98 protein-coding genes, 3 tRNA genes and 2 riboswitches (1 of these 103 running past the window's edge) are annotated in these 115343 nt (G+C 46.5%); of the genes, 78 read left to right on the top strand and 23 right to left on the bottom strand.

Going from position 1 to position 115343, the window contains the following annotated elements; translation table 11 throughout:
• The 5 genes from thiE to C7R92_RS03415 all read left to right on the top strand — a co-directional run.
• A protein-coding gene (thiE, locus tag C7R92_RS03435; RefSeq protein ID WP_106833254.1) for a thiamine phosphate synthase crosses the window boundary here: on the top strand, positions 1–183 show its end. 480 nt of this gene lie to the left of the window's left edge; only the last 183 of its 663 coding nucleotides appear in the window; the start codon falls outside the window, past its left edge; its stop codon occupies positions 181–183.
• An 87-nt stretch (positions 184–270) separates the two neighbouring features.
• Positions 271–1179, top strand: coding sequence for a hypothetical protein (locus C7R92_RS03430; protein ID WP_106833253.1), 909 nt, complete (start codon positions 271–273; stop codon positions 1177–1179).
• An 86-nt stretch (positions 1180–1265) separates the two neighbouring features.
• Positions 1266–1556 carry an antibiotic biosynthesis monooxygenase family protein gene (locus C7R92_RS03425; RefSeq protein WP_106833252.1) on the top strand — a complete coding sequence of 97 codons (291 nt, stop codon included), beginning with the start codon at positions 1266–1268 and terminating at the stop codon, positions 1554–1556.
• A gap of 359 nt (positions 1557–1915) precedes the next feature.
• Positions 1916–3442 (top strand): two-component system sensor histidine kinase NtrB, encoded by a 1527-nt coding sequence (locus C7R92_RS03420; protein WP_069844786.1) that lies wholly within the window; start codon positions 1916–1918, stop codon positions 3440–3442.
• Between the two features lie 192 nt (positions 3443–3634).
• Entirely contained in the window at positions 3635–4144 is a 510-nt protein-coding gene (locus C7R92_RS03415; RefSeq protein WP_106833251.1) for a hypothetical protein, read from the top strand.
• Positions 4145–4155: 11 nt separating this feature from the next.
• On the opposite strand, the gene C7R92_RS03410 is transcribed toward C7R92_RS03415, so the two are convergent.
• On the bottom strand, positions 4156–4842 hold the full coding sequence (locus tag C7R92_RS03410; protein ID WP_106833250.1) for a response regulator: 687 nt from the start codon (positions 4840–4842) through the stop codon (positions 4156–4158).
• Positions 4839–6074, bottom strand: a complete 1236-nt coding sequence (locus C7R92_RS03405) for a sensor histidine kinase (protein WP_069844787.1) — start codon at positions 6072–6074, stop codon at positions 4839–4841. The genes C7R92_RS03410 and C7R92_RS03405 overlap by 4 nt, the downstream gene beginning before the upstream one ends.
• 173 nt (positions 6075–6247) lie before the next feature.
• On the opposite strand from C7R92_RS03405, the gene C7R92_RS03400 reads away from it, so the two are divergent.
• The 12 genes from C7R92_RS03400 to C7R92_RS03340 all read left to right on the top strand — a co-directional run bounded on the left by C7R92_RS03400 (position 6248) and on the right by C7R92_RS03340 (position 15516).
• Positions 6248–6580, top strand: coding sequence for a MarR family winged helix-turn-helix transcriptional regulator (locus C7R92_RS03400; protein WP_007727206.1), 333 nt, complete (start codon positions 6248–6250; stop codon positions 6578–6580).
• A 128-nt stretch (positions 6581–6708) separates the two neighbouring features.
• Positions 6709–9846: an efflux RND transporter permease subunit gene (locus tag C7R92_RS03395; RefSeq protein WP_106833249.1), complete on the top strand. Its 3138-nt coding sequence runs from the start codon at positions 6709–6711 to the stop codon at positions 9844–9846.
• A 28-nt stretch (positions 9847–9874) separates the two neighbouring features.
• Positions 9875–11101, top strand: coding sequence for an efflux RND transporter periplasmic adaptor subunit (locus C7R92_RS03390; protein WP_069844789.1), 1227 nt, complete (start codon positions 9875–9877; stop codon positions 11099–11101).
• Positions 11102–11196: 95 nt separating this feature from the next.
• Positions 11197–11727, top strand: a complete 531-nt coding sequence (locus C7R92_RS03385) for a DinB family protein (protein WP_106833248.1) — start codon at positions 11197–11199, stop codon at positions 11725–11727.
• Positions 11728–11916: 189 nt separating this feature from the next.
• Positions 11917–12627, top strand: a complete 711-nt coding sequence (locus C7R92_RS03380; protein WP_106833247.1) for a cytochrome c biogenesis CcdA family protein — start codon at positions 11917–11919, stop codon at positions 12625–12627.
• Between the two features lie 23 nt (positions 12628–12650).
• Positions 12651–13184, top strand: a complete 534-nt coding sequence (locus C7R92_RS03375) for a TlpA family protein disulfide reductase (protein WP_069844791.1) — start codon at positions 12651–12653, stop codon at positions 13182–13184.
• Between the two features lie 172 nt (positions 13185–13356).
• Positions 13357–13554, top strand: coding sequence for a hypothetical protein (locus C7R92_RS03370; protein WP_069844792.1), 198 nt, complete (start codon positions 13357–13359; stop codon positions 13552–13554).
• A 510-nt stretch (positions 13555–14064) separates the two neighbouring features.
• Positions 14065–14235, top strand: a complete 171-nt coding sequence (locus tag C7R92_RS03360; protein WP_015891498.1) for a YycC family protein — start codon at positions 14065–14067, stop codon at positions 14233–14235.
• A 27-nt stretch (positions 14236–14262) separates the two neighbouring features.
• Positions 14263–14829, top strand: coding sequence for a thioredoxin family protein (locus C7R92_RS03355; RefSeq protein WP_069844793.1), 567 nt, complete (start codon positions 14263–14265; stop codon positions 14827–14829).
• A gap of 66 nt (positions 14830–14895) precedes the next feature.
• Positions 14896–15213: a hypothetical protein gene (locus tag C7R92_RS03350; RefSeq protein ID WP_106833246.1), complete on the top strand. Its 318-nt coding sequence runs from the start codon at positions 14896–14898 to the stop codon at positions 15211–15213.
• A gap of 92 nt (positions 15214–15305) precedes the next feature.
• Positions 15306–15390, top strand: a tRNA-Tyr gene (locus tag C7R92_RS03345).
• Between the two features lie 44 nt (positions 15391–15434).
• Positions 15435–15516, top strand: a tRNA-Leu gene (locus C7R92_RS03340).
• A 159-nt stretch (positions 15517–15675) separates the two neighbouring features.
• Here C7R92_RS03340 and edeQ read toward each other — a convergent pair.
• Positions 15676–16113 (bottom strand): edeine self-resistance N-acetyltransferase EdeQ, encoded by a 438-nt coding sequence (gene edeQ / locus C7R92_RS03335; protein WP_069844795.1) that lies wholly within the window; start codon positions 16111–16113, stop codon positions 15676–15678.
• 300 nt (positions 16114–16413) lie between these two features.
• Here edeQ and edeP point away from each other — a divergent pair, with 300 nt between their 5' ends.
• From edeP to C7R92_RS03250, 17 genes are all read left to right on the top strand, one after another.
• Positions 16414–20919: an edeine non-ribosomal peptide synthetase EdeP gene (gene edeP, locus C7R92_RS03330; protein ID WP_106833245.1), complete on the top strand. Its 4506-nt coding sequence runs from the start codon at positions 16414–16416 to the stop codon at positions 20917–20919.
• 78 nt (positions 20920–20997) lie between these two features.
• Positions 20998–22245, top strand: a complete 1248-nt coding sequence (locus C7R92_RS03325; protein ID WP_017249074.1) for a lysine 2,3-aminomutase — start codon at positions 20998–21000, stop codon at positions 22243–22245.
• 24 nt (positions 22246–22269) lie between these two features.
• Positions 22270–28785 carry an edeine non-ribosomal peptide synthetase EdeN gene (gene edeN, locus C7R92_RS03320; RefSeq protein WP_106833244.1) on the top strand — a complete coding sequence of 2172 codons (6516 nt, stop codon included), beginning with the start codon at positions 22270–22272 and terminating at the stop codon, positions 28783–28785.
• Between the two features lie 15 nt (positions 28786–28800).
• Entirely contained in the window at positions 28801–29964 is a 1164-nt protein-coding gene (locus C7R92_RS03315) for a pyridoxal phosphate-dependent aminotransferase (RefSeq protein WP_017249072.1), read from the top strand.
• A 17-nt stretch (positions 29965–29981) separates the two neighbouring features.
• The gene (edeL, locus tag C7R92_RS03310) at positions 29982–33272 is read left to right on the top strand and encodes an edeine non-ribosomal peptide synthetase EdeL (protein WP_106833243.1); all 3291 of its coding nucleotides are present in this window, start codon (positions 29982–29984) and stop codon (positions 33270–33272) included.
• Positions 33273–33305: 33 nt separating this feature from the next.
• A complete protein-coding gene (gene edeK, locus C7R92_RS03305; protein ID WP_106833242.1) occupies positions 33306–37289 on the top strand; it encodes an edeine non-ribosomal peptide synthetase EdeK in 3984 nt (1327 codons plus the stop codon).
• A gap of 30 nt (positions 37290–37319) precedes the next feature.
• The gene (edeJ, locus tag C7R92_RS03300) at positions 37320–40007 is read left to right on the top strand and encodes an edeine non-ribosomal peptide synthetase EdeJ (RefSeq protein ID WP_106833241.1); all 2688 of its coding nucleotides are present in this window, start codon (positions 37320–37322) and stop codon (positions 40005–40007) included.
• 1 nt (position 40008) lies between these two features.
• Positions 40009–48663: an edeine biosynthesis hybrid PKS-NRPS EdeI gene (gene edeI / locus C7R92_RS03295; protein ID WP_106833240.1), complete on the top strand. Its 8655-nt coding sequence runs from the start codon at positions 40009–40011 to the stop codon at positions 48661–48663.
• Positions 48664–48679: 16 nt separating this feature from the next.
• Positions 48680–49948: an ACP S-malonyltransferase gene (gene fabD, locus C7R92_RS03290; RefSeq protein ID WP_106833239.1), complete on the top strand. Its 1269-nt coding sequence runs from the start codon at positions 48680–48682 to the stop codon at positions 49946–49948.
• Between the two features lie 41 nt (positions 49949–49989).
• Positions 49990–53355: an edeine polyketide synthase EdeG gene (edeG, locus tag C7R92_RS03285; RefSeq protein ID WP_106833238.1), complete on the top strand. Its 3366-nt coding sequence runs from the start codon at positions 49990–49992 to the stop codon at positions 53353–53355.
• A 43-nt stretch (positions 53356–53398) separates the two neighbouring features.
• A complete protein-coding gene (locus tag C7R92_RS03280; protein WP_106833237.1) occupies positions 53399–54442 on the top strand; it encodes a BtrH N-terminal domain-containing protein in 1044 nt (347 codons plus the stop codon).
• 25 nt (positions 54443–54467) lie between these two features.
• Positions 54468–54704 carry a phosphopantetheine-binding protein gene (locus C7R92_RS03275; RefSeq protein ID WP_017249063.1) on the top strand — a complete coding sequence of 79 codons (237 nt, stop codon included), beginning with the start codon at positions 54468–54470 and terminating at the stop codon, positions 54702–54704.
• A 66-nt stretch (positions 54705–54770) separates the two neighbouring features.
• A complete protein-coding gene (gene sbnA / locus C7R92_RS03270) occupies positions 54771–55739 on the top strand; it encodes a 2,3-diaminopropionate biosynthesis protein SbnA (RefSeq protein ID WP_106833236.1) in 969 nt (322 codons plus the stop codon).
• A 46-nt stretch (positions 55740–55785) separates the two neighbouring features.
• Entirely contained in the window at positions 55786–56754 is a 969-nt protein-coding gene (sbnB, locus tag C7R92_RS03265) for a 2,3-diaminopropionate biosynthesis protein SbnB (protein WP_069844806.1), read from the top strand.
• 24 nt (positions 56755–56778) lie between these two features.
• Positions 56779–57540 carry a ParB N-terminal domain-containing protein gene (locus C7R92_RS03260; RefSeq protein WP_244195638.1) on the top strand — a complete coding sequence of 254 codons (762 nt, stop codon included), beginning with the start codon at positions 56779–56781 and terminating at the stop codon, positions 57538–57540.
• 154 nt (positions 57541–57694) lie between these two features.
• Positions 57695–60754 carry a cyclic peptide edeine export ABC transporter EdeA gene (gene edeA / locus C7R92_RS03255; protein WP_208636179.1) on the top strand — a complete coding sequence of 1020 codons (3060 nt, stop codon included), beginning with the start codon at positions 57695–57697 and terminating at the stop codon, positions 60752–60754.
• A 151-nt stretch (positions 60755–60905) separates the two neighbouring features.
• Positions 60906–60979: transfer RNA gene (locus tag C7R92_RS03250), tRNA-Gly, on the top strand.
• Positions 60980–61086: 107 nt separating this feature from the next.
• On the opposite strand, the gene C7R92_RS03245 is transcribed toward C7R92_RS03250, so the two are convergent.
• Positions 61087–61845 (bottom strand): alpha/beta fold hydrolase, encoded by a 759-nt coding sequence (locus C7R92_RS03245; RefSeq protein WP_106833233.1) that lies wholly within the window; start codon positions 61843–61845, stop codon positions 61087–61089.
• 282 nt (positions 61846–62127) lie between these two features.
• On the opposite strand from C7R92_RS03245, the gene C7R92_RS03240 reads away from it, so the two are divergent.
• Both C7R92_RS03240 and C7R92_RS03235 read left to right on the top strand, forming a co-directional pair.
• Positions 62128–62427, top strand: a complete 300-nt coding sequence (locus C7R92_RS03240) for a hypothetical protein (protein ID WP_208636178.1) — start codon at positions 62128–62130, stop codon at positions 62425–62427.
• A gap of 111 nt (positions 62428–62538) precedes the next feature.
• Positions 62539–63456 (top strand): aldo/keto reductase, encoded by a 918-nt coding sequence (locus C7R92_RS03235; protein ID WP_106833232.1) that lies wholly within the window; start codon positions 62539–62541, stop codon positions 63454–63456.
• A gap of 10 nt (positions 63457–63466) precedes the next feature.
• On the opposite strand, the gene C7R92_RS03230 is transcribed toward C7R92_RS03235, so the two are convergent.
• From C7R92_RS03230 to C7R92_RS03215, 4 genes are all read right to left on the bottom strand, one after another.
• Positions 63467–64108 (bottom strand): DUF3885 domain-containing protein, encoded by a 642-nt coding sequence (locus C7R92_RS03230; protein ID WP_106833315.1) that lies wholly within the window; start codon positions 64106–64108, stop codon positions 63467–63469.
• A gap of 88 nt (positions 64109–64196) precedes the next feature.
• Positions 64197–64589: a YkvA family protein gene (locus tag C7R92_RS03225; protein ID WP_106833231.1), complete on the bottom strand. Its 393-nt coding sequence runs from the start codon at positions 64587–64589 to the stop codon at positions 64197–64199.
• A 113-nt stretch (positions 64590–64702) separates the two neighbouring features.
• Complete coding sequence (locus C7R92_RS03220; RefSeq protein WP_106833230.1) at positions 64703–65686, bottom strand: zinc-dependent alcohol dehydrogenase family protein; 984 nt, start codon at positions 65684–65686, stop codon at positions 64703–64705.
• A gap of 278 nt (positions 65687–65964) precedes the next feature.
• A complete protein-coding gene (locus C7R92_RS03215) occupies positions 65965–66174 on the bottom strand; it encodes a CDGSH iron-sulfur domain-containing protein (protein WP_069844813.1) in 210 nt (69 codons plus the stop codon).
• Between the two features lie 190 nt (positions 66175–66364).
• Between C7R92_RS03215 and C7R92_RS03210 the strand changes: the two genes are divergently transcribed.
• The gene (locus C7R92_RS03210) at positions 66365–66535 is read left to right on the top strand and encodes a tryptophan RNA-binding attenuation protein (protein ID WP_106833229.1); all 171 of its coding nucleotides are present in this window, start codon (positions 66365–66367) and stop codon (positions 66533–66535) included.
• Positions 66536–66624: 89 nt separating this feature from the next.
• Here the strand turns inward: C7R92_RS03210 and C7R92_RS03205 are convergent, their stop codons facing one another.
• Both C7R92_RS03205 and C7R92_RS03200 read right to left on the bottom strand, forming a co-directional pair.
• A complete protein-coding gene (locus tag C7R92_RS03205) occupies positions 66625–66999 on the bottom strand; it encodes a DoxX family protein (protein ID WP_106833228.1) in 375 nt (124 codons plus the stop codon).
• A 142-nt stretch (positions 67000–67141) separates the two neighbouring features.
• A complete protein-coding gene (locus C7R92_RS03200) occupies positions 67142–67669 on the bottom strand; it encodes an isochorismatase family protein (RefSeq protein WP_106833227.1) in 528 nt (175 codons plus the stop codon).
• Positions 67670–67786: 117 nt separating this feature from the next.
• Here C7R92_RS03200 and C7R92_RS03195 point away from each other — a divergent pair, with 117 nt between their 5' ends.
• From C7R92_RS03195 to C7R92_RS03130, 14 genes are all read left to right on the top strand, one after another.
• Positions 67787–68431: a hypothetical protein gene (locus C7R92_RS03195; RefSeq protein ID WP_106833226.1), complete on the top strand. Its 645-nt coding sequence runs from the start codon at positions 67787–67789 to the stop codon at positions 68429–68431.
• Positions 68432–68535: 104 nt separating this feature from the next.
• Positions 68536–68895: a YmaF family protein gene (locus tag C7R92_RS03190; RefSeq protein WP_106833225.1), complete on the top strand. Its 360-nt coding sequence runs from the start codon at positions 68536–68538 to the stop codon at positions 68893–68895.
• Between the two features lie 130 nt (positions 68896–69025).
• Entirely contained in the window at positions 69026–69727 is a 702-nt protein-coding gene (locus C7R92_RS03185) for a YjjG family noncanonical pyrimidine nucleotidase (protein WP_106833224.1), read from the top strand.
• Positions 69728–69800: 73 nt separating this feature from the next.
• Positions 69801–71630 carry a UbiD family decarboxylase gene (locus C7R92_RS03180; RefSeq protein WP_106833223.1) on the top strand — a complete coding sequence of 610 codons (1830 nt, stop codon included), beginning with the start codon at positions 69801–69803 and terminating at the stop codon, positions 71628–71630.
• A 190-nt stretch (positions 71631–71820) separates the two neighbouring features.
• A complete protein-coding gene (locus tag C7R92_RS03175; protein ID WP_106833222.1) occupies positions 71821–73791 on the top strand; it encodes a BglG family transcription antiterminator in 1971 nt (656 codons plus the stop codon).
• Positions 73751–74896 carry an amidohydrolase/deacetylase family metallohydrolase gene (locus tag C7R92_RS03170; RefSeq protein WP_106833221.1) on the top strand — a complete coding sequence of 382 codons (1146 nt, stop codon included), beginning with the start codon at positions 73751–73753 and terminating at the stop codon, positions 74894–74896. The genes C7R92_RS03175 and C7R92_RS03170 overlap by 41 nt, the downstream gene beginning before the upstream one ends.
• On the top strand, positions 74887–75258 hold the full coding sequence (locus C7R92_RS03165) for a hypothetical protein (protein WP_106833220.1): 372 nt from the start codon (positions 74887–74889) through the stop codon (positions 75256–75258). Before C7R92_RS03170 ends, C7R92_RS03165 begins: the two co-directional genes overlap by 10 nt.
• A 32-nt stretch (positions 75259–75290) precedes the next feature.
• Positions 75291–75653, top strand: a complete 363-nt coding sequence (locus tag C7R92_RS03160; protein ID WP_069844824.1) for an SFCGS family glycine-rich protein — start codon at positions 75291–75293, stop codon at positions 75651–75653.
• 3 nt (positions 75654–75656) lie between these two features.
• A complete protein-coding gene (locus C7R92_RS03155) occupies positions 75657–75995 on the top strand; it encodes a DUF4312 family protein (protein ID WP_007727313.1) in 339 nt (112 codons plus the stop codon).
• A gap of 21 nt (positions 75996–76016) precedes the next feature.
• Complete coding sequence (locus tag C7R92_RS03150; protein WP_106833219.1) at positions 76017–76805, top strand: DUF4311 domain-containing protein; 789 nt, start codon at positions 76017–76019, stop codon at positions 76803–76805.
• Positions 76805–77455, top strand: a complete 651-nt coding sequence (locus C7R92_RS03145; RefSeq protein ID WP_017249034.1) for a DUF4310 family protein — start codon at positions 76805–76807, stop codon at positions 77453–77455. Before C7R92_RS03150 ends, C7R92_RS03145 begins: the two co-directional genes overlap by 1 nt.
• A 40-nt stretch (positions 77456–77495) precedes the next feature.
• A complete protein-coding gene (locus C7R92_RS03140; RefSeq protein ID WP_106833218.1) occupies positions 77496–78611 on the top strand; it encodes a DgaE family pyridoxal phosphate-dependent ammonia lyase in 1116 nt (371 codons plus the stop codon).
• A gap of 5 nt (positions 78612–78616) precedes the next feature.
• Positions 78617–79339, top strand: coding sequence for a KDGP aldolase (locus C7R92_RS03135; protein ID WP_106833217.1), 723 nt, complete (start codon positions 78617–78619; stop codon positions 79337–79339).
• Between the two features lie 33 nt (positions 79340–79372).
• Positions 79373–79630: an HPr family phosphocarrier protein gene (locus tag C7R92_RS03130; protein WP_017249031.1), complete on the top strand. Its 258-nt coding sequence runs from the start codon at positions 79373–79375 to the stop codon at positions 79628–79630.
• A 67-nt stretch (positions 79631–79697) separates the two neighbouring features.
• On the opposite strand, the gene C7R92_RS03125 is transcribed toward C7R92_RS03130, so the two are convergent.
• The 5 genes from C7R92_RS03125 to C7R92_RS03105 all read right to left on the bottom strand — a co-directional run bounded on the left by C7R92_RS03125 (position 79698) and on the right by C7R92_RS03105 (position 83101).
• Entirely contained in the window at positions 79698–80384 is a 687-nt protein-coding gene (locus tag C7R92_RS03125) for a DUF4386 domain-containing protein (RefSeq protein ID WP_106833216.1), read from the bottom strand.
• A 146-nt stretch (positions 80385–80530) separates the two neighbouring features.
• Positions 80531–80875, bottom strand: a complete 345-nt coding sequence (locus tag C7R92_RS03120; protein WP_106833215.1) for a YkgJ family cysteine cluster protein — start codon at positions 80873–80875, stop codon at positions 80531–80533.
• 261 nt (positions 80876–81136) lie between these two features.
• A complete protein-coding gene (locus tag C7R92_RS03115; RefSeq protein WP_106833214.1) occupies positions 81137–81685 on the bottom strand; it encodes a GNAT family N-acetyltransferase in 549 nt (182 codons plus the stop codon).
• 76 nt (positions 81686–81761) lie between these two features.
• Positions 81762–82253 carry a GNAT family N-acetyltransferase gene (locus C7R92_RS03110; protein WP_106833213.1) on the bottom strand — a complete coding sequence of 164 codons (492 nt, stop codon included), beginning with the start codon at positions 82251–82253 and terminating at the stop codon, positions 81762–81764.
• Between the two features lie 173 nt (positions 82254–82426).
• Positions 82427–83101: an O-methyltransferase gene (locus C7R92_RS03105; RefSeq protein WP_106833212.1), complete on the bottom strand. Its 675-nt coding sequence runs from the start codon at positions 83099–83101 to the stop codon at positions 82427–82429.
• A 610-nt stretch (positions 83102–83711) separates the two neighbouring features.
• Between C7R92_RS03105 and C7R92_RS03100 the strand changes: the two genes are divergently transcribed.
• Positions 83712–84158, top strand: a complete 447-nt coding sequence (locus C7R92_RS03100) for a YhcN/YlaJ family sporulation lipoprotein (protein ID WP_106833211.1) — start codon at positions 83712–83714, stop codon at positions 84156–84158.
• Positions 84159–84294: 136 nt separating this feature from the next.
• Here C7R92_RS03100 and C7R92_RS03095 read toward each other — a convergent pair whose 3' ends face one another.
• Complete coding sequence (locus C7R92_RS03095; protein WP_069844835.1) at positions 84295–84531, bottom strand: hypothetical protein; 237 nt, start codon at positions 84529–84531, stop codon at positions 84295–84297.
• Between the two features lie 178 nt (positions 84532–84709).
• On the opposite strand from C7R92_RS03095, the gene C7R92_RS03090 reads away from it, so the two are divergent.
• Together C7R92_RS03090 and C7R92_RS03085 are read left to right on the top strand one after the other, a co-directional pair.
• Positions 84710–85684, top strand: coding sequence for a bile acid:sodium symporter family protein (locus C7R92_RS03090; protein WP_017249021.1), 975 nt, complete (start codon positions 84710–84712; stop codon positions 85682–85684).
• Positions 85685–85914: 230 nt separating this feature from the next.
• Complete coding sequence (locus tag C7R92_RS03085; protein ID WP_106833210.1) at positions 85915–86166, top strand: YolD-like family protein; 252 nt, start codon at positions 85915–85917, stop codon at positions 86164–86166.
• A gap of 214 nt (positions 86167–86380) precedes the next feature.
• Here C7R92_RS03085 and C7R92_RS03080 read toward each other — a convergent pair whose 3' ends face one another.
• Positions 86381–86614 carry a hypothetical protein gene (locus tag C7R92_RS03080; RefSeq protein ID WP_106833209.1) on the bottom strand — a complete coding sequence of 78 codons (234 nt, stop codon included), beginning with the start codon at positions 86612–86614 and terminating at the stop codon, positions 86381–86383.
• A gap of 175 nt (positions 86615–86789) precedes the next feature.
• Between C7R92_RS03080 and C7R92_RS03075 the strand changes: the two genes are divergently transcribed.
• The gene (locus C7R92_RS03075; protein ID WP_106833208.1) at positions 86790–87350 is read left to right on the top strand and encodes a GNAT family N-acetyltransferase; all 561 of its coding nucleotides are present in this window, start codon (positions 86790–86792) and stop codon (positions 87348–87350) included.
• On the top strand, positions 87347–88399 hold the full coding sequence (locus C7R92_RS03070; protein WP_106833207.1) for a P1 family peptidase: 1053 nt from the start codon (positions 87347–87349) through the stop codon (positions 88397–88399). Before C7R92_RS03075 ends, C7R92_RS03070 begins: the two co-directional genes overlap by 4 nt.
• Before the next feature lie 62 nt (positions 88400–88461).
• Here the strand turns inward: C7R92_RS03070 and C7R92_RS03065 are convergent, their stop codons facing one another.
• A complete protein-coding gene (locus C7R92_RS03065) occupies positions 88462–88650 on the bottom strand; it encodes a hypothetical protein (protein ID WP_017249016.1) in 189 nt (62 codons plus the stop codon).
• A 72-nt stretch (positions 88651–88722) separates the two neighbouring features.
• Positions 88723–89730 (bottom strand): glycerophosphodiester phosphodiesterase family protein, encoded by a 1008-nt coding sequence (locus C7R92_RS03060; protein ID WP_106833206.1) that lies wholly within the window; start codon positions 89728–89730, stop codon positions 88723–88725.
• 165 nt (positions 89731–89895) lie between these two features.
• Between C7R92_RS03060 and C7R92_RS03055 the strand changes: the two genes are divergently transcribed.
• Positions 89896–90141 carry a hypothetical protein gene (locus tag C7R92_RS03055; RefSeq protein ID WP_017249014.1) on the top strand — a complete coding sequence of 82 codons (246 nt, stop codon included), beginning with the start codon at positions 89896–89898 and terminating at the stop codon, positions 90139–90141.
• A gap of 19 nt (positions 90142–90160) precedes the next feature.
• A complete protein-coding gene (locus C7R92_RS03050) occupies positions 90161–90511 on the top strand; it encodes a DUF952 domain-containing protein (protein WP_017249013.1) in 351 nt (116 codons plus the stop codon).
• A 3-nt stretch (positions 90512–90514) separates the two neighbouring features.
• On the opposite strand, the gene C7R92_RS03045 is transcribed toward C7R92_RS03050, so the two are convergent.
• The gene (locus tag C7R92_RS03045; RefSeq protein ID WP_069844841.1) at positions 90515–90730 is read right to left on the bottom strand and encodes a hypothetical protein; all 216 of its coding nucleotides are present in this window, start codon (positions 90728–90730) and stop codon (positions 90515–90517) included.
• 124 nt (positions 90731–90854) lie between these two features.
• Here C7R92_RS03045 and tlp point away from each other — a divergent pair, with 124 nt between their 5' ends.
• The 4 genes from tlp (at position 90855) to C7R92_RS03025 (ending at position 93228) form a co-directional block, all read left to right on the top strand.
• Entirely contained in the window at positions 90855–91073 is a 219-nt protein-coding gene (tlp, locus tag C7R92_RS03040) for a small acid-soluble spore protein Tlp (protein WP_017249011.1), read from the top strand.
• Between the two features lie 139 nt (positions 91074–91212).
• On the top strand, positions 91213–92325 hold the full coding sequence (gene mnmA / locus C7R92_RS03035; protein ID WP_106833205.1) for a tRNA 2-thiouridine(34) synthase MnmA: 1113 nt from the start codon (positions 91213–91215) through the stop codon (positions 92323–92325).
• Between the two features lie 21 nt (positions 92326–92346).
• The gene (locus C7R92_RS03030) at positions 92347–92676 is read left to right on the top strand and encodes a hypothetical protein (protein ID WP_106833204.1); all 330 of its coding nucleotides are present in this window, start codon (positions 92347–92349) and stop codon (positions 92674–92676) included.
• Between the two features lie 39 nt (positions 92677–92715).
• Positions 92716–93228, top strand: coding sequence for an ACT domain-containing protein (locus C7R92_RS03025; protein ID WP_017249008.1), 513 nt, complete (start codon positions 92716–92718; stop codon positions 93226–93228).
• Positions 93229–93259: 31 nt separating this feature from the next.
• On the opposite strand, the gene C7R92_RS03020 is transcribed toward C7R92_RS03025, so the two are convergent.
• Entirely contained in the window at positions 93260–94081 is an 822-nt protein-coding gene (locus tag C7R92_RS03020; protein ID WP_069844845.1) for an alpha/beta hydrolase, read from the bottom strand.
• Between the two features lie 170 nt (positions 94082–94251).
• Positions 94252–94452, top strand: a riboswitch (cobalamin riboswitch).
• 163 nt (positions 94453–94615) lie between these two features.
• Between C7R92_RS03020 and nrdI the strand changes: the two genes are divergently transcribed.
• From nrdI to C7R92_RS02995, 5 genes are all read left to right on the top strand, one after another.
• Positions 94616–94975 (top strand): class Ib ribonucleoside-diphosphate reductase assembly flavoprotein NrdI, encoded by a 360-nt coding sequence (gene nrdI / locus C7R92_RS03015; protein WP_015891428.1) that lies wholly within the window; start codon positions 94616–94618, stop codon positions 94973–94975.
• Positions 94962–97046 (top strand): class 1b ribonucleoside-diphosphate reductase subunit alpha, encoded by a 2085-nt coding sequence (gene nrdE, locus C7R92_RS03010; protein WP_106833203.1) that lies wholly within the window; start codon positions 94962–94964, stop codon positions 97044–97046. The genes nrdI and nrdE overlap by 14 nt, the downstream gene beginning before the upstream one ends.
• A 55-nt stretch (positions 97047–97101) precedes the next feature.
• Positions 97102–98052 carry a class 1b ribonucleoside-diphosphate reductase subunit beta gene (gene nrdF / locus C7R92_RS03005; RefSeq protein WP_069844847.1) on the top strand — a complete coding sequence of 317 codons (951 nt, stop codon included), beginning with the start codon at positions 97102–97104 and terminating at the stop codon, positions 98050–98052.
• An 87-nt stretch (positions 98053–98139) separates the two neighbouring features.
• Positions 98140–98338, top strand: a riboswitch (cobalamin riboswitch).
• Positions 98339–98483: 145 nt separating this feature from the next.
• Positions 98484–100766 (top strand): 5-methyltetrahydropteroyltriglutamate--homocysteine S-methyltransferase, encoded by a 2283-nt coding sequence (gene metE / locus C7R92_RS03000; RefSeq protein WP_106833202.1) that lies wholly within the window; start codon positions 98484–98486, stop codon positions 100764–100766.
• Between the two features lie 32 nt (positions 100767–100798).
• Positions 100799–101275, top strand: a complete 477-nt coding sequence (locus C7R92_RS02995) for an acyl-CoA thioesterase (protein WP_244195632.1) — start codon at positions 100799–100801, stop codon at positions 101273–101275.
• Between the two features lie 144 nt (positions 101276–101419).
• Here C7R92_RS02995 and C7R92_RS02990 read toward each other — a convergent pair whose 3' ends face one another.
• Positions 101420–101872 (bottom strand): SgcJ/EcaC family oxidoreductase, encoded by a 453-nt coding sequence (locus C7R92_RS02990; protein ID WP_106833201.1) that lies wholly within the window; start codon positions 101870–101872, stop codon positions 101420–101422.
• A gap of 316 nt (positions 101873–102188) precedes the next feature.
• On the opposite strand from C7R92_RS02990, the gene C7R92_RS02985 reads away from it, so the two are divergent.
• The 11 genes from C7R92_RS02985 to C7R92_RS02930 all read left to right on the top strand — a co-directional run bounded on the left by C7R92_RS02985 (position 102189) and on the right by C7R92_RS02930 (position 114849).
• Positions 102189–102563, top strand: a complete 375-nt coding sequence (locus C7R92_RS02985) for a hypothetical protein (protein ID WP_069844851.1) — start codon at positions 102189–102191, stop codon at positions 102561–102563.
• Positions 102564–103120: 557 nt separating this feature from the next.
• The gene (locus C7R92_RS02975; RefSeq protein WP_106833200.1) at positions 103121–103348 is read left to right on the top strand and encodes a hypothetical protein; all 228 of its coding nucleotides are present in this window, start codon (positions 103121–103123) and stop codon (positions 103346–103348) included.
• Entirely contained in the window at positions 103348–105204 is a 1857-nt protein-coding gene (locus C7R92_RS02970) for a J domain-containing protein (protein WP_106833199.1), read from the top strand. Before C7R92_RS02975 ends, C7R92_RS02970 begins: the two co-directional genes overlap by 1 nt.
• A gap of 13 nt (positions 105205–105217) precedes the next feature.
• Positions 105218–105883 (top strand): DUF1266 domain-containing protein, encoded by a 666-nt coding sequence (locus C7R92_RS02965; RefSeq protein ID WP_158265724.1) that lies wholly within the window; start codon positions 105218–105220, stop codon positions 105881–105883.
• A gap of 269 nt (positions 105884–106152) precedes the next feature.
• The gene (locus tag C7R92_RS02960) at positions 106153–107847 is read left to right on the top strand and encodes a YcdB/YcdC domain-containing protein (protein WP_106833197.1); all 1695 of its coding nucleotides are present in this window, start codon (positions 106153–106155) and stop codon (positions 107845–107847) included.
• Positions 107848–108399: 552 nt separating this feature from the next.
• Positions 108400–109287: a MurR/RpiR family transcriptional regulator gene (locus C7R92_RS02955; RefSeq protein ID WP_106833196.1), complete on the top strand. Its 888-nt coding sequence runs from the start codon at positions 108400–108402 to the stop codon at positions 109285–109287.
• Positions 109288–109327: 40 nt separating this feature from the next.
• Positions 109328–110629: a CapA family protein gene (locus C7R92_RS02950; protein WP_106833195.1), complete on the top strand. Its 1302-nt coding sequence runs from the start codon at positions 109328–109330 to the stop codon at positions 110627–110629.
• A gap of 46 nt (positions 110630–110675) precedes the next feature.
• On the top strand, positions 110676–111935 hold the full coding sequence (locus tag C7R92_RS02945) for an MFS transporter (RefSeq protein WP_106833194.1): 1260 nt from the start codon (positions 110676–110678) through the stop codon (positions 111933–111935).
• Between the two features lie 63 nt (positions 111936–111998).
• On the top strand, positions 111999–113507 hold the full coding sequence (locus tag C7R92_RS02940) for a fatty acid--CoA ligase family protein (protein ID WP_106833314.1): 1509 nt from the start codon (positions 111999–112001) through the stop codon (positions 113505–113507).
• A 122-nt stretch (positions 113508–113629) separates the two neighbouring features.
• On the top strand, positions 113630–114106 hold the full coding sequence (locus C7R92_RS02935) for a GNAT family N-acetyltransferase (RefSeq protein ID WP_244195631.1): 477 nt from the start codon (positions 113630–113632) through the stop codon (positions 114104–114106).
• A 179-nt stretch (positions 114107–114285) separates the two neighbouring features.
• Positions 114286–114849, top strand: coding sequence for an NAD(P)H-dependent oxidoreductase (locus C7R92_RS02930; protein WP_106833192.1), 564 nt, complete (start codon positions 114286–114288; stop codon positions 114847–114849).
• 67 nt (positions 114850–114916) lie between these two features.
• Here the strand turns inward: C7R92_RS02930 and C7R92_RS02925 are convergent, their stop codons facing one another.
• Positions 114917–115282, bottom strand: coding sequence for a winged helix-turn-helix transcriptional regulator (locus C7R92_RS02925; protein ID WP_069844864.1), 366 nt, complete (start codon positions 115280–115282; stop codon positions 114917–114919).
• Between the last annotated feature and the right edge of the window lie 61 nt (positions 115283–115343).

Below are 115343 nucleotides of genomic sequence, written 5' to 3'. Positions count from 1 at the left end.
GAGATCCGTAAGGCAGTCGGTCATGACTTGCCTATCGTCGGGATTGGTGGCATTACTCTGGAAAATGCTGCTGAAGTGCTTGCTGCCGGGGCTGATGGAGTTGCGATTATCAGTGCGATCAGCCAGGCCGATTCACCTGAAGAAGCAGCGCAAGCACTACAGCGAATTGTACGATCTCGTTAGCACGGACAAAGCGACGATTACATATGGTAGGGTAATAGAAACAAACCAGGATGATGCAATATTGGCGATCAAAAGGAGGTGAAGCCGATGAAAAATCGGATTTACCGTATCGGATATGAATGGGTGAGCAAACGGGAATTGCTCGAGCGATTGTTCATGACCGATTGCATTCTTATCGAACACAAGCGAATGCATCCCCCACCGGAGGATCAAGATACGGAATTGCCACCAGAAAAGGAAGTTCATGCTGTTTTGGTTCGCAGCCAGCGCCGCCCGGGTGAATGGGTGACGTTTAACGGGCTATACGAAATACAATCGAGAGAGCCCATCCCCTGGATAGATTCACCGCTGGAGTACCATCAATTCGGAGTAGAGTTGATTCCTGGCAATATTCGCAGGGAAAAGGCACCTCAAGGCAGGATACCCGCAAGAACCAAGCTGCAGATCGCAGCAGTGCGACAAGATACGGTATTTGTCACTGTTCCTGGACATCCATCTCGGCGCTACGAAATGTCAATGGCTCACGCGCGTTTTGCCAAGGATATCCCGACAGAAATGGAAATGAAGCTGCAAGTATACGCTTTTCCTCCACGCAATGATATTTTTGTGGATTGGTTATTGAAAGAAGGGCGTAAAACAGGAATCATTACGCGCCCCAATCAGGAAAGGGTAGAGAAATCAGCTTTTCAGGTGTGGGAGGATCTACGCCAAGAATACGGGATTAGTGTCAGTGCGGCATTGATTGCGATTAAACAGGCACTCATTGTTCTGGATCGTGCTGGTGTCGAGACTGACTTCCCATACCCGGCCCAAGAACGATCGGATTTATCTTTGTTCAGCGAATCGGAGCGAGATGCCTTTTATTCCTACCAATCCGTTCGATGCGCGATGGCCGCTGTCGCTGCGCTTCTGACGCTAGACCCCAAAGATCCATTGCAAGATACACTCTTGATGGATATCATGCTCGAGCAACAAATCAACCGCAGGCGCGAATAGCGTTTGCGGTTATTAGGTTTTTCACCAAAAGTAGTAGTATAATGGTAGTTGGTAGATGAACCCAATGAAAAGGATGTGTGACCATCATGTATGTATCCATGAACAGACTGACTGTACCAGCAGACTACCAATCCCATTTGGAACGCGCATTTGGTAATGGGGGAGAACGGATGAAGGAGGTTCCGGGTTTTTTGGAGTTCCTTTTCCTGGCACCAACGGAAGGTGACGAATACATCGTTTTTACGAAATGGACAGATGAGGGATCGTTTAAAAATTGGACAGAAAGCGAAGCTTTCAAGCGCGCGCATACAGGAACCAACCCAAATAGCCCGGTAAAATCGGATTTGCGCAATTACGCTGTCAAATCCCATTCATAAAGCGAAAGCATTTGTCTCTGCGGGGGCAAATGCTTTTTGGATAATTGAATAATAAACATCCTTTACCTTTTTATGCTCGATCGTGATATGATAGAAAATGTTGGGAAAGCGTTTTCAGTCAAACATGATCAGGAGGTGAAGGGTCCGAAAAAGGCAATAGATAAAGCGCGATATTAGGATGCTAGCCGAGATTGTTTGTCTGTAAGGATAAGAAGAGAACCTGATTGGATGGTGTCATTCTCTGCACCAGGATATCATCAAGCCGCTTTACATCTTGTCTCATTTACGTCCATAATAGAGCCTATACATACTTGGAAAAATAGCCTCAATGAAGCACGGAGAAAAGGAGCCAGAGTGTTTTGAAAAATCGAATAAGTAAGTATCTTACTCATTTGGTCCCTGCGGCGGTGGCCAAGACGTTTTCCTTTCTTTCAGATCATCATTACTCTGCTTTGCTTCTAGAAGACCGCGAAAATACAGAGGCTTTGTTTGTTCAGCAAATCACGAAATGGATTGAAGTAGTAAAAGTAATCGACACGTATGCATTCGAACGAGAATTGAGCGAAATTGCGTATAAATTTTCGTTACTCGGAATGAATCTTACGTATTTACAGCAATTTTTGCGCAAGTGTCGAGACGTTATTATGGAAGAAATGAATATCAACTCATTTTCTCTTGCCACGACGGAAATGGAGCGAGTAGAGCTTTTGCAAGGACAGATTCGTCTCTATCAATCGATGGACTACATTTTGCATCAAATGGACGATGTCTTCAACAAAAATTCGCATCAATTTCCAGTTGAAAAAACACAAACTTCTCCTGCAACTTCGGCCAAAGGAGAAGATGTTACCATGCTCGCTGAACAGGAGCTTGTTCAATTGGTTCTGCAATCCAGCGATATTGCCGTCTTGATGATCGATCGCCAGTTAAGAGTCATTGAAGCGAATTACGCTGTCTGTCATTTATTTGGCGTAGATCGGAATCAACTTATAGGTCAAAACATTGATCATGCCCTTCGCCCGCATATAAGCGAGCGTTTTGTTCAGTGGGTAATTGAACGCGCGCAGTCCGGCCATTATGTTGCGGAATACAGAGGCAAATGGACGACAGTGAGTACGAGCCCCATTTATTACGGTGGAGAGATGTGGGGAGCGATCGCCGTTCTTCGGAATGTTACGGAAAGCAAAAAGTACGAAGAAGAATTGAGCAAGCGAGAAGCGCTGGCAGCCGTTGGGCAGCTGGCTGCTGGGATGGCGCATGAGATTCGGAATCCACTGACAGCCATCAAGGGCTTCATTCAGTTGTTGCGGGAGCAAGGGGAAGCAAATCGTAGTGAATCTTATTTTTCAGTCATCTTAACGGAAATTGAACGCATTGATGGGCTATTGAACGATGTCCTGGTTTTGGCCCGGTACAGGGATGATAAAATCGTATCGGAACGTTTCTTAGTGATGGATGAGTTACATGGAGTCATTCGTTTACTGGAGCCAGAAGCGAATCGAAGAGGAATCAAGCTAGAGCTGGACATTGCACAAGGCGAGTGGCATGTGTTTGGTCATCGTTCGCGAATCAAGCAAGCCATCTTGAACATCTTGAAAAATGCCCTTGAAGCTTTGATGACCCAAGGCAACCTCGTTCAAGTGAAAGTGTACTCATCTCTTAATCAAGTCATCATTGTTGTGGAAGACAACGGACCCGGTCTATCAGATTCTTGCCTCCAAAATTTATTCGTTCCTTTTTATACGACCAAACAAGAGGGAACGGGGTTAGGATTGTCTACGACACAACGAATCATCGCGGATCACGGTGGCGAACTCTATGCGGAAAACTCTCCGAAACTAAAAGGAGCTCGTTTTGAGATTCGTTTACCTCTTTCCATTTCTTAAAAAAACAAAAAAGGATTGTGACTGTAGACGGATCGGATATCCGTCTTTTTTTATGTTCGATTGAGTAGATGGTCCTATTCGCGAAAAAGTTGCAAGTCTTTCGAATCAATCTTTTTGTAAGTTGTTGTCAAGGTGTGTCGATCAGTGGAATAATTTACAAAACGGTTACAATTTGAACGGAGTTGAACAACGGTGATTCGGATGCTGAAAAGAAACGAAACGAGGTGGAGCTACTGGGAAGTTTGGTATGAGGAAACGGAACATCTTTACACCGTTCATTACGGAAATGTAGGGGAAATTGGCGACTATTTTGCTGTAGTAGCGGAGCAGATTGAGGGAAGGCCTGACGAAGTTTTGCAGAGCTGGGCAGAAGAGATGAAAGAACAAGGATATCAGGTCATGAAAGAGAACGATTTCCATCCGATGATCATTCGCTTTCCCCATTTGTGTGAGTCAGAGATTGAGATGCGCTATTTGATCGAACAGCTGTTGGACGAATGCTTGGGAAAGACTGGGAATGGCCACAGCGACGGTGGGGAAGACAGCGAGAGGACGTTGGCAGTCATTTGCCGGGTGATCGATACGAAGAAAGCGGCTGCTGCTGTATTTGAAGCGATGTCCAGCGCACAGCTGGTCCGAGGGTTTTCCATCAGCATAAAGCAGGAGGATGGAAACTTGATTCCACTTAGTCCTCCTGCCTAAAATTGTCTGATTTATTTCACGATTTTGTGCCGTAGAGCTTTGGCCACTGCCTGGGTACGATCCTCGACACCCATTTTTTGCAAAATCCGATGCACGTGTGTTTTTACAGTGCCTTCTGATATAAACAAGTTTTGCGCAATCTGATCATTTCGATAGCCATCTGCGATCTGTTGAAGTACATCTAACTCTCGATCCGTCAATTCATCTAGCAAGACTGATTGGGAAGAGGTAGTCGAATCAGGTGTCTCACGTTGACCTAGCAGAGCTTCGGCAAGGGCTTTTGCAGCTGTCACTGTGTGGAAGAGGGCTTCTCCCTGGTGGGCTCTGCGAATGAGGTCAAGCATTTCCTGAGAGTCGGCATCCTTTAGCATATAACCGACGGCTCCAGCACGAATTCCTTCCACCACATAATTGTGATTGTCAAAGGTGGTAAGAATCAATACCTTTGTGCGAGGATGCTGCTGCATGATTTCTCTAGTGGCCTCAATGCCAGATTTGTTAGGCATCTGAACATCCATCAAAACGACATCAGGTGCGAGGGCGCCAATCAGTTCAACAGCTTCCACGCCATCGGAAGCTTCCCCAATTACTTCCATATCGGATTGCATTTGAATGACATAACCCAACCCTTGGCGAATCATGGTTTGGTCATCTACTAGGACCACGCGAATGGCTCCTTCTTTTTGTTTACCGGTCATGTTCGCATGCTCCTTTCAGGTTCAGTCTGGCGAATCGGAAAGCTGAAATCGAGTTGGAATCCGTGAGGCTCTCGAATGCGATACGCGAGAGTTCCGTTCAATAACTGAATTCGTTCAGATATGCCAGTTAGGCCAAAACCAGGTTTAATTTTTTGGTCGCTCGTGATGCTTCCATCGTCTCGAATGGACAACAAAAGGATGTCCTTCTTTTGTTCAATGATGACGAGAATTTCTTTTGCGTCAGAATGACGTAGTGAATTGGTGATCGCTTCTTGCAAAATTCGATAAAACGTTATCGTCATTTCTTGAGAGAGCGGAATGTCCAGATCGGAGCATATCAACTCCATTTTTATTCCTGTATGCTTTTGAGCCTGCGATAAGAGAGCTCGTAGAGGCGTAAGCCCCAAGGAGGTTTTATCCAGGGCCAATGTATGGACAGACGTGCGAATATCCTCCAGACTTTGCTTGGCAACACCGAGCATGTTGCGAACGGCTTCTTGTGCGTTGTCAGGTCCATCTTGCAACATATACTTCAAGGCATGTAGCTGGACAATGAGTGAAGTCAAACTATGGCCCAATGCATCGTGAATATCACGGGCAATTCTCGTTCGTTCCTCCAGAACCGCTACTTGAAGGGAATGAAGTGCTGCTTCTTGAAGTTGTAAGTGCGCCTCTTGCAACTCTGTATGTGCTTTTTGCAACTGCTCCAGGTGCTGTTGGTTGGTTTCGTACGCTTCAGTTTGAATCCGATAGCCACGTGCGCCGATATAGCAACCCACATACGTAAGGATATAAGAGATGATGTGCGTGAATTTCAGGCTTTCTTCAAAATATAAAAAAAGCGTACTGCACGTACCAAAAAAAGTAGCATAAGCCAATGCACGGCGTCCATGAATGTGAAAACCGATAAAAACAGCGAGTGGGAGCATCAAGCCGAAGCCCTCTCCACCCAAGATGAGGGATTTTAGTAACGAGACAATTCCAAGCACGACTGTCACTAATTCGAATTGGAAAGGCTTCCATTTTTTCTTGGAAGTCCAAAATACCACAAGGTAACAAATAAATAGTACAATGGTAAGAGAAAATTGCAACGGAGTTTCCCGTTTAAATGAATCAGGAAGCAAAGCTAATACAATTAAGATGGAAAACCACATGATTAGTAAACGTTTTTGTATGGCTTTCATCATTATCTTCAACAATGAGAAGTCCTTCTTTCTCTGCCGAATAATCACTTAACTTCATTCTAGCATGCGTTGTCGTCTATCTCCAGATAGATAAATCCCTGTCAGAAATCTACCCCTGGGTAGACTTCACTACATATACATTTCAGTAGAATTATTTTTGGGAAATAAACGATTAGTTATGGGTGTGAAGTGGTTAAGTAAGGATGGCAAGGGAGGTTCTCATGAAAGAACTGATTCAGTTGGCAAAACTCCTGCAAGAAGCCAGTGTTTTGTTTACCACGATTTCTGAGCAAGAGCTGGATACAAGCGATGTAACTTGGCAACAGGTCTTGATTCTGGAGCAGCTTGGAAATGGGCCAAAAACGATGGGGGACATAAGTAAGACTGTCGGTCTTTCATACAGCACAACTTCCGGTCTCATTAACCGGTTGGAGCAGGAAAACCTGGTACGCAGGTTCCGAGACCAATCAGATCGACGAGTTGTGTGGGTGTCACTGACAGAGCGTGTATACCAACAGCGAGATGTGAAATGGGGAAATTCACAAACCGTTTAAAAATGGTTTGTTTCATCCCTTGATATTTCGTTAAACGAAATGCTACTACGAGGTTCACCTTATTCATTTCGTCATGCGAACTATTACTCACAAAGAATTAGCAGATATATAAAGAAGAGGTGAGTGGATTGAATCTTTCTGAACTATCGATTAAACGCCCGGTCACCATGATTATGTTGACTCTGGCCATGATGATTTTTGGTTTCGTTTCACTGCCTCGCTTGTCGATTGATCTCATGCCGGATCTTAACTTCCCGGTTGCTGTCGTGGTTACATCCGTTGACGGCGGATCTCCGAGTGAGGTAGAAAAACTGGTAACGAAACCGATCGAAGACGCACTTGCAACGGTATCCGATTTAGATAGTATACAATCGGTATCGATGGAAGGCGCTTCGCAGGTTATCCTCATGTTTAACTGGGGGACAGACCTTGATCAGGCGACTCTCGACATGCGGGAGAAGGTAGATCAGGTTCGTGGCTCTTTGCCTGACTCAGCCAGAGCGCCACGCGTACTGCGCATTGACCCGAACAGTACACCGATCATTGAGTTTGCGGTGACGGGTGAGCAAGATATCAACAAATTGAAAAAGATGGCAGAGGATATGATCCAATCACGCCTGGAGCGTATTGATGGGGTCGCATCTGCTTCCATCAGCGGCGGACAAAGCCGGATCATCGATGTTACAGTCGACCCAGCCAAACTAGCGGCGTACGGACTGTCACTTGACCAAGTTCAGCAAGCCCTCCAGACCAGCAACATGTCAGGTTCCGGTGGAGCGGTACGCGAGGGTGACGCCAAGCTCAACATCCGTGTACAAGGTGAGTTTGCTGATATCGAACAAATCGCGCTGACACCAATCTCTGTGGGAGGAAACTCCATCAGGCTCAGCGATATTGCCGAAGTAAAAGACACGCATCAAGATGTAACGCAAATGAGTTACGTAAATGGAACACCTAGCTTGGGTATTAAAGTGACAAAAGCTTCTGGCGGAAATACCATTGAGGTAGCAGATGATGTAAAAGCTGAGCTGGAGAAAATCAAAAGCGAGCTGCCAGAAGGCGTAAAAATCATTACGACTCTGGATACATCCATCTACATTAAGGATTCCGTTTACACCACCGCTGAACATGCCTTGTTGGGTGGCGGTATCGGTATGATCTTGCTGTTCTTCTTCTTGGGCAGCTTGCGATCCATGGTCATTGCGGTCATCGTTCTTCCAGTATCGATCGTTGCTACGTTCTTGCTGATGTACATGACTGGACAGACGATCAACCTGATTTCCCTCTCCGGTTTGACATTGGGATTGGGATCATTGATTGACTTTGCAGTTGTTATGCTCGAGAATGTTTTCCGCCATCGAGAACAGGGAAAAGGCATGATGGAAGCCGCCTTGGATGGTTCCAAAGAAGTAGGTACGGCAGTTATGGCTTCTGCTTTGGCGCAAATTTGCGTATTCTTGCCGATTGCCCTCACAGAAGGTATTGCCTCTGAGTTGTTTGGACCACTTGCATTGACGGTTGTTTACTCACATATTGCGGCGCTTGTATTCTCTATTTTGCTCGTGCCGATGCTGAGTTCGAGAATTTTGAACAAAATTCCGTCGCATACACATCATGAGAACTATCGTGGAATCAATCCTGTTACGTGGTTTAACATTGGATTTAGCAAAGTAGAAAAAGGCTACCAAAGATTGTTAAAATGGTCATTGGGCCATCGTAAAACGGTCATGATTTCTTCGGTCGTCATGATGGTGGGCTCTCTCGCATTGACCCCATTGATCGGGGCAGAGTTTATCCCGGCCATGGACCAAGGTCAAGTAAATGTCTCCATCAAAATGCCAAATGGTACCGTTCTGGCTGAAACAGAAAAAGTTACCCGACAAGTAGAAGAAATTGTCAACACGGTTCCGGAGAAGAAAATTGTAGCGACTTCGGTTGGTAGCAATGCATCACCGATAGCGAGCACCTTGTCATCCAATCAGGGAACGATCAGTCTGATGCTGGTAGACCTCGACCAGCGCACACGTTCCTCCAATGAAGTTGTGATGGATCTCCAGGAAAAGCTGAAAGATATTGCTGGACCTGAAATCAAGGTAAGCGCACCATCTGGTATGACTACGGGTTCCCCAATCCAACTGAAGGTTAGCGGGGATGATCTGGACGTATTGAAAGACATTAGTGGTATCATTAAAGGTGAAATTGAGAAGGTACCTGGTACGAGTAACGTAACAACCAGCTTGGAAGAATCAAGACAAGAGCTGGAAGTGAAGATCGATGCTGGGAAAGCGAGCTTGTACGGCTTGACGACCGGACAAATTCTCTCCAGTGTTCGCACTTCCTTCCAAGGTCAAACGGTAACGTATTATCGTACAGGTGATGACGAGATTGACGTCAACCTCAAGCTGCCGAAAGAGTTTCAGGAAGATATAAACTTCTTGAACAATATGCGTATTTCCGCTCCAGGTGGAGCACAGATCGCGCTGACCTCAGTTGCGACTATCAGTAAGGTAGATGTGCCGGTTTCGATTAACCGTGCCAACTCCAGCCGTGAAGTTCAAGTAACGAGCGATTTGGCAGGGCGCGACCTGAGCTCTGTCACACGGGAAGTGCAAGAGAAAATCTCGAAACTGAATCTCCCGGACGGCTACACAGTCGATTTTGGCGGGCAAAGTGAAGAAATGATGGAATCATTCACTAGCCTTGCTCTCGCGATTGTACTGTCAGTTGTGCTTCTCTATATGGTAATGGCAGCGCAGTTTGAATCGCTCTACACCCCATTTATCATCATGTTCTCCGTGCCACCGACCGTTACAGGCGTTCTGCTTGGACTATTGGCGACAGGCACAACGATCAGCGTTGGGGTTTTGATCGGGTACATTTTGTTGATCGGTCTGGTCGTGAACAACGCGATTGTATTGATCGACTACGTGAACCAACTGCGCGCAAAAGGTATGGAGCTGTATGATGCGATCCTGCATGCTGGACCGATTCGTCTTCGTCCGATTTTGATGACGACACTCACCACCATTCTGGCGATTGGACCGCTCGCATTCTCTGGCGGTGCCGGATCTGAGACGAATGCACCAATGGCCGTGACGGTTATTTTCGGTCTCGGATTCTCTACACTGATTACACTGGTTCTGGTTCCTGTCGTTGCTTCCTGGTTTGATGATTTAGGGAAAAAGAGACGCTTGAAGAAAAAGTTGAAACTCGAAAAGAAACTTGCTAAGAAACAAAAGACAATCAATCCCGCTTTGGAATCGTAAGACGTTTGTGGGAAGAGGAGGGACATACATGAAACTAAATAAAAAACCCGTCATTTTGGCACTGCTGGCCATCTCGCTAGTGGCAGGGTGCTCCAGCCCGCAAGCGGAAACGCCGCCTACGGAAACAGTGGAAGCGTCAACCCCTGTACAGATTGAAACTGTTGCAACGGGCACAGTGGTATCCGATTCTGGTCTCACAGCAAAGCTGGCACCGAGTGAGGAAGTGCAAGTCTCCCCGAAAATGGGTGGGAAAATTTCTTCTTTGCCAGTGAAACTGGGCCAATACGTGACAAAAGGTCAAGTATTGTTCAAGCTCGATGAAAAAGATCTGGTGAACAGTGTCAAACAAGCAGAAGCAGCCTACAACGTATCAAAAGCGAGCTTAAACCAAGCAGGCAGCAGCTCTGATCAAGGCTTGGTTCAAGCGAAAAATAGCCTGAAGCAGGCAGAAACCGCACTTCAGGATGCAAAAGTAAACCAGCAGCGGATGCAACAGCTCTTTTCACAAGGAGCGATTTCCGCTCAGCAAATGGAACAGGCAAATTCTCAACTGACAACGGCACAGACCTCTTATGATAACGCGCAGCAGGGAGTGCAATCTGCGGGGCAAAAAACAAGTGTGCAAGTTTCCGAAGCCTCTGTACAACAAGCGCAAGTAAGTCTGCAAAATGCTCGTGAGCAATTAGCGAATGCGACTGTGACGTCTCCGATCAATGGATATATTTCCAGCGTAAGCGGCGCAGTTGGTCAAATGGCAGGTCAGCAGCCGGTTGTAGTTGTCGTTAACACGAACCCACTTCTGGTAAAAGCGAATCTGTCAGAAGCAGACATCACAAAAATAAAAGTAGGAACTACCGTAAAAGTAAACGTACAATCGACAGGAAAAACGATTGATGCCAAAGTAACGGCGATGAGTCCAGTAATGGATACGCAGCTCAAGGCATATCCAGTGGAGATTACGATTCCAAACCCATCCAATGAGCTGAAGTCCGATATGGTAGTGAATGTAACCTTCCCAACGGTTGGGGAAAGTGGAGCAAAATCGATCGTTGTAACACGCGGTGCGGTCTTTGATCGCGATGGTAAACAGTATGTATTCAAGCTGGAAGGTGACATTGCAAAACAAGTCGAGGTCACTACAGGGAAATCCTCTAGTGATACGATCGAAATTTTGACAGGCTTGTCTGCCGGCGATAAGATCGTGGTAAAAGGGCAAACACTGCTTCAAGATGGCGGCAAAGTCACGATTCAGTAAAAAAAGAATAGCAGAGAAGGGGCGGAGTACATCCGCCTCTTTTTTGTGTACAATGGAAGTATTCGTCTCACTATTCCAAAAGGGGGGGTATTCCTTTGTATTTCCGCAAACCACAGTCTGGTGATTATCCTGCGCAGTTTGAAACCTATATCAAAATCGCACCTGAAGGGAATCTGAATGAGTTGCTGTGCGCTCAGGAGGAAGAAATACTTGCATGCTTTCGATCATGCGGGGAGGAACAGAGCATGTTCCGTTATCAGGAAGATAAATGGAGTGGAAAGGAAGTTCTCGGCCATATTATGGATACAGAGCGAATCATGTGCTATCGCTTGCTGTGTGCTTCCCGCGGAGATAAGACCCCCTTGCCTAGGCATCAGGACATGTATGTCAGTCTTACGAATTTTGACCGTCGACCGCTTGTCGATCTACTCGAGGAGTATCGGACTGTGCGCTCTTCTACTCGAGCACTGGTAAAAGGGCTTACAGAAGAAGAGTTGAGTCGTTCGGGCGTGATTATTCAGGACAAGACAACTGCAACTGCACTCGTCTATTTTATCCTTGGGCATGCTGCTCATCATTTACATGTCTTCCGAGAAAGATACATGTCACATTTGTCACAAATCTGATCTATTTTCTAAAGTGGACCAGATATATCCATCCAATTGTTACGGTTTGTGCTGAGTTTTAAGACATAATGAATATTATGTAAAGTAAAATGTCACGGATTTAAGACAAAGTGTCATTGCTACTTTTGAAGGGGGAAAAGATTCGATACAATGAGAAGATAGTGGATAAAATACCCACCGGAGGTACATATGACTGGCGATATTACTGTGTTTTTGGCTTTTGCAGCAGGTTTTCTCTCTTTTATTTCCCCTTGCTGCCTGCCGCTTTATCCGTCCTTTTTGTCTTACATAACTGGGGTTACGGTTGATGAAGTGAAGAAAGGGAGAGCTGTTTTTCGCAAGCAAGCCTTCTTGCATACCTTTTTCTTCATAGTCGGGTTTTCGATCATTTTCGTTGCGCTCGGGCTGTCTACATCTTGGATCGGAAGCTTGTTCACTGACCAACAGGACTTGATTCGTCAACTGGGCGGTATTTTGCTTGCTGTCATTGGTTTGGTTATGCTTGGCGTGTTTAAAATGGATTGGATGATGCGTTCTTTTAAAATCGATTTAAAATCGAGGCCATTGGGGTATACTGGGTCCATACTGGTGGGAATGACGTATGCAGCTGGATGGACACCTTGTGTGGGACCTATTCTTTCTGGCATTATCGTCATGGGTGTTTCCAATCCTGCAAGCGCCTTGGCCTACACATTGGCGTATACGCTCGGATTCGCCATTCCATTTTTTGTCATGACGTTCTTCATCAGTAAGGTGAACGCGATTGTGAAGTATTCCGACCTGTTTATGAAAATCGGAGGAGCCATTATGATTTTGTTTGGTATTCTTCTGTATACAGATAAACTGACGGATATTACACGCGTTCTTATTCAAATGTACGGAGGCTTTACGGGATTCTAACTCAGTAGGGCAGAGGTGACAAAATGAAAAAGCTGTTGCTCGCGGTGCTCGTATTATTGGGGGTCGGACTTGCTGTTTGGGAAAAGCCTCAAGAAACGGCCGCAATCGTAGCAGAGGTTCAAAAACCGGAAGTTGGCTTTGCGGCTCCTCATTTTACACTGACAGGATTAGACCAGCAGACGTACAAGGTAGAAGGAAAAAGGGCAAAACCATTAGTCTTGAACTTTTGGGCTTCCTGGTGTGGACCATGCAAGCTGGAGGCGCCGGATTTACAAAAAGTCTACGAAAAATATGGTGGACAGGTTGATCTCTATGGCGTGAACGTCACGAGCAATGACAGCCCGGAAACAGCTATGGCCTTTGTCACTAACTACAAGCTGACATTTCCGATACCAATGGACGTAGCTGGTACTGTGTCGAACCGTTACAAGGTGATGGCATTTCCAACTACTTACTTGATTGACACAGATGGAATCGTACGAAAGAAGATAATCGGAATGGTTGATGCTCCTACACTGGAGCTAGAACTGCGCCAGTTGCTAAGTCCAAAGCCATAGGGAAGGCTCATAAGTCGCTTGGAGAGAATTCTCCGGCGGCTTTTTCTATTTGTAGACACGTATGACAAGGCCCATTTTGCAAGTGAATATCTTGATTTTGTATGTTTGCCTAAAGAGCGGGGTTGTTCTCCTTCATAGACTGGAGTGATCTAGGGCAAAGGGAGGAAAACGGATGGCCAAGGGCAAAAAGATCAAAAAGAAGAATTCGCGACAGCACCCCAATCAAGTACAGCTGAAAATCGTAACGTCCCATACATGTCAAGTATGCAAGCAGCAATGTGCACGAGGGTTGGCATATCTGGAACAGATGTCCCAGCCCGGCGCGATCGGCTTAGGTGTACCATGCATCCTCACTAAGCAAAAGCCATAGCTCGTCCTTTTCCATGTGCGGAATATTGGGTTTATGAGAGAGAGCCCCTTCGTGTGGCTCTTTTTTCATTTTTTATGAGGAGTTGAGAGGTGAGTAAATGTGACAAAAGTGGTTCAGTAGAGCCAACATGTCACAAAGTACTTGATGACGATGTGTAACTGGTGGGGATGACAGCCATGTGGCTGATAAGGTAACCAAGAAAAGATTGGGCTTCCTCTGCCCCCAGAATTCGAGCCAGGAAAAGGCTGGTCTTATTCAAATACGTGATACTGGGGATGCTTTTTTGGTAAATATGAAAGAATGCAGACCCAATAAACGACTTTTTCATCTATGTGGATTCGTAATCTCCCTAAATTCATCTGCTGCCTAGCAAGCTAATGTCATTTTAATCCATGATGTTAGCTTGTTTTTTAAAGGCTCCCCAATACCAGGCTTGTATGCTGGCAGGTTTAACGGCTGTGTATTATACTGAAGGGACTGATAAAAGCAAGGGAAAGGGGCAAAAATGACATGCGTCCATTACAAATATCACCAGAGACGGCTGTCAAGCTGGCAGAAGCGCTTCAGGTACCTTTGGAGCGTCTCATGCACATGCCACAGCATATCTTGTTGCAAAAAATGATGGAGCTGGCTAATCAAGAAAAGGAAGCAAACGAAGCAGCAAATAAAAACCAAGAATAGGCGAGCGATACAAAAGGAGGAGAAAAGATGGGGGCAAACGTAGCACATAAATTACGTACGGGGCTCAAGCCACAGGCGTTTGTGGAAAGCATGACAAAAAATCAGGATACATACCAAAATTGGTCGGATGCATTTTCATGGGAGGATGAACAAGACCGTGCATTTTTTGCTTCGCTCCAGCATCGTGATGACCTCAGATGCTTGATTTTGGCTGCGGACTGGTGTGGCGACGTCGTTCGCAACTTGCCAGTCGTCTTGCATGCTTTGAAAGAAACAGACATGCCCGTGGAAATTATGGTGATGGAAGAACACCTCGATCTCATGGATGAGTTTCTCACGATGGGTGGTCGGGCGATTCCTGTTGTTATTTTCGCGGACACAGGCGGACATGTTCTGGCAAAATGGGGACCGAGACCGAAGCATGTCCAAGCTGTCATGACGGCGTTTAAACAGCAAAACCCGGATCGAAACGCCTCAGATTATGAAGACAAGATCAAAGTGGCACGTGCCGAAATGCTCGAGCAATATGGAGAAGGTACTGGCTACCAGCAAGTGATTGTCAAAGAACTGAGAGAGCTGCTTTCCTCGATCTAATCTATCACATCAATAACAGGGCGGAGTCACGGCTCCGTCCATTTTCATGCAGAAGGGCTGAATAACATGCATTACTACGGGAATGAAACCATTATGTCCTTGGAACAGGTGCTTCGTTTAAAGGCATCGGAAGTTCGAATTCTGGAGTGGGTACGTACCTACGAGTTTTTAGAAAACAGCTATGGGATAGATGAAGCCGTTCCCTACTTCTTGGAGATAAAATGCGAAGAAGAGCAAGTGAAGATTCGTAAAAACCGCATACTTGACTTCCCGGAATACTCCTGTGAGGAAGAAGCAATATTTCAAGAAGTAGACGAGGCACTGCGCGTCTTCCACGAGTGGGCACAGGAGATTTTGGCGAAAAAAGAGAGTCAATCCAAATAAATATATTGACGTCAAACAAAGTTCATGGTAAATTAATAAATGTCGCTTCTGGTTGAAGAAAGTAGACGCAGAAGAAAGACAGCACATATTGTGGGGAGATAGTGAAGTGGCTAAACACGGCAGACTGTAAATCTGCTCCCTCCGGGTTCGGCGGTTCGAATCCGTCTCTCCCCACCATTGATTTTCTATTGATGATGTGCTATTTTTTCATAGTTTCACATGCCGGTGTGGCGGAATGGCAGACGCGCGCGACTCAAAATCGTGAGGGAAACCGTGGGGGTTCAAGTCCCTTCACCGGCACCATATTAAAAACGAATGCACACTAACCATGATGTTTACAGACACATGGAAGGTGTGCTTTTTTCATATACGGAAAACACTTCAAACAGCGGCGAGTCTAAGACTTGATTTTTAGGTCTTAGGTCGCCGCTGTTTCATTTTCGGGGAACGAAAATAGCTGGCTTAAAAGTTCAATTCTGCAATCGTCTCGCCAAACAGAACCATGCCATTTTTTTGAAATCCGAGTGAAGCGTAAAGGTTTTCGGCTGCGACATTGGCTGGAGCATAACCAATGACAATTTTTTGGCAATCATCTTTTGCTTTCAGTATATCAATGACTTGCGAAATCGCAGCACGTCCGTAGCCTTGGCGTTGATAGTTGGCATCAACTAAGAGTCTGTAAATCCAGTAGTTTCCATCGTCGGGGTCAAGCCCATACATGACAAAGCCAACCATCGTGTCCTCATGGTATATGGCCAAAGGGACAAATGTAGTTTGAAACTTTGCTTCGGCTATGGAGTAGAGGTTCGGGGCAACAAACTCACTCTGTTCAGGAGTAGGTTCCAGTTCAATACACTCTTCCCAGTTTTCCAGGGTTACTTCACGAAGTGTCACAGACATCTAATCACATTCATCCTTCCAGGGGGTGTTTTTGCCAATATATTACATTTTATCCTACGTGAAAAGACAGCCAAAATCAATAGCGTGCACAAAATTTTTTCCATTCTATGCAGCGCTAGAAAAAGGAAAAAAGAGATGGAATTCATCTAATTTTCAGAAATAACATTTAATGGAAAATTCATTTGACACTATAGAAGAGTCATCGATATAGTTGGGATGGAAGTATTTGTAATCAATTAGATTTTTTGCCATATTCGAATTGTGATTACATCTGCACAATTCCGAAAGGGGGGAAATGCATTGCATCAGGATAAGAAGCAATGGAATGGCGGATATCCTTTAAGTCATCCACAAAAGCGTATCTGGTATACGGAAAAATTACATCCACAGCTTCCTGTTCATACGTTAGGGGGGATGGTGCGGGTTCAAGGAAAAGTGAAACTGGATGTACTTGAAGCGGCCATTCACCTGTTCATTCAAAAGAACGATGCTTTGCGACTCAACTATCAGGAAGAAGAGACAGTCCTTCAGTTTGTTGGAGAGTACGAACCGCAGCCATTGCAGGTATTTGATTTCAGACAAGAACCGAATGCCCCTGATCGGTGCAGACAATTCCTGCAAGCTTTGTTTGCAAAACCATTTTCGATCGGACAGGAGCCTCTATTCTACTTTTGTCTGATTCAACTGAGTGACGAAGAAGCGGGATATTTTGTAAAGTTTCACCATTTGATTGCTGATGGTTGGTCCATCTCCATTATGACAGAACAAATTGCTCACTATTATGACACGTTGTTAGCAGGCGGTACCGTTCATGTAGGAGATGAACACGCTTATCAAGCTTTTGTCGACAGGGAGCATGCCTATTCTCAGTCTGAGAGATTTGAAAAGGACAAGCGATATTGGCGGGACAAGTTTCAGAGCTTGCCTGTGATCACGACATTAGCAAAGGCAACAGATACGACCGAGGGCAAGCGCAAAGTCTATGCATTCAACCGTGAAGATTCGACAAGAATACGCCAATTTGCAGACCAGATGAAATGCTCGCTAAATTCCTTGTTTGTGGCTCTCGTCAGTCTTTACCTTCAGCGTTGTACGAGGCAAGAAGAGATCGTGATTGGTACGCCGCTGTTAAATCGCTCAAGCAAAGTGGAGCGCAAAATATTCGGGATGTTTACCAGCACTATGCCATTTCGTCTGGCAGTTCCGATGGAAATGGATGCCTTCGATTATGTTAAACATGTCAACAGGGAATTGACTTCCTGTTTTTTTCATCAGAAATATCCGTACGATTTGCTGGCTCAAGAATTGGAATTGAAGAAACATGGCTATGACAGCCTGTTTCAGATTTGTGTAAATTATTACAGCACGCAGCTGCCCTTCACCATTGGTGGGTATTCCGTGACGAATGAGGAGTTTTACAACGGTCACCAGTTGTATTCGCTCCAAGTAATTATCAGGGAATGGGCTACAGATGAACGATTGACGCTGGAAATGGATTATAAGATCGCCGAGTACACGGAAAATGATGTTGATCGAATAGCGGATCATCTCGTAAGGCTGCTCAATCAAATGATCGCGAATCCAGAAGTACCACTGTCCAATCTGAACTTCCTTGCTGACGAAGAGTTGGCACTACAGCTCAAAACGTGGAACGATACAGCTGCTTCCTATTCCAGCGAGAAGACGGTTGTCCAGTTGTTTGAAGAGCAAGTTAAACGCTCGCCACAGGGAGTTGCATTGGAGTCAGAGGGGCGCATGCTGACATTCCAGGAACTGCATGATCAAGTAAATCGACTCGCTCAGTCGTTGCGTAACCGAGGAGTTGGCCCTGGCGTTATTGTTGCGCTTCTAGCAGATCATTCGCCAGAGATGATCATCGGGCTGTTGGCCGTGCTAAAAGCAGGCGGGGCTTACCTTCCGATTGACCCTCAACTCCCTTCTCAGCGAATCGAATATCTGCTGTCTGATTCTGGAGCGGACCTGTTGCTTCGCCACACCTCGCGAACAGAGGTTATTTCGTGGTCCAAAGTAATCCTGGAGCTCGGTGATCCGTCCCTGTATCTAAATGATGGGGCAATCCTGGAATCGGTTAATCAGCCAGAGGATTTGGCCTATGTTATTTATACCTCAGGCTCTACCGGAAATCCGAAGGGGGTCATGGTTTCTCATCGAGGGTTAGTCAACTATATTTCGTGGGCAAAAGACCGTTATCTCTCCTGTCCTGAAGAAGCGTTTGCTTTTTATTCCTCACTGGCATTTGATTTGACGGTTACGTCCATTTTTTGCCCGTTGGTAAAGGGAAATCGGATGGTTATCTATCCGAACTCTGATTCAGAGTTTGTGTTATCGCGCATCTTTAGCGATGGACGCTCCCATGTCGTAAAGCTGACACCTGCCCATCTGTTTTTGCTACAAGAAATCGCTTTGCCTTCTACTACAGTAAAGAGAGTGATTGTGGGCGGAGAGGACTTGAAGGTGAGTTTGGCTGAGGCGATTCATGCGAAATGGAACGGACAAATCGAAATTCTCAATGAGTATGGCCCTACCGAGACAGTAGTCGGGTGCATGATCTATCAATACGATCCAGAGATCGATGTCGAGGGATCTGTACCGATTGGACATCCGATCAGTAACGTGCAGCTCTACATTTTGGATTCATATGGGAAGCCAATTCCGATCGGATCGACAGGAGAGCTTTTCATCTCGGGAGATAGTGTGGCACGGGGGTATCTTAACCGCGAGGAATTGACGCAAGAGCGTTTCCTACCCGATCCGTTTTCGCCAGGAAAAGTGATGTACAAGACGGGCGATCTGGTCCGCTATCGGCCAAATGGAGTCATGGAGTATCTGGGACGGGCTGACTATCAGGTGAAGATTCATGGTTACCGCATTGAATTGGGTGAAATTGAACAGCAGCTACTTGGTCATTCTTCTGTGCGTGAGGCAGTGGTGATCGATCGCATGGATACGTGGGGGCGTAAGTACCTTTGTGCTTATTTGATCACGGAAGCATCTTTCCGGGAAAAAGAGCTCCGCGAAGAACTGGCAAGTCGATTGCCCGCCTACATGATCCCGTCGCAAATCGTGCAGCTTGAACAGTTTCCGCTGACCTCAAATGGCAAGGTAGATCGGAAACAGCTTCCCGAACCTGTCATGGAGCGAAAAGGTGCGGAGGATGAAACCAGTCCTCGTGACGAGTTTGACAAGCTATTGGTAGAAGTGTACGAGGACGTGCTTGGTCGTTCACCATTTGGTCTACATGACCCGTTTTCCCAACTAGGGGGGGATTCGATCAAGGCGATTCAGGTTTCCTATCGATTGCATCAGCGAGGAATCAAGATTCCGGTGAGAGACATCTTGATTTATGACACGATTACAGAACTAAAAGCGAGAAGTGACTGGAGCTGGGGAGTGGAACAGATATCACAAGAGCCGTGTACTGGCGAGTTGCCGTCATCTCCCATCGTTTCTTGGTTTCTGTCACAACAGTTCCGCAATGCTGATCATTGGAACCAGTCGTTGCTCCTTGAAAGCAAAGAAAAAGTAACGCTGGAGGAGTTTGAAGCGAGTCTATCTGCACTGGTTAACCATCACGATTGTTTGCGACTCAATTACTCTGCAAAAGAGGGGAAGCTCTTTTACAATGAGAGCCACCTTACCAGCCGAGTGTCAGTGTCTTGCGTCGACCTTGCTTCCTTACCGCAGGAAGAACAGGAGAGTAAAATGCTTGAGGCGATGGGAGCTTGCGCTGTGAGCTTCAAGCTGGAAGAATCTTTGCTGTTTACCGGTTGTCTCTTTGAATTAGGTCCCGATCGACCTCAGCGATTGTTTCTGACGGCCCATCATCTTGTTGTGGACGGTGTCTCCTGGAGGATTCTCCTGGAAGATTTGATGAGTGCCTTGTCCAGTCTTAAACGGAATGAGCCGATCGTCTTGCCGGATAAAACACATTCGATGCAAGCTTGGATAAAGGAAGTCGCCGCCTTTTACCAGTCGGATCAGGCAATCAAAGAAAAAGCATATTGGGACATGTTTTCCATCCCGGAAGACAAAGTTCCTACGGATTTCGATTTTGGCGAAGACTTGGTAGAATACAGCGCTACATCTACACGCACACTTTCAGCCGAGATAACGTCGCGACTGTTGACAACGGCCAACCGAATGTTCAACACAGGTCCCCAAGACCTATTGGTTGCAGCACTTACCCGGACATTGTGTGACGTGTTTGAAAGGGAGCATCTCTTGCTGGTAATGGAGTCGCATGGGCGTGAGTCTGCTATTCATACGATGAACGTAACCAGAACAGTAGGATGGTTTACCAGCATGTATCCTGTTCTTTTCGAAACGAATCCATCCAATCGGACTGATCACCTAAAAGCAGTTAAGGAGAAATTGCGTCAGATTCCGATGGGGGGGCTTGGGTTTGGTTGGCTAAAGCCTCATCTGCTTAGGGCAGAGGAAAAGTCCCATGTTCGATTCAATTATCTGGGAACCGTTGATAATCAACTGAGTGATGATCTGGTTCTCATGGGAGGAAACTTGGCTGTTGATGCCGGAGTGGGTAATCATTTGACAGCACTGCTTGACGTGGCTGCTCTCATTCGTCAAGGAGAACTCCAGGTTTCTGTTACGTACAGCTTGCGAAAGTATCGCGAGGAGACCATGGAGAAGTTACTCGAGTTGTTTTTCCATGAATTAGAGCAGCTCATAGATCATTGTTGCCGTCAGGACGTCCCAGAATTTACTCCATCGGATTTCGAAGATGTGGAATTGACACAAAAAGAACTGGATTTGCTGTTTGGTTAACAAGCGAATCACATGGTTGACCGAGTGTTCGAGAAAGCAAAGATGACGAGTGTTTATGAATGAACAGGAGGGATTACATTGAGTGTTAAGGTATTAATGGGGAAAAAAGGATTTGAGGAGTTCGCAACAATTGTCGGCTTTACAGAAGCAGAGAAGGAAGAACGCGGTGCATTACTGGAGCAGTCTTATATGCCATTTAAGGTGACTCGCTATTATGCCGAGTTGATTGCGAGTCAATCAGAGCCTTATCGTACCCAGATGATCAATATCGTGCTTCCGCCACCGGGAGAGAAACCCTATAAAGGGCGCTTTGATCCGTATGGCAACAAGTCGTACCGTCAGGATGAAACAGCTTTCCTGCAGCACAAGTACAAAAAGACATTGTTGCTTCACATCGACGACTTTTGTATTGCCAACTGCCAGTTCTGCTATAAAGTGAACGAAATCCGCCATGAGGATATTGGATATACCAATATTATGGAAAAAGCAGAAAGGGCAGTGCAGTATTTGGAAGCTCATCCGTACATCGATAATGTCCTCTTTACTGGCGGAGATCCAGCTTCCTTCCGTAAAAGCTCTGACTTAATCAAGCTGATTAGCACTCTTTTAAGTGTGAAGAGTATTCGACTCGTTCGTTTTGCAACCAAGGCTTTGGCCTATGATCCGGCTCGTTTTCTTGATGGAGAGCTGCTTGCGTTTTTTGACCAAGTTAGACAGACACCCGGCAAGCAGGTAAGTGTGATTTCCCAGTTCAACCATCCCGGGGAAATTAGCGACGTTTCGATCCAAGCAACACAAGCGCTGCTATCTGTCGGTGTACAGATTCGCGGACAGCCTGCCATTATTCGCGGAGTAAACGATTCTGTCGAAACCTTGATCGACTTGCAACGGAAGTTTCTCGATAATCGAATCATTTCGTATTATTTGACAGTGTTTATGCCAGTCAGGGGAGTCGAGCAGTATGCCATTCCACTGGACGAGGCGTTCCGGAATGTGGCCGAGTCCAAACGCAATCTGGGTGGCTTGGAGAAAAAAGGGGTACTCCTTACTTCACACGACTTTGGAAAATTAGAGATTTGTGGTTTTTATCCGACAGCTGAGCGCCCTGAAAAAATTGTTTTGAAATGGCATCAAGCGGTCGGACCAGACTATCTTCCAGAGCGGTTGAAGGAATTAATCCCAACCCGTTCAGAAGACCTGATGATTTTGGACTACAAGCAGGGAGAGATGTATTGTCTCGACCATGTGTTCAAACACAATGGTTTGCCGTACGTGGATGCAGATGGGGAGATCGTGGAAAACCTGCCGAGTGAAGCTGTTCGGTAAGGGAGTCAGGAGAGAAAAATTGTGATGAACAAGATCGACAAAAACAATATAGCTGACATTTTGCCGTTAAGTCCAACGCAGGAGGGCATGCTGTTTTACTACCGACTCCAAAAGGATTCCAATTTGTATTTCGAACAGCATCGGCTAACCCTTCGTGGCAAGTTTCAGCTGGAGTTGTTTACGCAGGCTGTTACGATGGCGTTTGAGGCCAATGAAATGCTTCGTACGGTTTTTCGCTGGGAGGGGCTTCAAGCCCCTGTCCAGCTGATTCTCAAGCAAAAGACATTGGAGATTCCTTATTTCGATTGGTGCGAGTTACCATCTGGAGCGCGGGAAAGAAAACTGTCTGTCTTGTTGTCACAGGACAAGCAAACACCCTTCACGCTTGAGTTGGGCAATACCATTCGCATTCAAGTAGTAAGGATGGAGTTGTATCGTTATGAAGTCATATGGTCATTTCATCACATACTCATGGACGGATGGAGTTCCGGGATTCTCCTAAGAGAGATATTTACAGCATATGGACAATTGTGCTCCGGGCTGTCCCCTGCGATCAAACAGAAAGCGAAATACAAGGAGTATCTGCGTTTTCTAAAAGAAGCATCGAAAGAACAATCGTTATCGTATTGGAAAGATTCCTTACAAGGAATTAGCTCTCCTACACCGCTTCCCTATATGCGGGATCGTAACGAAGAGCCGCGGTATTCTTCTTATCATCTTCGGCTCAGTCAAACGCTTACGGAGACATTGGAGGAAACATCCAAGCGTTACCGTGTGACAATCAGCACACTGTTGCAAGCCGCATGGGGTATTTTGCTGCAAAAATACAGCGATACGCGGGATGCCCTTTTTGAAGTGGCGTACGCCGGACGTCCTGCCCATCTCACCGGAGTAGAGGAAATCGTCGGCCTCTTCATCAAGACGTATCCGCTCCGGGTCAAACGGACAGAAACGACAACAGTCAAAGATCTACTGGGTGTCATGATGGAAGAACAGCACCAGATGGCCCCGCATTTGTACGTGCCAGCAGTTGAGTTGAAAAACTGTTCAGAGATGGACGCACAAACCCCTTTGGCGCACAGTTTGTTCGTTTTCCAAAACTATCCGATCGACAAGACGCTGGCCGGATTGGAACTTGACTTCGAGCTGGAGAATATCACTTCACATGAAACAACCGATTATCCAATGGTGCTGGAAGTATCACCAGGTGATGAATGGACAGTCCATGTCAACTACCAGGCATGGAAGTTTCAAGCGAAGGAAATCGAACGCCTGGCGCTTCACTATCTGAGCCTTCTCGAGCAGATTGCGGCTGATCCGGATCAAGAGATTCGTGATCTTACCTTGCTCAGTGATCATGAGCGGCACGAGATGATCGAGGAACAGATGAAGGTCGTGCCAGTTCCGAGTAACTACTGCGTGCACGAGTTGATTGATCAAGCGGCAGAAAAAACACCGGATGCAGTTGCGCTTGTACAAGGAAAGCAGACTGTGACCTACAAGGAGTTACAAGAGCAAGCCAATCGCCTGTCTTGGGCTCTGCAAAAGGAGGTGACAGATGCAGGTCGACCGATAGTTATCATGTGTGATCGTTCCCCTGAAATGATTACTGCACTGCTAGCTATCCTCAAAACTGGGTGTTACTATGTCCCGCTTGATCCAGACTTGCCGAAAGCGCGAATCGAACAGATCGTAAACCAGATTCAGCCTAGTCTGATTGTGACAGAGGGTAGCTATCTGGAACTCGTCGCTGATTTGCAAACAAGGGTGTTTCGTCTGGATGAACCAGCATGCTGGGCGCAGGAGTTAATTCAAACACCACAGCGAAAAACGGTACCTTCGAGTACTGCGTATGCCATCTTTACTTCTGGTTCGACAGGTACACCAAAAGGTGTGCGTGTAAAGCATGATCAATTAATCAACGCTCTTTGGTGGCACATTGAGTTTGTCGGGTTCGGAGAGCAGACGAGAACGTTGCAGATCGCCACGTTGACTTTTGACGCATCTGTTGTCGAGATATTCTGCACACTGATCAGCGGCGGTACCCTTTGCTTGTTGCAGCGACATGAAAACAAGTCCCCGCAAAAGCTCGCCGCTGCCATCGAGAGCCAACAGGCAAACGTGATACTCGTCGTCCCTACGATGTATCACGCTTTGCTTGACCAAGTGACTGATGGCTCGATGAATTCGATTCAAAAAGTGTTGTGTACAGGAGAGATGTTGTCTTCTTCGTTAGTGGAGCGACATGCAGCCTTGCTACCTCAAGCGCAGATGTACAACTTGTATGGCCCAACGGAAAATAGTATCTCAGCTTCTGGGTATTGTGTACCGCGACAAGGGCCTTTTGAAAACCCGCTTCCGATTGGACATCCGAGTTACAACGTTCGTGTCTTTCTTCTGGACCAAGATTTTCATCTGTTGCCCAAAGGGGTAATAGGGGAAATGTACGTAGGCGGGATGGGAGTAACGGAAGGTTACATCGCTGATGAGGAAAGAACCAAAGCGTCCTATATCCTGACCCCGTTTGGCAGGCTTTATCGTACAGGAGACTTGGCCTGCTGGACGGATGAAGGGCATCTGCAATATTTTGGTCGTAAGGATTTTCAGATCAAGATTCGTGGCAACCGCGTTGAGTTGGAGGAAATTGAAGCTGTCCTGCGCCGTCAGCCTGGTGTCCGGGAAGCAGCGGTAGTGGCCATTCAGGAGTCAAAACGTGATCCTTATTTGGTTGCATGTCTGGTTGCGATGCATCCGATTGAGGAACACGTTCTGAGAGAAGCAGTGCTGACTTATTTGCCTGACTACATGCTACCTGCCTTTTTTGTCCATCTTGATGCGTTGCCTCGGACGCAGAGTGGAAAAGTAGACAAGACTGCCTTGCAACGTCTGGATTACACGCAGTATCGCACGGGAAAGGAAGAGGCCCCTGCAGATGAACTTGAGCAGCAATTGGCACAAATATGGCGAGAACTTTTGGCAGTCGAAAAAATAAGTGTGCACGATCATTTTTTCTCGCTAGGAGGCCACTCGCTGAAGGCCGCTCAACTCGTGACCAGATTGCAAAAAGAGAGTAAAACAGACATCACGATCAAGGATGTATTCCAGAACCCGAGCATTCGACAATTAGCTGACCGCATCAGGGGTAGACAGCCGATATCCTACGCGCCGATTGATCGGGTAAGTAAAGCCGAGAGATACAGGGCTTCTTCTTCACAAAAACGAATTTTCGTGATGCATGGGATAGAAGGGGAAAGCACCAGTTACAACATGTCGGGTGTAATCGCGGTGAACGGTCATCTGGATGTAAGTCGAGTGAGAAGTGTGTTTACAGAAATCATCCAAAGGCATGAAGCATTCCGTACTTCGTTTGCGGTACAGGATGGAGAAGTGTATCAGTACATTAGCGACAATGTGCCATTTGAGATCAAAACCATTCATAGCGACGGCAAGACATTGGACGAACTGATGGAAGACTTCCGGCAATCTTTTGATTTGACGAAAGCACCTCTCCTTCAGGTTTGCCTAGTCGAGGTCACAGCCACTCAGCATTATCTGCTGTTCAACTCTCATCATATTATTTTGGATGGCATTTCACTGAATGTGTTAATGGAAGACTTCGCTAGATTGTATATGGGTGAAGAGCTGCCTGCATTGCCTATTCAGTACAAGGACTACGCAGACTGGCAGTGGCAGAAGCGGGGGAGCGATCAGTGGAATCAGCAGGAAAAATACTGGGTGGATGCTTTCAGTGACCGAGTCCCGCTCATGTCTTTTCCGCTGGATTTCCCGCGTCCTTCTGTTAAGACATTCCAGGGGGATCACCATACGTTCTTCCTTACTGATTCTACGTACGGTGATTTGCATGCATTTGCCAAGCAGAACGAAGTGACTGTCCATGCTGTTTTGATGTCAGCTTATTACGTGTTGTTGATGAAATACACGTCTCAGGAAGATTTCGTTGTCGGTTCACTCGTAGCTGGACGAAACCATCCCGATTTGGAGCGAATCGTCGGTGTCTTTATCAACTTCCTTCCGATACGCAATCGTCCTCGTGCCGATCTTGTGTATACCGATTTTGTACAAGAGGTTCAGCGCAGTCTGCTACTGGCCTACGAACATCAGGAGTATCCGTTTGAAGAGATCGTTGCTCGTAGCGCCGCAGGCATCCAGCAAACGCAAAATCCATTGTTTGATACGATGCTGATCTTCCATAACCAGCGGGAGCAAGAAGTGCAGTTTACAGTGGGCGACGCGCAATTTGAAGAGGTTCCGCATGAATCGAAGACGTCGAAACTTGACTTTAAGCTGGATATTACACCGCTTGCTGATCAATTCAGGTGCGTGCTGGAATACGATACCCAGTTGTTTAGAGCGGAGACAATGGAAGGCTTCGCGGACAACTATTTGCGTGTACTCACAGCGCTTCTGAAGCATCCGAAACAGCGATTGGATGATGTTGAGATCGAATATCACCAAACAGAAAAAGAGGGCGTGATGAACCGCCTTCATCATGTCGGAGTTGCAGTTCCAGAACTTGGTCCGGCTCAAATCATGTATGGCACTCTTGGATTTGATGCAAGTGATTCCCTGCATGATCCAGAACAAAACGTGTATCTCTCGATGTGCATGAAACCGGGATGTGTGCCAATCGAGCTAATCGCGCCTGTCGATGAAACGTCACCTTGTGTTCGTTTGTTGGAAGAGAAGGGGACGGGTCCGTACCATCTATGTTTTTCTGTTTCCAATATTGATCATTTTTTGAAAATGTTAGTTGATTCTGGATTCAAATACGATTTGGTCAGCGCTCCAAAGCCAGCGGTACTTTTCAATCATAGACTCGTTGCCTTTCTCTTTCTGGAATCAGTTGGCTTGATTGAACTTGTAGAGAACGAGGATAGGAAGCATGACGAATGGCAAAGCAGCGATCAGCGATCTGCTGTCCGGTTGCTTACATCAGATGCTGAAAAGGCACTGTCGTTCTATACGTTTATGGGCTACCGTGTTCACGAGAAATATCTGGATCGGCAATCGCAAGCCAGTATTATCACACTTGGCAAAGCGAGAGAGAGCAGCATTCAGTTAGTCGAGCCTCGAATGGAGCACACAGAAGAACAACGCGAGCTCATGAAAAGTGGTTCTGGCGTTTACCAAATCGAGGATCGGGTAGCGAACCTGACCGAACGGATCGACACCTTGATAGCATGCGGCATTCCCGTTTCTTTTGCAGACCGGGCAGGACGTATTCTGCAACTGACAGATGCCCCCTACCTACTCTTAACCGACGGGAAATCAGCCGCAGAAAGACCTAAGCCGACTCTAGGCGAGTTTCATTCGGAAACAACGCCCATCTATTCCTTCGTTCAGGAACGTTTGCTCAAGCAGGAACAAGAAGATGGGATTGTGGCTGTCAGATGTTTTGACATCGAGCTTCGAAGCAGAATCGAACTGGCGTATATGCAGCAAGCATGGCAAGTTCTTGTGCGACGTTTTCCTCTGCTATCGCCCCAAGGCTTTTCCGAACCGATTCCGCTTGCGTTATGTGATTTACAGGAGAAAAGCGAGGCAGAGGCAACGATATGGTTGCGAGAACGATTGGCTGCCGAGCAAAAGAGGCCGTTTAAGGACAAAGCAGGAAGTTTGGCTCGTTTTGAACTGATAAAGCTGGCTACTGATCGCTATCGATTGATTGGAAGTCTTCACAGCTCCTTTAGTGATTGGCGAGGTCTCGGACTTCTCCTGGAAGAATGGGAGGTTCTGTATCAGTCGATTGCAGAAGGGCATGAGCCGACTGTGGAAGAACAGCCTCGCTACGAAGCATTCGCTGTTTGGCAGAAAAAAATGCTTTATTACGGACATCTCGAGGCCCAGCGTCACGAGTGGTTGACAGCAGCAAATCCACATTCTGCTCAACCATTTGGTGCGGGTGGGGTAGCGACGCGACAAGTCGAGCAGTCTATCGACCCGATAGGTCACGCTGATTTGCTGCATGTAGCTACTCATGCCAATCAAGAGCTGGGAGATATCTTGCTTGCCTCCTATCTGCTGTTGCTTCGACAGGTCACCCAATTGCCGAGTTTGACGCTTGGGGTAGTGACAACGAATCGGACGCAAGATGTGCTGGAACAAACGCTAGGCAACTTTGACAACATCGTACCACTCACCGTCGACATGCAGACGATCAGTTCGTTTTCACAATTATTGGATCAAACGAAGCAAGTACGTGCCCGAATGCAAACGCTCGCTTTGTATCCGTCAGAGCACTGGCAAGCGACGACGCATATGGAATGGCCGACACTTTTTGTCAACCAGACGATTCCGTTCAAAGCTCAGTCAGCTGTTTGGAAACGGGAAGTCAAACATTCAGTTGAGCCAGAAATGGCCGGAAGTCCGTTAGTTCTTCAGGTAGCAGAAACTTCGGAAGGTATCCATGTCGTTTTTACCTATGATCCATCTATGCTTCAGACGGCATATGTTGAATCGCTTTCGGATCGCTATGTGAAAATCCTAAATATGTTAGCAGAAAAATCCAAAATAAAGTAAAAGGGGTAGGAAAATATGGAAATCAGATCCTCTATTAATTTTCACGACGAGCGCTTTTTGATGTTTGTACTGGACCAGATGGCAAATGAGCTTGAGAGAAATGGTGGAGAAGCAATCCGCATGACTCTTGGGAAGTCAGAAATGCCGCTGCATCCCGAAATTATCAATTCCATGCAACAGGCATTGAACAGCTTTGAAAAATATTCGCTCGTGTATCCAGGTGGGCTGCCAGAACTGAAAGATAAGCTCGCGACCCACTATAAAACAAAATACGATGTGTCAATCAAACCGGAAAATTTCGTGATCAGTGTCGGTACCAGCACACTCTTCCGTAACCTGTTCTACCTCCTGCTTAAAGAGGGCGATGAAGTGTTGTTGCCACTTCCGTACTACTCGCTTTACCATTTCTGCGCGCTGCTAGTCGGAGCGAAAGTTCGTTACTACAAAATTGATATGGATACATTGAGACTTGATGTGGAGTCGTTTAAAGAGAATTTTACAGACAAGACGAAAGTGGTCGTGATCAACACGCCAGGAAACCCGTTGGGAAATATTCTTACAAAAGACGAATTGTATACGATCGACAGCATCGTAGACGGTCGTGCGGCTATTATCAATGACGAAATTTATGCGAATACCTACTTCGATGACGAGTGCGAATCCGTGATGCAGCTGAAAAATACCAAGTCTACGTTCATCACAACCGATGCGTTTTCCAAAGCATATCGGATGTATAGCAGACGTGTCGGATATGCGATCGTACCAGATGAGCTGGTACAGCCACTGACGGTCATTCAGCACCACACACTGCTCACAGCTGACCCAGTCGTACAGTTCGGAGCAATGGCTGCGCTTGATTACCAGCATGAGGTTGATCATTTGGTCCAACTGTACAAAGGTCGTCGGGACTACACGATCGATGCTTTCCAAAATGTAGCAGATGTCCGTGCTCTGCCAGCGAGAGGCAGCTTCTACTTCACGCTTGATTGCGAAGCATTTATGAAGAGAAAAGGTATCAGCACCTCGCTTGAGTTGGCTACGCAAATTTTCGAAGCTACACATGTGGCAACCGTACCGGGTTCTGACTTTGGTATCCCGAACACACTGCGCCTCTCATACTCTGCCGCTAAGTATAACGAGGGAATTAATCGTTTGCGGGATTTTTTCACCACCACCTAAAAAGGGGAAGAGTCGCAATGAATGGACGTATGCAGCTCGATCTGGATCTGAACGAGTTTAACCTGCTCACTGATGATGAAGCGAACTTGTTAACCCGAGTCAATCAGACAGACAAACCGTATCGCAACAAAGTAACAATCGCTGAACTGTTCGCCCGGCAAGCGGAAAAAACGCCTGATAGAGTCGCTGTGGTAGAGGCGGATCGAGAAAGAACATACGCAGAACTACACGCGGAAGCAAACCAGCTAGCCCGTATCCTAAAAGATGCGGGTGTAGTTCCTTCGCAACTCGTAGGAATACTCGCAGACAGGAGCTCCCGTATGGTAGCGGCAGTTCTTGCAATCCTCCAAGCAGGTGGGGGATACGTCCCGGTTGATCCGCATTATCCCCGAGCTAGAATTCGGTATCTTTTGCAGGATAGTCGCTGCAAGGTGCTTGTAACAGAATCCATTTATCTCGATGAAATCATACCCGATCTACCTGACAGCATCGAAACGATCATTTGTTTGGACGAGACTTCCTTTCAGCACGAAGGATACAAGGTCTATACAGCGCTCGATATTCGCGGTCAAAAGGATGAGGCGATAGCCCCGGCAGGTTCAGAGGATGATGTTGCTTACGTCATCTACACATCTGGTTCGACCGGTGCACCGAAGGGCGTCATGATTACGCACAAACAGGTCCTGAATACGTTGTTTTGGCTAGAGGAGACATTTCCGCTAAGCGAGACAGACGTAGTTGCCCAAAAAACCTCGATTTCTTTTACAGACTCGGTGTGGGAATTGTTTTGGCCGCTGATGGTTGGATCAAAGCTGTCTATTTTGAAAGAGGAAGACGGGAAAGATCCGGGAGCGTTGTATGACTGGCTGCAAGAGCAACGCATTACAGTCACCCAGTTCGTTCCAGCGATGATGAATGTGTTTCTGGCTCATGTGCATTCTCGTAATGAACAAGATCCGTTGCCCCATTTGAAGTGGGTCTTTAATGGAGGAGAAGCACTGACGGCTAATCTGGTTCGCGAATGGAATCGTCTGTTCCGTATCGCTCGAATCGCCAATATTTACGGGATGACAGAATCAGCGATATACGCCTCTGTCTATCTTTGCACAGAGCAGCCCGCTGAAGAAACACTCCGAATCCCTATTGGTGTTCCCATTGCCAATACTCATATGTTCATCCTTGGACAGACGGGGGAAATTTGTCCCCCAGATGTCAAGGGCGAGATTTGCATCGGAGGCATTGGCATCACCGACGGATATTTGGGCAAGCCTGAGTTGACCGAGAAAGCTTTTACGAATCATCCCATTACCGGCGAGCGCCTTTACCGTACGGGAGATGTCGGATTACTTAGCGAAACAGGCGTATTTGAATATCTAGGGCGGATGGACGATCAGGTTCAAGTGCGCGGCTATCGTGTGGAACTGAAAGAAGTGGAACGCGCTGTCCTTCAGCATCCTGCTGTGAATCAGGTAGCTGTATTGGCTATAACTGATCAAATGGGCATGACCGAACTGGCTTGCTACTATGTAGGGCAAAAGGATGGCGTTCAGCCAGATGGGCTTCGTACGCACCTGCTAGAGTGGCTCCCCGGATATATGATCCCGAGTTACTTTATGGAACTGTCCGAGATGCCGCTTACCCCGCATGGAAAGATCGATCGTAAAGCTTTGCCTGCGGTAAAGCCCGGCGTCAGTAGTGATTACGTGCCTCCGGCAAATCCTATCGAACAAAAGCTGGCTGAGTTGTGGTCGGATGTTTTACAGATTCCATCTCCTGGTGTACTTGATCATTTTGTCGGACAGGGAGGACATTCGCTGAAGGCCATTCAGCTTTTATCCCGGATTGAAAGTGACTTTCAAGTGAAGCTTTCCATGCGCGACCTGTTTGATGCCCCGACGATTCGAGGTTTGGCGACAAGGCTCACAGGCAATCTCCAGGAGATGGAGCAAAAACCGATCGTTTTGCTCTCTGATCAGGAATATTATCCTGTCACGCGCGCACAAGAGCGGCTGTATCTGTTGTGGCAGTTGGAAGAAGATGCTACCAGCTATCATACACCGGGAGTTATGCGGATCAACGGTTCCCTTGATTCAGGGCGTCTTCAAGACGTTGCGGATCAACTCGTCGCACGACATGAGGCGCTGCGCACCTCGTTTCATTTAATTGAAGGTCAGGTGAAACAAAAAGTACACAGTGACCTGTTTGTACAGATCGAGACATGGAAAGCAGACGAGGAAGCTGTGGAAAAGACAATCGAACGCTTTTTCCGGCCATTCGATTTAAAGCAAGCCCCTTTGCTTCGTATCGGTGTCATTGAGGTTTCATCAGAGGAGCATCTGTTGATTTTCGACATGCACCATATCATTTCAGATGGCATATCGAAGTCCATCTTGCTTGAAGAGTTTTGTACCCTTTACCGAGGACAGGTGTTGCCGGAATTGTCGGTACAGGCCAAGGAATTCGCTTGGTGGCAAACAGAACAAGCTGCCGAGATTGGTTGGGCTGAGCATGAAGCCTACTGGTTGGATGCATTTTCCGGGCAGCCGCAACCGTTGACAATCCCGACCGATTATCCTCGCCCTCAAACCATGACATTTGATGGAGACGAGTTGCTGACAGAGCTGTCTGGAGAGTGGTTGGAAAAACTCGACTCGTTCACCCGTCAGAGTTCTACGACGCTGTACATGCTTCTTTTGGCCGTCTATTCTGTTTTGTTATCCAAATATAGCAATCAGGAAGACATCGTCATCGGCTGCGACATGGATGGTAGACAACGTGCGGAGTTTGCCCCTGTTGTCGGAATGTTTGTTAACACCTTGGCCTTGCGAAACAGGCCGAAGAAAGAATTGACCGTCCAAGAGTATATCGGGCAGGTACGCCAAAACGTGCTAAGCGGTTTTGAGCATGGAGACTATCCATTCGATCAACTCGTAAGCCAGATTCAATTGTCTCGCGATCCAGCAAGGAACCCGTTGTTTGACGCCATGCTGACCCTGCATCATGCAGCAGAGCAGCAAAAGGTCCCTGTCGATCAAATCGAGTTTGCTCCGTACGAGTTCAGACGCAAAGCCGCCATGCTTGATTTGGCTTTGGAAGTGGTTAAGGCTGAGGATCACATATGCATGCACTGGCAATATAACACGAACTTATATCACAAAAGAACAATCGAGAAGATGGCTCAAGACTTTGTCATTCTTCTGGAGCAAATGGTAGCCCACCCGAACCGAACCATCGGACAACTTCAGATCGGTCATGGAGTAGTACAAGTAGCACAGGGACAAGTGGACGACGATGACTTTGCTTTTTAAGAAATACATGACGGACAGAAAAGAGGGATTGGCTTGACAACGATAACTGCACAAAACATCTTGCTGGCCAGTGGGCAGTTTGATCGCGAAAAAGACTATTGGATGGAGAATCTCTCTCGAGAGTTTCATTCACTCGACCTTCCAACAGACTCTCGGGCCTCGTTTCAGCGTCAGTCTGAACTTCGTGAGCTGACTATCGTGTTTCCGGACGAGCTGAGCAAGGCACTGATTCATTTGAGCAATGGCTCGGATCAGCGTTTGTTCATGGCTTTGCTGAGTGGATTTGGCATCTTGTTGTCCAAATATACGGGACATCAGGACATATGCGTTGGAACGGCTATCTTCCGTCAAACAGAGCCGGGTGAGTTTTTGAACAAGGTACTGCCCTTGCGTCATCAGGTACTCCCGGAATGGAGCATCAAGGAGCTGCTGCAAGAAGTTCGGCAGATCTTAAAGGTCGCTGTGGAACATCAGAACTACCCAATCTTGCGGTTGATCGAGGAACTGCAAGTACCGCAGCAGGGGAACAGCACACCGTTTTTTGAGGCGACTTGCTTATTAGACGTCCTTCATGATCAGGACAGCCTGGAACAGGTTTCGAGCGAGTTGCAATTCCTCTTTTCAAAAAAGGGAAACTCGCTCGAATTACTCGTGCGTTACGTGGGGCAAAGATACCAACTACCTATGATGGAACGGATGATGGAGCATTTAGTCCGTATCTATCAGGTTATCGTAACGCAACCGAATCAGAAGATCGCTGAGATAGCGTGCTTATCTGAGGAAGAGGTTCGGGAGTTAGTTCTTTCATTCAACGACAACCGGGTTGATTTTCCGCGCGATAAGAGCTTTGATCGACTCTTTGAGGAGCAAGTAAAAAAAACGCCTCATCGCAAAGCGGTGACAGACGGAAAAACAACCTTAACCTATCAGGAATTAAACGAGCGATCCAATCGACTCGCGCGCCATTTTATCCAGCAAGGATTACGACCTGGCACGAAAATCGGTATCTATATGAAGCGCAACGTGGATACGCTTGTTGCGATACTCGCGGTGTTCAAAGCGGGGGGAGCCTACATACCAATTGACCCAGACTATCCGCAGCATCGGATCTTGTATATCGTGCAGAAGAGCGAGATTGCAGGGTTGATAACTCAGCCCGACTTGCTAGATGGACTGGAGTCGATTCAAGCATCCTCACCTGAGCTGAAGTATCTCTATGTCTTTGGTCAATCCGATGAATCAGTAGAGTCACTTTCGGGAGAGGACATCGATCGGGAGAGTGCGGGAACAGACTTGGCTTACATCATCTTCACATCGGGCACGACTGGACAACCGAAAGGCGTTATGGTGCACCATCGTGGAATGATTAACCACATTTTCGCTAAAATCAACGACCTATCCCTTTGCGAGGATGATCTTGTCGCACAAACGGCTTCCCTTTGCTTCGATATTTCTGTTTGGCAATATTTGGCTGTTCTGCTGGTGGGTGGCTCTGTGCAAGTGGTCGATACAGAGACGGTAATGGATACGCAGGCCCTTCATAACGTACTGCGTTCCAACCGCGTCACCGTAGCGGAAGTGGTACCATCTCTGCTCTCTGTGCTGCTCGATCTCGTTCAAGAATGGTCCGACTCCGAACGTAGCTTCCCTGATCTGCGGTGGATGGCAGTGACAGGAGAGGAGTTGCCTGCTCCTCTGGTACGGGGCTGGTTTGCCTGCTATTCGGAAATTCCATTGGTAAATATGTACGGGCCAACGGAAGCATCCGATGATATTACCCACCACATTATCAGGGAAATGCCGAGCGATCAGCAGATTGTGGTTCCCATCGGCATACCGATCCAGAACACTCATATTTACATACTCGATCAAAATCAGTGTATCTGCCCGCGTGGCGTAAAAGGTGAAATAGGTGTGGCCGGTCCGGGGGTTGGATATGGCTACTACAAAGATGAGGAACGGACGCAAAAAGTTTTTCTAGCAAATCCGTATGCCAGTTGGGTAGAAGACCCTGACTATCATGTCCTCTACCGAACGGGTGATGTAGGCCGGATCACGGAGGACGGATATATTGAGTACTTCGGGAGAATGGACAATCAAGTCAAGATTCGGGGTTACCGAATCGAATTGAGTGAGATTGAACAGGTTATGCGCAGACATCCTGCGGTCAAGGATGCAGTGGTATTGGCACTTTCAGAGGACACGGGTGCAAAGTACTTATGTGCCTATGTCGTTCCCCTGGAGGAATTTTCCGCCCGAGATGTGCGTGATTATCTGTTTACTGTACTTCCGGAATACATGGTGCCGATGCACTATGTAAAACAAAACGTATTGCCACTTACCCCTAACGGAAAAGTGGACAGAGGCGCTTTACCGATGCCTGGCATACAGGATCGGATAGACACATCTATTTTTGTGTCAGCTACAACCGAGACGGAAAAAGCACTCACCCAAATCTGGGCGCATGTGCTACAGCTCGATCCAAAAACAATCAGCGCCCGGGACAATTTCTTCGCTCTAGGGGGGCACTCGTTAAAAATCAACGCCGTGGCTACGCAGGTTGCACAGCAGTTTGGGGTACAGCTACCACTGAGAACCATGTTTAATCACCCAACTATTCAGGATCTTGGCAAGGTGATTGATGGAGCAGACAAGACGATTATGAAAAGACGATTCCCGGTCGAAGCCAGATCGTACTATCCTGTTACGGCTGCCCAGCGTAAGTTTTTTATTCTTCAGCAGTTGAATCCTGCTGACACAAGTCTTCACATTACGGCTGCCCGCTTCATCGAGGGTGATTTGAGCCGTGAGAAGGTAGAACATGCTTTTCAAGGATTGATTGACCGTCATGAATCTCTTCGTACCTCGTTTGATTATATAGATGGGCAAGTGGTTCAAATTGTACATGATTCGCTAGTCTTCCGTCTGGAAGTGAGCGAAGCAAGTGCAGAGCAGTTGGAGGCCAACCTGGCAAGGTTTGTACGGCCATTCGACTTGCGTCAAGCGCCCTTGCTGCGTGCAGGGCTAATCAGGATTGCACCGGAAAAGCATCTCTTGTTGTTCGACATGCACCATATCGTTTCAGACGGTGTATCTATGGACATTCTTGTAGAGGACTTTGTTCGTCTCTATGCAGGCGTGACGCTTCCTGCATTGGAAGTTCAGCAAAAAGAGTTTGCTGTTTGGCAAGAATCTGCACTCGAGTCAGGGGAGCTTCAAGCTGACTATTGGGCAGACTTGTTTACCAGCCCGGCTCCACTTCTATCGATTCCGACTGATTACGAAAGGCCAGAATCTCTTACGTTTCCTGGTGAGACGATTGAGTTCGAGATATCGGCTGAGGAGAAGCAGCGGTTGCAGGACCTGGCAGCACAGGAACATGCGACACTTTACATGGTGCTGTTGTCGGTTTACAACATGTTGCTTGCCAAATACAGCGGCCAAGAGGATGTTGTTGTCGGAACTCCAGTAGCTGGGCGTAAATTTGCAGAGTTTGATGAAGTAATCGGAATGTTTATCAACACCATTCCCCTACGCAATTATCCAAAAGGCGAGAAAACGTATCGCGAGTTTCTTGCAGAGGTCCGTGAGCATACGCTAGCCTCTTTTGAACAAGCGGATTACCCGATTGATCTATTTGTCCAGACTCTTGGTCTTGAGCCAAATACAGGTCGTCAGCCCCTTTTTGATACGATCTTCGTCCTGCAAAACATGGACAATCCGGAAGGGGAGCTGGAGCTTGAGGACATGATCGTCAAAAACTATCCACTGCAAAACAACACGGCTAAGCTTGACCTTCATCTGTCGGCTTATCCTGTTTTTGACAGACTTACATGTAAGCTGGATTACCGCAGTGACCTGTTTAGAAGAGAAACGATGGAACAGTTTGTGAATGACTTCAAAAGCTTGTTGCAGCAGGTGATGGAAGATCCCGAGCGCCTCCTGCATGACTTTGAATTGACCCGTGAGGTAGCCCTTATTCAAGCACAGGGCGTCGATTGGGATTTTGAATTTTAGAGCAAGCGGTGAGTAAGAGGGGGAGGGCATATGGAGACTACTATTTCGCAAAACATTCTGCTAACCAGTCGAAAATTTAGCCGGGAGGAGCACTACTGGCGCGAGAAGCTACAGGGGGAGTGGACGCTCTCCCTCCTTCCAACCGAAGGGACGGAGAAGGAGGGCGATGGGGAGGAGACAAAAGAAATATCTTTTGTATTTCCAGATGATTTGAACGCTGCCGTTGCGGCCCATTGCGATCATCATCCGATGAAGCTCTACCTGTTCCTTCTGTCGACGTTTCAAATCATGCTGAATCGGTATAAGCAGACAGACGACATGATCATTCTCACGCCCGTCTTTCAGAATCCGCTTCCCCCTAATGCTTGGAATCGGGTACTGCCGCTGCGTGTACGGATGCATCAAGAAGCTACTTTTGCAGAAGTGGCGAAAGAGGGTAAGCAGCTGGTCAAAGAGGCAATTGAGCATCAGAACTATCCGTTTTCGCAAATGATGCAATGGCTTGATCTATCCGACACCGATCTGATGACACTGACAGATACTGCTTTCGTACTAGAAAACATGCAAGATATTGCTGCTTTGGAAGGCCTGTCCCTGCAAGTGGTGTTTGCATTGAAGCAAACAGAAGATGGAATCACAGGTCGCGTACGGTATGCGGGCGAGCAGTTCCAAGAGGCTGTCATCGAACGCATGATCAGCCATTATCTACAAATTCTTCGTGAAGTGGTCGCCGATCCCAAGCGGTTGGTTCGCACAATCGATATGTTGACAGAAGCAGAGCGGACTGATCTGTTGTATACCCGCAATCAAACAGATGTTCCTCATTCTGCTCCAAAGCCGATTCATCAACTGATTGAAGAACAGGCAGCGCGTACTCCTCACCTAACAGCAGCTGTGTTTGGCAACAAAACCCTTACCTATGCTCAACTTAATGGGAAAGCGAATGGCCTAGCACACATGTTGAAGGACAGCGGCATTGGAAAAGGAAGCTATGTTCCGGTCTTGATGAATCGTAGCTTGAATTTGGTCATTTCCCTGCTAGCCGTGATGAAAACAGGTGCGGCATTTGTCCCACTAGACGTGCAGAGTCCGAACGAACGGAAAAAGCAGCTACTGGATGAATTGGATTGTCCGGTGACGCTGATCGGGCCAGAAATACGTCAGGAACCGTCATTCGTACAATTGACACGTGCTGTAATCGTCGATGCGGATGAATTCCGGGAAGAAGGGGACTTACATGTCCAGGTCGATGTGGACGACCCGATTTATGTGATCTATACATCTGGTTCCACCGGCAAACCAAAAGGTGCTGTCGTTCCTCATATCGGTATTTTCAATCGGTTTTGCTGGATGGATGAACACTACGGTTGTACGGAACAGGACGCCATTTTCCAAACGACTCCCCATCACTACGACAGTTCGGTCTGGCAACTTTTTTGGCCGCTCTTGCATGGTGGCCGTACGGTATTGCCGATTCCTGAATTTGAGATGACGCTCGATCAAGTGTTGCACGCCATTTCAACCTATCAGATTACGATTACCGACTTTGTGCCGTCGGTCTTCAACCTGCTGGTGGATCAAATGGAAACACGGCTGGATATACACGATTCACTTTCTTCGATTCGCCACCTGATCTTGGGGGGAGAGGAAATTACGGCTCACACCGTGCATCTGTTTCTTCAGCGGTTTTCCCACGTTCGTATTACGAATCTGTACGGTCCGACGGAGACGTCTATTGGTGTCATCTACTTTGAGATCGACCATACCCATCAGGGACCAATACCGATCGGAAAGCCGATAGCCAATACGAAAATTCTGCTGCTGGATTCAAATCGCAAACTAGTTCCGGCGGGACATCAAGGGGAGATTTATATAACAGGCTTGTGCTTGGGACACGGTTACTTGCACGATCCTGAGAAAACAGCAGCCAGCTTTGTTGACAACCCTTATCCGGAAATTGGTTATCAAAAGCTTTACCGGACAGGCGACCTTGGGCGTTATCTGCCGAATGGCAATATCAAGTTCTGCGGTCGCATCGATCATCAAGTAAAAGTACGCGGGCACCGAATTGAGCTTGGCGAGATTGATGAGGTTTTATTGTCCCACCCGCTAGTAAAAGAGTGTGCCGTGCTATTTCAAGAAGAGAAGGCTCGATTGTGCGCTTACTACGTACCGAATGCTCAGGAATTGACCGCAAGTGACTTGCGTGGTTATCTCAGCGAACGGCTTCCCGATCACATGATCCCTTCCTTTTTTGTCAGCATTGAAAAAATGCCGTTGACAGCAGGGGGCAAGATCAATCGCAAGCTACTGCCAGAAGTGGATGAACAACAGGCGTCCGATGCTGAATATGTAGCCCCACGAAATGAGAACGAAGAACAGTTGGTTACCATCTGGAAAGAAATCTTGGGAATCGAAAAAGTGGGGGTACACGACAGCTTTTTCCAGCTGGGAGGGAATTCCCTGCTGTTGCTCAAAATGCATGCGCAAATTGTAAAACAAGTGGATAGCGGGATTAGCGTCGCACATTTGTTTTCCTACTATACGATTGCTATGTTTGTGGATTTTCTCGAACAAAGAAAACAGGATCAGTTTGCATCAATGGAAGATCAAGGCGATGATGATGAATCTCTTTTGGAATTGCTGAGGGAGGTCAAGGAGGGAGTTCTCTCCGTAGACAAGGGTGCCGAACTGATCGACAAAAGGAAGGGGAAATAGGATGAGTTTGCTAAAAAAATACATCTTGCAGCAAGTGGCTGCTCATCGACTGCAAGAGAAGGAAGCACTTCCTTTGCTGAAAGAACTGTCCTCTGCCAACGTAAACACTCGCCAAGATATCGCGATCATCGGTATGGCTTGTCGTTTTCCCGGAGCCAGCAGCCTCGAAGAATACTGGAACAATTTGCAACAGGGGCACGATTCAATCAGTGATATCCCTGCTGCAAGGCGTCCAGATGTCGAGAGGGTAGCGAGAGAATTTTTTAACGACACAGATTTTACGTATGAGCGGATGGGTTATCTCGATCACGTGGATTTATTTGATCATGCGTTTTTCGAGATTTCACCTGCAGAGGCTCGAACCATGGATCCTTATCAACGGATGTTTCTCGAGTTGGCATGGGAAACATTTGAACATGCCGGGTATAGCGAGAAGATGATCAGCGGTTCTCCTACAGGCGTATTTCTGGGATATTGTGACAATGAATCACAATACCAGCGTGTGCTGAAAAACGTTGATTCGTCCTCGCTGGCTGGCAACGTTGCAGCAATTATTGCTTCACGAATTTCCTATTTGCTGAATCTGTCAGGTCCGAGCCAACTGATTAATACATCTTGCTCTTCCTCCTTGGTCGCTCTGCACCAAGCATGTCAGGCCATTGGAAATAACGATTGTCGAATGGCTCTCGTAGGTGGAGTGAACCTTTCCCTGTTTCCGATTCAACAAGATACTGATTTTGGCATCGTATCTGTAGAACGCAAAACCAAAGCATTTGATGACTTTGCTGATGGAACAGTATGGGGAGAAGGTCTTGGCGCTGTTCTTTTGAAGTCATACGATCAAGCAGTCAAGGACAACGACTATATCCATGCCGTGATCAAAAGCACAGCGGTCAATTGTGATGGCCGTTCTACTAGTATTACAGCGCCCAATGCGATTTCCCAGTCTGCTTTGTTGCGAACAACTTGGGAGCGGGCGCGAATCAATCCGGAGAGCATCTCCTACATTGAGGCACATGGGACCGGGACCAGATTAGGCGACCCTGTCGAGATTGAGGGGATCATGCATGCCTTTCAGAAAGTTTCAAAACGTAAGCAATTTTGCGCAATAGGCTCGGTCAAAAGCAATATCGGGCACACGATAGCGGCATCCGGTGTAGCTGGGATCATTAAGACGGCTTTGATGATGAAGCATCGTCAGATTCCGCCGACGCTGCATGTAAAACGTCCGAATACCTTAATTCCTTTTATAGATTCGCCTGTTTATATAAATGATGTGCTAAAGGCTTGGGATGTAGAGGCTGACCAACCTGTGAGGAGAGCCGGCATAAGTGCATTCGGCCTGAGCGGGACAAACGCCCACGTCATATTGGAAGAGCCTCCTAAGCGCGAGGCGACAGCCGTTTCAGAATCTGACAATTACCTATTTACGTTATCTGCCAAGACAAGTGAGTCACTATGGGATTTGCTTGAGAAATACCAAGCATTTTTATCAGCGCCTTCTGAGCATTCCCTTCTTGATATGTGCGCTACTGCTAATACTGGGCGCGGACACTATCGGTATCGCCTTGGCTTTATTATCAACAGCAAAGAGGACCTTTTGCAGAAGATCCATGGCCTGTGCGCGGGAAAACGGATGGAGGACGGTGCTCCGCTTGTTGATGGGAACCAGGTGTTCTACGGGGTATTGAATTCCCGTGGTGAAAGTTCACTGCCGATCAGCATGCAATTAGACAGCTCTGACCCAGTAGACATGGCGAAACAGTACGTGCGAGGGGTGCCAATCAATTGGCATGAATACTACCGTCCAGTTAAATGGAAAAAAGTACCTTTGCCAACCTATTCCTTTGCCAAAACCCGCCACTGGGTGCAATCGGATCAACCTGTAAGCGAAACAATTGAGCAGTCCGCTGCTGTAGCAACTGAGGCGGCACATGAGAACGCAACTGCTGATGTTCATAAAATTGCTTCCACCTTCTTTACGTTTGGGGAAACTTTACTGAATCAGGTGAATGTCCAAAAGCAAACAGGCTTGGAAGAGGATGAGACTTTTTATTCCGGCTTGTCATCGCTTGAATGCTTCAATCAACTGGGCGTTTTCCACAAGCAGAGTCAAACGTATACGCTGGAAGAATTGCGTGAAGCTGTAAGGTTTGATGGAAGGAATGAACATCTCTTCCAACTAATGCTTGGGCTCGTCGTTCAAGCGACCCTTGTTGAACAAGTTGCAGGAACATATCGACTTGCTGCTCAAGCAGAGGGTCTTGATGCGGCAACGTTTTATCAGGATTGTCTGGATCGTTATCCGAATGAGCGAGAGACGTTCACCCAATTAAAAGCGTGTTTTGCCCATTACTCAACCATCATGACAGGGCAGACCGTACTTATGTCGGACGATACTTCTGACTTTTTCAAGCTGTATGCGGATCGCATTACTCTTGGAAACCCGTCTGGACTTATGGCAGTGGAAACAATTGCCCAATACATCCATTCGTGTAGCCGTCCTGTCCGTATTCTGGAGGTTGGAGGCGGTTCAAGCAGTCTTGCACGCCTCTTGCTACCGAAGATTGAAAATCAAGCAGTCACTTATCTGTTTACGGATTGTGTCCAAGGGACCCTCGATGAGACAGAAAAAGAGTGCAAAGAAGTGTATCCATTTGTGGAGTTCCGCCTGTTCAACATGGAGAAGGCCCCAGCCGAACAAGGATTCGATCTACACGCATACGATGTGATTATCGCTAATAATGCTATACACAGGACGAAGGATGTTCGGGCATCCTTATCGATTTTGCATCAGTTGCTTGCAGAGCAGGGCGTGCTGTTTGCGATTGAGCTCGTGAAAAATCGTTCAACGGCAAATGTGATCGGGGGGCTTGCCGCAGACTGGTGGCAGTACGAAGACACCGATCTGCGACACCAATCCAGACTGATGGATGCCTCACGCTGGGAAAAGGCTCTTCGGGATACGAACTATCAATCGGTTGCCATGTATCCGTCGTCAACAGCGCTGCTTGATCTGTCTGATTCAGTGTTATTGGTCGGGCACTCAGCGTATACGCCACAAGAGTATCGAGAGTGGCTCTACCAGATCAATTGGCAAACGAAAGAGCTAACAACCAATCATCAGTCCCAGCGTCCAGGGATCTGGTTAGTGTTTCAAGATGAAGGCGGCCTAGGGGAAACTCTTGCTGACGCGATGGCATCGGACGGACATGAAGTGTTCATACTTCGCAGCGGTGAGGCTTTTGCCTCCGTTTCTTCCCACGAGTTTATCCTAGACCCCAGCCAGCCAGAAGATCTGCGGCGTGTGTTCGAGAGACTCAGGGACAAAAAGGAAAAGCTGACTGGGATTATCCACTTATGGAGCTTGACCTCGGGCGCCCAACAGCCAAATGGTCTCGGAGAGCTTGAAGCTCTGGAGTCAGCGCAACATCTTGGCGTTTACAGTCTGTTCCATTTAACACAAGCGTTGCTTGACCTGGATCTGAAGCAGGTGCTAGATTTACGGATCGTTTCGAACTACGCACAAGCAGTAGATGACAACGGCCCTGTTTTTCCAGAAAAGGCTCCCTTGTTCGGTCTTGCCAAGGTTATCTCGCAGGAAAATCCAAAACTGCAATGCTTTAGCCTGGATCTCGCAACAGAGGGGCGTTCAACATCGCAGTTGGCTGGTCAGCTTCTAGCGGAAATTCGTTGCAATCGGGATGACACTTTGGTGGCTTATAGAGGAAATCGCATCGTACCAGAAATGAATCGCTGCGATATCGATCAAATTCCGAAACGGCCTGTAGAGATACGTGAAAATGGCGTTTACTTGATCGCCGGAGGTACCGGAAAACTGGGACTGGCATTTAGTAAGCATCTGGCCGCTCAAAAAAATGTGACGCTCGTGCTGATTAATCGTTCTCCACTTCCACCTAACCACGAGTGGCAGGAGCGTTTACAGCATCCAGACTGCAGTGCTGCTGAGGCACGAAAGCTGAGAGAACTGATTGAGCTAGAGGAAATGGGAGCGCAGGTAGTCTGCTACGCAGCCGACGTGTCCGACCGTCAGCAGATGGAGGATATTTCCGAGCAAGTCCGCGCCCGTTACGGACCGATCAACGGTATTATCCAATCCGCGGCGCATATCACCTTCGAGACGATTCAGACGAAGTCGTTTTCCCATTTTCAAAATGGTTTGAAAGCGAAGATGGCGGGCACAGTCATACTCGATCAAATAGCTGAACCGGAGCATCTGGATTTCTTTGTGATCTTCTCATCACTTGCTTCAATTTGGGGTGGAGCGACTGGCAGTGACTATGTCTCGTCCAACTGCTTCCTGGATGCCTATAGTGCAGCTCGCAATCGAACGGGAAAACCAACGATCGCTTTGAACTGGTATGCGTTTGAAGGCATAACAGGTCCTGGTTTTATCGGTTACATGCCAATGGATGGAGCGCTTCAGGCCTTTGATGCATCGCTGTCTTGCCAAACTGAGCATTTGATCATTGGACAATTTGATTTGCAAGTGCTGAAGGAATGGGCACCGTCGCTGAAAGTAAAGCTCGGAGACACGATCTTTGCAAGCGTGAAATCTCATAAAGAACGCGAAGTACCATCCGCAGTGACCATACAAAACCGTGTTGTTTTGTATGGCAGGGAGGAAGGCGATCACTACACGTTGTTGGAGCAAGCCTTGGGTCAGATTTGGTCCGATGTGCTGGGTTACTCCGAATTGAGCATTGACGACGACTTCTTCAGGCTGGGTGGCGATTCTCTTTTGGCAATCGGTATCGTTTCCCGTGTCACCAAGCAGTTGCAAAAAGAGATGACAATCACCGACCTGTTTCAGACTCCGACAATCCGTCAATTGGCTGTGTTACTGGCTCCGAATGAAGAATCAGCTGTGTCAGCGATTCCTGTAGCAGATTATCGGGAAGCTTATCCCGCCACATCGTCTCAGCAGAGAATTTATGTATTGGAACAAATGCAGGAAGGGGCAGTTGCCTACAACATCCCTACAGTCATGATGCTAGAAGGCGAGCTGGACAGAATGGCCTTCGAACGTGCATTTGTCTCGCTGGTGCAGCGTCATGAGTCGCTGCGCACCTCGTTTTCCATCGTGGATGGCGTTTTGATGCAAACCGTTCAACCGAGCGTAGATTTTACGTTGGCGTATTGTGAAGTCGACGAGTACGAGGCAAAGAGAACAGTCGAACAATTCATTCGACCATTTGACTTGTCAAAAGCTCCGCTTGTTCGCGGTATGCTCATTCGCATGGATGTCAACAAACACTTGTTGCTGTTCGACATGCATCACATTATTTCCGATGGTGTATCCATCAACATTTTGATCCGTGAGTTCTTCCAATTGTATCAGGGACTCGAGTTGCCCGAGCTTCGGATTCAATATAAAGACTACAGCGTGTGGCAAACAGAGCAGCTGGACAATGGGGTATTGGCCGCTCAGGAGAAATTCTGGCTAAAAGAGCTGGATGGAGAACTTCCTGTGCTTAATCTGCCTACGGACCACCCTCGACCGTCCGTCCAGAGCTTTGAGGGAGATGTCCTTACCTTTGAGATTCCTCAAGAGATGACAGAGAAGATACTGGCACTGGCAAAAAACAATGGTTCAACCTTGTACATGACGCTACTGGGAGCGCTCACCATTATGATGTCGAAATACGCTGGCGAAGAAGACATTATCATTGGATCGCCAGTGGCTGGCCGTCATCATGCAGACCTGGAAAACATCGTTGGTGTCTTTCTGAACACACTGGCGATGAGAAACTTCCCGCGAAGCAATCGAACCGTGACAGATTTCCTTCAGGAAGTAAAAGAACGGGCACTGGCGGCGCTCTCTCATGCCGATTATTCGTTTGAAATGCTGGTGGATCGTCTGACGCTGCAAAAAGATACGGCGCGCAACCCACTGTTTGATGTGATGTTCATTTTGCAAAATACCGGCGATGCGAAGGAAAGCATGAGTGCAAATGGGTTGACGCTCTCTCCTTATCCATTTGAACAGCGCTCTGCCCAGTTTGATCTGACCTTTGACATCATTGAGCGAGAACAGCGCCTGATTGTCGATATCGAATACAGCAACAAGCTGTTTAGCAAAGAGACGATCGCGTCGATGTCCACACACTTCCAGAAGATTCTGGAGCAGATGGTGGAAGATCCTGAACAGTTGATCGGCAAGATGTCCATGCTGGCAGCAGAAGAACGCTTACTTCTGATAGAGCAATGGAATGACACGAGTTTGGAATACTCTCGTGAAAAAACAGTCGTCCAGCTCTTTGAAGAAGTAGTAGCAACACAGCCGAACGTGTTAGCTGTCACATGCGGAGATGAGAAAGTCACCTATGCGGAATTAAATCAGCGGGCAAACCAAGTAGCTCGTTTGATCAAGCAACACGGCGTCACTGCTGATACTTGCGTGAGCCTTTTGACGAATCGCTCTGTGGAAATGATGGTCGGACTCTTGGCGATCTTGAAAGCAGGGGCTGCGTTTGTTCCGATTGATCCGCAATATCCAGAAGAACGTATCTCCTACGTTTTGGAAAATAGCATGACTCGTCTCGTTTTAACCCACGATTCTCTGGCAGAGAAGCAGTGGGGAAGTGTTGTCCGAGTGGACGTAAATGATTCTCGGTTGGAGATGGAAGACGACTCCAATCTTCCGCCACAGGCTACACCTGACGATCTCGCCTATGTCATTTACACATCGGGTTCTACAGGCAAGCCTAAAGGCGTTATGGTTGAGCACGGCAATTTGATGAACTTCTGCTCAGGGATCGGGGAACACATCGATTTTGCCAGCGCAGACAAAATGCTGGCTGTGACAACGATTTCGTTTGATATTTTTCTGCTTGAAACGATTGTACCGCTGACAAAAGGGATGACCGTAGTCATTGCAACGGAAGAACAACAAGCAGACCCGCAAGTGCTCAAGGAGTTGATTTTGCAGGAAGAAATCACTTTCCTTCAACTGACGCCATCCCGTTTACAGCTCATGCTGGAAGAGAAGAGCAACTTGCACGCACTTGACTGCCTGAAAGCGATCCTGCTTGGAGGAGAAGCCCTTTCGGCGACTTTGTTCCAACGGCTTCGCACACAGACCAAGGCGAGACTTTACAATCTGTATGGTCCGACGGAAACAACGATTTGGTCTACGGTGCAGGACTTGACCGACGCAGGGGAAGTAACGATTGGCGCACCTTTGCCCAATACACAAGTCTACATCCTCGATGAGCATCTGCAAGTGCAGCCGATGAAGATCACTGGCGATCTTTACATTGCAGGGGATGGGGTAACGAGAGGCTACTTCGGTCAGCCAACACTGACGGCTGAGCGCTATATCCCTCATCCGTTTAAACCTGGTCAACGCATGTACAAAACAGGTGATCTCGCGAGATGGCTGCCGAATGGACGTATTGAATATGTGGGACGATCCGATTTTCAGTGCAAAGTACGCGGTTATCGCATCGAATTAGGTGAGATTGAAAGTGCCCTTTGCCAGCATCCGGATATTACGGAAGCGGTAGTCAGTGTGCGAGATACCGCTAGCGATCCTTACCTGGCTGCGTACTATATGGCAACTCGAACGTTGGACAGCGATGAATTGCGAGCTATGCTGAGCAAAAGTTTACCCGATTACATGATTCCACATTTCTATACGCATATGAGTATGTGGCCGCTGACACCAAACGGAAAACTGGATCGCAAATCATTGCCAGAGCCTGATGCCCTTCAAGACAAGCACACCGAATATCAAGCTCCAGCTACCAGACTGGAAGAACAGCTGGCTGACATTTGGCGGGAAGTGCTTAAGCGTGAAACGGTCAGTATGCAGGATAACTTCTTCCACATAGGTGGTAATTCGCTTTTACTGGTGCAAGTTCATGCCAAGCTTGAACAGCTTTACCCTGGACGGGTTCGAATTGCCGATTTGTTCGCCCATCCTACGCTGTTTGGCCTAACCAACTTTTTGAAGAACACCGTTTTAGATGTAGCAGATGAACAAGAGGAAACCGATACGACCACTTATTGGTTGAAGGAGTTGGATCGTGTCTCGCTGATAGAGTTGCCGTCTCAGTATTGGGTTAGTGGAGAAGCGAATTCGGACACAAACTGGGTCCAATTCTCACTTACGGATGATCTGTTTGAAAATGTGCAGCAGGTAAGTCAAATGGAGGCTGTTGAGGTTAGAGACGTCCTGCTTTCGATGTATCTATACCTCATGGCTGAATTGACAGGACAGCAGGATCTTTATATGGAAGTGGCTGTCGCCAAGGAGCTGCAGATGATTGCCTATCCATTCCGGGTGAACATGTCAGAGGTCAATACCTTCTTCGATCTATTCAAGCAGGTGCAGCAGAAGCGACAGTTCATCGAGAAAATGACGGGAGAAGCCTCGTTGTGGCTAAAAAAATTGCGGACGGATCGCAACGACGGAACCATTATTCCATTCTTCGGCAGTGTCAATGAGTTTACAGATGCATCATTCACACACCTTGAACATGAGCTTACTTTCTGGATCAAGGAAGGAAAAGACGTGATTGATATCGTATGTGCATTCGACCCAGATTGCCTCCGCGCAGAAAAAGTCACGGAGATGACTCAGGATTACCAGCAATTGCTCAGGATGCTAGTGAATGAATACATGACGTAAAGAAGGGTGATCAAAAATGGACAAAATCGCACTCTTATTCCCGGGACAAGGTTCGCAATATGTTGGAATGGGCCAAGCATTATGTGAGGCCCATCCCATTGCCGCTCGCACCTTTGAAGAAGCAAGTGATGCGCTTGAATTTAACCTGCAAACCCTTTGTTTTGCAGGGGATGTACAAGAACTGATCAAAACTGAGCATGCACAGCCAGCAATCCTGACGGCAAGTGTCGCAGCCTTCCGTGTTTATTCAGAGGAAATGAACATCGAACCGAAGTGGGTGGCTGGACACAGTCTGGGCGAGTTTACGGCCCTGACTTGTGCCGGTGCCATCCAGTTTGCAGATGCCGTCCGCCTTGTCTATCGCCGAGGTCAGTTCATGCAGGCGGCCACACCGCAGGGTGTCGGAGCGATGTCAGCAATCTTTGGGTTGAATGTTCAACTTGTCGAGGAGATTTGTCGGGAACATTCTCGTAACGATGCGATCGTCGTGGTCGCCAACCATAACTCCGCTGATCAAATCGTCATCTCCGGACATGCACATGCGGTGCGCCAAGTAGAAGAAGCGTGCAAGCAGCATGGATCGACTTCCGTAGTCAGCCTCAAGGTGAGTGCGCCTTTCCATTCGCCACTCATGGTGCAAGCAGCCGAACAATTACATGAAGAACTAAAGCGATACACGTATTGCGATCCCAAATGGCCTGTGATTTCCAATGTGACAGCACAACCCTATGTCCATGCTGATCAACTTGTCGATTTGCTTACAGCACAGACAACCAGCCCTGTTCGCTGGCAATCTACGATGGATTACTTGGTAAAACAGGGAGCGAATACCGTAATTGAGCTCGGCCCTAAAAATGTACTGACAAATTTGGCCAAAGGATATCCCCTTCGCGCCTTTGCCTTTGACAAGCAGGGGGAGATCAATCGTTATCAGCAAGAGCTTCAGGATGCCAAAGCGCGTAATCAAGCAGCAATTGCCCAACTGGTCGATTCTTGCATTGCGATTGCTGTTTGCACGAAAAATCGCGGTCTTGATGAAGAAGAGTACCAGCAAGGGGTGATCGCTCCCTATCAAGCGCTACAACAACTGAGACAACAGCTGGAACAAGGAGAAAAAGAGGGGGGCTATGGAGATGTACGCGAAGCTTTTTCTCTGCTTCGTTTGATCTTCCAAACAAAAAAAGCTCCTGACGCGGAACAAGCCATGCGCTTTGATCAGCTGACCAGCAAATCGGACTTGCAACAGCGATTTCCTGAGATCGGCAACGAATGGCAAGCTAGCTAAGCCAAACCAGGTGAGCAGAGGAACCAAGGAGGAAGAATGCAGTGAGCAAGCCATTAGGACTGAACCGAGTCAAATTGAATAAACAGCAGACGGATGCTCATTCAACAGACAGCAAACCCAATCCACACGATATTGCGGTGATTGGTGCTGCTTGCCGATTCGGAAGCGCAGAAAACCCGGCAGACTTTTGGCGTCTGTTGCAAGCTGGTCAAGATTGTGTACGAGAGCTTCCCAGAGAGCGCCAGAACGATTTGATTCCTTTGTTACTCGCCAAAGGCTTGACGATGGAACAAATTCAATTTCGAGAAGCTGCCTACCTGAATGAAATTGATAAATTCGATCCGCAATTCTTCGGTCTTTCTCCGAAGGAAGCCAGCCAGATGGACCCGAACCAGCGCTTATTTTTGCTGACATGCTGGGAGGCGATTGAGGACGCGGGGTATGGTGGAACGATGCTCGCTGGCAGCCGAACAGGTGTATATCTGGGGTTTAGCAGTGATTTTGGTGAAGAGTATAGACGAATGATTCGAGAGCTGGAACCAGATGCGCTGTCCACCTCAATCATTGGCAATATGAAATCGGTCATCGCTTCTCGCATCTCCTACCTGTTGGATCTCAAAGGTCCGAGCATGCTTGTGGATACGTCCTGCTCCTCATCGTTGATGGCCGTTCATCTGGCATGCCAAGCGATTCGTCGAGGAGAATGTGAGATGGCGCTGGCCGGCGGTGTCAAGCTCATCTTGCTGTCTTTACAAGATGGAAGCAATGATTTGGGAATATTATCGCAATCTGGGCGTACTCGCCCTTTTGACAATGATTCAGACGGTACAGGTGTCGGTGAAGGCGTTGGCGCCGTTTTGCTAAAACCGTTGGCAAAGGCTCTTGCAGACGGGGATTCGATTTATGCCGTGATCAAGGGAAGCGCCGCCAATCAAGACGGCCATTCTTTCGGGCTTACGGCGCCAAATTCATTGGCACAAGCCGAAGTGATTCAGCAGGCATGGAAAGACGCGCAGATTGACCCCGAAACCCTTTCCTATATCGAGGTGCACAGCATAGGCACCAAGCTGGGTGATCCTATGGAGATGGACGGGTTGGAGAGAGCGTTTCGCCCCTACACAAACCGTCGCCAATTTTGCGGGATCGGCTCGGTAAAGACGAACATCGGTCATACCGACCACGTAGCAGGTATGGCTGGTCTTTTCAAGGTGATCCTGTCTCTGAAACAAAAGCAGATACCTCCGCATTTGCACTTTCAGCGCGCGAATCGGATGATTCCTTTTGAACAATCTCCCATTTACATCCATGACACATTGACAGAGTGGGAACCAGAGCAAAGCGTGCGACGGGCTGGAATCAGTTCGTTTGGGATGAGTGGAACGAATGTGCACCTCGTAGTAGAGGAAGCATCATTCATTCAGCCTCTCAAGCAAGACGAAGGGTTTCAGGCAATCGCTTTATCCGCTAAAAGCAAGGAGAGCTTGCTCAACCTGTTGCTCCGCTTTCAGAAGTGGACCAGCAAGCCTGTGGAGGAACTGCCGACATTGGAAAGTCTCAGCTTTACGGCAAATACGGGCCGTAGTCACCACGGCTACCGCTTACTGCTGATTTGCAGGGACATGGATGATTTTTCGGCAAAAATCTCCAAGTTGTGCGCGAGCGACTGGACAACACTTTCTGAACCAGATATTTTCTTTGGCTGGCACAAGGTAATCTCGCAGGAAAAAGCGGATAGAGAGCCTGGGATACTGACTGAGGCAGAACAACAAGCGATGAATAAGGCAGCTAATGCACTTTTGCAAAAGCTTTTATTGGCACAGAGCAAAGAGTTATCTGATCTGAAAGAGCTCGGCGAATTGTATGTGAGTGGGGCAGATGTACGCTGGAGTGCCATGTATACGTTTAAAAAGCCACGCCGTGTGCACCTCCCTGTTTATCCGTTTGAGCGTAAGCGTTGTTGGCTGGACATCTCTTCCCTTCATTCTCTTGACAAGGATGCCGGGAGAGAAAAAGACAATGTTGCACCACAAAAATCTGGAGAAGCAAAGCTCCCAAACGTGGTGGTACGTGGGAGAAAACAGGATGCCTACACCGTTTTAGAGCAAGAGCTGGCGCACATTTGGGGATATGTTCTGGGGCTTGAAGAAGTAGATGTCCATGACAATTTTTACGAGCTGGGCGGGGACTCGATCATCGCGATTAGAATGATCAGCGAAATCTCAAAGCGGATGAACCGAGAAGTAGAAGTACAAGACCTTCTTACCCATTTGACGATTTCCGATTTTGCTGCCTATCTCGATGTGGCTGGGTATGAAGAAGAACAGGTTGCGAAAGCAGAGGAAGCTGCTACTGCAGTCCAAACGGTTCAACAACGAAACACAAAATCATTGCATGGTACGCAAATCAAACGCAGCTCATATGCCGATGTCAGTCATTTATCCTGGCGTCAATGGAATTGTTATGATCGCGGTCTCGCTTTATTAATGGAGGAGCAGGATGCCCATCTGATTCCGTATTTTAAGCTTTTTCTCGGGTTGAAGCGCGGCTATCAGCTTGATGCTGAGGGGTACCCCTATTCGTATCGGGAGCATGCTGAGGTTATGGGATATTTGTCGGATGAGGAGATGCTTTACAAATTTGGCTATCGAGTCAAACTCGTGCCTGTCGCTCGTCTGGATGAATTGCATGAGTCGATCATACACCAGTTGGATCAAGGCAAGCCCGTAATGGTTGCATTTGACGAGTACTACACCTTTTACACGCCGCAATACCAGAAGGAACATACCGATCATCTCACTGTTATCACTGGCTATGACCATGACAAGCAGGTTTATACGATCATCAATCACAATCATTTGACTCGAGGGCAAGCTCAACGAATCCAGTACGATAAATTTTCCACCACGTATCAAACGCTTGAGGAGATTTATGCGAATTTAGAGCCGCAATCACGGCTGATCATGGTGCTCGATCGCGTTACAGATGACGAAGCAATCTTGCGTACCAGCGCGGAACAGGAGTTGCTGTGTTTACTAAAAGCGGTCGAGAGTAAACAGCAAGTTGGCCGTGAGCTTACGCTGTTGCTGTCACTAACGGAGCAGCCAGACAACTATTTTCATGAAGCCAATTTAAACGAGCTCTACGTTCAATTAGGCGGGAAAGAACTGTGGATGGAAACATTAGTGGACTGGTACATACCACAGGCGGATCAGTCTGTACGCGAAATGGCGGAGGAGATTTTGCAGGCATCCAATCACGTGGTGAATCGCTATGCTCTTAGCTTATACAAAGAAAAAATGTTGAAGCGATCCGATATGGAAGCTGCTGTCGATAAGGTGAGGTCTCTCACTAGTCAATTTTTGCAACAAGTATTTGCCTTGCGAGAACGTGATTCGGATATCCGATAGTCGCATGTGTTTACCATTACGATAGACAGGAAGGAGAGTGCTCATGTCACTCACCGAGATTCAACCGAGCAAGCATCCGAACCTGGATTGCATCGGTGCTTCTATCTACACGGTTCTGAAATACCTGAACTTTTCCGCCTTGGAAACAGCATGGAAGCAGTGCGGTGCCATCTATCTTAAAACGCAGGATTCGCCTTATGGAGATATAAACGGTCAATACATGAGAACAGTCGATGAGTTGAAGTGGATTCACAATATCCGCGTAGAAGGACGGGCTGAACCGGAAGACGACCTATTTTTGGCAAATATACAAGATCGTTTGGAACGGGAGGTACCGACAATCGTCCTCTGCAATATGGCAGAACTCCCGTACAACCCTTATTATCAGGACCTGCCAGAAATGCATAGCATCATTGTCACAGGAAGAGAAGATAACCAGCTTCTGATCGTCGATGATTACTACCGCTACAAAGGACTGTTGCCCATCGAGCAATTTTTACAGGCTAGTAACTCTTCCTATCGGGATGCAGGTACAGGTGAATGGTATCCACTCCACAATCGTTCATTTGAATTGGTACTTTCCGATTCCCTGCATCCGACGCCCGATCAGTTGATAGAAGCAGTCAGGTGCAATCTCAGCGTACTAGAGGGTCGTTGCGAAGTAAGTCAAATCAAGCGGGACTTGGATGTACCCGACGATGTCAACGTCGAGGTTGGGTTGAAATCGCTTGATCCTTTTCTCAAAGACGTAGAGGCTTTTCTCGCTAGCGGAGTGGAGATTACAGACGATCATCTCGATATCCTTAACCACAGCTTGATCAGCATGGCCCAAACACGAGCGATGTACGCGAATGCCCTGCAGGTGATCAGTGAGAAGTACCAAAACTTCGGAGAACTTGCCGAGCAGTATCGCAGTATCGGGCATCAATGGAAAATTACGACCAATATGATTCTTAAGGCTTTTGACAGTAATCGCAGTGACATGGTTCATCGCGTTCTCCAAAAAATCAGCAGCATACAAACGCAGGAATATGAAGCGGTCGTTAAAACAAGAGAAGTACTGGAACGAGTTGGCGTTGTTGTATAAGCATCTACCACTTGGAGGGACTCCTATGGAAAGGGAAAACGAAGTATACGAGACGCTCCTCCGGTTGTTTTCTGAGTACGTGAACGAAAGCGGAGAACTTACGGAGTACATTGATTCATTGACCTTTATCAAGTCGGTCGTAAAGGTTGAAAAGGAGTTTGGCATTGAATTCGATGATGACATGCTCCATTTGGAAAACTTTCAAGATATGAAAACCTTGGCAGGTTACATCCAGCAAAAAATGGATGAAAAATCTGCCTGATCGAAGGGCCAATATGTATATAGTCGATCGGACGAAGACGGGAAAAATCGGGAGTGAGGGCTCAATATGCTAACAAAAATGATGGCCATAAGTCACATGATTGGCAAAACGCCTTTAAACAAACTTGAGCATGAGCACATCAATCTGTTTTGCAAACTGGAATACAACAACCTCATGGGAAGTGTAAAAGTGAGGCCGGCCTTTTACATATTACAGGAGGCGATCAAAAGAGGAGAGATCACGCAGGAAACTACTGTAATTGAATCTTCTTCGGGAAACTTTGCTATCGCATTGGCGACTTTGTGCAAGCGACTCGGAATTAAATTTATTCCAGTCATCGATCCAAACATCAATCCCGTCTACGAGAACTTGCTCAGGGCATTTTCCCATGAGGTCGTAAAAGTAACGGACCGTGACGAGACAGGAGGATTTCTCCTAACGCGCATCCAAACGGTCAATCGCCTGCTGAATGAGACGAATAACTCGTTTTGGACCAATCAGTACGGAAATCCGGATAGCGCCAGAGCCCATTACTACGGATTGGGAGCCGAGATCGCAGACAGCTTCGAGACATTGGACTATGCTTTTATCGGCGTTAGCTCTGGCGGCACGATTACTGGAATTTCGCAGCGATTGAAAGAACGTTTTCCAGACATCAAAATCATTGCTGTCGATACAGAAGGATCCGTTATCTTTGGACAAGAGCCGCAAAAACGATACATCCCGGGAATTGGATCGAGCATGCGGCCTGACATACTTAAGGCCGCGATTATTGATGAGGTCGTCCATGTTTCGGAGGAGGACACAGTCAAGGCTTGCTATCAGCTGTACGCTGAGCATGGCATTTTTGCTGGAGGATCTTCTGGAACTTCCTACTGGGCGATTGAAAAGTATTTCAAAGATCAAAAGCACGTAGTCAAGCCAAATGTTGTCTTTTTATGCCCTGACGGCGGTATGCCCTATGTCAATACCGTATACAACCAAGAATGGGTTCAGTGGTTGCACCAGCAAAAGCATTCTTTCGTTGGCAATTAAGCAGTGTCTAATCAAATCTACTACGATAAGCAGGGTGGGATGCACGGTGTTATATCTAAACACGAGTGATATCGAAAAGATCGGCAAGAATTGGAAGGAAACCATTGATGTAATTGAACATGCTGTGCATGCCTTACAAAAGGAAGATTATGCGCAGCCGATTAAACCTTATTTGCGATATCATGACATGTCAAACCGCATTATTGCCATGCCAGCATTTGTAGGCGGAGATACCTACATGGCGGGAATCAAGTGGATTGCCAGTTTCCCGAAAAACCTCCAAGAGGGTATCCAACGCGCGCATTCGATTACCATCCTGAACGAAGCCAGAACGGGTAAGCCTGTGGCAACGATTAATACGGCTCTGGTCAGCGGCATTCGAACTGCTTCTGTTTCCGGTCTTCTCCTCAAGCATTACGAACAAGTACGCCCCCTGCAAAATGTAACGGTCGGAATTATCGGATTTGGTCCGATTGGCAGACTTCATCTGCAAATGGTAACGGCCTTATTAGGAGAGAAGATCACCAAGGTGGTTCTCTATGACATTGCAGGTATCCAACAGGAGTATATTCCGGCTGAGATCAAAGAGAAAACGGTTATCGCGCAAACGTGGGAAGAAGCATATTGCGAAGCAGATGTGTTCATTACGTGCACGGTATCACCGCATGGTTTTATTGACAAGCAACCAAAACGTCATTCCTTGTTGTTAAATGTGTCGTTACGCGACTTTACACCAAAAATTCTCGACTATACCCGCTCCATTATCGTAGACGACTGGATCGAAGTTTGCCGTGAGAACACGGACATCGAGATCATGCATCTAGAGAGAGGGTTGCAAAAAGAAGATACCAAATCCATCACAGATATCGTCTGCCTTGACCAGATGAAAGACTTTCCACAAGATGAGCCCATCATGTTTAATCCGATGGGTATGGCGATTTTTGATATTGCCATTGCTGGCTACTATTACAAACAAGCACTCTCGCAGGGGATCGGAACTCACTTGCAAGACTAACTGGAGGTTACCATTTTGTACGATGTGCTGGCAAATCTAAAACTGGTAGAGTCATCTCGAATTTGTTTGCACGAGTCACATGAATACAAGCGACTACACAAGACCAGACAGATCATTGAGGAGGAAGGGATTTTGCGCCATCCTCCGCTGGCGATTCTCATGCAAAACGGCCAGTATTTGATCATTGATGGTGCACATCGGACCTTTGCTCTTCAAGCGCTTGGGTGCAAACATATCCCCTTACAGGTAGTGGAGCATGAGGATTTTCACTTGGATATGTGGGATCATATTGTGCCAGTCGCTACATGGTTGCAATCAGTGGAGCAAGATTCTGTGTTTCGATGGGAAACAGAGCGTTTACGAGAAACGCCTGTGGCAGAAATGAAGATAGGGAACAAGAAACGCTTCTATCTGTATCCAAATGAGAATCGGCACGATGATGAGTGGCGGATGACGCTATGGCGTCAATTAGTGGACAGTTACAACTATAGCCACCAGGTGCATCGTCTGCCCACAGGGATGCTCGAATGGCCGGAAACAGGAGCCGCCTTGATACGGTTCCCGCCAATCAGTCTGGCAGAATTGGAGCGTATCGTATCGGAAGGGCATGTTTTGCCTGCGGGTGTTACCCGTTTTGAAATAGATGGGCGTCTATTAAACTTGTGTATCCCGATTAGCCTATTGAAACAGGAGCAAATCGAGCTAGAACAGTGGGAGCGATTGGTTAAAAAATGGAGAGAAACCTTGCGCCTCTACTCGAAACCCGTGTATATGTGCGATGCGTAATAGGAAACCGTGGCGAGTTTGATTCGCCACGGTTTCTATCCAATCCCAATTACATCACGTACTGGTTGCGGTCTTTCCCACAGACGCAGTGCCTAAAAAGGAGTGGATCATTCTGCAAAAGATCATAGATGAGTCGAGACGAAAACTAGGATTCTTGCTTATGTGTCTGGTTCTCGTACTTTCCGGCAGTATGCCCGTGTACGCCGAAACGAGCGTTCGACAGGATACCGAAATCGCACCAGCAATCGAACAGCTAGTCAATAAAATCATGGAGTCGGAAAAAATCCCGGGTGCAGCTGTTGTGGTCGTCAAAGAGGGGAAAACCATTTACAAGCAATCGTTTGGTTTCTCTGACACCCAGAAGCAAGAGCGGGTTACTGCTGACACCTTGTTTGAAATCGGATCGAACTCCAAAGCCTTTACGGCGCTAGCCGTTCACCAGCTTGTCGAGCAAAAGCGACTTTCGCTGGACGATCCGGTTCAGAGCTATATCCCGTGGTTTCGCGTTACCTATAAAGGACAACAGGAACCGATCCTGATTAAGCATTTGCTGTATCATACCAGTGGGATTCCTTTTGAAAGCATTGGCTCCATCCCTATTTCTTCCAGTGAGAATGCAATCGAAGAAACCGTGCGAGCGATCAATCATACTGAACTGGTTCGCAAGCCGGGGACCGAGTATGAATACGCCACCATTAACTACGATATCCTGGGCTATGTGGTCGAGAAAGTTACCGGACAGGCCTATGAACAGTATGTGCAGCAACAAGTCATTGCTAAATTGGGACTAACCCATACCTTTTTGAAGGCACAGGCACCCGTGGCGGAGATGGCAAGAGGGCACAAAATCGAACTATTTTCCCCACGCGTGTATGATGCACCGGAATATCGTGGAAATACGCCAGCCGGATATGTCGTTTCCAATTTAAACGATATGGAACGATGGTTGCAGATTCAGTTGGGGTTAGAGGCATCTGCATTTCGTCCTGAGCTGGTGCGTGCTTCCCATCTTCCTGATCGTTCGGTAGCTCCTGCTGGAGATGGTTTTTCGTATGCATCAGGCTGGATGATTTATCAGGATGGTGGAGGGCAAATTTCGCATGGCGGCAATAACCCTGCATTTTCTTCGTACATGGTATTTCGTCCAGAGGAAAAGCTGGGCGCCGTCGTTTTGACCAATATCAACTCGTTGAACGCATCTGTTATCGCAGAGGGGGCCGTCAATCTCGTACTAGGCAAAGAAGCTCCCTTAGTCGTGTCTGACACCAATCTTCAAGCGGATCGTATGGCAAGCATTTCTCTCGTGATCCTTGGTATCCTTTTGTTGGTACTTGGTGGGGCGATCGTGCAGATTTTCGTGCAAGTCTATCGAGGCGAACGAAAACTCGCCGCGAATGCAGGGCGAATCTGTCTGGCATCCTTCGTTGCATTTGTTGTCATGGGAAGTGTTTTGACAGCCGCCTTATACTACTTGCCAGATGTTTTTTTTATGGGCTTACCATGGTCGTTCATCGAGGTTTGGCTTCCCATCACCATTTTTTACGCTATGTACGCATTGGTGGCAGGACTCGTTCTGTTTAATGTCTACATCACACTCACCCGCTTGTTCCCGAAATCGCAAGAAACATCCATGACCTCTATTGTCATACAGGGGCTGATCAGCGGATTTGGGAATGCGCTGATTATTTTTATGATCAATCTGGCGCTCACTTCTACAAATAAGTTTCATGCATCCATTTTCCTGTATTTTCTCCTGGGTATCTTGTTGTATATCGTCGGGGAGAAAATGATGCGTAGCCGATTGATTGTGATCACAAATGAAATCGTATACGAAAAAAGAATGGAACTGATCCGCAAAATTTTTCGGACCCCTTATCAAAAGTACGAGACACTTGATAACGGTGAAATATATGCGGGGTTAAATAATGATACGGAAACGATTAGTACGTTCGCCAATAGTGTCGTTGTGGCACTAACTAGTGCGGTTACACTCGTGTTTTGCTTCATTTATCTAGGCTCGCTGGATCTATACGGATTTTTGTTTTGTCTGGCTGTCATTTTTGTGGCGGTAGGCTTGTATACGCTGGCAGGTCGCTTTGCAAACAAAGTATGGGAGGAAACCAGAGACATCCAAAATGTGTTTTTCTCCTATATTACCGATATGATCGGGGGCTTCAAGGAGCTGTATCTAACGCAGGCGCAACGAAAAGAATTCGAAGAAGACATGGAAAGAAGCTGCTCTGACTATCGACATAAGAAATCAGCGGGCCAATTTAAATTTGTGAACGTGTATTTGATTGGGGAATTGCTATTCGTCGTGGTAATCGGTACGGTTGCCTTTTTATTCCCGGTTCTCTTCCCTTCCCTGCAAAAAGAAATGCTGATTAGTTATGTGTTTGTCTTCCTGTATATGACAGGGCCCGTTCACGGTATTTTGAATGCGGTACCGGAGCTGATTCGGATCAAGATCAGCTGGCAGAGATTGAACGCGCTGCTTGATTCGTTATCAGTGGAAACGAGAAGAGAAGAGGAAAGCTTGGCTGAGCGGAACACGCAAGACTTTGAGACATTTTCAACTGAACAGGTGCGTTTCCGATACAAAAACAAAGAGGGCGAAGAGTTTTCCGTAGGCCCGCTGGACTTCTCCTGCCGAAAAGGGGAAATCGTCTTCATTGTTGGTGGGAACGGTAGCGGGAAGTCAACGTTTGCCAAGCTGATTACCGGATTGTATGAGCAAGATGAGGGCGAGTTTTTCATGAACGGCCAAAAAGTGAACGCTGATCAACGCTGCGAATTCTTCTCCGCGATTTTCAGTGATTTCTATCTGTTTGAGAAGATGTATGGAATCGATTACCAAGCAAAGCAAGAAGAAGTGAGCAAACATTTAGAGGTGCTTCGCATCGCTGACAAAGTAGAAGTGGATGAAACGGGAACGTTTAGCACGACGAAGCTGTCTACGGGGCAGCGTAAGCGTCTTGCCTTAATGCTCAGTCTGGTCAGAGATCGGCCGATTTTCCTCTTTGACGAGTGGGCTGCTGACCAAGATCCAGAATATCGTCAATTCTTTTACGAATCCTTGCTGCCAGAAATGAAAAGACAGGGCAAATGTGTAATTGCGATCACACACGACGATCGCTACTTCCATCTTGCTGATCAGGTAGTGAAAATGGAGAGTGGGCGAATTATTTCGGAGCAAACACTTGCGCATGCCTGATGGCAAAGCATGCAGAGAAGACCGTACGGGGATGATACCCGGCGGTCTTTTCTTGCATGAGTGGCACGACTCCATTCGATTGGATATGCTAGACAAACAATTCAGACAGTTATATAATTGGAAGCAGTTGGAATGAATGCGATAACATCATGCGGGTGTAGTTCAATGGTAGAACTCCGGCTTCCCAAGCCTGCGGCGTGGGTTCGATTCCCATCACCCGCTCCATATGAAATGGTAGAAAAGCCTTTGCTTACAAAGGCTTTTCTTTTCTTGTTTGTTCAAATAAGTTTTAGACTGATCCGATCAAAGAAAACACTGATGAACGAATGACCTCAATTACTTTGAGCTTTACATAAAAGTAGCATGTCTTTAACGATATCGACTACAACATTGGGCTGATCAATATGAATTGCATGACCGGCATTTTTAACAATTATATGCTTACTACGGGTTGATAATTTAGTAAGCTCCTTATGTAATGCAATCCAAGCAGACATAGATTTAGGATTATGATGAGGTTGTAATGTACCTGATACGACAATGAGCGGCTTGTTACCAAGTGATTTAGATTTTCGAGCTTGATCAAAGCTTTCTTCAATTTCTTGAATAGAGCCTTCAAGAACAAACTGACTATAGTACTCTGCCTGAACTTCTTCCGAAAATAAAGGAACCATGATTCTATTTTGATCTTCATGACATGGATCTAATAAAATCACTCCGGCAACTTCTTCTGGATATGTACTTGCATATAGTCGAACATTCAATCCCCCAAAAGAGTGCCCGACCAAAACATAAGGGGGGGACACGTTTGCTTTCTGAAGTAAGCTTCTAAGATTCTCAATGATTTGCTGACTATGTCGAGGTCTCTCATCACTTTCACTTTCACCTATACCTGCTCTATCATAAATGAACATCCTTGTTTGGTTTGAAATTTCAGCACTAATGGAACTCCAGTAGTTTAATGTGCACCCATAACCAGAATCAAAAACCACCGTTGGAAAATCACTTATTTCACCATAATATTTAAAACATAGTTTAACTCCGCCTATGTCGAGTTTTTGACTCGTTTCATTTATTACCATGTCACTCATTTTATCTCCTCCAGATATTTTTCATTAGGTGAATTTCCATAAATAACTTAATATCCCCTTTTTTGTAAGTTTACTTTCATGAACAATGGACATGCCTTGCCCATTAGTTGAATAATTTACCATCAGTCTAGTACTTGATTTTCTAGTCTAAAACTTTATTTTCACGGAACAAGCGAAACTTTTAAGTGGTTCATGAGTATTTTCATGTAGATAAACCCGAAGGAGGGTGTGCGATGAAGGAGATGAATTACGGTCATTAACTTCCCAAAAAGGAGGTTAGTGATGAGTAGAAGTTATAAGAAGTTCCCGGTTGTAAAGGACAAGACTGGACCAAGTAAAAAGTTTGCAAAACGGTTAGCAAGTAAGGCTGTAAGAAGATACAGCTCTGGCATTCATGCGGGACGCATGTATCGAAAAATTTTTTGCTCATGGATTATTAATGATTTCTGGTTTTACAAGTCATTTCGAGAGGCTATTCGAGATTGGGAGACAAGCGATGTCCCTAAGGTGAAGGCGAAGACGAAGACGAAGACGAGAAAACAAATCATCAACGAATGGGCGAAATATTACTACCGAAAATAGAAGAATCACGGGTGTACAGGGAAGTTACACCAAACAAAGAGTCCTTCCAGGTAATTGGGGAAGGCTCTTTGCTCTATCGCACGACCCACTTATTAGAATCGGAGGTTTGACATGAGAACCATACCACTCGGGACGAGCAAGTTAGAAGTACCAGTCATCGCAATTGGGTGCATGAGGATAGGGTCATTAGACAAGCCGCAAGCGGAGCGCTTCGTACAAACGGCGCTTGAAGAAGGTGCGAATTTCTTCGACCATGCAGATATTTATGGGAAGGGCAGATGTGAGGAAGTATTTGCAGAAGCGATTCAGATGAGCCCTAGCGTTCGTGAGCGTATCCTTTTGCAATCGAAATGTGGCATTCGGCCCGGCATGTTCGACTTTTCCAAAGAATATATTTTGAATGCTGTGGATGGCATTTTACAACGTCTAAAAACGGAATATTTAGATGTATTGCTGCTGCATCGCCCAGACACTCTTGTCGAGCCGGAAGAAGTAGCGGAAGCGTTCGATCTTCTGGAAAGCACGGGTAAAGTACGCCACTTTGGCGTCTCCAATCAAAATCCGATGCAGATCCAGCTGTTAAACAAGTATGTGAAGCAACCAATCGTCGCTAACCAGTTGCAACTAAGCATTATGAACGCGACGATGATTTCGCAAGGCTTCAACGTCAATATGGAGAACAACTCGGCTGTGAACCGCGATGGCAGTGTACTCGACTTTTGCAGGCTGCATGATATTACGATTCAGCCTTGGTCGCCGTTCCAGTATGGATTTTTCGAAGGATCTTTCCTTGGGAACGAGAAATTTCCTGAGTTGAACAAAAAAATCGATGAAATGGCAGCTAGATATGAAGTATCCAACACAACAATCGCCATCGCTTGGCTTCTACGGCACCCGGCGAACATGCAACCTGTCATTGGCACGACGAATATCGACCGAATGAAAGAGTGCATGAAAGCGACCCATATTCGTTTGACGCGAGAAGAGTGGTATGACATCTATCGCTCTGCCGGAAATGTGTTGCCGTAACTGATTCCATTTACAAAAATACCTGATCGATCTTGGCTCTGTCATAATCTAATATCCAATGAGGATAGCTGTCATATATCCCTCTGATTGTTTCAGGAGAAGTGGCTAATAAATCACAGCCTCGATCGTCATAGATGTGAAAGATGGTATGTTTGCTCGTATTGATAAAGTAGACGCGATGAAAAATACGTGGTTTTAATCCCATATCCTGATGGCAGATTGCTTTTATCATGGGAACATAGGCAAAGTCCGACGTCTTACACTTCAAGAAGAACCGATGCGTTCGATAGACGTCATTCTCATCGTCTTCTGGAAAAACATAAGGAATGGTATTTTGCCTAAGTTTATACAAAAGTGATTTATTCTTCACATACTTGGAAAAGGCGTTCAATTTACGCTTAAAAGCCCCACCGTCTCCAAAATCGTTTACATCCACTACGATATAGATGTCATCGTTAGGTGCATGTAAAGTCTTAAATAAAGTAATTGCTCGCCTATTAACCCCCTGTAAATAAGGGCAATTTTCATAAACGTTATGGTAAGCGTAGTTCACCCCGAGCTCAAAACGGATTCCAATATCCCAGCTATAAAACAAGGGTGGTCTAAGCAATAACGTTGGAAATGTATGATGTAAATACTCGGGTAACGTCATCAAAGTACCTCGCTCTACTAGAATCATTCGGATAAAAAAATAGGAGAGAACAGAGACTCTCCTACTATCCATTGAATGGATTGTTCCTCTATTCCTGTAAAAAATCTTTTTCTTTCCACTCTTTGTACAGAGTAAGGTCGCTGCTCACTTGTCGAAACACCAATCCAATGATTGTCGCGTCATCTAGTAAACCAGCAACAGGAATAAAATCTGTGATGGCGTCTATGGGTGAAACAAAGTATAAAATCCCGCCAATAATCATCAATATGGATTTAACAGGGATTGTTCGATATTTTCCACTCGTCCAATCCCCGAAAATATGAAAGAGGAGCTGTAAATTCTCCCAAGCATCTCCGATCGCTTTTTTATCTGCTTTTTTCATTGCTTTTTTTAGGAGATTTGATGCTTTTTCTTTATCGTTCAGATATTCAGAGGCTTTTGATTCATAATTTTCAAGAAACATCTTTTCATGTTTAGCCATAGGACCTCCTATGTTTCGTCAAAGCCAAAAAGGGCGAGAATACGCTCATTTTTGGCTTCATGTTATGTAAACCACTTGTACATCCCTACAGAACGAGAGCCGTATAGGACCAATTACACCAAGATGATTTTCCCCATACGCTGACGGCTCTCCGCAAATTGCACTGCTTCTTTAACATCATGCAAAGCAAATTTCTCTCCAGGCTCTGCTAAAAGGAGCTTCCCATTCTGAACGAGCTCGATGACTTTTTCAAACGTTTCGTGCCAGGTAGACACGGAAACTCGTTGAATCCAGTGGCGCAATAAAAATAGTTGAGGGAGAACGCCAAGCTCTTTCGAAATGATCGACCAATCCACTTGAACTCCCGATAAAAGACCTAACGACAAGAAGATTCCGCCAGCACGTGTAGACTTCGCCAGATCTAAACCGTCTGGACCGCCAATGGAATCAATAGACGCATGAGCACCTTGTCCGTTCGTTACACTCATGATGGCATCATAAATAGACACACGTGAACTGTCGATGACATGCCACGCCCCAAGTTGCATCAACTCCTCGGTATATCTTGCGTTTCGGACGATGGCGATCACTTTAAAACCAAAAAGAGCGGATAGCTGAATAAATAAACGGCCAATGGCTGAGTTGACTGCATTGACTAACAAAAACTGATGAGAAGACAGTTGAAGCGTCTCATTGCAGATGACCCACGCAGTGATGGGGTTGATGTACAATCGACAGGCGATATCATCTGGGATCGAATCGGGAACCGCAATGGCTAGCTCGGCTGTCGTTTTTACGTATTCTTGCCATGTACCCTCACCGCGCAAAGGCAGAACACGTTTACCGATAAGAGAGCGGGGAGCAAAAGGACCTGTATCCATAACGGTACCAACCCCCTCATACCCAGGAATGGCGGGAAGGTTGATGCGATGCTTGTAGGCACCACGAATCGGAATGACGTCAGAAGGATTAATAGGACGTGCGCTCATTTTTACCAAAATTTCATCTTGCTTAAGAGGTTCAATCAGCCGCTGTTCAACCTTCAATACTTCATGGGGTTCGCCAAATTGATCGTAACGTACTGTTTGTGCGTACATGGTTGTGAACTCCTAACTTTGTCAGGCATAACTGAACGAAGGATCGTTCTTCGTCAAAGCGTATGGGATCGGAATGTCATTATTGTAGGTATAAAAAATAAACGCCGTCAATCAAAACGAGAACTTGGCTTGCGGAATGTTAGAGAATCTGGACAATCATGAAAAATAAGACTGCTCCTAAAAATGCCGTGATTCTTCAAAATTATACCAATGAGGAAACAAATTTACATCATAAGTGATTGATAAGTGAAAAAAGAGCGCATCTGCGCTCTTTCAAATCATGCTTTTGCCCGTGGTGCACTTTCAAAACCTACTTTTTTATGCGTGCCATCACAGAACGGTTTCTTCTCGGATTGACCGCATCTACAGAGTGAAAAAGATGAACCGACTTCATACTTGTCGCCTGCTCCATCCAGCAATTCAACTGCACCAGTCACACGAATTGATCCATTGTCGTTAATCTTGATGGTTACTTTTTCTTGATCCACATGTCATCCCTCCTTTTTTACTATCTTTACCTACTATGATTTCGAGCAGAAGGGTATGTGATAAATAATTGTTTTACTACATAAGAAGAGCCAGCCATCGCGATAGTGAACTTGCTGGCAGAACATGACGAATTCGTGTTAAAATCAGGACAAGGTACGGTTATTTTTAGCAGGGAAAGGGTTTTGCCTCATGACGATTTCAATGGATGACTTAGAGCAATCCTGCTGGGAATGCGAAGGCAAGGGGACTCTAGTGAATGAAAACAAGCAAGAGGAATCATGTCCCAAATGCCAAGGTAAGGGAGCGATTCTTACCGCACAAGGTCAGACCCTCTTACACTTTATAAAAAAGCATTTGTAAACGAACGAGCTTGAAGAAAAAGCGGGAGGCCGTCAGATCCTCACCTGGCTACGGGTGGGAACTGACGGCCTTTTTTGTGAGCAGTCGGATTAAATCGGCGTAGCGTTATTCGGCTGTTTTTTGCTACCACTCTGGCGACCGATAAGCAAGAAAACAAGGAGTAAGACAAACGGAATCGCTACAGTAGTCATATCACCGCGTAAAAGAAGAGTGATTGTAGCACCAAGCATAATCACTGCGAGCGTATAGGCGGCGTACCGCGCATACTTTTTCATCAGTAAGCCCAGTCCGCCGAGCACTTCACCTAAACCGATCACAACTTGGAACCAATGGGGAAACCCCAATGCTTGGAAAGCAAGTGTTGTCTCTTGATGTCCAATCAGCTTATAAATACCAGCTGAAAGGAACATCAAGCACAACCCTACGATCATTACCCATTTTGCAAAAATACGCAGACCTATCATACTGAAATCCTCCAATCGTTTCGTTGATGGATTCAGTATAAACCGCCCATTATGACATCTTTTGTCATATAGCAATGACTGAACATTCTGCAAAGGATCGTGTATCTGCGAGTCCTCGGATAACAGGTACGACCTGCTCACATCACTTGTATTTTTCAGTGTACTCGGTGTAGTTTACTACTTCAATGACACTTGACCAACGGAGAACGGTTCCTACAAACTGTTTAACGTCTAATCCTTGCATGCTGTATGATTCGGCGGTATTGGTTGTTCCAGTTGCGTCCTTAATGAACGTCACGTTATATCCGCGATCATAGGCAGCGATCGCCGTAAACATACAACAAAATTCCGTCTCAAAACCAATGATAAAAAGATGATCGACCCCTAGCTTTTCTAAAGTCTGTGTGAGTTCAGTTTGGAAGAAAGAACTAGGGGTTTGCTTCTCAATGATGAAGTCGGAATAGTCTTTTAATGAAGAGTGTATTTCAGAACCGATAGAGCCTCTTTTCAGGGGACTTTCTTCTGCATCATCCACATGCTGGACAAAAATGACAGGACAATTGCTCTCTTTAAAATCTTTGATCACCTGTTCCATCAAAAAAAGTTCCTCTTTGTAATCTCCACAACTCACAATTCCGTTTTGCACATCAATCACTAAGAGCGCTTTCATTGTTTCACCTTCCTTCTACCATGTAGAGAGAGAATTCGGAAGGAAAGGGTGGACTTCCTGCAAGGGAAATACCATGAGATAATGAGGGGAAGGAAATAATAGGAAAGGTTGAGTGAGATGAGAATTTCATTTTCTTATGCATTCATTTTTGTCGCATTCATTCTCGTTACAGGATGTGGTTCAACGAATTCAAGTACTTCTTCCGTGTTTTCCAATTTAGCCAAACAAGGCTCTTCTTCCACGATTGAAGGTACAGAGGCAGTTGCGGAATCAGAAAATAATAATGTAGCTATGTACTTTTCGATGGCTGTACTCGCCTTACATGAAGTGAATGGCTTCGATGCTGGAGAAGAATTTCCACCGGAATCCAAAGCGTTTTTGGCAAAGCATGCTCATCTGTTTCCGGCAACTGGGGACAAAGTGAAGGAAGCTCAGCAATTAGTCGATCAAAATGTGCAACCGAAACATATCAATAAAAACATTTCCAAGTATCATGCTTCGATGATTCGAGATAAAGGAACAGTGTTGAGCATCGAAGAAGAAGAAATACCGGAAATCGGGATGATTTCCGTCTTGCATGTCGTCAATGACGAGGAGGATAGCTACCAAGTTGTTTACCTAGGTGCATTAGATGTCTATGAAGATGATACGGTTGAATTTGTTGGGGTCCCAACCTTGCTCTCAGGTTTCGAAAATGTAAGAGGTGGATACACGAATTCGATCATCATGGCAGGGAGCTATGTAGGAAAAAGCGCGAATTAAGTTAGGGTAGTATGGATTTTCGTAGGAAACAAGCTGTTGACCAGTTCGCCTCCTTGTCACACTGAATACAGTGATAGCAAGCCAGGGATGGAAGAATGAAAACAATGGCTAATAAAAAAAGATTAAAATGGAAGTTAAAAAGTAAACGTACAACAAGAATTCAGAGACATGTTCATGAGTTTTTAGGTAGCACGCAGCTTGCAGAAGAAGGAGCAGATCGACACAATCACCGTTTTGCTGGCGTCACTGGTCAAGCAATCCCCAGAGGAAAAAGCCACGTTCATGTCATTCGGTCCAATACAGACTTCTTCAATCATCTCCATCGCGTACGAATTGTAACTGGACCCGCAATTCCGGTTAAAAATGGAAAACATGTTCATTTCGTAAGTGGGAGGACCACGTTTAACGACGGACATGTCCATCGGTTCAAATTCGCCACGTTGATCCAGAAGCCGCTCCTCTAATAAATCTCTCACAGCCTCGAATGATACAGTTCGAGGCTTTTTGTATGCAGGTTGGCCTTCTGTTTTTGATATGATAGAAAGGTGTTAGTTCGTACGAATACTTGATCAGTAAAGATTTATGGAGGTTACCATGCGCTATCAAGTCATATTATTCGATGTAGATGATACACTTCTCGACTTCAAAACGACAGAAGAAAATGCTTTGCAAAAGACGTTTTCTCAGTTTAGACTCGCTACGGGATCTTCTGATTATGGAGTGACTTACAAAGAGATCAGTAAAGGATTGTGGGAGGATTTAGAAAAGGGGCGAATCACTCTAGCAGAGCTGGGTGTAGAGAGATTTCGAAGACTTTTCAAAGCTGTTCAGCTAGACGTCGATGCAGAGGCGTTCGGCAGCGCCTATCTCGAATCCTTGGGCAAAGAAGTGCATTTGGTACCGGGAGCGGTTGAATTGTGCAACAGTTTGGAGGATTGCCGCTTGGCGATCATTACGAATGGGTTCGCCTCTGTGCAAACGGCAAGAATTGCCGCTTCACCGCTTTGCAACTCTTTTGAGTACCTGATTATTTCCGAAGAGGTCGGTTACAAAAAGCCGGATCGGGAAATTTTTGAATACGCGTTCTCCAAACTGCAATGGACGGAGAAGGCGAACGTATTGATGGTGGGAGATTCGTTGACCTCTGATATACAAGGGGGAGCCCTTTACGGGATCGATACATGCTGGTTCAACCCTCTAGGCAAGGAAAATCAGACGAGCATTCAGCCAACCTACGAAATCAGAGAACTGAGCGAGCTTCAAGAAATTGTGCGGAAGGGTAACGTGAATTTGTAGGATCTTTCCTGTATGATGAGAAGGTATTGATCTACAGGTAAATCTAGAATCTAGTGATTGGAGCCCTATAGATATGTATCAGAATTTAGAAGAGTGCATTCTTGACTTGGAAAGGCACGGACATTTGGTCCGTATTCGCGAAGAAGTAGATCCCTATCTAGAAATGGCCGCGATTCACTTGAAGATGTACGAAGCTGGCGGGCCAGCCTTACTGTTTGAAAACGTAAAAGGCTCAAAGTTTCGTGCGGTATCCAATCTTTTTGGCACAATTGAGCGCAGCAAGTTTATTTTCAGAAGCACCTGGCAAGCCGCTGAAAATATAATCGCTATGCGCAATGATCCGATGAAAGCGCTAAAGCAGCCATTTAAAAATATCGAAAACGGCTTTGCTGCTCTAAAGGCTTTGCCTGCAAAAAAATCGACTAGCATGCCGGTAACCGCACAGGAAATCAGCATAACAGACCTGCCACTTATCCAAAGCTGGCCGATGGATGGTGGAGCTTTTGTCACGTTGCCCCAAATCTATTCGGAAGATCCGGACAAGCCTGGAATCATGAATTCCAATTTGGGTATGTACCGTGTGCAGTTGACTGGTAATGAGTATGAGGTAAACAAAGAAATTGGCTTGCACTATCAAATCCATCGTGGAATTGGTGTCCACCAAGCCAAAGCGACCAAAATGGGGATGCCGCTGAAAGTAAGTTGTTTCGTTGGCGGTCCGCCTGCCCATACTTTATCGGCTGTAATGCCGTTGCCAGAAGGCTTGAGCGAAATTACTTTTGCCGGTTTGCTTTCTGGGCGTCGTTTTCACTACAGCTATATCGATGGTTACTGCGTAAGCAATGATGCGGATTTTGTAATCACGGGAGATATTTATCCGGGAGATACGAAACCAGAAGGACCATTCGGCGACCATTTGGGCTATTACAGTCTGATCCATCCATTCCCTGTGATGAAGGTAAAGAAAGTGTACGCCAAGCCGAATGCAATCTGGCCATTCACAGTTGTGGGCCGTCCACCACAAGAAGATACGTCATTCGGTCAACTGATTCACGAGTTAACGGGCGATGCGATCAAGCAAGAAATCCCAGGTGTAAAAGAAGTTCATGCTGTAGATGCTGCCGGTGTGCATCCGCTGCTGTTTGCCATCGGAAGCGAGCGATATACGCCGTATCAGCAAGTCAAACAGCCGACGGAGATGCTCACCATTGCCAACCGCATTTTAGGAACTGGCCAATTGAGCTTGGCCAAGTATTTATTCATTACCGCAGAAGAAAATCGACCATTGACGACGCATGATGAAGTTGATTTTATGACCTATATTTTGGAGAGAATCGATCTGCATCGCGATGTTCATTTTTATACGAACACGACCATTGATACGTTGGATTATTCGGGAACAGGCTTAAACAGCGGCAGTAAGGTTGTCCTCGCTGCTTACGGCGATCAAAAAAGAGAACTGTGCAAAGAGGTGCCGGATGAGCTGAAGGATTTGCGAGAGTTTGAGAATGCCCGCTTGATTATGCCAGGTGTGGTGTCGATCCAAGGTCCTGCTTTTACCGATTACGCGTGCGCCCAGCAGCAATTACAGAATCTGTGTGACGCGATTCAAGCGAGAGGTCCGATCCCGTCTTGCCCGATGATCATCCTTTGTGACGACAGTACATTCATGAGCGCGTCTCTTCAAAACTTCCTGTGGGCAACCTTTACACGCAGTAATCCATCCCACGACATTTACGGCGTGAACAGCTACTACGAGAACAAGCATTGGGGTTGTGATAATCTGATTATCGATGCACGTACCAAGCCCCATCAAGCACCGCCATTGGTACCCGATCCAACTGTTGAGAAAAATATCGAACGACTGTTTGTCAAAGGTGCGAGCTTGGGTGGAATCCTGTAAGTGAGCTCTTTTTAAAAGTAGAGGTCCGTAACCTTTCGTTGCGGGCTTTTTTTATGCGCTGTCGAATCGAACTGATAATTGCAAAAATTGCACGATTGATAGGGAAAGGAATCGTTCTTTACCACTGAGAAAGCGTTTTCTATAATGAATCTCAAGCAAGGACACAGCTTTTTATGGAAAGGAGAAAGGAATGGTCTTCTTAACCACACGTTCCCATGCATTACTGAAGGTGATACTCGACAGCTACTATCCGCTGAAAATTAAGGACGTCGCGCGCGATTTTCAGGTAAGCGAACGCACCGTCAAGTACGACCTGGATAACGTCAGGCAATGGCTAAAGGAACGAAATGTCATCCTCCATTCTCAACCGAATAAAGGGCTGTGGATCACGGAAGAGCAAGAGCATCGAAATGCGTTGAAGGAAAATTTGCAAAGGGATGACAGCAAGACACTCATTCTGCCGCAAAAGGATCGGGTCAAGCATTTTTTGTTCATTCTTCTGCTGTCAGAAGGGTATCAGCGGATGAACGATTTGGCCGACCATATGGGAGTCAGTCGCAATACTGTCGTGGCCGATGTCAAGGACGCAGAAAAGCTGCTCGATGGCTGGCGTCTCGAGCTCGTCACGAAGCAAAGGTACGGTGTACGTGTGGACGGGAGTGAGCGGCACAAGCGGTATGCTCTCGAAAACTTGATTCACGATCTGCTGGATGGAATCGACATGTATCGGATGGTACAGGGAATGCTTTTAGAGTATGGACAAGAAGCGCGAACAGGTCCGTTATTGGAGAAATGGCTGATCAGCCGGACAGAGTTAGGGGAGATCATTCACAGCATCAAAGCATGGATGAATGCTGCTGCGGAGACGCTGGCAGACCGAGTGTTGATTAGTTTACTGATTCGCTTATGCATTGTCGTCCATCGTGTACAAAGGGGCCAATTGGTCACTGCGGATGATGCCGAGATGGGAGAAGCGAGGCATTGGAGCGGGTACGAGCTGTTTTCACACGAGGTTCGAGCTTTCTGCCAGCGATTGAACGTCGATATTCCCGAACACGAGATTGCGTATGCGTGCCTTCCGCTACTAGGGACTGAACAGGTGCCAAGAGAAGCGCGTGCAGGTAGGATCGTTTTGGACGTTTTCCAGGCAACCAAGGAGCTGACAGAAGCGGTTAGCAGTCGGATGTTGGCACCGTTGTACGAGGATCAGGAGCTGGTCAGACTGCTTTTTGCTCATCTGGATGATAGTTTGAACCGTTATCGTCAGGGAGTTCTTTTTGCAAATCCACTGACGGAGGAGATTCGCCGTTCCTACGCACGCATGTTTGATGCAGTCAAACGCTCTTGCGAAGAAGTGTTTTGGCATCGGGGGGTCTATTGGCTTGATGCAGACATTGCTTACTTTGTCCTGCATTTCCAGGCAGGTTATGATCGCTGGCTGGAGCAGAAAAAGGCAGATGCGCTTGTCGTTTGCGGAACAGGCAGAGGAACTTCGCGGTTTTTGAAAACGTATCTGGAAAGCGAATTGCGTTCACTTCGGGTCGTAGGTCTGTGTTCCAGTACAGAGGTAGAGAAGTATTTGGCGAGTCGTCGCGTGGATGTCATCATCAGTGTCCTGCCGATCAAAGCCGAGGTGCCTGTTGTGATTGTCAGTCCTCTTCCAACACGCCAAGATATCAACCAGATTCAGAACTGTCTGGAAGCTTTGCAAGTGGCGGAAGGAAATCGACAACAGGCTGTGAATGCTCGCAAGGAAGCTTGGTTCCCAACACTGACTACTGATCTCAATCCGTCAGATTTGCCGGTGGTGGAGAGATTGTCCCAGGATGTTATCTGCAAAGGGTATGAGATCAGTCAAAAAATCGTGACTGCTTTTCGGGAGTACGTAACGGAACAAATGGCAAGCGGACTGACGCTGCACCTGCTGTTGATGGTGAATCGACTGGCTTTTGGCTCACCCTATCAGGAGGAGTGGGGATCGGCGACTGAGGCAGAATCGAGAGAATGGAAGGCATGGCGTGAAAAGCTGAACCAATTGATGGCTGAGGCAAACCTCCAAGTTCCGCCTAGTGAAGTGACGGCCATTATGCGCTATTTTTCAGGAAAGGGGACGGTAGAAAGTGAAAGTGGATCTACTCATACGCAACGGACGGGTTATTGATCCTTCCCAGAACGTGAATGGGCACTATGATCTTGCCATTCGGGAAGGGCGGATCGTTGGGTTGTATGAGAAAGGGAAGACAACCGATGACCAAGGGATGAATCTGGAAGGCAAGGAGACGATCGATGCAGGGGGATACGTGGTGACTCCCGGTCTAATCGATCTGCACGCTCACGTTTTCCCGACAAAGACGAGTTTGGGCGTAGTCGCGGATCGGGTCGGCGTCGAGCAAGGAGTGACAACCGTAGTAGATGCTGGCAGTGTCGGGCTATGGTCGTTTGATGCTTTTCTTGAAGAAGCAGTGTATCCTTCTGTTACTCGTGTTCTGGCATTTCTGAACATTTCAGGGGATGGCTTGTGCACAGGCGGCGGGGAGCTCGCAGACATGTCGCGGTTAACCCCGAGAGAAGCAGCAGCCCTCATAAGAAAACAACCGATATTACGAGGGATAAAAGCCCGCATGAGCGGTTCTGTCGTCAAGCAAAACGGGATCCATCCCTTGCTCGTAGCCAAGGAAGCGGCGAGGGAAGCGGGCGTACCCATGATGGTACACATCGGAAACGCTCCGCCAAAACTCACGGAAATATTGCCTCTGCTAGACCGAGGGGACGTGGTGACACATGCGTTTCACGGAAAAAAAGGAGGGATGTTCGACGAACGAGGCGAGTTGATTCCAGAGGCGCAAGACGCGTTGGAGCGGGGAGTCTTACTCGACATCGGGCACGGCGAAGCGAGCTTCAGCTTCCAAACACTGCGTCATGCGCAGGCCCATGGTATTATGCCACATGTCATTAGCACGGATGTTCACCAGCGCAACATCGATGGTCCTGTGCACAGCTTGACGCACACACTTACGAAGTTTCTCGCTATGGGCTACTCGCTCGACGATGTGATTGCGGCGAGTACGCTAGGTCCAGCACGAATTCTCGGGCTGGAAAACGAGATCGGAACGTTGAAAGTAGGGGCATGCGCGGACGTATCCATTTTGCAGATCAAAAAAGAGCCGACAATTTTGACGGACAGTGAACAAGAAACGTTGGAGTCAAAGGAAAGAGTAGTGGCTTATCAAGCGATTACTTCGGGAAAGGTACTGACATGCAAATGATTGATGACATTCTCAAGGAACTGGCTGAGACAAAATCGGATTATTTATCTGAAATTTCTGAATCAAAACAGATTCTCCAAAAAATAGAGGAGGAGTTTCGCCTCTTGGAGATTCATATACCGCGAGATCGCTGGCTAGCCATCGGAGCTCATGTAATGGCATTTGTACGACGGATGACAAACGGTGAAAAGCTGCCCGTGATTGAAGCGGAGTTATTCGCCGAAATTCGTCCCGATATGGTTACGCTCTCGCACAAAGTCCTCTCGGAAGAAAAAAGTGCGTGGCAGGCAGATGATACAGAAGCGTTTCTGTTGGCTGTCCATTTTGAAGCCATTCGTGCCATGCAGATGGGACCATCGTAAAACATCGCTGTGAATAAAAGGAGGTTATGTATATGTCTAAGGTAAAAATCGTGATTGGTGATCGTCTCGGAAAAGGACAGAACATCGCAAAAGGAATCGAAGCTGCTGGCGGGACCGCGATCGTCATTCCAGGTGTTGGCGCTGATATGAAGGTAGGAGATGTCATGGTCAGTGAGAGTGCAGATCTCGGGCTTTCCTTTTGCGGAAGTGGTGGCGCTGGGGCACTGACTGCCAAGACCAAGTATGGTTTTCCAGTCGAGTACGGCTTGCGCTCAGTCGATGCTGGTATTACTGCCTTGCGTAGCGGCAAAAAAGTGATTGGTTTTGGCTTCATGGATATAGAAGAGCTGGGCAGACGCATGGTGGAAGAATACATCAAGCTGGGAGGGAAGTAATCCATGTACACGGAGACGACGCAGACCTTGCGATTATCCGGCAGTGGCGATACGAAGGAGGGAGCCTTCAACAAGATTTTCTCCCAAATCAAGCATGTAGTGGCGAGACAAACGAGTGATTTGGTCGTGCGAATCGAACCTGTAGGCGTTTCCATTGTGTCTGCGACAGAGACAGTGAAGCATGAGCGATTTTTTGGATTGTTCTTCCCACGCAAACGGACGCGGTATGACATTACTGTAGATATTCAAGTGAGGTTGGGGCTGGTCCAGGTAGAAAACATAACATTTCAGCAGCAGACCGAGCAGACTGCGGGTGTGGGGCAGTTGGTTCGTCAGCGATAGAAGCAGACAGGGGGTAGGTTCATGGTTACTTTGATGATTGTGTTGAAGTCGATCGTCATCGGGGCATTGGTCGGCTTCGGTGTTGGTGCAGGGGCGGCGAGGATGTTCCATGCACCCAATGTCCAAGGGATGGGAGCATTCCGGACTTTTGGAGAGCTGAACGCATGTGCGGGCGATCCCATTTCCCACTTTTCATTTGGACTTGGCTTTTTGTTCAACTCATGGGCGTCTGTTGTCGGTGCCGGTGCTTTGACGCAAGATGTGGATCATCGCGTCATCCCGAACTGGGCAGCGGCTGTGCTGCTCTGGCGTAACAAGAATGTGGCAGAGACGTTGCACAATCCAAAGCAAATGGCGATTGCCGGAGCAGCAGTCGGTGTCGTTGTGGTCACACTTTTGAATTCTACAGCAACAGTGATTCCCGAATCGATGCAGCTTGTAGCGACGAAGGTACTGGTTCCTGCTGCGAACTGGTTGATCAACCCGATCATGCCGATTGTGTTCTGGATGGCGGCGATGGATGCAGGCAAACGGACGGGGATTTGGGGAACGGTCTTGGGCGGTTTGTCGCATTTGGTCATGGGCAATGCGGTGCCTGGAATCGTCTTGGGTATATTGATCGGGAAAGGCTTGGATGACAGTGGTTGGAACAAAATTACGAAATCCATGTTTATTGCAGTCATTCTTTTGTTTGTATTCAGTGGCTTCTTCCGCGGTTTTGACGTCGCGCTCTTGAAGAGCATGTATGTAGAAATTCCACAGTGGTTGATAGAGCTTCACGAAACATTCGGATCGGTGGTGAAAAAGTAATGGGTGAATTGCAGGCAAAAGGGTTTTGGTATTCAGAATGGGCATTTCCCCTCTTTGTGGCGTGCTTGTCTTCAGGAATCTTTGCTGGTACTCATCTTTACTATGTGTATCATGTCGGGGCCTTTAACGATATCGCCATCGTTGCGATGCTGGAGGCAGGGATCAAGGGTGGCGGATACGGTGCGGCTGCTGCGTTTGGTGCGAGCTTTTTGTTCGCCCGCGTTTTGGAGGGACCGCTGGTTGGAATTCTCGATATTGGCGGCTCGTTGCAAACAGGTATCGGGATTGGCGTTCCAGCGTTGATGTTGGGAGCAGGCTTTACAGCTCCGTTGACTTCTTTTCCTTTGGCGCTGGCAACAGGTGCACTCTTGGGCTTCATCATTGGTACCGTGATTATTTTGATTCGGAAGTACACGATCAACGCATCGAACTCCACTTTTGGTGCGGATGTCATGATGGGAGCCGGAAATGCAGCAGGTCGTTACTTAGGTCCATTGATTGTCATTTCGGCGATTATGGCTTCGATTCCAGTTGGACTCGGCGCAACAGCAGGTGCAGCGATTTTTTACTATTACAACAAACCGATTGCGGGTGGTGCGATTATCGGAGCCATGATCCTCGGAGCCATTTTCCCGATCCCGACACAATGACGGAAGAGCGAAGAGTTTTCACAGGAAGGATGGGCAAACCATGGGAATCTATCAGCAGCTAGGGTTGAAGCAAGTCATTAACGCAAGCGGTAAGATGACGGCACTGGGTGCAAGTGCCGTCCATCCTTCTATCGCACAGGCCATGGGAGAAGCGGCCATGGATTATGTAGAAATTAGCGAGCTGATGATTGTGGCAGGTCGTCATATCGCAGAGGCGACCGGAGCAGAAGACGGTTGTCCTACCTCGGGAGCAGCTGCAGGCATTGCCATTAGTGTAGCGGCAGTCATAGCCGGTTGCCATCTGAGTTTGATCGAACGGCTTCCTCTTTCCGACGGGTTGAATAACAAGATCATCATCCAAAAAGGACACGCGGTGCACTTCGGTGCTTCCATTCAACAGATGATTGCACTGGGCGGTGGGAAAGTCGTAGAGGTCGGGCATGCCAATCACGTAGAAGAAGACCATTTGCGAGAAGCCATTGATGATCAGACCGCAGCGCTGCTCTATGTCAAATCTCATCATGCGATTCAAAAAGGGATGCAGTCGCTCGACACGATGCTTCAACTCGGTCGGGAGTTTGGACTTCCGGTAATCGTAGACGCAGCGGCGGAGGAGGATCTGCGGCGCTATGTAGCGATGGGTGCCGATCTAGTCATCTACAGTGGCGGAAAAGCAATCGGCGGGCCAACGTCTGGGTTTATCACAGGTCGTGCCGATCTGGTGGCTGCATGTCGCGCGCAATATAAAGGCGTCGGTCGTGCCATGAAGGTAGGAAAGGAAGCCATTGCGGGTTTACTTGCAGCGATTGGACAGTACGACCCCGAAAAGCAAAATGTTCCCGAGCAGCGTAGACGAGTGGAGTGGCTGGCAGGGGAACTGAACAGCTTGCCTGGTGTGAAAGCAGTGATCGCACAGGATGAGGCAGGCCGGGCGATCTATCGTGTGCAAGTTCAGCTTGACGAACGAGTGACGGGAATGACTGCTCCGGAGCTTACACGCCAACTGGAGCAAGGAAATCCAGCTATTTTTACCCGCAACCATTATGTGAATACGGGTATGATTGCCTTTGATCCACGACCGTTTCACCAGGGGCAAGAGCACATCATCGCAGCGCGAATGAAGGAACTACTGCTAAAACAGAGAGAAGGAGAATAACAAAAGTGGGCACACCGAAAATTCGTTTAAACGTTTTGGCAAGGGATGTAGAAAACGCAAAACAAATATGTTCCGTGACTGATGGCCGCGCTCTTATCGGAATCTTAGTCAAAGGATTCGCTTCCGTAGAAGCAGCAATAACCGCTGTTGAACAATATCAGCAAGCAGGTGTACCAGTGTCTGTAGGGCTGGGTGCAGGTGATCCTACTCAATGGAAAAAGGTCGCTGAAGTCGCGGTGCAGACGCAACCAGATCATGTGAATCAAGTATTTCCGGCAGCAGGCTATACGCTCGGGGGGCTACAGGCAGTTGGCAACTCGCATACCATCGTGAATGCACTGATTGCCCCCGGCGGACAACCAGGAAAGGTTCAAGTCACAACGGGACCAATGAGCAACAAAGTGTCTGAATGGCTCTCTTGCGATGCAGCCGCTGCGATGTTGGCGGAGATTGGCGTACACTCGGTCAAATTTTATCCAGTTGACGGGCTGGAGAGGCTCAATGAAATCAAGGCGATGGCAGAAGCAGCCGTACGTTACGGGATTCCCGTTTTTGAGCCGACTGGCGGGATCGATGCAGCTTCGATTCGTCCGATTGTGGAGGTATGCCTTGCCGCAGGAGCAAAGCAGGTCATTCCGCACATTTATACATCGATCGTCGACAAGGAAACGGGATTGACTCGTTTGGATCAGGTAGAAGAACTGCTGACTGCTATAGAAGGACTGTAGCAATTTTACGAGAAAGGGGTAGGAGTGAATCAGATGAGAGAGAGACAGGTCATCGTCGGGTTGGCACAGGGATTACACGCGCGTCCGGCTACTTTGTTTGTGAAAGTGGCAGCTTCCTTTTCCAGTGAAATCGGATTGAACAAGGATGAGAAGAAGGTGAATGCCAAGAGTATTATCGGCGTCATGTCCCTTGCTGTTTCAAAAGGACAGTCGGTCGTCTTGACTGCGGATGGTGCAGACGCGGAACAGGCGCTGGATGCATTGGAGCGCGTTTTGGTAAGTGTGGAGTAAAGGGATGCGTGAATGCGCGTAACAGAAAAGGGATGTCTCCAGTGAAAAGTCAGGAGACATCCCTTTCTCAATCCTGTTTCGTTGAGTTGAATCCTTTCATGATTAACCATATAGCCAAAACCAATTGTTGAAAGGCTATTGGAATGTTCAACGTCATGTAGGTTGCATCCAGACCGATGAAGCGAACCATAAAGAATAAGCTTGCCGATATGGACAATGTAGACCCAATAAGACCCCAGACTGACAACCACCGTGGAACTAATTTTGTTTGGTAAAATACGCAGGTAAACAAGAACATAGCTAGAACAAATGCCAGTGTCGTTGCCACATGGTTAACCAAATCACGTCCTTCCCGTAACAATCCACCCAGGATCTGAAAATACGATACATGCAAAGTTCCAAGTTTTGCAAATTCGTGACTTACTGTCAATAGCAACAGAAGAGTGATTACACCAATAATAATGAACACACCCGCAATGATCCCAAAAGCAACAGAGCCAAGAGCTAAACCTTTATGATGCTTACTTAAAATCGGATACAACCAAATAGGTATACCAACATAGGCAACGACCATTAACAACTGGAAAAACGCACCTATTCGTACCTGATTTTCATTTGTAGAAGCTTCGACAAGGTAGTTTGCTCCATCTATAACAGGAACAACACTACATATACCTGTAACCAACCCGACTATTAATAACACCCCAGTCATTACTGCTGACCTTCTACCTGCATTTGTACTCTGCCTCAGCATAATGAGCCTCCTTCTCATGCACTACCCTTGGCGGATGAAATGAAGTGATGCTGCCTTCCTATAACATTATTATTCAGTTGAGATCCATGATTTGCTTCATTCTGAAATTCTGAAAGCAAAATCGTATATCTCCGAGTTCCGTTTCTTTAAAAATGCTGCCAAGTAAAATCAATACTCAAAAACCCAATCTGTTTCTCCCTAAAGGTCAGTGCCTCCTTCGTAGCCAATTCCGGTTTGCGAAAACAGACAAGCTCTTTGTAATACCCAAAAGCGCGACACACTTCCGGTCGAACGCTATGGATGCCACACTGATCTTTTTGCATGTCGTAGAAGATACAAGTTCCAAACTTTCTCGGTTGATTTTTCAGATCGTCACGTAGCTTTTTTGGAAGCGCTTTCAACTTCTTGTGTATCATTTTATACTCGTTCTCTGTTATGGGAACTGGACCACAGCACAATCCTTTACAGCCTTGGCAAGGCAATGCATCCATATCATCTACAACCTTTCGTCATGTGATGTTTGCTAGAAAGAACAAAAAAGATGATCCTCGTTGATTCAGGAGATCATCTTAAGAACTACCGCATTCAATTGTGTTGGTTATTCAAAAATTCGGTAAGAAGAGAATACTGTACTTTTATTATAACACATGTAGGAAGATTTTGACGAATGCTTTCGAAAGAATGGCGGAACGTTTGGGTAGGGGAGTGAAGGGGCTGCCATACAGCAGGCCCCTTTTTGTATGCTCTCTTGTTTATTTCATCAAAACATACAACCACTCACCATTGCACTCCTCATCATCCCCAGTCAGGCCATCTAAGACGCGTTCAAAAGAGAAGCCGAGTTTCTCAATGATGTGTAGCGATGCTTCATTGTCTGGGTGTGCTTTTGCGTACAATCGTTCCAATCCGATTACATCAAATGCGTACGTAGTAAGAGCGGAGGCAGCTTCAAAAGCATAGCCGTTCCCCCAATAATCCCGTCCGATTAAATAATAGAGCTCTTTTTCCGGAGCCAGAAAATCGAGAACGCCAACACCACACCAGCCAATGAACCTGCCAGTAGCCTTTTCGCGTATGGCCACAGAATATTTAAAAGGCTTGTCAAAAGGGGTTTCATAACTGCTTCGTAGCCAGCGAAATAAGCGCTTGTAGTTTTCCAGAGGCATTACGTCCATGGGCAGGTAGGTAAACAACTCCGGGTTTTGCATGAGTTCAAAAGATTCCATCAAATCATCTTCTGCGTAAGGACGGATGATGAGGCGTTCTGTTTCTAAGTGCATGGCAGATATCGATGCTTGCATGTAGGATGTCCCTTTCCATTTAGAAAATGAGCGCTGCATAAAAAAAGGAGAAGCGCTCACGGAAGCGCTTCTGACCTCATGTGTGTTTGATCAAAATGAGTTCTTCCACTTCTTCACTTCGTGCCTCCGAAAATGCCCGATCGACACCAATAGGCTGAAAACCGTTTTTTTCTAACACACGTATGGATGCAATGTTGTCATGAGCGACACGCGCATATACAGGACGTGTTCGGAGTTCCTCTAAAAAGAGGGTAAGTGCATTTGTCGCGATTCCTTTACCCCAAAAGCTTTTGTCAATCCAGTATCCAATCGTAGGCAAGCCAAACAGTTCAAAGCACAAAACATGACCGACAATCTGCCCATTCAAGACAATGGCTTTTTTCACAATCGAATCATTGTTCAAAATCCTTGTCCAATGATCGGTGAATCCGTCTCTATCTTCAGGGTCCTTGACAGTAAAGGCCGCCATCTCATGAGCAGATTTGTCGAATTGCTGCCTGTAAAATATAGGAAGATCTGCCTCTGTTACTTCACGTAAAGCAAGGGACTGAGCACGCAATGGCTCCAAGGAAAAGCACCTCCAAAAAACATCAGCTATTCTCTCTTCACCAACACTTTGATAATCAACGAAAGTACCGCGAGAACCAAAATGACATTAGCGATGAGCATAAAGCTAGGTAAACCAAGCCTAAACAAGATGTACACACTCCTACTCGTTACAACCTTTGAAAGTGAAAAAGACTAGTTCTCTCCGGTGACAAGCATGATCGCAAAGCCATCATAGCCCTTGCTGCCAACTGTCTGTACAACGGTTCCACTGACACGTTGCTCTTCCGCTACCATATCGGTGAATTGACGTACACCGACAATATTAGGATCCGTGCTTGTTTCGTCCACGACTTGACCACTTCGTACAACATTATCCGTGATAATCACAGTACCTTTGCGAGAGAGCTTCAATGCCCATTGGAAATAGTCGGGATTTCCTTTTTTATCTGCATCTATAAAAATCATATCAAAAGGACCCTGATTTTCTTTGTGAAGTTGGATGAGGGAATCAAGGGCAAGTCCGACTTTCACTTCTACGATTTGATCGAGTCCTGCGCGTGTAATGTTCAATTGTGCAACTTCTGCATGCTTCGGATCATATTCGAGAGTAATGAGACGCCCGTCAGCAGGGAGTGCCCGGGCTAGCCAGATGGTACTGTATCCACCAAGAGTGCCAATTTCCAAGATCGAGCGAGCGCCTTGAATTCGTGCTAACAGATGAAGGAATTTACCCTGATTGGGTGCTACATCAATAGCTGGAAGGCCTGCAGCTGCGTTCTCTTGAAGAACTGTGTCTAGAACGGAATCGGCTTCCAGTAATTTATCTGTAAAATAGTGATCAACCGCTGTCCATTGCTCTCTATTCATGATCTCAACTCCTCAAGATTTTACAGGGATATCATAACACGATTAGAAACTTCTGGCTGGCTTTTTTGTAACGATTCACATTTCAGCGGAGGGTTTCTATAGTGGATCAAGCTTTATAGGAAAGATTTTCACCTGTTACCATTATTTTCGCATAGCGTGAACGATGAGTTTTCAAGATAATAGAAAAGTAATCCAAGCTAGCTAGTATAATCCAACCTTGGGGATTCTATTCAACGCGTTCGACTAAATGATGCAGTCAAAGTCGGCGCAATTTTTTTGTTCCATCGCTAGGTAAATGTACCTATTATTGTTCGTTGTCAATTGAAGCGAAGTCCTATATGCTTATATCATTCACGTATAACATATGCGTACTACCCCGTACGCCCCAACCACTTTTTGTTGGTTGGGATTTTTTTGTTCCATGTTATATCCAGCTATCTCCTATCGCGTTTCGATGCAATTTTTTATATCCTTGTACATAGGACTTGCAATGTTCTTGGGGTCCGCGGTGACTCAAATTATGCAGAGGAGTCACCGCTTTTTTTTTTACATACTTCCTCCGTTCCAGGTCAAGCTAGTAACAGGTGATTTTGGTCAGGAGGTGTTTTGTGTGCGGGCAACTTTCGTGGTGCTGACGCTGGCTTTTGCTTTGATTGTAACGGGGTGTACGAAGCAATCTGGTACAGAAACGAAGCAAAAAACGGAGTCGTTGTGCATGCCTGTTCCCGTTAGACATTATCAATGGGAAGAGCGCGCGAGATCGATTACAGCGAGCGTGAAGGGAATAGACAAAATAGTGGCTGTGCAAATCGACAAAGAGCTCGACGTAGCTATTCATGTAACGAATTTTAATCGGTTCAAGCTGGAATCGATTCAAAAAGAAGTCGGAAAGAAATTAAAAGAGGCTTTTCCAGATGCCGATATTCATGTGACAACTGACAAGCGATTGATAAAAGATTTGCAAAGGCTAAGTGACGAACCGTGGCCAACCGATGTAAAAGCGGCGTGCCAGAAGAAGAAATCCTTAAAAGAAATAGAAAAGAAAATGAAGGGCTAGCCTATTTCAAGAACCTCACACACTATATGGGTAGAGTGAGGTTCTTGCTGTCTGTTTTGACAGAATGATCAAGGTGAAATGAATATTCTGTGATTACCTAACGAAGAAGAACTCCCTAACTGGGAGTCTATATAGGCTAGTGGTGATCATGATCGTAATGATGCGCGCGCTCTCGATCTCGATGGAAGTCGATGCCGCGTAATTCACCCTTGGCTTTTTCCACAAGTACTTGATAATCTCTTACCACTTCCGTCAAGGTCGTAACGGATTCCTTATAGTCGGGATCATTACAGATTCCATCTATCGCTCGATGGAGGTGATACATCTTATCTTCGGTTTTTCGGATAAATTCTACCCAATCCATTCCGTTCATAAAATACCTCCTTTCCGTCATAGGCTTTACTCCCAGGCGCGAAAGTATGCAAGGTGAAATTGCGAATATATGACTTGTATGTAATCTACTAATGAACTTTGGTCTTGTAACAATAATCTGTTCATGATAACATACCTCACATCAATAGCATCAAAGGACGAGACTTGAGGTGTATCAGATGAACGGGTTAGCCAAACTGAATCGATCGCTAGAGAAAATCATGCCCATACTCACGCCGAGTAGTGTTGCCATTGGCGTAATAGCAGGAACACATTTGCAACCGTTTGCTTTTTTGTCTCCTTGGGTATTTGCCTTCATGACATTTGCCGGCAGTCTGGGTTCAGGATTTAAAGAATTTGCAAAGGTACTGACCAGACCACTGCCTTTAATCGTCAACTTATTCATTCTTCATGCCCTTATGCCGCTAATTGCTTGGTCAATGGCACGGTTGTTTTATCCAGATGATATCCATGTCATCACGGGCTTTTTATTGGCTGCTTTAATTCCAACGGGGATCACGAGCTTTTTGTGGTCATCGATTTATTTCGGGAACATCGCACTAACGCTATCCATTATTTTGTTGGATACGATGCTCTCCCCATTGATTGTTCCATTGGGGATGTCCTTGTTTTTAGGGGCAACAGTGGAGATGGATTTGGCTGAACTGATGAAGGGTTTATTTTATATGATCGTGTTGCCATCGCTTGTTGGTATGCTGCTCAACCATTTATCAAAAGGGAACGTCAAAAAAACGCTGGCACCAAAATTAGCACCATTTTCTAAGATGGGAATGGGTGTTGTCGTCGCGATCAACAGCTCGATGGTCTCGTCTTACTTTCATATGATGGACGCAAAACTGGTGGGGATGGCGGTCCTTGTGTTGTTTGTAGCTATCTTGGGTTATTTGATGGGGTGGGGGATCGCACGGCTGTTCGGATGGGAGCGGGATGTGATCGTCACGTTAACCTTCAACAGTGGAATGCGAAACATTAGTGCTGGGGCAGTTATGGCGATCACGTACTTTCCTGCGCCTGTTGCACTTCCCGTTGTTCTCGGTATGCTTTTTCAGCAAATACTCGCTTCTACCTTCGGAAAGTTTTTGGAGCTGGTCGAGAAAAGACCGCAGCATCAAACACAGGAATTATCGAGTTAAAAGTAAGAGCCGTTTTCCAATTAATTTTTGGAAAACGGCTTTTTTCTTATGGTCCTCAAGACTTGGCAGAACAAATGGGGAGACTTTTCGAGAGGAACCTCTCATAAGGCAAGTACCTACCGTTTTCTCTCCCCGTTCATGAGGAATTGAAAAAAAGGTTGCGAACTTGTGTTCGTAATCACTATAATGGAAATACAATTTCTCACACAGGATGAGGCGGGTGGAAACGCGTGGCTAACGGAGATCTTGAAGTAACGGACAAAGAAAGAGAGGCATTTATGTACATGCTACGAGATTCGGGGAGAGAAAATTATCCATTGAATGTGAGCTGGTGTGTGTCCTTTGAGGGGGAGCGGGGGAATACGTGCAGCATGTGGGGTGTGGTTAAATGGGTAGACCCGAAGGCCAGGCGTGTTCAATTAGCAAACCAAACGATTAGTCAATGGATCGAGATGGAGAAAATACTCAATGTCCATGCATAGCTGTGCGTATGGAAACCTTACATGAAATTCAACTCATGTAGGGTTTCTTTCTTTTCGCACAAAAATCCAAGTCTATATGTAATGAAATCTAACACAAAAGCACAGAAAATTCGAAATTTTGGTTGACATCCGTTCTTTTCATGTTAGGATATGTTACATAGCATGCATTCTCTCCACTTTCTATTTGACCCAATCATTGGGTCCTTTTTTTTGCCTATGTTTCATTCTTCGGATATGGCTTCCCATCGGCTTGAAATAACTTGCTCACCATTCCATAAAGACGACCTGACATGTTAGGAAAAACGAAGGAGTATTCATTCGCTCCTTGATTTAGCAAGACGATCGGTGCTTCCACGATGTAGGGGACTTTCATTAGATCAAGCATCTGTTTATATTCCTCTACCTTGGAATGGTCGACCGTATAATAAAATGATTTGGAAAAATTCATGCGAGCACGCTCCTTTCCCTTATTGTAGCATATCCACAGTCAGGCGTATAAATGAACATAATAAATATTATGTAAACAATGTGATTTCCTTTTCTAGTATGAAGAGAGAAGATTCACAAAGATTTCTACCTATGATAGAATAAAAGACCGAAATATTACCAATAGGAGAAAAATGATGATAATCAGCCAACAACTACTTTCTGTGAACGGGTTATCCTACACGATTCGCTCTGCAATAGAAACAGATGCAAAACAGTTGTCGGAATTGCGACTACAAATCGATGGAGAGACTGAAAATTTGGACAGAGAAAGAGGAGAGGCTTTCATCGATGTGCAAGGATTCGAACACATCATCAGTACGGATGCAGAAAGTCCAAGAAACTTGTTTTTAGTTGCGGTTGTACAGGATCGGATTGTCGGGTTTTCCAGATGTGCAGGTGTTTACTTAAACAGATTTGCACACAAAGTAGAGTTTGGTGTATGCGTCTTACAAGAGTTATGGGGTTATGGCATTGGGAAGAATCTCTTGCAAGAATCAGTTGCCTGGGCAGACGCCAACCACATTACCAAAATGACGTTGAATGTGATGGAAACGAATGAGAAAGCCATTGAACTGTACAAACGATTTGGTTTTGAAATCGAAGGGGTACTCAGGGGTGACAAAGTTCTTTCCGATGGCAATTACTACAACACCATTATTATGGGAAGATTCATAAATGACAGGAGAGTAACATGACGAGAAAACGGGCGAGAGAATGTGGCGTATTGATTGGGACGGGTACCCCAGGTGTGTATAATGCAATTACAGATGTAAAAGGAGTCCGAGTCGGCCACAAAACGATTCACAAGGAAGACGTTTGTTCAGGTGTCACGGTGATAGTTCCCAACGACGGACAATTGGAGGGGCAGCATTTTCCTGTTGGTTTTTTCTCCTTTAACGGTACGGGAGAGTTTACGGGAAGTCACTGGATAGAAGAGACCGGTACGCTTGTGACACCGATCGTATTTACGGGAAGCCATCTGCTAGGGCTGGCACATCATCATCTTGCTCGTGCGACGAGAAAAATCGAGGGGCTTGAACCGTTTTCTAATGGAATCGTCGCGGAGACATGGGATGGTTGGTTAAGTGATCTCGAAAAGACGCAGATTCAGTATGAGGATTTGGAAGAAGCGATTGTAGAGGCGCATACAGGAAATGTCGAGGAAGGCAATGTAGGCGGAGGTACCGGGATGATCTGCTTCGAATTCAAGGGCGGAATCGGAACCTCCTCACGCATCGTCGAGACTGAATGTGGCACTTTTACTGTTGGGGCATTAGTGCAGACGAATTTTGGCAGAAGACAGGATTTGAAAGTGAATGGTATTCCTGTGGGCCAGATGATCTCCGAAAATGAAGTTCCTTTGCCGTGGGTAACACCAGAAAATGATGGTTCTTTCTTAGTCACGATTGCGACAGACGCGCCTCTCTTGCCGACACAATGCAAGCGCATTTCCAAGCGAGCGTCACTCGCGATGGCACAGCTTGGCGCGATTGGCGAGGAGGGCAGCGGTGATTTCTTTCTGACCTTTTCAACTGGAAATTGCTATTCATATGGCGACGAGCAAATGAGCACAATGCAAATGTTTCCGTCCGAACAACTGGATGCACTGTTTGAAGCAGCGATCGAAGCGGTCAAGGAAGCGATCCTGAACTCCATGTTAATGGCGGAAACGATACAAGGCCAGAAAAACAGAACCGTACATGCATTACCACTTGATCGTTTCGTAGAAATCATGTCTCGTTAAATGAAAAAACTCCGCTAGCGCTTAGCGGAGTTTTGTTGTCAGTTCATTTGTTAAACAATTGTTTAACTACTGAAGAAGCTACGGCTGGAACGCTTTCTTTTATAATGAGAGCTGCCGTGATGGGAATGGCCGTACCGATTACTACTAGAGCTGTATTTTCTGCGATGTTTGTAATCGCTGCTGCTGTATTTCCGGTACTTGTGCGAAGATGAGTGATTACCGAGTAAATTTTTCAAAAGCTTCTTGAGCATATCAATCACTCCTAGTTAGGTTGGAAGTCTATTTCGTATAAGTATATACGAATATGTTAGAGAAGCGTTTCATTATTTTTCTACGTTTTCGTGAAAGGCTGGACCGATCAGATCAATCCGGTTCGTCCATATGCCCCCTGTAAAGCTTGCGGGCACTCGTTTTAAATCAGTCGGAACATCAAAGCCTTGCGACACATCTCCACTGCCTGCGACTAAGATCACGCGGGTGTCTTCTGCTTCCATTCTTGCCATGAAACGATTCGGCCAACCCCAGAGCCAAGGGCCGATCTGATCAGGAATATGTAGTTGAGTCTGTGAACAGGCATCGGGCACATAGCCGGACCACCCTACTGCCATGTATGGAATGAGGCAGCTTTTTAGTGATGCTTTGGACATGACACGCAGCTCTGGCATTTGTTGTTTCAGTATCTCAATTGGCTTGTCACCGCCATAAACAGAGAGCTGTGCCAGTCGCTCGGCAGGCAATGCTGCCAAAACATCCGCCAACGCTTTCCCCTCAAGTGGGTCATTGCTTTTGATATGGATAAGCAGGGAGCGATCAGGGAATGTTTGTAGCACATCATCGAGAGAGGGCATCATACCAATCCCTTTTCCACGGAAGGGAAAGGTCTTCCCTTCATCCGCTGTGTAATTGTGGCCAATGTCGAGCTGTTGTAATTCGGCCAAGGTATAATCTCTCGTGACACCTGTACCATTTGTCCGACAGTCGAGCGTCCAGTCATGAAACACGGCGAATCGATTGTCTTTGGTCCATTGCACATCGAGCTCGACGACGTCCGCGCCTGCATCAAAAGCCGCTTTCATGGAAGGAATCGTATTTTCCAGGTACGGGTGCTCCGGTGGATAAATCCGTTCTGCCGTACAAGTTTCATTGGTGATGTTCTCCATATGAAAGGTTTGTGCCATCCCGCGGTGAGCAAGTAAAAAAGGCTCGCCTTCAGGCTCTTTTGCAAAATAAGAGCTGTTACCCAGAAACAGGAATGCGATGAAAAGAAGGGGAATCCAGATGCGTTTTCGCTGGAACCATCTCTTTCGTGGTTGATCTCGTTGTTTTGACATGATGGGATACCGCCCCTTCCTTGTAATACTGTGTTCATTGTAGCAAAACGCAAGGGAGGAAGGTACAACCTTTGGGAGTAGTGCTAGGGGCTTGGCATCATTCGAAAAGACTGGCACAATAGACGGAAGATAAGATGTATCCATGCGAAAGCAAGGGGAGGCTCCATGAAAATCGCATTACACCAAATCGCTTATCAGATCGGCATGCACCCAACCGAGATGGCGAAGCTTGTCTACGAGGGTGAAATAACAGGAGACGTACCTGACCGCAATCCGCAAGCGAAGGATGCCTGGGTGGATTTGCACTCTCTGCGTAACTTCATTCAATGGCGATATGATCAAGGGCAGATGGACCAGATGTTCTATGATAAAGCTATGCGTCACCTGAACAAAGCAATGCCAAAAAAATAATCAAATTTGGAGGAGAAACATGCAAGACTCTATCATTTACTGCATGGTACCAAAAGCATATTGGGAAAAGTGGATGGACAAGGATCACTACTTACCGCGCGATTACGAGCAGGAAGGCTTTATTCACGCGACAAAAGGGGACGAGCTGCTTGAAAAGGTAGCAAACCGCGTCTACGCACAGTTTGACGAGGAGTTGTATGTACTCGTTGTCGATGAAACCAAAACGACTTCGGAAGTAAAATACGAGGCAGCGAAGGATGGATTGCTGTATCCGCACATCTACGGACCGTTGAATCAAGATGCGATTGTGGATATGAAGCAATTAAATCGGATAGACGGCCAGTGGCGTCTGGGAACGTCCATCCGCTAATCTCTACCAGTTAAACCATTTGAGTAGCGCAAGCACTTCTTGGCGCTTGGCCTCAGGTAGCTTGTCGAGTCTGCGCAAGAGAAGATCGATTCGCATGCGCTGTTCCACCTCGGATACAGGTACTTTTTGCCCCTTCACCCATTGTCGTTTCAGGCGGACGGGATCTGTATCAGAGATGATCCGAAGCAGCTTTCTTTCCAGCAAATCTAAGGAAGCCATAGGGGAAACCCTCTTTTTCGTTTAATCCGTTTCTTCTATTATAACACGGGTACATAAAGAAACCATGATTGGCGCACAATGGTAAAGGTGTTGCATATAACCCTTTGTAGGAGGCGTATCGATCATGGCGAAGCCGGATGACCGTTCTGACAACGCAGAAAAGCTGCAAAACATGATTTCTAATACGGAAGAGAACATTCGTGAGTCCGAAGCTTACCTAGCGGCTAATGCTGGCGAGATTTCCGAGGAGGAAAGAACAAACCTCGAAGCGAAAAATCAGCGTCGTGAAGAAAGCATCGAGGGATATCGCGCGGAAATCAAGGATGAATCTTCGCAGGCTTAACCTTACTACCAAACGTCTGGCGCCAACTATGCGTCAGGCGTTTTTTCATTCTATTGGGCAAAAGTGTAACAAAACATGATTTGTTTTGCGAAACATGGTAATCTGTAATGGTACAAATTGAATAAGAGGAGAAAGACTTATGAAGCGACCAGAAGATACACGCGTCGTTGTCGGCATGTCCGGCGGAGTCGACTCCTCCGTGACGGCTTACCTGCTTAAACAACAGGGATATGACGTCATCGGCATCTTCATGAAAAACTGGGATGATACCGATGAATTCGGCCACTGCACGGCGGAAGAAGACTTCCAGGATGTCCGGCGCGTCTGTGAACAGATCGGCATTCCATATTACACGGTAAACTTTGAAAAAGAGTACATGGATAAGGTATTCCAGTATTTTTTGGATGAATATAAACGAGGCCGTACACCGAATCCGGATGTCATGTGCAACCGTGAAATCAAGTTCGGCGAGCTTCTTGCCAAGGTCATGGATCTTGGGGCGGATTATATTGCTACCGGCCATTACGCGCAGGTCAAGCACATTGATGGCGAATACAAACTCATTCGTGGCGCTGACAACAACAAGGATCAGACTTACTTCTTGAATGTATTGGGCCAAGAACAGCTTTCCAAAACGATGTTCCCGATTGGTCATCTCCCGAAACCTCAAGTAAGGGAGATCGCAGAGAAAGCAGGACTCTATACAGCGAAAAAGAAGGATAGTACAGGGATCTGCTTTATTGGAGAGCGCAACTTCCGTGAGTTCCTGCAAAACTATTTGCCTGCCAAACCAGGAAATATCGAGACCGTAGAAGGAGCAATCATCGGCACGCACGACGGACTGATGTACTATACATTGGGTCAACGACAAGGCTTAGGAATAGGTGGAGGTCATGGCACGAGCGGACAGCCTTGGTTTGTTGTAGACAAAGATCTGGAGCGTAATGTCCTGATCGTAGGTGAAGGCTCTGATCATATTCGTCTGTACTCGAAGAGCCTCTTGGCAACCAACGTTAGCTGGGTGAGTGATAAGATGCCTTCCGAAACGTTTACTTGTACAGCGAAATTCCGTTATCGCCAGCCAGATCAGGGAGTAACTATTCACCTGCTGGAGGACGGAAACGTGGAGGTCATTTTTGACCAGCCGCAAAAGGCGGTAACACCTGGTCAGGCTGTCGTCTTCTACGATGGGGAAGTGTGCTTGGGTGGCGGTACGATTGACAAGGTACGCTTAGTTGATAAAGAGAACTAAGATAGACGGGGGAAGCACTCGGTGGATGCTACGAAAAAATCAAAAGTGATTATCGTTTCGTTTTTGGCGGGAGCGGTTCTCTTGGCGATCATCTCTTATTTCGGGATGGCCTACATGGGTAAAGAGCATATGGCGACGATCCAAAACGTCATCAAGGAGAACGGCGGGGTTGTAGTTGCGGGTGGAGTGACAGCGGTTCCGAAGGAGGAAAGTCCTTTTACCAATAGCGGAAAAGGCAATACCATCTACCGAATCTACTATACGAAAGATGGACAAACGTTGACGGCTTGGTATCGTGCTGATAACGAATCCTCCATCAAGAAAGAGCCGGAAGCTTGGATTCTGCCGTGAAAACAAGGATAAACCTGACTGGGAGAGTGAAGGCAACACATGACCCAATATGCTGGACTGCGTGAACTAGCTGAACTGATTCAAAGACTCGAGCCAGAGTTAGCAGGTGCACAATTAAGTATTCTTGCTCATGAAAATAAAGAGGAAATCGCAACGCAGTTAGTGGAAGGACTCGGGACGAAGGTTCCTGTCCAACATAGCTCCGGCGAATATGCGAATCATTTGGCGGTGTTGCGGGTAGGAGCGAACAAGTACACCTTGGCGCAAGATTGGAGAGAAGTGTACATCAGTGAAATCAATTACTGTGCGTGTCGCATACCTCCAGGGGCCCATGGATTGTTGGTTCGCCATATTGATTATCCAGGCGTGATTTATGATGTCTCACGGAAACTGGCCGAACATCAAATCAATGTTTCCAAGTTGAATGTATCGCGTGAGCAAAAAGGGAAGAATGCCCTGCTTATCTCTGTGACCGATGAAGAGATTACACCGACGATTGTATCTGCCATCGAAGAGCTGCCCCAAATCACCAAAGTGTTATCTCTACAGTAAGCGAGTCATGATAAACAAAAACTGCCCGTTTTTAGCGGGCAGTTTTTTTCGTAGCGAATTTGAGTCCTTGGCTAATTAAGACTGGCAAGACGGACGAATGATTTTCGTCAGCAAATTCTTTAAAGGATGCCTTGATCTGACCTTTGCCCATGGAGGACAATCGTTCGATCATCGCCAGAGATTTTTCTTTGACCAAGAATCGCCCATCGTTTTCCAACTCCCCGATGGTGAGGAGTGCATGGACGTCGAGGTCATCTGTCAGCAGGCTCGGTAATTGACTTTCCTTCGCAAGCAGTACGCTCTCATTCCAATGGATCGAAGGACTGCCAGCTATATAACGCTGAAAAGCGTGTGGTCTCGACAAAAGTACATGCAAGACAAACAAGCCACCTAACGAATGTCCAAAAATCGCTTGTTGCGTCCGATCGATGGGGAAGTCGTTTTCGATACTCGGCTTGAGCTCCTCCTCTAAAAAGGTGAGGAACTGCTCTGCTCCCCCCATCTGAGGCCAGTCGGCTCCTTGTGGGTTGCCAGGAAGCTCTGAGACGGGAACTTCATACGTGTAATCAAAGAAACGGGCAGGGTGGTACGGACCGTCGGTTGGATAACCAATCCCGACGATGATAGCAGGATACACGCCAGTTCGTTCAGGGCCACGTGATTGTATCCGTATCGCTTCGGTCATGGTTGCAAAAACAGAGTTGCCATCTAGCAAATATATGACGGGAAAGCCTGATTCCGGAGGGGGATCGGCAGGTATACTTACGAAAATGTGATAGTCACGCTCTTGATAAGTCATGATTTTACTGTAAGAACGAGGAATGACGACAGGTTGATAGTCGGTGCTTTTCATTAGGGCTACTCTCCAATCTATCCAAGGCTAACCAACGCACACAAAATCTATTATATGAACGATAACCAGAGATTGGCAATAGCCGAAAAAGGAGAATAGTTAGTTTTCGAAAAGAGCGCATACTGAGCTTGACTCCTACGATATATTGAGGTAAAGTAAGTTTTACCAACTACATATTGATGCGGTGAGGTGTTTACCAGCCAGATTTGGTAGACTTAATAGGGAAGTCGGTGAGAATCCGACGCGGTCCCGCCACTGTAATGAGAGAGTTCCATTTGGGGAAAGAATGCCACTGATCTTGAGGGATCGGGAAGGTGAAAATGGAGCGATGATCCTAAAGCCAGGAGACCTGCCTAACCGCTTGCACTGTTTAACCTACGGGAGATAGGGAAGTGTTCGAGCGCGCAATTCGTATTGGCGAATTGCTAGATGGAAGTCATCACGCGCATTCGGCATGTAAACGTCGGATGCGCTTTTACTTTGGCTAAATAACATACATACAGAGTAAAAATAGCAGGGGATAGGATGAGGGACATGCTAATCGCTTATGATTCAAAAACAGGAAACGTCCGAAGATTCGTCAACAAAATTAATTTGCCACATGTGGAAATTGATCAAGATATGGTGTTGGACGAGCCATTCATTTTGATAACATACACGACGGGATTCGGACAAGTGCCGGAGAAGGTGGCGACGTTCCTGAAGCGAAATCATGTCCATCTGCGGGGAGTATCCGCCAGCGGTAACCGCAACTGGGGAACCAGCTTTGCCAAAAGCGCGGATACGATCGCGAGCCAATATGGCGTTCCGGTGATTTCTAAATTTGAACTGTCCGGTACCGGCCGTGACGTGGAACAATTTACGAGTGGGGTGGCAGCAATTGCGGCATATTGAATTGAACAACGAACTGATGCAGCGTGGCAATGACGGATTTTATCAACTGGAAAAGGATCGGGAAGCGGTCGCGGTCTTCATGGAAGAAGTGCAGTCCAATACGATGACTTTTGGCAGTGTCAAAGAGCGCATGGACTATTTGATCGAGAATGACTTCTATGAAAACGTCTATGAAACATACACTGTTGAGCAGGTCGATGAAGTTTACCGTTTGGCCTATGACGCTGATTTTCAATTTGCTTCGTACATGGCTATCTCCAAATTTTATAAAGATTACGCTTTGAAAACGAACGATAAATCGATGTATTTGGAGCAGTATCCAGACCGGGTGGCCGTTGTGGCACTGTCCCTTGGACAAGGTGACTTTGAGCTCGCCAAGCGTTTGACAGTATCCATGATGGATCAACGCTTGCAACCAGCGACACCAACCTTCCTGAATGCAGGCAAAAGCCGCCGTGGAGAAATGGTCTCCTGCTTCTTGCTCGAAATGGATGATTCACTGAACTCCATCAACTTTATTTTGGGAACTTGTATGCAGCTATCCAAAATTGGCGGCGGTGTGGCTGTGAACTTGTCCAAGCTCCGCGGACGAGGAGAGCCGATCAAAGGCGTCGAGGGCGCAGCAAAAGGTGTTATGCCCGTTCTCAAGCTGTTGGAAGATGCGTTTTCCTACGCAGATCAAATGGGGCAACGTAAAGGCTCTGGTGCAGCGTATTACAACATCTTCGGTTGGGATATCAACGAGTTTCTCGATTGCAAAAAGATCAATGCCGATGAAAAAGCACGCATCAAAACATTGTCCATCGGCCTGATCGTACCAAACGTGTTCTACAAGCTGGCTGAGGAAAACAAGCCATTGAATGTGTTTGCTCCGTACTCCGTGTACAAAGAATACGGCGTGCATCTGGATGATATGGACCTCGATGACATGTACGAGGAGCTCTTGGCAAACGATCGCATCAAGAAAAAGACCGTAATGAGTGCACGCGAGATGTTGACCAAAATCGCGATGATTCAAATGGAATCGGGCTATCCGTACATCATGAACAAAACGAATGCGAACAACAACCATGCACTGAAAGATCTCGGTTCGGTGAAAATGTCCAACCTGTGCACGGAAATCTTCCAGCTGCAGGAGACTTCGACGATCACCAATTACGGCGAGATGGATATCATCCGTCGCGATATTAGCTGCAATCTGGCATCGCTCAATATCGTCAACGTGATGGAACGCAAAATGATCCGTGAATCCGTCCACGAAGGAATCGAAGCCATTACAGCCGTGAGTGACATGACGCGTGTAGAAAACGCTCCAGGCGTTCAAAAGGCAAATAGTGAGCTGCACTCAGTAGGTCTCGGTGCGATGAACCTGAACGGTTATCTGGCAAAGAACAGAATCGCTTACGAAAGTGAAGAAGCCAAGGATTTCGCTCGTACGTTTTTCATGATGATGAACTTCTACTCCTTGGAAAAAAGCATGGAAATTGCCAAGGAAACAGGCAAGACCTTCTTGGGCTTTGAACAATCGGAATACGCAAAAGGCACTTATTTTAACAAGTATTTGACGAACGATTACAGCCCGCGGACGGAAAAAGCAAAGCTTCTCTTTGAAGGAATGCACATTCCGACGTCAGAGGATTGGGCGGAACTACAGCAAAAGGTGCAAAAGCATGGCGTCTACCATGCGTACCGTTTGGCGATTGCACCGACACAGAGTATTTCCTACATTCAGAATGCGACTTCTAGTGTGATGCCAATCGTTGAGCACATCGAAACGAGAACGTATGCCAACTCTACGACGTATTACCCGATGCCGTACTTGTCGCAGGAAAACTATTTTTACTACAAATCGGCGTATGTGATCGATCAATTCAAAGTGATTGATCTGATTGCCGAAATTCAAGAGCACATTGACCAAGGAATTTCGACGGTGCTGCACGTGAACAGCAATATTTCAACCAGAGAACTGGCTCGCTATTACATTTACGCAGCGAAAAAAGGTCTGAAGTCACTCTACTATACGCGTACGAAGCATTTGACTGTAGAAGAGTGCATTAGCTGCGCGATTTAGTGAACGAGCTTCACAAAAGGAAAAGCATCAAGCAAAAAGAGAAGAGGAACGCCATATGAAAGCAGTCAATTGGAACAGGCCGGACGACGATTTTACGATGACGTTTTGGAATCAGAACATCATGCAGTTCTGGACGGATGATGAGATTCCACTGTCAGATGACAAGATGTCCTGGATGGAGCTCAGTGCGACTGAACGGGACACGTATAAAAAAGTATTGGGCGGTCTCACCTTGCTGGATACGGTCCAGGGTGGAGTAGGGATGCCGAAGATCATGGAGCATGTCGATGGACTGCAAAGAAAAGCGGTTCTCGCCTTCATGGGCATGATGGAGCAAATCCATGCCAAATCGTACAGCAGTATTTTTACAACGCTGGCATCGACAGAAGAGATTGACGGTATTTTTTCATGGGTGGAAAACAACCCGCATCTGCAAAAGAAAGCGGCCCTCATCTCGAAACGCTATCAAGAAATTGAGAAACCGAAAGACTTGTACATGGCGATGGTAGCCTCTGTCTTCCTGGAAAGCTATCTGTTTTACAGCGGCTTCTTCTATCCGCTCTATTTGGCGGGGCAAGGAAAGATGACAAGCAGCGGGGAAATTATCGACCTGATTGTTCGCGACGAGAGCATCCACGGACTCTATGTCGGCGTTCTCGCGCAAGAAGTATATCAAGGTCTGAGCGTGGTCGAGCAGACCGCAGCAAAAGAGGATCTGTATGCCCTTTTGCATGAGCTGCAAGAAAATGAAGAGGCCTATACGACTTCGTTGTATACGGAAATCGGATTGGCTGACGAGGTTCATGTGTACGTGCGTTACAACGCGAACAAAGCATTGATGAATCTGGGGCTGGACCCGTTATTCCCAGAGGAAGAAGTGAACCCGATCGTACTGAACGGCATTCGCACGCAGACGAAGCAGCATGACTTCTTCTCGAAAAAAGGAAATGGTTATGTCCGCACGCTAAACGTAGAGCCGTTAACCGATGATGATTTTAAATTTTAGTATGACAAAAAATGGATTCTGTGTTACTGTATGAACAGTATGCTGCCCTGCTAGTTTATGGGGGGCACTTCACAGAACCATGACAATTTCATAAGAGTGGAAACAGGTTCTTTGGTCATCAAGCTTGACCAAGGATGAAAAGGGAAGTCGGTGAGAATCCGACACGGTCCCGCCACTGTAAGAGGGGAGTCGGCACATTTTTCAGCCACTGATCCAAACGGATTGGGAAGGCATGTGCAGATGATGATCCCAAAGTCAGGAGACCTGCCTGTTTCGACGACACTGCTTAACCTACGGGAGATAGGGAGGTGTTAGGATGCTGTGATCTCAGTGCTTATTTGGCATTTCTAACGTTCTTTTTGATCGTTGGAGATGCCTTTTTTATTGGGCGGATTCAAATCAAGATCGAATAAAGAATGGAGAGGAAGCTCATGAAAAGCAGCAATTTGGGATATCCACGGATCGGGAAGAACCGCGAGTGGAAAAAGGCATTGGAAGCATTTTGGGCAGGCACCATCGATGAGGTGAGCTTGGAGCAGCAAATGGAACAAATCCGTCATCAACATCTACTGAGTCAGCAGGAAAAAGGGGTCGAGCTGATCCCTGTGGGTGACTTTACGAACTACGATCACATGCTGGATATGGCTGTGATGTTTGGAATGATCCCCAAGCGTTATGAATACGAGGGTGGCCCGGTTTCGTTAGCCACATACTTCGCCATGGCTCGCGGTTCGAAGGAAGCTGTCGCCAGTGAAATGACGAAATGGTTTAACACGAACTACCATTATATCGTCCCGGAGTTCGGTGAACGCCAACCATCCATTACGGAGAACAAGCCTCTCCAGGCATATTTGGAGGCCAAAGAAAAGTTTGGGATCATCGGAAAGCCTGTCATTGTAGGCCCGTATACGTTTGTCAAATTGTCCAAAGGATATGAGAAAAACGAATTTGAGCCCATCGTGGATCAACTCGTTCCGCTTTACATAGACGTTCTCCGGGAGTTGGAGCTGCACGGCGTGGAATGGGTGCAAATCGATGAGCCTGCATTTGTACTGGATGTCTCGGTGTATGATCGCGCCATCATCAAACGTATCTATACGCAAATCGGTCAAGCACTACCGCATCTCCAGTGCATGCTGCAAACCTATTTTGAAGCGGTGGATTGGTATGAGGAGCTAGTTTCCTTACCGGTAAAAGGAATCGGTCTTGACTTTGTACACGGAGCGAAGCGTAATCTGACCAGTCTCAAAACACACGGGTTTCCAGCAGACAAGATTCTCGCAGCGGGAATCATCGACGGTCGAAACATATGGCGTGCATCGATTGAGGAGAAGTGGGAACTGGTCAAAGAAATTTCCGAGATTGTTCCACTCGAAAAGCTGTGGTTGCAGCCGTCCAGTAGCTTATTGCACGTACCAGTATCGGTTGAAGCAGAGAAGGACTTGCCGGAGGAAGTCATGCCTGCATTGGCATTTGCGGATGAAAAGTTGGGGGAAGTACAGCTTTTAGTCCAAGGATTCCGATATGGTAAGTATGTCATTTCAAAAGAGATTGCTCAAAATGAAGCGGACTTGCTCAAGCTGGCACTATCCCCAGCGAGGAATCGTCAAGAAGTGAAGAATGAGCTACGCCAAATGGCAGCTGGAAAACCTGAAAGAAGCGTTCCATACCAAGAACGTCGTGAGATTCAACAAAATACGTGGAAGTTGCCACTGCTGCCAACGACCACAATTGGTAGCTTCCCGCAGACGTCAGAGGTTCGCCAAGCCCGACAACAGTTTAAAAAAGGTAACTGGGCAGCGGAGCAATATGATGCTTTCATTCAAGCGCAAATCAAGGAATGGATCGATATACAAGAAGAGCTCGGTCTGGATGTCCTCGTCCATGGGGAGTTCGAACGAACAGATATGGTCGAATATTTTGGAGAAAAGCTCGATGGCTTTTTGTTCACGAAAAATGGCTGGGTGCAGTCGTATGGCTCCCGTTGCGTAAAGCCACCTGTTATTTACGGAGATGTGGAGTTTGTTGCACCAATGACAGTCAAAGAAAGTGTGTATGCAAAATCATTGACGGACAAACCAATGAAGGGTATGTTAACTGGTCCAGCGACCATTTTGAATTGGTCGTTCGCGCGGGTCGATGTCTCCAGACAAGAAGTGTGCGAGCAAATCGCCTTGGCATTGCGAAAAGAAGTAGAAGCCTTGGAAGAGGCGGGTATTCTCATGATCCAAGTCGATGAACCAGCACTGCGCGAAGGATTGCCGCTCAAAAAAGAAGAGCAAGCAGCTTATCTCGAATGGGCCGTCAGAGCGTTTCGTCTAGCGACCTCTACCGTTGCACCAAGCACCCAAATTCATACCCATATGTGCTATTGCGAATTCCATGATTTTATGGATGTCATCAGCGAACTCGATGCCGATGTAATTTCGATTGAGACTTCCCGCAGCCATGGAGAGCTCGTGTCTGTGTTCGAAACAGGTACGTATGACAAAGGCATCGGGCTCGGCGTATATGATATCCATAGCCCCCGAATTCCAGCTGTCTCAGAAATGGAAGATATGGTAGCACGGGGTGTACAAGTACTTCCACCCGATCAATTTTGGATTAACCCAGATTGCGGGCTGAAGACAAGAGGGAGAGAAGAAACCGTTCAGTCATTACGAAACATGGTTGCGGCAACGAAGGCGATTCGGAATCGTTTGACATCCCAGTAGGGAAGGTGCACACGATGAGAGGAGCCACACAAATGATGACAGAAGCACGACCGATCCAACAATCGAGAACCTTTTTGACTGATCTCGTCTTGCCACCGGATACCAATCACCACCATACCATTTTCGGCGGGAAAGTCATGGCATATGTAGACAAGATCGCCTGCATCGCAGCCATGCGACATTGCCGTAAACCTGTTGTCACTGCGTCCAGTGATTCCTTCGATTTTCTCGCACCAATCAAAACAGGGGAAGCGATCAACCTGGAGGCCTATGTCACCTGGACTCATAAGACATCGATGGAGGTATTCGTGAGAGTGGAAGCGGAGAACTTGTTGACGGGGGAAAAGCGCATGACAGCACGTGCGTATCTGACGATGATTGCCCTCGACGATCAAGGAAAGCCGACGATCGTACCTGGTGTCATTCCTGATACAGAAGAAGAGCGCATACAGTATGAAAAAGCAAAGGAACGCCATGAATTGAGAAGAAAGCGTAAGGTAGAGATGTAAAGAAGACGATGCCTCCATTGACCTTGTATGCAACAGGTTACTGGAGGCATCTTTATTCGCATTCATACACCATTTTCAAACATTCAAAGTGACTTCCATTTCGTAAAACGCATACTGCATGATGCATGATGCGTAAGTCCCTCTTTAAAGCAACCCTTGCCGCAGCTCTTCTGTAAACTGCTCGACTAGCTCGGGTCTACCGTGGAACTGAGCAGGGGTATTTTGAAAGAGTGTGACTTTCCATTTGTCTCCTTGCTTTGCCGCTACGAGCGTCTGATGCGTATTCAATGCGGGGTCCAACTCGCTTTTTCCTGGTGGAATCATGCCTGCTATTGCTCGGACGATACCAACTTCTTCGCTCAACAACCGTAACGACCGGATTTTATAGACAAAGGGTGGTGTTTGATGATGGGAGAAAATTTCGTCGAGATGACTGAAAATCTCGTCACGCCCAATGATCTGACTGCCATCAAAGCCAATCAATTCACCTTCTGTCGCAAAAGGAGTGGACATACCGGTAGCACTGCGATCATTCCAGCCTGTGATGAGTTGCTCATAAAGGGTGCGTATCGCATTTGCGCTTGTTGTTTTTTGCATGTTTGTTTCCTCCTGCTTTTCCAATTGGAAGATAGCTTATCATAAACGATCTTTTGCATGCAAAAAAGCCGCTGTCTTACTCAGCGTGGAGAATCTTATGTCAGGAAGGGTGAGAACTCAAGCTTCTTTCCAAAACACAGGTCAACAGATGATGTAATGACTGCTATTTCCCTCCATAAAGAAAAATGGAACGGAAATGATACAAAAATGGGAAGGTAGTCATTCAGCTGGCATTAAAATTGAAATGTGGCTAGACAAAGATGGAAGGATTACTACAGCTTACCCAATTTATGAACCGTAATCTAGGAGGATTCTTATGATACCTTACAAAATTTTTTTCGATGATAAAGCTGATAAACTACGAATAAGCTTACCTGATCACCTCACCTTAGTGGAAGAGTATTTGGAAGGCCAGGTTAGATCGGAACTTTCAAAAAACTTAATCTTAGATAGGATACAACGAGTTGTTTCGGGGGAAACAGAAGTATCAGAAGGGACAGGAAATTTATACAGTTCCGAAATACGGAGGGATTATACTCGAATTTATAACTCATACGTTGAGGAACAGCTAGAAGCGGGTATAGACACTGGCGAGGAATTGGAGTCGTTCATTGAAACAAAGTATTTTGCGGAGCTCGTTACGATTTGGATGGATGCTCTAAATGAGCATCGACAACAACGTAAGAACTGATAGTATTTGAGAAGACCGAAGTAGATAGCCACATAAAGCCGCTTGTTTAGTTAAGCGGCTTTTTCATATATGCCTTCATGTACGCATAATATGATTGCGATTGAACTATACCCATGTTGAGAGCTCAAATCCCCCTGTAGGAAATGTTGTTTTCCAGTATGGGATATGAAAGGGTACAGAGTGTAACTTTCTGTACCTTTTTTATGTTAAATAAAATGTTCGCATAACTAATCGTTATTATCTTACCACTTTAACGTTTTCCTCCCTTTCCACCATCCACTAAAAAAACATTTACGCCTTATCCCTAAATATGGTATAACCGTCTCCATGATCAATCTTCCAATAAGGAAGCCGGTTTCATTCGCCTTCTCAGGGATGACGTGCCACTCTCCTGAAGATTCCCGTCTCTCCCAAATGTTCACGCGCTCAAGGGCATCTCGCTGGAAGTTAGTCAAGGCGAAGTCGTCACGCTGATCGGGGCGAACGTCGCGGGAAAATCTTATCATGATCGCCAAACTGCGACACCTTGCCAATCCGCGTCAAGTGGCCTTAACGAATTGAGAGATATCAAAATCCATCCGTGTGACAGGGCCGAAAATAGACTGTTGCTTGCTCGGGGTGAACGGATGTATGAAGAATCCCTTGGGGACAAACGCACAGAAATTGCATATTTACTGGAAAAGTTCGAAGCTGTGTTAGCCACACAAGAGCAGCAACTGATAAAAAAGGCAACTTTAGCGTTTAAAAAACAACTGGATCATGTAGAAGGGCGGTTCGACTACTAATGGGTGTGTGGGAAGTATTGGGGATTGAACCCACAGAAGATATTCAATCGATTAAAAAAGCCTACTCGAAAAAACTGAAGGTTCACCACCCAGAGGATGATCCGGAAGGCTATCAAAGGCTAAGAGAAGCATATGACCATGCAGTGAAGGCTGCGAAAAAGGGAGACATCAAAGAAACTGGCCCGTCGTTCAGCGATGAAAACAACATCCATATCTGGTCCAATCCTCCCAACACCGTCGAGCTAACAGTTGAAACTATAGACCGACTAGAAGTGATTGACCCAGTAGATGAATTCATGGAACAAGTTGAAGAGCTGTATTCTGATTTCTCTTCCCGTATCAGGCATGAACAATGGTCAAAGCTTTTAAATAACGATATTGTCTGGAATATAAGGTTCAAAGAAATAGTAGAAGTAACATTATTGGATTTCTTGCATGAACATCGGTTTCTCCCTAAAAGAGTTTGGGAATTCATCGAATACTGTTTTCGTTGGCGTGAACTAGCAACAGAAGATCCGGATGATCGAATGGAGCATTTCACCGAAGAGTTTTACCATTTTTATTGTAGACAATTGGATGAACCTGCTCTTCGTTATACCTTTATACAGCATGCAGCCGATTTAGACTACGATGTGTTTCTGAACAAGCGGGAGACGGGATATCAGGCACTTAAGGAAAACAATCTGGAACTGGCAGGTCAATCGCTTGATGAAGCATATGCGATGTATTCAGATGATCCTGACTTGCTTCGGCTACAGGGTGAATACTTCCTTCGAATGGGTGAAAAGGAGTCTGCTCTTGCTGCAATGGAACAAGGGATCCGTATTTATCCAGATGACATCGATTGGTATCTGATTCGATCTCGGATATGGTATGAAACCCATCAATTCGTAGAAGCAAAAGACGAATGTCTGTACATCCTCTCACGTATGCCTGCCAATATGGGTACCCTGCGTCTGTTGGGGAAATGCCTCATTCAACTTGGTGAGTTAGAGAAGGCAGAGGAGAACTACTTGAAGATATTGGAGAGTTTTCCGAATGATATTGATGCCATAACCAGCCTTGCACATATCCGTTCTGAGATGGTAGAGCGGGCAAAGCGGAGGCCCTTTTTCACCAGAAGATCAGTCATAAAGAGATTGTATAAAAAGCTTGGGAAGCCAAATTTTTTTGGCAGTGTGAAACTGTTTTGGATGCAGTTGCCCAAAGTAGGTGTCGTATTCACTCTATCCTTCATTCTTTTTCTACATGTTTTGTTATCTAATTCTTTCATCAATGATACCGGATTAACACCTATCTCCTATCTAAAAAATATGATTCATCCTGTAGAACTATCTTCCACTGAGGTGCTGAATCAACTGGATTATTCTGATATCGCCCAAATAAAGCTTCCCAGTGTTCATTTTCTAGGAATAACAGAGTATCAAGCAAAAGCCCAAACCGGTGCTATCAGTACTCGATATAATTCTTCCTACAGTAAGCAACGTAATTGGGCTCGAAGTATACTCCCCACAGGATGGTTTTATGTTGCTAAGATTGATAACTCATCAATCGTTTTATTGGTCTCAGATGCCAATCAAGCAGTGCAGATACAAAAAAGTAATTTCATTGATTCGCCAGGAACAATCGTGAAAATGCCGCAAGAGTTACCTGAGTATGTATGGGAAGTTTTACAGATTACAGACTTTGGATCCAAATACAAAGATTCCAAATTTGTTGTCGATAAACTAATTGTTGTACATAATGTCACTAATGAAGTTCCCGTTAAAGCAGTGATTTATTCCGTATTGTTACTAGTTCTCTATGCATTTTTGCTTCGACTGTTTGTCAGAACCTACAAAACGGTCCGATTCTAATAAGGAGGAACCGATGGCACCCACCGTTCTTACATATAATCAGAAGGGTCACAGATTATTTCTGCGAGCTCTTTCGTCTGTTTGCTTTAGCAAAAGTGGAGCCTACTATTATGCGTTATATCATGAAAATTTAAGTAGACGAACGTGCCTATTTCTTCTTAAGGAAAAACAGATTACAGATAAGACCGCACTAATTGATACAATAAAATGGCTCATATCGGAAGGGAAGAGGGAAGAATTCAATCGTCTCCGTCATTTCTTATTTACTTTTTCCGAATCAGAACGAACGGCATACATTCAAGCGTTACCCGAGGACCATCAATCGAAATCTCAGTTGATTCTTGTCGATTACTATTTGAGATGTCTACCTTCAGAGGGGATTGCTGCTCATGACTATGCTTGGTGTATCCTTTTATCCAGAGCTGGTTTGAAACTGGGTTACTTGCAAAAGGATCAGGCAATCGAATATATGTTGAGTGCTGCAAGACTGGCACAACAAGCGTATTCCGGATGGAATGAATATATTGCCGGTTTTGTGGCAGGAATTGATTTTTTAATTCCGGATACGTCTTTCCAAACTGCTAAAGAAAATCGAGGTTTCTACACCAAGCTGCTCGCCTCTAGGCACAGTCCCATGCGTCAAGTTGATTGGAATGTAGCTCTCAACAGTAATGAATGATCTGACCTTCGTGAAATAGCAGTCCTCAATCGTATCAAGAAGATGAAGGGCTGGCTTGATTTTGAGTAAGCCAAACAAATGTTCACAACATAGAGTGGTTACCAACATGTCCTCGTCGTTTAACACGAGGGCGTGTTTTTCAATAGAGGTATGGGATTATCTGAAAATAATGGAATAATATGTGACACAAATAATTGCCCCTCCGTCTTACCAGTGGTAAGGTCAAACCGAACTTATCCGCAAATCTGAACACTATTTGGAGGTGCCCAATGAAACTAAATCCATCCATGATGACGGTTATAGCGGCGTGCTTACTTGCCTCTGCACCTGCATGGACTACCCATCAACCAACGGTACAAGCAGCAAGCGATGTGAAAAAGGCAGAGTCTCAAAAAAATGATTATTCCCAAGATGTTCAGAATTCTCTGGACAAGCTATTTGAGGCGATTCCAGAGTTGAAAGGGTATCGGCTAATTGATAAACATTATGAGGAAGACAGCTTTCGCGGTTATTCGGAACCAATCTGGAGCTTGCACTTCACCAACATGCCAAAAACAGATGAAAAAGAAGAGTATGACGCATACTCATCCGTTAGCCTTGAGTTGGATGCGCATACCGGCCGACTGCTTTTCATGGATATCCAAAATCCAGCATGGGCTTCAGCCGATTATCCGGAAGAAAAGCTTGCCAGAGACAAGGCTTCAACTTTTATCGAGGACTTATTCGGTACGGAAGCAAAACAGCTGAAAGCCGCACAAAAACTCGGCAGAGGAAAAGCAGGATCAGGTGACGGGAAAGGCAACAAGCTGGAATGGGCTCGCTCCACCGTGAAATACCACTCTCTCGTCAATGATCTCCCTCTGTCCAACAACTCTATCTCCGTATCCGTTGATCATGCTGGCCATATTATTCGCTATGAAGCGTATGATTTCATCGGTCCTAGCAAAGTGAACTGGCCTGATCCGAAAAAAGCGATAACACTTGAGGAAGCTAGCAAAATCTATAAGGACAAGCTTAAGATGGACCTGGTATACGTATCGAAGCAGCCGATTTCCTATGCTCAAAATGGAAAACCGGCAGAAAAGAAACCGATGCTTATTTATCAACTGAATACCATTGGTTGGATCGATGCTCTAACCGGCAAAGTCATAGGGGAAGAAGCTGAACTCGTAGAGGAGGGTGTTCGTGTAAAAGGAGAAGGGAAAAGCATCAAAATAGCTTCCCGCGAACAAGGAGAGAAATGGCTGAAAACACAGTTTGGTATTGATGTTTCAGGTGCGACCTTTAAATACGATGATCACAAGGACAATCTTTTAGAAGGACTTCAGACAATCGAATCCTATCGTTGGATGAACGATTCAAATAAAGGTACGCCTGCATTTGAGCTGGTTAGCCTCACGACAGATGAACAGAGTGATCGGCTCATCGACTTCGATCTGAATTTGCCAGACGAACGAAAAACAGAGCAGAAAATCAGTGTAGAGGAAGCGAAGAAAAAAGCGATCGCAGCACTCGTACCTTATCTTGACCCGGCGTTAACGGAGCTATCGCTTATCGTAGAGACTCCTGAAGCAGATATTCCGGAGTGGGTAGACAAGAACAAGCTGGATAAGGAAGAGGATAAAGAGTATTCATTCACTTTCCACGTAAAACGCAACGGGATCGAAGTATCTGACGAGTCTTATATGGTGGGGGTAGACAAGGCAACGGGTACGATTACAGAGTTAAACCTCCACCCTCTCAACCCGGGCATTACCCTTCCAGATTCCAAGAAGATTGTAAGTGCAGCAGAAGCAAAAGAAACGATCCAACAAGAAATTGAGCTGGAACTGGTCTACGTGTGGGAGCAGTATGATGGTCAAAGAGCTCCCGAACCGCAGTTGGTCTATCAGCGCAAATGGAAGAATGGCTATAGCTTTATCGATGCTTCGACAGGGGAGCTCGTCAAGGTGTCCCGCCAATAAATGACGTAACAGCCGATTTGCTCTCGCAGCAATATCGGCTGTTTTTGGTGCGCCTAGCATGGGCGTCGTATCAAGGATGGAAGTCCCGAACGGGGGCAGGCGAGTGGATACTTAATTACCGATGGTGGATATTCATTTGAAAACATATGGTGTAAAAGGCCGAACAGAGATTTTGAAAAGCAAATACTTAGTGCATTAGACAACAAACCTATGATTGGTTTAATGGAGTTTAATAAGATTTTTAAAGAAACTAGGGCTATAACTTTGAATTAGTAAACGCAGTTATTGGTTTAAAATGAAAACTAAGCTATTGAATGGCTGGAGCTGGTGCGAATTAGAGAGCACCGGGGAATGCGGCTGGATTCCAAATGAATGTCTCAGCACGGAACGATAAAGCCGAGAAAGGGGCCTTCCAACTGTGGGGGTCCCTTTTCGTTATCCACCAAAATGAAGTAAAAACTACATTTTCTAAGAAGTATTGAAGTGATTTCTTGCAAGAGATATACTATTCTCAAAATTAAAACAAATACGAATGATAAAGGAGCTTCAGGTATGGCACAACTCGTAAAAGAACGGATTCGGAAGCAGTATGGAAAACTGACAGCAAGCCAAAAAATCATCTGTAAGATCGCGATTGAAAAGCCGAGCTTACTTGCGATCCATACCGCCAAAAAAATCGCGGAGTTTACGAATACCAGTGAAGCGACTGTCATTCGCTTTTGTTACGCATTGGGTTACTCCGGATACACAGAGCTTCAGGAAGAAATCAAAAAGTCTCTATTAATAGGAGATCAAAGGAAGGGGCCGATCCAGAAATATCGAGACACCGGGGTTACACTCGATCAGAGCAATTACGCACATCAAGTGATGGAAAGTGATATTGCGTATCTCCAGCAAGGCTTGCAGCAAATTGACTACACGTTGCTCCAAGAGGTGGTCAAAAGCATCGTGCAGGCAAACCGAATTGTAGTGGTAGGATTTCGTTGGTGCCATATTCCTGCAAAATGGTTGTTCTCAGCGTTGAATGCCATCAAAGGAAACACACATCTATATACGGGAGCAGTTGATAACGCAGATTATTTTCTAACCGAACGAGATCAGGAATGGTTGGTCATCGCGATATCATTTCCTCGTCATCCTAGCGAGACAGTCGCCATGGTCCATTCAGCAAAAGAGCTGGGAGCGAAGATTTTGGCGATTACGGAAGGAGAGTTCTCCCCCATCAGCCAAATCGCAGATCATCTTCTGAAAATCACCACCCCCCAACCCGTTGCCACTAGCGGTATGCCCACATTATTCTCCATGCTAAATGTCTTGATCAAAGGCGTCATGCTCCACGACGCGGAAAATGTCCAGAAACGATTGCAGCACTATGATGAAATCAGCTCGAAGCTATACTCGTTTGTGGGAGAGGATGAGGAAGACTTCTCGATCTTTTGAAAGCAGAAAAAATGAGAAAAGGGAAAGGGGAATCCTGCCAATGACCAAGCCAATTTGGTTTACTGCGACTGGTGACAGCTTTATTACACGCAATCTGCCATACAGGGACCAAGCTTTTCAAGAGGTTTCCAGCTTGCTGCACCGTGCCGACGTACGCATTGCGAATCTGGAGACGACCGTACATGATAATGAGGGCTATCCCAGCGCGCAAAGCGGAGGCACGTGGGCGATGTCACCACCTTCCGTATTGCAAGTCATGAAAGATTACGGCTTTAACATGATTGGCTGGGCGAATAACCATACGCTCGATTATTTGTATGGCGGACTAGAAGCAACCGAACGATATCTCAATGAGTATGGCTTCGTCCATGCTGGCGTAGGCAAAAATCTCGCAGAAGCGGGGGCTCCGCGTTATCTCGAATGCGAAGGGGCCAGGGTAGCCTTGATCGCTGCAACGTCGACTTTTCATCCATGGTGGGCGGCCGGAGATCAGCGTTCGGATAGTATTGGCAGACCAGGGATCAATCCGATGCGCTATGTCATGACACACCACATTACAGAAGAAAAGCTCGCTGATTTGAGGGCCATTGCGGAATCGACGGACATTAACGCCTTCAACAAGCTTCTCATCGAGGAAGGCTTCATGAACGATCCGGGCAAGGAGATCTTTCTCTTCGGAAATGCACGTTTCATGGTAAGCGACGAAGAGGGGACGACTACCCAACCGCATCCGCGCGATCTGAACAGAATCGTCAAAACGATTGAGGAGGCAAATAGGCGGGCTGATTACGTCATCGTGAGTATTCACGCACATGAAATGAAGGGAGAATCGAAAGAGGTTGCAGCTGATTTCTTGCCTGTATTTGCAAAAGCTTGCATCGATGCAGGCGCCCACGCAGTGGTGGGACACGGTCCCCATTTATTGCGAGGCATTGAAATCTACAAAAATCGGCCGATCTTTTACAGCCTGGGAGATTTTGTTTTTCAGACAGAAGCAGTTACGAGTCAACCCGCTGATTTCTACGAGCACTATGGCCTGAATTACACCCATAATGTGGCAGATGCGTTGGAAGCGATGAGTGCCAACTACACACGCGGACTCTGTGTGCACAAAGAGGTGTGGGAGTCGGTTATTCCTTTATGGAAAATGCAAGATGGTGAGCTGCTCGAACTGGAGCTGCATCCGATTGAATTAGGCTTTGATCTGCCTGTACATCGTATGGGGTGGCCGAAATTAAGCGGGGATACCTCAATCCTGGAGGGGCTCAAGACTTTAAGTGAATCATATGGCACAGTGATTGAGATCATGGATGGAATTGGGCGCGTCAGGCTTTCAAAATAGCGGGGAATCATGGCAGTCTATTTCCTAGACAAATGGAGTGATTCACATGATGACCAGAATCACAATGGTTATGTTGTTTGTGCTATACATGATCAATTATGCGGATAAAACGATTGCGGGATATTCTGCCGTGCCGATTATGACTGAATTTTCGCTGAACGAGAAAGATTGGGGACTTGTCGGAAGCAGTTTTTTCTGGTTTTTCTCCATTGCAGGGATTGTAGGCGCGGCATTGTCGGACCGTATCGGGACGAAAAAAATGCTGGCGATCATGGCATTGTCCTGGACAGTCATCCAATTCGGCGCTTATGCGATCGCGGGTTTGCCGATGCTTGTCGTTGCGCGGGTATTGCTTGGAATAGGCGAAGGGCCATTTTGGGCAACGGTTGTCAGCCATTTGAACAAATGGTTTCCCGAAGAAAAGCGTGGACTGGTTTATTCAACGGTGAACTTCGGTGCATTCGTCGGTGCGGTTGCCTCCGCACCGATGATCGTCGCGCTAATTGATAGCTATGGATGGCGGTTTTCCTGGGCGTTTATGGGTGCACTCAGTCTGATATGGCTCTTGGTCTGGATCTGGATTGGAAAAGAAAAACCACTTGTCAGCGTCGCTCCTGCAAAAGTAGAAGCTCCCGTCTTATCAAAAGCGAAATGGTCGGATATATCCGGTGTCTTGCTCTCATCCACGTTTCTATTCTGTTTTTTAATCTATTTCGCACAAATTTGGGGGACGACCTTCGCATCCGTTTGGGAGCCTGTTTATCTCGTCAAGGTTTTCCAGTTTACGAATCAAGAAATGGCCTATGCGATTGCTGGCACGGGACTTTTGGCTGGATTGATGACCATACTGATTTCATCGATTGGCGATCGTTTCTTTAAAAAGCATCGTAGCTATCGCAAATCATACGTTCTGGTTGGCGGTGTTTCGATTATTTTAGGGGGACTGTGTTTTTACGGTGTTACCCTTGTTCAATCTACGGTACTTGTTTTGATCCTTTTGTGCCTAGGAAAAGGATTTGCCTTTTCTGTGGGGACAGCTGCTTCTGTTATTGTTAGCAGCTTGTTGCCGGAACGAACTGGACTTTTGGTAGGCGTATTGTCCAGCCTGGTTACATTGGCAGGGATCATCTCACCGCTGGTAACGGGCTCTATCGTTCAGTCAGCCGGAGATATTGGCACTGGTTTTGGCAACGCCATGATCGTCAACGGGTTGCTCTTTGTCATTTGCGGCGTGCTTTTCCTACTCTTTGTGAAGCGCAATGAACAAGTCAGTCAAACAGCACCGCCAATCTCCCATGTTTCCTAAAAGTAATACTTTATAGGCTTGGTTTTAGATGTTAAAATTTTCTGAAAAGGGGGTAGATGTGTGGTGTATCATTTGAATGAAAGCCTCATGCAGAGCGCGAAACAGTTTGCGAATCGTCCAGCCTTTGTCTTTATGGGAGAAACGACTACGTATGCACAATTCAATCAGCAGGTCGAACATCTCGCAGCAGGACTTGCCCAGCACGGGATTGGAAAAGGGGATGCTGTCGCCCTACTCATGGATAATCGGCCGCATTTTGTTAGCGCTTACTATGCGATACTCCGCATAGGAGCTGTTGTTGTTCCCATGAACCCCATCTATACGGCGCGCGAAATTAGCTTCATTCTATCGAACAGTAAAGCAAAGGCAGCCATCGCCTTATCCGCGTTGCAGCCGGTACTAACCCCGATGAAAGACCAAATAGAAGATTTGCAGCTTCTCATCTACACGGAATCCATTGAAAATGAAATTACGATCGATCAGCTTGTACAGGAAGGGCAAGAGTCAGAGGCAGGGTACGTGGAGCCGGAACGAAACGAAGATGACCTCGCTGTAATCCTGTACACATCAGGTACGACTGGTCAGCCAAAGGGTGCGATGCTCTCCCACCGCAATATGGATTCGAATGCGGAAGCGATGGGGATATTGTTCGAGCTGGTGGCCGAAGATCGCATGGTCGCGGTACTTCCGATGTTTCACGTCTTCTGCATGACGGTATGCATGAATGGCCCGATTCGCACGGGAGCAGCCATTATTATCGTGCCGAAATTTCATCCAGTAGACGTCCTCCATACGATTCGGGAGCAAAAAGCCACCTGTTTCGCTGGTGTTCCGACCATGTACAACTATCTGCTACAGCTCCCGAATGCTACAAAAGAAGATTTCTCCTCTATCCGGATATATTGCTCGGGTGGTGCATCCATGCCCGTCGAGCTCCTGCACAAGTTCGAAGCGAAATACGATGCCAAGGTACTGGAGGGCTACGGTTTGTCAGAAGCAGCTCCAGCTACAACCTTTAACCCATTGCACGGGACTAGAAAGCCAGGATCGGTTGGAGTCGATATCCCACTTGTGAAGAACAAGGTCGTCGATCCCGAAGGTAACGAAGTCGCACGTGGAGAAGTGGGTGAGTTGGTAGTACAAGGGCCTAACGTTATGATAGGGTACCTCGGTTTGCCAGATGATACAACCGCGGCACTCCGAGATGGTTGGCTGTATACGGGAGACATGGCTCGTATGGATGAAGAAGGATATGTGTACATCGTTGATCGCAAAAAAGACATGATTCTCGTTGACGGCTATAACGTATACCCGCGTGAGGTAGAAGAAGTGCTTTACCAGCATCCTGCGATTATCGAGGCGGCTGTGATCGGGATTCCCGATGAGGTGCATGGCGAAGCAGTCAAGGCATTTGTGGCATTGAAGGAAATAGCGGTTTCTCAAGAGGAAATCATGGCATTTTGTCGTGACAAGCTGGCGAAATACAAAGTTCCTCGTCAGGTCGAATTCGTAGCAGAGCTTCCCAAAAACAGTACAGGGAAAATCTTGCGTCGCTCGTTGCGCACCTCTTAAACGATCGCACGAAGAAATGAAAAATGCCAGCTCACACCATGATCCTTTTGTTGTAAGCTGGTTTTTTCGTGTCATCGACCTGCACGAGTTTCAGTTTGTAGAATGTAGAACGGGATGTGGAGGTGCTTGGATTGCTGCGTTTGATTCATGCAACGGAGGAATATAAATACGATCAAGCACGTGAACTTTTCTTGGAGTATGTAGATTCATTAGGAGTGGATTTGAGCTTTCAAAACATTGCAACCGAATTGCAAAATATACCGGGCGAATACGCACCCCTTGCCGGCTGTATTTTGCTGGCGTTAGATAACGAGCAGCCAGCAGGATGTGTTGCCTTACGAAAAATAGATGATCAAGTTTGCGAAATGAAGAGATTGTACGTGAAGCCTGAATGGAAGGGAAGAGGCTTAGGGAAAAAATTAGCCTTGGCGATCATGGACGAAGCAAAATTACGAGGCTATTCGTTCATCCGATTAGATACGCTTCCTACGATGGAACAAGCGATTCAGCTGTACCGCTCATTGGAATTTTATCCAATTGAACCCTATCGTTTTAATCCGATTGAAGGCACGCTGTATATGGAGAAAAAGCTCAAATAAAACAATTGCAAAGGGGCCTCCCAACGATACAAACCTAGAATCATTAGGTCGAGGGGAGGCTTTTTTCTGTTCTTTACACTCACCTTTATGTAAGTAACTGAACAAAATGTGCATACTTACAAATTTGCAGCAAGCATTTTATACTCATAAAACAACAAACCTTCAAGGAGGAACCTACTTTGAAAACTCTTGTCATCGTCACTCATCCAAGCATCGAAACATCCGTCATCAATAAGCGATGGGTAGAAGAACTCAAAAAATATCCAGAAAAGTATACCGTCCATGAATTGCATAAGGCATACCCAGATGGAAACATTGATGTGGAAAAAGAACAGCAATGGATTGAATCGCATGAGAATCTTGTTTTACAGTTCCCGGTTTACTGGTTTAATTGTCCGCCGCTCCTGAAAAAATGGCTTGACGATGTTTTCGCATATGGGTGGGCATACGGTTCAAAGGGAGGCGATAAATTAAAGAATCGCAAAGCTGCATTAGCCGTATCTGCTGGAATTAGGAAAGAGGATTATCAGGAAGAGGGAAGATATCGGTATACACTTGAGCAAATATTGACCCCTTTTGAAACAACCTTCCGTTACTGCCATGCGGATTATCGTTCATTCTTTGCGTATTATGGTGCAGAGACTGAGTCAGGCGAAAATGTACCTGGTGAAGAACTTGAGGCGACCGGCAGCGTATTGGATAAGAGCGCGCAAGATTATGTGAAATTCATTGATAGCCTGTAAGAAGACCCATGAAAAAAGAAGTATTTCCTCATCTGGGAGATACTTCTTTTCCTGTTAGAAACAATCGTTATGCCTGCTGTTTTACATCCTCCTGAGGGGGCAAGCTGTTTTTCTCTCCCCAGTCGCACATCATATTTAACAAGGGAATGAGAGATAGACCACGCTCTGATAAGGAATATTCCACTTTGGGAGGGACTTGGGGAAATTCCTTGCGGATGATCAAGTCGTCTGCCTCCAGCTCTTTTAACATCAAGCTAAGCGTTTTAAAGGAAATGGTACCGATACTTCGCTTCAGCTCATTATGCCGCATCACCTTATTTTCAGCGAGCCAATACAAAATGATCATTTTATATTTCCCGCCTATTAAAGACAACGTATATCCAAAGCCAGTGTCTTTCAGCTCCACGCCAGTCGGAACACAGGTTTCACGCACAAAGTACACTCTCCTTTGGGAAGTATGGATTATAAATGCACATACTCTACCATACAACATT

The organism is Brevibacillus porteri (assembly GCF_003013475.1).
Lineage (GTDB): Bacteria > Bacillota > Bacilli > Brevibacillales > Brevibacillaceae > Brevibacillus > Brevibacillus porteri.
Note: the sequence above shows the minus strand (reverse complement) of the source record. Positions and strands in the feature narration are given on the sequence as shown.

What these genes read in the sequence shown, in the direction of transcription:
- C7R92_RS03430 (WP_106833253.1), top strand. Translation starts at nt 271, where the DNA reads ATGAAAAATCGGATTTACCGTATCGGATATGAATGGGTGAGCAAACGG.
- C7R92_RS03425 (WP_106833252.1), top strand. Translation starts at nt 1,266, where the DNA reads ATGTATGTATCCATGAACAGACTGACTGTACCAGCAGACTACCAATCC.
- C7R92_RS03410 (WP_106833250.1), bottom strand. Translation starts at nt 4,842, where the DNA reads ATGACCGGTAAACAAAAAGAAGGAGCCATTCGCGTGGTCCTAGTAGAT.
- C7R92_RS03400 (WP_007727206.1), top strand. Translation starts at nt 6,248, where the DNA reads ATGAAAGAACTGATTCAGTTGGCAAAACTCCTGCAAGAAGCCAGTGTT.
- C7R92_RS03390 (WP_069844789.1), top strand. Translation starts at nt 9,875, where the DNA reads ATGAAACTAAATAAAAAACCCGTCATTTTGGCACTGCTGGCCATCTCG.
- C7R92_RS03380 (WP_106833247.1), top strand. Translation starts at nt 11,917, where the DNA reads ATGACTGGCGATATTACTGTGTTTTTGGCTTTTGCAGCAGGTTTTCTC.
- C7R92_RS03375 (WP_069844791.1), top strand. Translation starts at nt 12,651, where the DNA reads ATGAAAAAGCTGTTGCTCGCGGTGCTCGTATTATTGGGGGTCGGACTT.
- C7R92_RS03370 (WP_069844792.1), top strand. Translation starts at nt 13,357, where the DNA reads ATGGCCAAGGGCAAAAAGATCAAAAAGAAGAATTCGCGACAGCACCCC.
- C7R92_RS03360 (WP_015891498.1), top strand. Translation starts at nt 14,065, where the DNA reads ATGCGTCCATTACAAATATCACCAGAGACGGCTGTCAAGCTGGCAGAA.
- C7R92_RS03355 (WP_069844793.1), top strand. Translation starts at nt 14,263, where the DNA reads ATGGGGGCAAACGTAGCACATAAATTACGTACGGGGCTCAAGCCACAG.
- C7R92_RS03350 (WP_106833246.1), top strand. Translation starts at nt 14,896, where the DNA reads ATGCATTACTACGGGAATGAAACCATTATGTCCTTGGAACAGGTGCTT.
- edeQ (WP_069844795.1), bottom strand. Translation starts at nt 16,113, where the DNA reads ATGTCTGTGACACTTCGTGAAGTAACCCTGGAAAACTGGGAAGAGTGT.
- edeN (WP_106833244.1), top strand. Translation starts at nt 22,270, where the DNA reads ATGAACAAGATCGACAAAAACAATATAGCTGACATTTTGCCGTTAAGT.
- C7R92_RS03315 (WP_017249072.1), top strand. Translation starts at nt 28,801, where the DNA reads ATGGAAATCAGATCCTCTATTAATTTTCACGACGAGCGCTTTTTGATG.
- edeL (WP_106833243.1), top strand. Translation starts at nt 29,982, where the DNA reads ATGAATGGACGTATGCAGCTCGATCTGGATCTGAACGAGTTTAACCTG.
- edeJ (WP_106833241.1), top strand. Translation starts at nt 37,320, where the DNA reads ATGGAGACTACTATTTCGCAAAACATTCTGCTAACCAGTCGAAAATTT.
- edeI (WP_106833240.1), top strand. Translation starts at nt 40,009, where the DNA reads ATGAGTTTGCTAAAAAAATACATCTTGCAGCAAGTGGCTGCTCATCGA.
- fabD (WP_106833239.1), top strand. Translation starts at nt 48,680, where the DNA reads ATGGACAAAATCGCACTCTTATTCCCGGGACAAGGTTCGCAATATGTT.
- C7R92_RS03280 (WP_106833237.1), top strand. Translation starts at nt 53,399, where the DNA reads ATGTCACTCACCGAGATTCAACCGAGCAAGCATCCGAACCTGGATTGC.
- C7R92_RS03275 (WP_017249063.1), top strand. Translation starts at nt 54,468, where the DNA reads ATGGAAAGGGAAAACGAAGTATACGAGACGCTCCTCCGGTTGTTTTCT.
- sbnA (WP_106833236.1), top strand. Translation starts at nt 54,771, where the DNA reads ATGCTAACAAAAATGATGGCCATAAGTCACATGATTGGCAAAACGCCT.
- C7R92_RS03245 (WP_106833233.1), bottom strand. Translation starts at nt 61,845, where the DNA reads ATGAGTGACATGGTAATAAATGAAACGAGTCAAAAACTCGACATAGGC.
- C7R92_RS03240 (WP_208636178.1), top strand. Translation starts at nt 62,128, where the DNA reads ATGAGTAGAAGTTATAAGAAGTTCCCGGTTGTAAAGGACAAGACTGGA.
- C7R92_RS03235 (WP_106833232.1), top strand. Translation starts at nt 62,539, where the DNA reads ATGAGAACCATACCACTCGGGACGAGCAAGTTAGAAGTACCAGTCATC.
- C7R92_RS03230 (WP_106833315.1), bottom strand. Translation starts at nt 64,108, where the DNA reads ATGACGTTACCCGAGTATTTACATCATACATTTCCAACGTTATTGCTT.
- C7R92_RS03225 (WP_106833231.1), bottom strand. Translation starts at nt 64,589, where the DNA reads ATGGCTAAACATGAAAAGATGTTTCTTGAAAATTATGAATCAAAAGCC.
- C7R92_RS03220 (WP_106833230.1), bottom strand. Translation starts at nt 65,686, where the DNA reads ATGTACGCACAAACAGTACGTTACGATCAATTTGGCGAACCCCATGAA.
- C7R92_RS03210 (WP_106833229.1), top strand. Translation starts at nt 66,365, where the DNA reads ATGACGATTTCAATGGATGACTTAGAGCAATCCTGCTGGGAATGCGAA.
- C7R92_RS03205 (WP_106833228.1), bottom strand. Translation starts at nt 66,999, where the DNA reads ATGATAGGTCTGCGTATTTTTGCAAAATGGGTAATGATCGTAGGGTTG.
- C7R92_RS03200 (WP_106833227.1), bottom strand. Translation starts at nt 67,669, where the DNA reads ATGAAAGCGCTCTTAGTGATTGATGTGCAAAACGGAATTGTGAGTTGT.
- C7R92_RS03195 (WP_106833226.1), top strand. Translation starts at nt 67,787, where the DNA reads ATGAGAATTTCATTTTCTTATGCATTCATTTTTGTCGCATTCATTCTC.
- C7R92_RS03190 (WP_106833225.1), top strand. Translation starts at nt 68,536, where the DNA reads ATGGCTAATAAAAAAAGATTAAAATGGAAGTTAAAAAGTAAACGTACA.
- C7R92_RS03185 (WP_106833224.1), top strand. Translation starts at nt 69,026, where the DNA reads ATGCGCTATCAAGTCATATTATTCGATGTAGATGATACACTTCTCGAC.
- C7R92_RS03180 (WP_106833223.1), top strand. Translation starts at nt 69,801, where the DNA reads ATGTATCAGAATTTAGAAGAGTGCATTCTTGACTTGGAAAGGCACGGA.
- C7R92_RS03175 (WP_106833222.1), top strand. Translation starts at nt 71,821, where the DNA reads ATGGTCTTCTTAACCACACGTTCCCATGCATTACTGAAGGTGATACTC.
- C7R92_RS03165 (WP_106833220.1), top strand. Translation starts at nt 74,887, where the DNA reads ATGCAAATGATTGATGACATTCTCAAGGAACTGGCTGAGACAAAATCG.
- C7R92_RS03160 (WP_069844824.1), top strand. Translation starts at nt 75,291, where the DNA reads ATGTCTAAGGTAAAAATCGTGATTGGTGATCGTCTCGGAAAAGGACAG.
- C7R92_RS03155 (WP_007727313.1), top strand. Translation starts at nt 75,657, where the DNA reads ATGTACACGGAGACGACGCAGACCTTGCGATTATCCGGCAGTGGCGAT.
- C7R92_RS03150 (WP_106833219.1), top strand. Translation starts at nt 76,017, where the DNA reads ATGGTTACTTTGATGATTGTGTTGAAGTCGATCGTCATCGGGGCATTG.
- C7R92_RS03145 (WP_017249034.1), top strand. Translation starts at nt 76,805, where the DNA reads ATGGGTGAATTGCAGGCAAAAGGGTTTTGGTATTCAGAATGGGCATTT.
- C7R92_RS03140 (WP_106833218.1), top strand. Translation starts at nt 77,496, where the DNA reads ATGGGAATCTATCAGCAGCTAGGGTTGAAGCAAGTCATTAACGCAAGC.
- C7R92_RS03130 (WP_017249031.1), top strand. Translation starts at nt 79,373, where the DNA reads ATGAGAGAGAGACAGGTCATCGTCGGGTTGGCACAGGGATTACACGCG.
- C7R92_RS03125 (WP_106833216.1), bottom strand. Translation starts at nt 80,384, where the DNA reads ATGCTGAGGCAGAGTACAAATGCAGGTAGAAGGTCAGCAGTAATGACT.
- C7R92_RS03120 (WP_106833215.1), bottom strand. Translation starts at nt 80,875, where the DNA reads ATGGATGCATTGCCTTGCCAAGGCTGTAAAGGATTGTGCTGTGGTCCA.
- C7R92_RS03115 (WP_106833214.1), bottom strand. Translation starts at nt 81,685, where the DNA reads ATGCAAGCATCGATATCTGCCATGCACTTAGAAACAGAACGCCTCATC.
- C7R92_RS03105 (WP_106833212.1), bottom strand. Translation starts at nt 83,101, where the DNA reads ATGAATAGAGAGCAATGGACAGCGGTTGATCACTATTTTACAGATAAA.
- C7R92_RS03095 (WP_069844835.1), bottom strand. Translation starts at nt 84,531, where the DNA reads ATGAACGGAATGGATTGGGTAGAATTTATCCGAAAAACCGAAGATAAG.
- C7R92_RS03090 (WP_017249021.1), top strand. Translation starts at nt 84,710, where the DNA reads ATGAACGGGTTAGCCAAACTGAATCGATCGCTAGAGAAAATCATGCCC.
- C7R92_RS03080 (WP_106833209.1), bottom strand. Translation starts at nt 86,614, where the DNA reads ATGAATTTTTCCAAATCATTTTATTATACGGTCGACCATTCCAAGGTA.
- C7R92_RS03075 (WP_106833208.1), top strand. Translation starts at nt 86,790, where the DNA reads ATGATAATCAGCCAACAACTACTTTCTGTGAACGGGTTATCCTACACG.
- C7R92_RS03070 (WP_106833207.1), top strand. Translation starts at nt 87,347, where the DNA reads ATGACGAGAAAACGGGCGAGAGAATGTGGCGTATTGATTGGGACGGGT.
- C7R92_RS03065 (WP_017249016.1), bottom strand. Translation starts at nt 88,650, where the DNA reads ATGCTCAAGAAGCTTTTGAAAAATTTACTCGGTAATCACTCATCTTCG.
- C7R92_RS03060 (WP_106833206.1), bottom strand. Translation starts at nt 89,730, where the DNA reads ATGTCAAAACAACGAGATCAACCACGAAAGAGATGGTTCCAGCGAAAA.
- C7R92_RS03055 (WP_017249014.1), top strand. Translation starts at nt 89,896, where the DNA reads ATGAAAATCGCATTACACCAAATCGCTTATCAGATCGGCATGCACCCA.
- C7R92_RS03050 (WP_017249013.1), top strand. Translation starts at nt 90,161, where the DNA reads ATGCAAGACTCTATCATTTACTGCATGGTACCAAAAGCATATTGGGAA.
- C7R92_RS03045 (WP_069844841.1), bottom strand. Translation starts at nt 90,730, where the DNA reads ATGGCTTCCTTAGATTTGCTGGAAAGAAAGCTGCTTCGGATCATCTCT.
- tlp (WP_017249011.1), top strand. Translation starts at nt 90,855, where the DNA reads ATGGCGAAGCCGGATGACCGTTCTGACAACGCAGAAAAGCTGCAAAAC.
- mnmA (WP_106833205.1), top strand. Translation starts at nt 91,213, where the DNA reads ATGAAGCGACCAGAAGATACACGCGTCGTTGTCGGCATGTCCGGCGGA.
- C7R92_RS03025 (WP_017249008.1), top strand. Translation starts at nt 92,716, where the DNA reads ATGACCCAATATGCTGGACTGCGTGAACTAGCTGAACTGATTCAAAGA.
- C7R92_RS03020 (WP_069844845.1), bottom strand. Translation starts at nt 94,081, where the DNA reads ATGAAAAGCACCGACTATCAACCTGTCGTCATTCCTCGTTCTTACAGT.
- nrdI (WP_015891428.1), top strand. Translation starts at nt 94,616, where the DNA reads ATGCTAATCGCTTATGATTCAAAAACAGGAAACGTCCGAAGATTCGTC.
- nrdF (WP_069844847.1), top strand. Translation starts at nt 97,102, where the DNA reads ATGAAAGCAGTCAATTGGAACAGGCCGGACGACGATTTTACGATGACG.
- metE (WP_106833202.1), top strand. Translation starts at nt 98,484, where the DNA reads ATGAAAAGCAGCAATTTGGGATATCCACGGATCGGGAAGAACCGCGAG.
- C7R92_RS02995 (WP_244195632.1), top strand. Translation starts at nt 100,799, where the DNA reads ATGATGACAGAAGCACGACCGATCCAACAATCGAGAACCTTTTTGACT.
- C7R92_RS02990 (WP_106833201.1), bottom strand. Translation starts at nt 101,872, where the DNA reads ATGCAAAAAACAACAAGCGCAAATGCGATACGCACCCTTTATGAGCAA.
- C7R92_RS02985 (WP_069844851.1), top strand. Translation starts at nt 102,189, where the DNA reads ATGATACCTTACAAAATTTTTTTCGATGATAAAGCTGATAAACTACGA.
- C7R92_RS02970 (WP_106833199.1), top strand. Translation starts at nt 103,348, where the DNA reads ATGGGTGTGTGGGAAGTATTGGGGATTGAACCCACAGAAGATATTCAA.
- C7R92_RS02965 (WP_158265724.1), top strand. Translation starts at nt 105,218, where the DNA reads ATGGCACCCACCGTTCTTACATATAATCAGAAGGGTCACAGATTATTT.
- C7R92_RS02960 (WP_106833197.1), top strand. Translation starts at nt 106,153, where the DNA reads ATGAAACTAAATCCATCCATGATGACGGTTATAGCGGCGTGCTTACTT.
- C7R92_RS02955 (WP_106833196.1), top strand. Translation starts at nt 108,400, where the DNA reads ATGGCACAACTCGTAAAAGAACGGATTCGGAAGCAGTATGGAAAACTG.
- C7R92_RS02950 (WP_106833195.1), top strand. Translation starts at nt 109,328, where the DNA reads ATGACCAAGCCAATTTGGTTTACTGCGACTGGTGACAGCTTTATTACA.
- C7R92_RS02945 (WP_106833194.1), top strand. Translation starts at nt 110,676, where the DNA reads ATGATGACCAGAATCACAATGGTTATGTTGTTTGTGCTATACATGATC.